The 114762-nt window shown below is 66.1% G+C and carries 83 protein-coding genes, 1 tRNA gene and 1 pseudogene; 53 read left to right on the top strand and 32 right to left on the bottom strand.

What is annotated here, in order from left to right:
• Positions 1 to 163 precede the first annotated feature (163 nt).
• Positions 164 to 4786 (top strand): T9SS type A sorting domain-containing protein, encoded by a 4623-nt coding sequence (locus ABD842_RS04650; protein ID WP_345110728.1) that lies wholly within the window; start codon positions 164 to 166, stop codon positions 4784 to 4786.
• 262 nt (positions 4787 to 5048) lie between these two features.
• Here ABD842_RS04650 and ABD842_RS04655 read toward each other — a convergent pair whose 3' ends face one another.
• Positions 5049 to 5744, bottom strand: a complete 696-nt coding sequence (locus tag ABD842_RS04655) for a hypothetical protein (protein WP_345110731.1) — start codon at positions 5742 to 5744, stop codon at positions 5049 to 5051.
• Positions 5745 to 6303: 559 nt separating this feature from the next.
• Here ABD842_RS04655 and ABD842_RS04660 point away from each other — a divergent pair.
• Positions 6304 to 7581, top strand: coding sequence for a T9SS type A sorting domain-containing protein (locus ABD842_RS04660; RefSeq protein WP_345110734.1), 1278 nt, complete (start codon positions 6304 to 6306; stop codon positions 7579 to 7581).
• Positions 7582 to 7662: 81 nt separating this feature from the next.
• On the opposite strand, the gene ABD842_RS04665 is transcribed toward ABD842_RS04660, so the two are convergent.
• The 4 genes from ABD842_RS04665 to ABD842_RS04680 form a co-directional block, all read right to left on the bottom strand.
• On the bottom strand, positions 7663 to 7989 hold the full coding sequence (locus ABD842_RS04665) for a HesB/IscA family protein (protein ID WP_345110737.1): 327 nt from the start codon (positions 7987 to 7989) through the stop codon (positions 7663 to 7665).
• 111 nt (positions 7990 to 8100) lie between these two features.
• Positions 8101 to 8499 (bottom strand): hypothetical protein, encoded by a 399-nt coding sequence (locus ABD842_RS04670; RefSeq protein WP_345110740.1) that lies wholly within the window; start codon positions 8497 to 8499, stop codon positions 8101 to 8103.
• 79 nt (positions 8500 to 8578) lie between these two features.
• Positions 8579 to 8995 carry a Fe-S cluster assembly scaffold IscU gene (gene iscU / locus ABD842_RS04675; protein ID WP_345110743.1) on the bottom strand — a complete coding sequence of 139 codons (417 nt, stop codon included), beginning with the start codon at positions 8993 to 8995 and terminating at the stop codon, positions 8579 to 8581.
• Between the two features lie 95 nt (positions 8996 to 9090).
• Positions 9091 to 10305, bottom strand: a complete 1215-nt coding sequence (locus ABD842_RS04680) for an IscS subfamily cysteine desulfurase (protein WP_345110745.1) — start codon at positions 10303 to 10305, stop codon at positions 9091 to 9093.
• A gap of 165 nt (positions 10306 to 10470) precedes the next feature.
• Here ABD842_RS04680 and mce point away from each other — a divergent pair, with 165 nt between their 5' ends.
• The 3 genes from mce (at position 10471) to ABD842_RS04695 (ending at position 12962) form a co-directional block, all read left to right on the top strand.
• Positions 10471 to 10890, top strand: a complete 420-nt coding sequence (mce, locus tag ABD842_RS04685; RefSeq protein WP_345110747.1) for a methylmalonyl-CoA epimerase — start codon at positions 10471 to 10473, stop codon at positions 10888 to 10890.
• Positions 10883 to 11464, top strand: coding sequence for an L-threonylcarbamoyladenylate synthase (locus ABD842_RS04690; RefSeq protein WP_345110750.1), 582 nt, complete (start codon positions 10883 to 10885; stop codon positions 11462 to 11464). Before mce ends, ABD842_RS04690 begins: the two co-directional genes overlap by 8 nt.
• A gap of 64 nt (positions 11465 to 11528) precedes the next feature.
• Positions 11529 to 12962: a CCA tRNA nucleotidyltransferase gene (locus ABD842_RS04695; RefSeq protein ID WP_345110753.1), complete on the top strand. Its 1434-nt coding sequence runs from the start codon at positions 11529 to 11531 to the stop codon at positions 12960 to 12962.
• A gap of 202 nt (positions 12963 to 13164) precedes the next feature.
• Here the strand turns inward: ABD842_RS04695 and ABD842_RS04700 are convergent, their stop codons facing one another.
• The gene (locus ABD842_RS04700; RefSeq protein WP_345110755.1) at positions 13165 to 15873 is read right to left on the bottom strand and encodes a GIN domain-containing protein; all 2709 of its coding nucleotides are present in this window, start codon (positions 15871 to 15873) and stop codon (positions 13165 to 13167) included.
• A 51-nt stretch (positions 15874 to 15924) separates the two neighbouring features.
• On the bottom strand, positions 15925 to 16287 hold the full coding sequence (locus ABD842_RS04705) for a PadR family transcriptional regulator (RefSeq protein WP_345110758.1): 363 nt from the start codon (positions 16285 to 16287) through the stop codon (positions 15925 to 15927).
• 317 nt (positions 16288 to 16604) lie between these two features.
• On the opposite strand from ABD842_RS04705, the gene ABD842_RS04710 reads away from it, so the two are divergent.
• Both ABD842_RS04710 and porU2 read left to right on the top strand, forming a co-directional pair.
• On the top strand, positions 16605 to 17714 hold the full coding sequence (locus ABD842_RS04710; RefSeq protein ID WP_345110761.1) for a putative type IX sorting system protein PorV2: 1110 nt from the start codon (positions 16605 to 16607) through the stop codon (positions 17712 to 17714).
• Positions 17715 to 17789: 75 nt separating this feature from the next.
• Positions 17790 to 23003: a putative type IX secretion system sortase PorU2 gene (porU2, locus tag ABD842_RS04715; protein WP_345110763.1), complete on the top strand. Its 5214-nt coding sequence runs from the start codon at positions 17790 to 17792 to the stop codon at positions 23001 to 23003.
• 94 nt (positions 23004 to 23097) lie between these two features.
• On the opposite strand, the gene ABD842_RS04720 is transcribed toward porU2, so the two are convergent.
• The 3 genes from ABD842_RS04720 to ABD842_RS04730 all read right to left on the bottom strand — a co-directional run bounded on the left by ABD842_RS04720 (position 23098) and on the right by ABD842_RS04730 (position 25864).
• Positions 23098 to 23583, bottom strand: coding sequence for a dihydrofolate reductase (locus ABD842_RS04720; protein ID WP_345110766.1), 486 nt, complete (start codon positions 23581 to 23583; stop codon positions 23098 to 23100).
• A complete protein-coding gene (gene fmt, locus ABD842_RS04725) occupies positions 23580 to 24527 on the bottom strand; it encodes a methionyl-tRNA formyltransferase (RefSeq protein ID WP_345110769.1) in 948 nt (315 codons plus the stop codon). The genes ABD842_RS04720 and fmt overlap by 4 nt, the downstream gene beginning before the upstream one ends.
• 89 nt (positions 24528 to 24616) lie before the next feature.
• Positions 24617 to 25864, bottom strand: a complete 1248-nt coding sequence (locus ABD842_RS04730) for an exo-beta-N-acetylmuramidase NamZ family protein (RefSeq protein ID WP_345110772.1) — start codon at positions 25862 to 25864, stop codon at positions 24617 to 24619.
• A gap of 51 nt (positions 25865 to 25915) precedes the next feature.
• On the opposite strand from ABD842_RS04730, the gene ABD842_RS04735 reads away from it, so the two are divergent.
• On the top strand, positions 25916 to 27130 hold the full coding sequence (locus ABD842_RS04735; RefSeq protein WP_345110775.1) for an ABC transporter permease: 1215 nt from the start codon (positions 25916 to 25918) through the stop codon (positions 27128 to 27130).
• A 428-nt stretch (positions 27131 to 27558) separates the two neighbouring features.
• On the opposite strand, the gene ABD842_RS04740 is transcribed toward ABD842_RS04735, so the two are convergent.
• A complete protein-coding gene (locus ABD842_RS04740) occupies positions 27559 to 28248 on the bottom strand; it encodes a peptidoglycan DD-metalloendopeptidase family protein (protein WP_345110778.1) in 690 nt (229 codons plus the stop codon).
• Between the two features lie 230 nt (positions 28249 to 28478).
• Here ABD842_RS04740 and ABD842_RS04745 point away from each other — a divergent pair, with 230 nt between their 5' ends.
• Both ABD842_RS04745 and ABD842_RS04750 read left to right on the top strand, forming a co-directional pair.
• The gene (locus ABD842_RS04745) at positions 28479 to 29585 is read left to right on the top strand and encodes a 2Fe-2S iron-sulfur cluster-binding protein (protein ID WP_345110781.1); all 1107 of its coding nucleotides are present in this window, start codon (positions 28479 to 28481) and stop codon (positions 29583 to 29585) included.
• Positions 29586 to 29781: 196 nt separating this feature from the next.
• Positions 29782 to 31527, top strand: coding sequence for a M3 family oligoendopeptidase (locus ABD842_RS04750; protein ID WP_425553151.1), 1746 nt, complete (start codon positions 29782 to 29784; stop codon positions 31525 to 31527).
• 179 nt (positions 31528 to 31706) lie between these two features.
• Here ABD842_RS04750 and ABD842_RS04755 read toward each other — a convergent pair whose 3' ends face one another.
• Both ABD842_RS04755 and ABD842_RS04760 read right to left on the bottom strand, forming a co-directional pair.
• On the bottom strand, positions 31707 to 32195 hold the full coding sequence (locus ABD842_RS04755) for a hypothetical protein (protein ID WP_345110784.1): 489 nt from the start codon (positions 32193 to 32195) through the stop codon (positions 31707 to 31709).
• A gap of 102 nt (positions 32196 to 32297) precedes the next feature.
• Positions 32298 to 32888 (bottom strand): hypothetical protein, encoded by a 591-nt coding sequence (locus tag ABD842_RS04760; protein ID WP_345110787.1) that lies wholly within the window; start codon positions 32886 to 32888, stop codon positions 32298 to 32300.
• 288 nt (positions 32889 to 33176) lie between these two features.
• Here ABD842_RS04760 and ABD842_RS04765 point away from each other — a divergent pair, with 288 nt between their 5' ends.
• A complete protein-coding gene (locus tag ABD842_RS04765) occupies positions 33177 to 34259 on the top strand; it encodes a T9SS type A sorting domain-containing protein (protein WP_345110790.1) in 1083 nt (360 codons plus the stop codon).
• A 136-nt stretch (positions 34260 to 34395) separates the two neighbouring features.
• Positions 34396 to 35424, top strand: coding sequence for a thiamine-phosphate kinase (gene thiL, locus ABD842_RS04770; protein ID WP_345110793.1), 1029 nt, complete (start codon positions 34396 to 34398; stop codon positions 35422 to 35424).
• A gap of 119 nt (positions 35425 to 35543) precedes the next feature.
• On the opposite strand, the gene ABD842_RS04775 is transcribed toward thiL, so the two are convergent.
• From ABD842_RS04775 to ABD842_RS04790, 4 genes are all read right to left on the bottom strand, one after another.
• Complete coding sequence (locus tag ABD842_RS04775) at positions 35544 to 35918, bottom strand: hypothetical protein (RefSeq protein WP_345110796.1); 375 nt, start codon at positions 35916 to 35918, stop codon at positions 35544 to 35546.
• Between the two features lie 400 nt (positions 35919 to 36318).
• Positions 36319 to 37728, bottom strand: a complete 1410-nt coding sequence (gene rlmD / locus ABD842_RS04780; RefSeq protein ID WP_425553152.1) for a 23S rRNA (uracil(1939)-C(5))-methyltransferase RlmD — start codon at positions 37726 to 37728, stop codon at positions 36319 to 36321.
• Between the two features lie 259 nt (positions 37729 to 37987).
• Complete coding sequence (locus tag ABD842_RS04785) at positions 37988 to 43648, bottom strand: T9SS type B sorting domain-containing protein (protein WP_345110799.1); 5661 nt, start codon at positions 43646 to 43648, stop codon at positions 37988 to 37990.
• Positions 43649 to 43756: 108 nt separating this feature from the next.
• Positions 43757 to 45985, bottom strand: a complete 2229-nt coding sequence (locus ABD842_RS04790; RefSeq protein WP_345110802.1) for a GEVED domain-containing protein — start codon at positions 45983 to 45985, stop codon at positions 43757 to 43759.
• 191 nt (positions 45986 to 46176) lie between these two features.
• On the opposite strand from ABD842_RS04790, the gene ABD842_RS04795 reads away from it, so the two are divergent.
• A complete protein-coding gene (locus tag ABD842_RS04795; RefSeq protein WP_345110805.1) occupies positions 46177 to 46980 on the top strand; it encodes an SDR family oxidoreductase in 804 nt (267 codons plus the stop codon).
• Positions 46981 to 47089: 109 nt separating this feature from the next.
• On the opposite strand, the gene ABD842_RS04800 is transcribed toward ABD842_RS04795, so the two are convergent.
• Positions 47090 to 47800, bottom strand: coding sequence for a tetratricopeptide repeat protein (locus tag ABD842_RS04800; protein WP_345110808.1), 711 nt, complete (start codon positions 47798 to 47800; stop codon positions 47090 to 47092).
• A gap of 80 nt (positions 47801 to 47880) precedes the next feature.
• Between ABD842_RS04800 and ABD842_RS04805 the strand changes: the two genes are divergently transcribed.
• Positions 47881 to 47956, top strand: a tRNA-Lys gene (locus tag ABD842_RS04805).
• A gap of 226 nt (positions 47957 to 48182) precedes the next feature.
• Here the strand turns inward: ABD842_RS04805 and ABD842_RS04810 are convergent.
• Both ABD842_RS04810 and ABD842_RS04815 read right to left on the bottom strand, forming a co-directional pair.
• A complete protein-coding gene (locus ABD842_RS04810) occupies positions 48183 to 50162 on the bottom strand; it encodes an OmpA family protein (protein ID WP_345110811.1) in 1980 nt (659 codons plus the stop codon).
• Between the two features lie 303 nt (positions 50163 to 50465).
• A complete protein-coding gene (locus tag ABD842_RS04815) occupies positions 50466 to 51173 on the bottom strand; it encodes a M48 family metallopeptidase (protein ID WP_345110814.1) in 708 nt (235 codons plus the stop codon).
• A 268-nt stretch (positions 51174 to 51441) separates the two neighbouring features.
• Here ABD842_RS04815 and ABD842_RS04820 point away from each other — a divergent pair, with 268 nt between their 5' ends.
• The 18 genes and pseudogenes from ABD842_RS04820 (at position 51442) to asnA (ending at position 73920) form a co-directional block, all read left to right on the top strand.
• Positions 51442 to 52506, top strand: coding sequence for a chemotaxis protein CheB (locus ABD842_RS04820; RefSeq protein ID WP_345110817.1), 1065 nt, complete (start codon positions 51442 to 51444; stop codon positions 52504 to 52506).
• Positions 52507 to 52586: 80 nt separating this feature from the next.
• Entirely contained in the window at positions 52587 to 54869 is a 2283-nt protein-coding gene (locus ABD842_RS04825) for a PAS domain-containing protein (RefSeq protein WP_345110820.1), read from the top strand.
• A 247-nt stretch (positions 54870 to 55116) separates the two neighbouring features.
• Positions 55117 to 55455, top strand: a complete 339-nt coding sequence (locus ABD842_RS04830) for an aldo/keto reductase (RefSeq protein WP_345110823.1) — start codon at positions 55117 to 55119, stop codon at positions 55453 to 55455.
• A pseudogene (locus tag ABD842_RS04835) lies at positions 55395 to 55970 on the top strand (aldo/keto reductase); the annotation flags it as partial. The gene ABD842_RS04830 and the pseudogene ABD842_RS04835, both read left to right, overlap by 61 nt.
• 3 nt (positions 55971 to 55973) lie before the next feature.
• Complete coding sequence (locus ABD842_RS04840; protein ID WP_345110945.1) at positions 55974 to 56111, top strand: hypothetical protein; 138 nt, start codon at positions 55974 to 55976, stop codon at positions 56109 to 56111.
• Between the two features lie 290 nt (positions 56112 to 56401).
• Positions 56402 to 57433: a 2Fe-2S iron-sulfur cluster-binding protein gene (locus tag ABD842_RS04845; RefSeq protein WP_345110825.1), complete on the top strand. Its 1032-nt coding sequence runs from the start codon at positions 56402 to 56404 to the stop codon at positions 57431 to 57433.
• An 11-nt stretch (positions 57434 to 57444) separates the two neighbouring features.
• Positions 57445 to 58497 carry an FAD binding domain-containing protein gene (locus tag ABD842_RS04850; protein ID WP_345110827.1) on the top strand — a complete coding sequence of 351 codons (1053 nt, stop codon included), beginning with the start codon at positions 57445 to 57447 and terminating at the stop codon, positions 58495 to 58497.
• A 19-nt stretch (positions 58498 to 58516) separates the two neighbouring features.
• Complete coding sequence (locus ABD842_RS04855; RefSeq protein ID WP_345110830.1) at positions 58517 to 60772, top strand: xanthine dehydrogenase family protein molybdopterin-binding subunit; 2256 nt, start codon at positions 58517 to 58519, stop codon at positions 60770 to 60772.
• Positions 60773 to 60848: 76 nt separating this feature from the next.
• Positions 60849 to 61856, top strand: a complete 1008-nt coding sequence (locus ABD842_RS04860; RefSeq protein WP_345110832.1) for an SDR family oxidoreductase — start codon at positions 60849 to 60851, stop codon at positions 61854 to 61856.
• A gap of 326 nt (positions 61857 to 62182) precedes the next feature.
• Positions 62183 to 63004, top strand: coding sequence for an SdiA-regulated domain-containing protein (locus ABD842_RS04865; protein ID WP_345110835.1), 822 nt, complete (start codon positions 62183 to 62185; stop codon positions 63002 to 63004).
• A gap of 539 nt (positions 63005 to 63543) precedes the next feature.
• Positions 63544 to 64908 (top strand): TolC family protein, encoded by a 1365-nt coding sequence (locus ABD842_RS04870; RefSeq protein ID WP_345110838.1) that lies wholly within the window; start codon positions 63544 to 63546, stop codon positions 64906 to 64908.
• Between the two features lie 20 nt (positions 64909 to 64928).
• A complete protein-coding gene (locus ABD842_RS04875) occupies positions 64929 to 66143 on the top strand; it encodes an efflux RND transporter periplasmic adaptor subunit (RefSeq protein ID WP_345110841.1) in 1215 nt (404 codons plus the stop codon).
• Between the two features lie 3 nt (positions 66144 to 66146).
• On the top strand, positions 66147 to 69242 hold the full coding sequence (locus ABD842_RS04880) for an efflux RND transporter permease subunit (protein WP_345110844.1): 3096 nt from the start codon (positions 66147 to 66149) through the stop codon (positions 69240 to 69242).
• An 84-nt stretch (positions 69243 to 69326) separates the two neighbouring features.
• Positions 69327 to 70004 (top strand): response regulator transcription factor, encoded by a 678-nt coding sequence (locus tag ABD842_RS04885; protein WP_345110847.1) that lies wholly within the window; start codon positions 69327 to 69329, stop codon positions 70002 to 70004.
• 30 nt (positions 70005 to 70034) lie between these two features.
• Positions 70035 to 71309: a sensor histidine kinase gene (locus ABD842_RS04890; protein ID WP_345110848.1), complete on the top strand. Its 1275-nt coding sequence runs from the start codon at positions 70035 to 70037 to the stop codon at positions 71307 to 71309.
• Between the two features lie 96 nt (positions 71310 to 71405).
• A complete protein-coding gene (locus ABD842_RS04895; protein WP_345110851.1) occupies positions 71406 to 71534 on the top strand; it encodes a hypothetical protein in 129 nt (42 codons plus the stop codon).
• Between the two features lie 203 nt (positions 71535 to 71737).
• On the top strand, positions 71738 to 72439 hold the full coding sequence (locus ABD842_RS04900) for a PD-(D/E)XK nuclease-like domain-containing protein (protein ID WP_345110854.1): 702 nt from the start codon (positions 71738 to 71740) through the stop codon (positions 72437 to 72439).
• A 473-nt stretch (positions 72440 to 72912) separates the two neighbouring features.
• On the top strand, positions 72913 to 73920 hold the full coding sequence (gene asnA / locus ABD842_RS04905; protein WP_345110857.1) for an aspartate--ammonia ligase: 1008 nt from the start codon (positions 72913 to 72915) through the stop codon (positions 73918 to 73920).
• A gap of 160 nt (positions 73921 to 74080) precedes the next feature.
• Here asnA and ABD842_RS04910 read toward each other — a convergent pair whose 3' ends face one another.
• On the bottom strand, positions 74081 to 75100 hold the full coding sequence (locus ABD842_RS04910; protein ID WP_345110860.1) for a zinc dependent phospholipase C family protein: 1020 nt from the start codon (positions 75098 to 75100) through the stop codon (positions 74081 to 74083).
• 224 nt (positions 75101 to 75324) lie between these two features.
• On the opposite strand from ABD842_RS04910, the gene ABD842_RS04915 reads away from it, so the two are divergent.
• Together ABD842_RS04915 and ABD842_RS04920 are read left to right on the top strand one after the other, a co-directional pair.
• The gene (locus ABD842_RS04915) at positions 75325 to 75639 is read left to right on the top strand and encodes a hypothetical protein (protein ID WP_345110863.1); all 315 of its coding nucleotides are present in this window, start codon (positions 75325 to 75327) and stop codon (positions 75637 to 75639) included.
• Between the two features lie 174 nt (positions 75640 to 75813).
• Positions 75814 to 76191: a cupin domain-containing protein gene (locus ABD842_RS04920; RefSeq protein WP_345110865.1), complete on the top strand. Its 378-nt coding sequence runs from the start codon at positions 75814 to 75816 to the stop codon at positions 76189 to 76191.
• A gap of 196 nt (positions 76192 to 76387) precedes the next feature.
• On the opposite strand, the gene ABD842_RS04925 is transcribed toward ABD842_RS04920, so the two are convergent.
• A complete protein-coding gene (locus ABD842_RS04925) occupies positions 76388 to 79723 on the bottom strand; it encodes an AsmA-like C-terminal region-containing protein (RefSeq protein ID WP_345110867.1) in 3336 nt (1111 codons plus the stop codon).
• A gap of 171 nt (positions 79724 to 79894) precedes the next feature.
• On the opposite strand from ABD842_RS04925, the gene ABD842_RS04930 reads away from it, so the two are divergent.
• From ABD842_RS04930 to ABD842_RS04970, 9 genes are all read left to right on the top strand, one after another.
• Entirely contained in the window at positions 79895 to 80440 is a 546-nt protein-coding gene (locus ABD842_RS04930) for an RNA polymerase sigma factor (protein WP_345110869.1), read from the top strand.
• Entirely contained in the window at positions 80437 to 81123 is a 687-nt protein-coding gene (locus tag ABD842_RS04935; protein WP_345110872.1) for a hypothetical protein, read from the top strand. The genes ABD842_RS04930 and ABD842_RS04935 overlap by 4 nt, the downstream gene beginning before the upstream one ends.
• Complete coding sequence (locus ABD842_RS04940; protein WP_345110874.1) at positions 81120 to 82064, top strand: hypothetical protein; 945 nt, start codon at positions 81120 to 81122, stop codon at positions 82062 to 82064. The genes ABD842_RS04935 and ABD842_RS04940 overlap by 4 nt, the downstream gene beginning before the upstream one ends.
• Positions 82065 to 82087: 23 nt before the next feature.
• On the top strand, positions 82088 to 82846 hold the full coding sequence (locus tag ABD842_RS04945; protein ID WP_345110876.1) for a hypothetical protein: 759 nt from the start codon (positions 82088 to 82090) through the stop codon (positions 82844 to 82846).
• A 74-nt stretch (positions 82847 to 82920) separates the two neighbouring features.
• The gene (locus ABD842_RS04950; RefSeq protein WP_345110878.1) at positions 82921 to 84282 is read left to right on the top strand and encodes a YCF48-related protein; all 1362 of its coding nucleotides are present in this window, start codon (positions 82921 to 82923) and stop codon (positions 84280 to 84282) included.
• A gap of 46 nt (positions 84283 to 84328) precedes the next feature.
• Entirely contained in the window at positions 84329 to 85054 is a 726-nt protein-coding gene (locus tag ABD842_RS04955) for a porin family protein (protein ID WP_345110879.1), read from the top strand.
• Between the two features lie 106 nt (positions 85055 to 85160).
• The gene (locus tag ABD842_RS04960; protein ID WP_345110881.1) at positions 85161 to 85766 is read left to right on the top strand and encodes a hypothetical protein; all 606 of its coding nucleotides are present in this window, start codon (positions 85161 to 85163) and stop codon (positions 85764 to 85766) included.
• Between the two features lie 570 nt (positions 85767 to 86336).
• Positions 86337 to 87956: a protein adenylyltransferase SelO gene (locus tag ABD842_RS04965; RefSeq protein ID WP_345110884.1), complete on the top strand. Its 1620-nt coding sequence runs from the start codon at positions 86337 to 86339 to the stop codon at positions 87954 to 87956.
• 398 nt (positions 87957 to 88354) lie between these two features.
• Positions 88355 to 88624, top strand: a complete 270-nt coding sequence (locus ABD842_RS04970) for a hypothetical protein (RefSeq protein WP_345110887.1) — start codon at positions 88355 to 88357, stop codon at positions 88622 to 88624.
• Between the two features lie 38 nt (positions 88625 to 88662).
• On the opposite strand, the gene ABD842_RS04975 is transcribed toward ABD842_RS04970, so the two are convergent.
• From ABD842_RS04975 to ABD842_RS04985, 3 genes are all read right to left on the bottom strand, one after another.
• On the bottom strand, positions 88663 to 89460 hold the full coding sequence (locus ABD842_RS04975) for an oxygenase MpaB family protein (RefSeq protein ID WP_345110890.1): 798 nt from the start codon (positions 89458 to 89460) through the stop codon (positions 88663 to 88665).
• A 74-nt stretch (positions 89461 to 89534) separates the two neighbouring features.
• Positions 89535 to 90395, bottom strand: a complete 861-nt coding sequence (locus ABD842_RS04980) for a universal stress protein (protein ID WP_345110893.1) — start codon at positions 90393 to 90395, stop codon at positions 89535 to 89537.
• 197 nt (positions 90396 to 90592) lie between these two features.
• Positions 90593 to 92698: an ExeM/NucH family extracellular endonuclease gene (locus ABD842_RS04985; RefSeq protein ID WP_345110896.1), complete on the bottom strand. Its 2106-nt coding sequence runs from the start codon at positions 92696 to 92698 to the stop codon at positions 90593 to 90595.
• Between the two features lie 261 nt (positions 92699 to 92959).
• On the opposite strand from ABD842_RS04985, the gene ABD842_RS04990 reads away from it, so the two are divergent.
• Positions 92960 to 93874: an alpha/beta hydrolase gene (locus ABD842_RS04990; protein ID WP_345110898.1), complete on the top strand. Its 915-nt coding sequence runs from the start codon at positions 92960 to 92962 to the stop codon at positions 93872 to 93874.
• Here ABD842_RS04990 and ABD842_RS04995 read toward each other — a convergent pair.
• Both ABD842_RS04995 and ABD842_RS05000 read right to left on the bottom strand, forming a co-directional pair.
• Positions 93871 to 97242: a DEAD/DEAH box helicase gene (locus ABD842_RS04995; protein WP_345110900.1), complete on the bottom strand. Its 3372-nt coding sequence runs from the start codon at positions 97240 to 97242 to the stop codon at positions 93871 to 93873. The two genes, ABD842_RS04990 and ABD842_RS04995, sit on opposite strands and share 4 nt — an antisense overlap.
• 132 nt (positions 97243 to 97374) lie before the next feature.
• A complete protein-coding gene (locus tag ABD842_RS05000) occupies positions 97375 to 98334 on the bottom strand; it encodes a J domain-containing protein (RefSeq protein ID WP_345110902.1) in 960 nt (319 codons plus the stop codon).
• Between the two features lie 508 nt (positions 98335 to 98842).
• Here ABD842_RS05000 and ABD842_RS05005 point away from each other — a divergent pair.
• Positions 98843 to 100267: a carbohydrate-binding protein gene (locus tag ABD842_RS05005; protein WP_345110904.1), complete on the top strand. Its 1425-nt coding sequence runs from the start codon at positions 98843 to 98845 to the stop codon at positions 100265 to 100267.
• An 82-nt stretch (positions 100268 to 100349) separates the two neighbouring features.
• Here ABD842_RS05005 and ABD842_RS05010 read toward each other — a convergent pair whose 3' ends face one another.
• The 3 genes from ABD842_RS05010 to ABD842_RS05020 form a co-directional block, all read right to left on the bottom strand.
• Positions 100350 to 101252: a histone deacetylase family protein gene (locus tag ABD842_RS05010; protein WP_345110906.1), complete on the bottom strand. Its 903-nt coding sequence runs from the start codon at positions 101250 to 101252 to the stop codon at positions 100350 to 100352.
• An 81-nt stretch (positions 101253 to 101333) separates the two neighbouring features.
• Positions 101334 to 101963 (bottom strand): DUF6134 family protein, encoded by a 630-nt coding sequence (locus tag ABD842_RS05015; RefSeq protein WP_345110909.1) that lies wholly within the window; start codon positions 101961 to 101963, stop codon positions 101334 to 101336.
• Positions 101964 to 101981: 18 nt separating this feature from the next.
• Positions 101982 to 102776, bottom strand: a complete 795-nt coding sequence (locus tag ABD842_RS05020) for a DUF547 domain-containing protein (RefSeq protein WP_345110912.1) — start codon at positions 102774 to 102776, stop codon at positions 101982 to 101984.
• Positions 102777 to 102875: 99 nt separating this feature from the next.
• On the opposite strand from ABD842_RS05020, the gene ABD842_RS05025 reads away from it, so the two are divergent.
• The 8 genes from ABD842_RS05025 (at position 102876) to ABD842_RS05060 (ending at position 109774) form a co-directional block, all read left to right on the top strand.
• Positions 102876 to 103973: a BamA/TamA family outer membrane protein gene (locus ABD842_RS05025; RefSeq protein ID WP_345110914.1), complete on the top strand. Its 1098-nt coding sequence runs from the start codon at positions 102876 to 102878 to the stop codon at positions 103971 to 103973.
• Positions 103974 to 104032: 59 nt separating this feature from the next.
• On the top strand, positions 104033 to 104725 hold the full coding sequence (locus ABD842_RS05030) for a TIGR04283 family arsenosugar biosynthesis glycosyltransferase (RefSeq protein WP_345110916.1): 693 nt from the start codon (positions 104033 to 104035) through the stop codon (positions 104723 to 104725).
• Entirely contained in the window at positions 104725 to 105714 is a 990-nt protein-coding gene (locus ABD842_RS05035; protein WP_345110917.1) for an NAD-dependent epimerase/dehydratase family protein, read from the top strand. The genes ABD842_RS05030 and ABD842_RS05035 overlap by 1 nt, the downstream gene beginning before the upstream one ends.
• The gene (locus ABD842_RS05040) at positions 105707 to 106528 is read left to right on the top strand and encodes an SDR family oxidoreductase (protein WP_345110919.1); all 822 of its coding nucleotides are present in this window, start codon (positions 105707 to 105709) and stop codon (positions 106526 to 106528) included. Before ABD842_RS05035 ends, ABD842_RS05040 begins: the two co-directional genes overlap by 8 nt.
• A 145-nt stretch (positions 106529 to 106673) precedes the next feature.
• On the top strand, positions 106674 to 107720 hold the full coding sequence (gene arsS / locus ABD842_RS05045) for an arsenosugar biosynthesis radical SAM (seleno)protein ArsS (RefSeq protein ID WP_345110922.1): 1047 nt from the start codon (positions 106674 to 106676) through the stop codon (positions 107718 to 107720).
• A gap of 217 nt (positions 107721 to 107937) precedes the next feature.
• On the top strand, positions 107938 to 108588 hold the full coding sequence (locus ABD842_RS05050; protein ID WP_345110925.1) for a zinc ribbon domain-containing protein: 651 nt from the start codon (positions 107938 to 107940) through the stop codon (positions 108586 to 108588).
• A gap of 476 nt (positions 108589 to 109064) precedes the next feature.
• A complete protein-coding gene (locus tag ABD842_RS05055) occupies positions 109065 to 109229 on the top strand; it encodes a hypothetical protein (RefSeq protein ID WP_345110928.1) in 165 nt (54 codons plus the stop codon).
• Positions 109230 to 109291: 62 nt separating this feature from the next.
• On the top strand, positions 109292 to 109774 hold the full coding sequence (locus ABD842_RS05060; RefSeq protein ID WP_345110930.1) for an META domain-containing protein: 483 nt from the start codon (positions 109292 to 109294) through the stop codon (positions 109772 to 109774).
• A 128-nt stretch (positions 109775 to 109902) separates the two neighbouring features.
• Here the strand turns inward: ABD842_RS05060 and ABD842_RS05065 are convergent, their stop codons facing one another.
• A complete protein-coding gene (locus ABD842_RS05065; protein WP_345110932.1) occupies positions 109903 to 110118 on the bottom strand; it encodes a PID-CTERM protein-sorting domain-containing protein in 216 nt (71 codons plus the stop codon).
• 91 nt (positions 110119 to 110209) lie between these two features.
• Positions 110210 to 114529 carry a DUF4394 domain-containing protein gene (locus tag ABD842_RS05070; protein WP_345110935.1) on the bottom strand — a complete coding sequence of 1440 codons (4320 nt, stop codon included), beginning with the start codon at positions 114527 to 114529 and terminating at the stop codon, positions 110210 to 110212.
• Positions 114530 to 114762 lie beyond the last annotated feature (233 nt).

Below are 114762 nucleotides of genomic sequence, written 5' to 3' on the forward strand. Positions count from 1 at the left end.
CTGGCATTATTCAACTGGTTCTAGTCTTGCTACCCGTACTATTTCTGCTGCTACTGCTACAGTGTTCGCTCCTGCAAACGGAGGTAATCGAACTACGGATGGTTATAGCACCGTCTCAGTAACAGGAATTGCTGCTACTGCTAATTTGCGTTTTCGCATAATAATGCAGAATAACTCAGCTAACGAAAGATGGGTTATTGATGAGGTATTAGTAAGAGGTACTGCCGTAGCTACTCCAACGCCTACCATCACCCTCTCCCCGGCAGCGTTAAACGCCTTCACTACCACCCAGGGCACGGCTTCGGCCAGCCAGAGCTATACCGTGGCGGGCTCCAACCTGACGGCCGACATCAGCGTGGTACCACCCGCGGGCTACCAGCTGGCCCTGGAAACCACCCCCGGCTCCAATACGCCCGGCACCTTCACCGCCTACACCGCCGCCACCCCGCTGGTACTGACCCAGACGGGCGGCACCGTCGCCACCACCCGCATCTTTGCCCGACTGGCCGCTACTACCACCGTGGCCGGCAGCCCTTATGACGGCAACATAACCCACACCAGCGGTACGGCTACAGCCGCCAAGGCAGTAACCGGCACCGTCACGGCCGCCAATACGCCTAGCGCCACCGGCTTCACGCCGGCTGCCGGCCCGGTAGGCACCATCCTTACTATCTCGGGTACCAACCTGGGCACCATCACCGGCGTGACGGTCAATGGCACGGCCGCTACCAGTGTTTCGGCCACGGCCACGGCCGTTACGGCCACCGTCGCGGCCGGTACCGGCACCGGCGCCGTGGTCCTCTCCGATGGGACCACTACCTACACCGTACCCGGCGGCAGCTTCACCGTGACGGCGGAGCCCGTGGTGACTACCACCGCCGCCTCGGCCATTACCGCCACCACTGCTACCACGGGCGGCTCCTTTGTTACCAACGGCGCTACCATCACGGAGCGGGGCGTGGTCTACGGCACTGCGGCTAACCCGCGCATCGGCGTCGGCGACGCCCTCAAGGCTTCTGTAACGGGCACCACCAGCCCTTTCACGGCTAACCTGACCGGCCTGACGGCCAGCACCACGTATTTCGTGGCCGCCTACACCATCAGCGAGTTCGGCACCACCTACGATGCCACCGATGAGACATTTACCACTGCGACGCCGACGCCGATAACCATTACCACCGGTACCGTCGCCACCACGCCCATATTTGCCGGCGGCAGCGTGACGGTGAGCTTTACCACGACGGGCACATTCAACGGGGGCAACACGTTCACGGCCGAGCTGTCGGATGCTGCGGGCAACTTCCCCGGCACCACGCTCACCACCGTTTCCTCCACCTCGACCACGCTGACGGTAACCATCCCGGCCGCCACCACGCCGGGCGCAGCCTACGTTATCCGGGTAAACGGCAGCAGCCCCGCCACCACCGGCTCGACCTCGGCCGCCTTCACCGTGACGGACGCCCCGCTGCTGGCGTTTGATTTTGAAGGGACCGACAACGTAACTACGGCTCCGTCCAGCTCGAATAACCCGAACGTAAACCCTTCGACCTTTTCACGCAGTGGCGTTCTGTCTAACCCAGGTGCCAACCGCTTCAACTCCAGAAACTGGTCGGCAACTATCGACGCTGCGAAGTACATGACCTTCACTTTCACGCCGAATGCGAATTACCAGGCTACGCTGACCAGCCTGACGTTCGTTGATCAGCGTTCAGGCAGCATTAGCAACCCCTACGAGGTGCGTTCCAGCCTTGACAACTTCGCTACGGCGCTGGCTTCGGGAACTACCGCCGGTGGTGGCAAGTCGGTTCCACTATCGGGCTTTACCAACCTGACTGCTGCCGTTGAATTTCGCTTCTACTACGCGGTTTCCTCAACTGGGTCTACTTACAGCGTTGACAACGTCAACCTGTTTGGCACCGTGCAGGTCGTCAGCAACGCCATCAGCGCCCCCGCCTTCACCGGCACCACGTTCTGCGCGGGCTCGTCGTTCAATGTGAAGTTCACGCCGACCGGCACCTTCGCCGCCGCCAACAGCTTCGTCGTGCAGCTCTCGAATGCTGCCGGCTCATTCGCCGCGCCTGTGGTCGTGGCGACGCTGCTCAACAACAGCTCCAACCTGGCGCAGACGGCTAGTGTGACCATTCCGGCCACTACGGCTACCGGCTCCGGCTACCGCCTGCGCGTCGTCTCGACCGACCCGGCCGTGACCAGCCCGAGCTCGGCAGCTTTCGGCGTCCTGAACGCGCCTACGGTCACCGTAGCCCCGGCCGCCGACCAGACCATCAGCGCCAACGTCAACGGCGCCACGCTCACGGCCACCGAAACCCCGGCTGCCGCGTCGCGGCAGTGGGTGTACTCCACCACGCCGGGCGGCTCCAACACCGTCATCACCGGGCAAACGGCTACCACCTACGCGCCCAACTTCCCCACCGCCGGCGACTACTACGTGAAGGTGATTTCGACCTTCGCCGCCTGCGACCCGGTGACTTCCAACGAGGTGAAGATTACGGTAACGGTCCCCGTGGCTAGCCTGACGGCTACCCCGACCAGCCTCACGTTCTCCGCGACGGTAGGCACCCCGGCCCCGGTGCAGTCGTACCTGCTGACCGGCGCCAACCTGCCGCCGGCGGCCCTGGTGAGCATTGCTGCCCAGAACCCCGCCTTTGAAGTGTCGGTTACCTCGGCTTCGACCGGCTTTGCCGCCACCCAGCAGGCCACGGCAGCCACCGACGGCAGCCTGAGCCAGACGGTGTACGTGCGCTTCACGGCGCCCGGCATGGTGGGCACTACCATCTCCAGCATCGAGAACACCAGTGGTGCCCTCTCGGCGCCGGTAGCCGTGACGGGTATGGCCACGGCCGTGCCGGTAGCCGGCGCCCCGGGCAATCTGGTGCTCGAAGAATACTTTAACTACCCCGCCGGCGACGACCTGAAAACGCACGGCTGGGCCGCGCAGGGGACGGGGACCACCCCGATTACGGTAGTGGTCGGCAACGCCGCTTTTGCCACCTACCCCCTGGGCGTAGCCGACACCACGACCTCGCGCCGGGTGAAGCTGGTTCCCAGCGGCGACGACCTGAACAAGTCGTTTGTCCTGGCGGGTGCCACCACCTTCTACGCCGCCGTTACGGCTAAGGTATCGGTAGCCACCACCAACGGCGACTACTTCCTGCACTTCTACGACGCGGTGACTACCACTCCGGTTACTTTCCGGGGCCGGGTATTCGCCAGGGCCGCCACCGGCGGCTACCAGCTGGGCCTGCAAATGACCGGTTCCGTGCCTGCCAGCCCGGTGTACAGCTCCCAGGTGTTTGACCTGAACACGAGCTACGTGGTTGTGCTCAAATACGAGGTGCGGCCCTCCGGCGACGTGGCCAGCCTGTATGCCCTGGGCAGCGGCAGCTCGACCCTGGCCGAGCCCGTTACGCCGCTGGTAACGGTGACCGGCGCCGACAGCTACGCGGCCCTCAATGCCGTGGCCCTGCGCCAGGGTGGTCCTACTTCCGCCGCCACACTCACCGTGGACGGCGTCCGGGTCGCTACGGGCTGGGGGGCGGCCGTGGGCCGCGCCGTGCTGACGGCTCCCGCCGCCACGCTCAATGCGGGCAACTACTACAGCCTGACGCTGAACAACGCCGACGTGCTGACGCCGACCGGTATCGTGAACGTGGAAGGCCCGCTCACGCTGACCAGCGGGCTGGTAGCTACCTCGGCGGCCAACGGGCTGACGCTGTATCCGACCGCTACGGTGGTGGGCGCCAGCAACGCCAGCTACGTGAATGGCGTCGTGAAGCGCGTGGTTACCGCCGCCGCTACGCCCACCGCCGACCTGGTGTTCCCCGTGGGCAAGGACGGTATCTACCGGCCGGCCAGCCTGAGCGTGGCGGCCCAGACCAGCACTACTACCTACGCGGGGGAGCTGTTCAATGCCTCGGCCCGCAGCACGGCCGTCACGGCCCCGCTGACCCGGGTATCGGATATCCGCTATGTGAGCATTACCCCGGAGGGCGGACAGCCCACGGGCTTCCGCGGCACCGTCACGCTGAGCTTCGGCGCCGACGACAGAGTGACTGACCCGGCGCTGGCGTCGTTCGTTATTGCCAAGCGCAGCACCAGCACCGACCCCTGGCTCTCCATTGACCGCTCGACCAGTACGGGTACGGCCAGCAGCGGCGCCTTCGTGGCCGGCACGCTCACCTCGGGCGAGTTCACCTCGTTCAGCGACTTCGCCCTGGCCAGCACCGACCCCAGCGCGGCCGACAACCCACTGCCCGTGGAGCTGACCCGCTTCACCGCCACCCGGCAGGCCGAAAATGTGCAGCTGAGCTGGGCTACCGCTTCGGAGAAAAACAATGCCCGCTTCGAGGTGCAGCGCTCCGCCGACGGCCAGCACTTCACCCTGGTAGCTACCGTGGAAGGGCAGGGGCAGAGCACCCAGGCCCACGCCTACACCGCCTTCGACCGGCAGCCCCTGCGCACCCTGGCCTACTACCGCCTGCGCCAGGTGGACTTCGACGGCAAGAGCAGCTTCTCGCCCGTGGTAGCCGTGGCCGGCAGCCTGGAGGTCAGCCTCTACCCTAACCCGGCCCGGGCCGAGCTGCACCTGCGGGTGCCCGCCGCCGCCACCTACCGGGTGCTCAACGCCCTGGGCAGCGTGGTGCTGACGGGTAGCGTAGCCGAGGGCGCCGCCACCCTGCCGGTAGCCCAGCTGCCCGCCGGCCTCTACCACGTAGAGGTAACCTCCGGCGCGGGCCGCGTGGTGCGCAAGTTCATCAAGGAGAACTAGCCGCTGACTGCTGCCCCCATAAAAAAGCCTCTCCCGTGCGGGAGAGGCTTTTTGGTTGGCCCTAAAGGCGAAAAAAGAACGTCGTGCAGAGCGCAGCGAAGCAGCTCGCTCGGGGCCGTTGCTGAAAAAAGAACGTCAGGCAGAGCGTAAGCGAAGTATCTCGCGTGGCATCGTCGAAATAGTACTCCTGCGTCAGCCCGCCAGATGCTTCGGCTCCACCTCTGCCTGACGGTCTTTGTCTGCATGGTGGGCTGATTTGCCCTTAGGCTGCGGGCTTGGCCGGTGGGGGCGTGTCGGGGCCGGGGCCACCGCCGCGGCGCACCACCCGGGCCGCGGCCTGGTAGGCGTGCCAGAAGTCGGGCTCATCCTGCTCATACACGGCCAGCAGCGCGGTGATGCTGTCCAGCAGCCGGGCATCGTCCTTGATGAGGCGTTCGAGCCCCTGGCGGCCGGCACTGCCGGTGGTGTCGTTGAGGCGGCCTTCGGTGCCGGCCGAGCGCAGCTCCTGCAGCAGGGCCTGGGCCTGGGTGTAGTGGGCGGGCAGAAAGCGCCGCTTGGCCAGGGCCGCGCTGCGCTCCGGGGCCAGGCTGAGCAGGCGGCGGGCCTCCTCCTGATACGACGACGTGGTGAGGCGGGGCAGCTGGCCGGGCTGGCCGGCCAGGGCCAGCAGGCGGGTGTCGGACTTGGCGGTGGCGTCGGCCCGCAGGGCCACTACCAGCCGCCTGAGCAGGGCCGTGAGCTGGTTGCGGGTACCGCGCTTGCGCTCGGTGTTGTGGTCCAGGTCGGCCGTGAGTACCTCCGCCGCCAGCGTCTGGGCCCGCTCCAGGTTCTGGCTGAGCTGACTGCGCAGCGGGGCCACATCGTCCTCCAGGTCGGGGTAGTCGGCGCGGCGCTCGGTCAGAAACGCCAGCAGGTCGGTGTCGCGCCGCAGGCGCGCCTCAATCAAATCGTTCTTCATAAGATAGATAGGTTAGGGAACTGATGCGGGATAAGGTACAGAAAGATTGCAGATTCCGACTACCGTAGTAGTGCCCGAAGTACAGCAGGCCATGCGCGAGGCTCGGCAGGGCGTGTGGGAAGCTCCGCACCCCGTGCGCGGGGTTTTGTAGTCCATGCGCGGGGCTTTGCAGGTCGTACGGGAGGCTTTGCAGGCCATACGCGAGGCTTTGCAGGTCGTGTGCGGATCGTTGTAGACCGTGCGCGGGGCTTCGCAGGTCGTGCGCGGAGGGTTGCAGTTAAGGGGGGCGCTGTTGCAGGTAGGTGGGTAGCGTCTGGCTGCCCGGGGTCATGGGTTGTCAGGCGGCAGAACCCCCGGCCCAAGGCGCCCGCCCTGATACCACCGGTCTGTTAGTATAAGGGTATAGCAATTCTTTAATTCTAAGTTAAACATTACTTATCTTAGCGTGTATGAGCGGCAGGAAATAGAGTTTTCTCGGCAGTAATACCTTTATTTTACCCGGGGTTACCGCGCTTTGCCACCCAAATTTGAGCCTTGCACCACAGATACAGATCCAACCATGAAAAACCCTATTGCCGCAACTCTGCTTTCCGCGCTGCTTCTTACGCCAATGATGGGTTGGAGCCAATCCTACCTGCAGCAGACGTTTGAGCCCGGAGCTAATCAGAACCCCGTTGGTACCCGAACGCAGCTGGTTTACACCGCCACCGGCGCCACCGCGAATGCTCGTCCGTACTCGGGTACGCTGTTTCAGGCCACCTCGGCCAACAACGCGAACGTAGCTCCTGTGACGGCCAACGTATTCTCCGAAGGAACTTCTGGCTACGGAGTGGTGAACAACCAAGGCGGTGGTACCGAGACGGCGACCCTGACGTTTGACGAAGTAATCTTCCCGGTGACGAGCGGCAACTACCTGACGTTCCGCCTGGCCTCTTTTGCCACCAACAACAACGGGGGAATCGACAATTCGGCTGTGAACGGGGTATTTGTGCGGGTCGCCTACAACGGCTCTGCTACATTTACTAGCACCCTGCAGGTGCGCGGGCTGAACAACGGCTCCGTGTTTGACTTTAATGCCACTGGTACCGCCCAGCCCGCGGGCGCCGTAAATGCGCCGCCCGCCACTGCGACAGTTGTCACTTCGCCCAATGACCTGATTGGAAATACCAAGGCAGTACCTCCTAACGGCATAGGCTATTCCAACGTCCGGATTAATTTCGGGCCGGCCATCACCTCGGTGCAGATCCAGATTTTCCTTTCGGCCGATGCGAAGACGGCCATCTTCATTGATGACGTGCGGGTAGGCAGCGGCGGCCCGCTGCCGGTCGAGCTGACCACGTTCGAGGCTATGCGCCAGAGGGGTGCCGTGCTGCTGAACTGGGCCACGGCCAGCGAGAAAAACAACGACCACTTCGACGTGCAGCGCAGCTCCGACGGCCACGAGTTCAAAACCATCGGCACGGTGCGCGGTCAGGGTAACGCCACCAAAGTCAGCGCCTACACCTTCACCGACCAGGAAGCCCTGGCCGGCCTGCGCTACTACCGCCTGCGCCAGGTCGATACGGATGGTACGTTCAGCTTCTCCCCGGTGCGGGCTGTGGCGGACGACAACGCGGTGCTGGCGTACCCCAGCCCCACCTACGACCGGCTGAACCTGCCCATGAGTGCCGTTGGCCAGCCCTATCAGGTGCTCAGCAGCCTGGGCCAGCGCGTGCTGCAGGGCAGCGTGCCGGCCAATGGGGTAGTGGAAGTCGTCAAGCTGCCCGCGGGCAGCTACATCCTCAAAGTCGGCACGGGCCGGGGCCAGCTGGTGCAGCGCTTCCTGCGTCGCGACTAACGCCCGGCCGGCGCCACTTCAGGGCCACAAAAAAGCCTCGTCTGCCAGCAGACGAGGCTTTTTTGTGAAATATTGGTTGGGCTACACCGAGAAGCTGTCGCCGCAGCCGCAGGTGCGGGAGGCGTTGGGGTTGTCGAAGTAGAAGCCCTTGCCGTTGAGGCCGTCGGAGAAGTTGAGCTCGGTGCCGGCCAGGTAGAGGAAGCTTTTCATGTCCACTACTACGCGCACGCCCTTGTCCTCAAATTCCTGGTCCATCGGCTTCACCTCGTTGTCGAAGTCCAGCTTGTACGACAGGCCCGAGCAGCCGCCGCCGGCCACCGAGGCCCGCAGCCGGTAGGTAGCATCCAGCTCCGCATCGTGCATGAGCTTTTCGACTTTGTCTTTGGCTTTATCAGAAACGGTAATCATGGATTTGGGGTCTTAGGGTCTTGGGTACTTGGGGTCTTAGCTTGCGTTCTGGTTCAGATTGGGGCTGGTAGAACAAAAAACCAAGACTCCAAGATCCCAAGACCCCAACAACTAAGAGGAGGGATTCAGCACGACGCTAAACACGGTGATGGTGGTCAGGTCGCGGCCGTAGTAAAGCTTGTCGAGGGCTTCGTAAGCGTTGTGGGCGCGGAAGTAGGAGGTTTGCAGCTCCCGCTCCCCCAGGGCGCGCCACTGAATGGTGAAGGAGCTTTCCGTATCGCGAAACTCCTTCACGTAGACCAGCATCCGGCGCAGGGCGTCGAGCTTGTCGTGGCCTTCCTCGTAGCGCAGCAGAAAGCTCTGGTGGTGGCGCGGGTTCACCGTTATCAGGTCGAGCCGCACCCGGCCATCGAGCTGCCGGAACTCGAACAGCAGGTTGCCCGGACCCAGGCCCAGCTGACTCTCAATCAGCTGCTGGATCCGGCTGCTTTCGACGTGGAGGTCTTGCATGCGGTTGCCAGTGTCGTGTTGCCAGTTCGTGCTGCCACCAGAACAAGCTGGCAACCGGTAACACGAAACCGGCAACTGATTAGTGGTGGCTCTTAATTTCTTCCAGCACGGCCAGGCCGTTCTTAGCGCGGTAGTCGTTAATGGCCGACTTGATGGCGTCTTCGGCCAGCACCGAGCAGTGAATCTTTACCGGCGGCAACGCCAGCTCTTCCACAATCTCCATGTTGTCGATGGCCAGGGCCTCATCCACGGTTTTGCCTTTCAGCCACTCGGTAGCGAGGGAAGAGGAAGCAATGGCCGAGCCGCAGCCGAACGTCTTGAATTTGGCGTCGATGATGGTGTTGGTGGCTTCGTCCACCTCAATCTGCAGGCGCATCACGTCGCCGCACTCCGGGGCTCCCACCAGGCCGGTGCCGACGTTCTTCTTGCTTTTGTCCAGCGTACCCACGTTGCGGGGGTTGCTGTAGTGGTCAATTACCTTATCGGAGTAAGCCATGGCTTTTGGAAAAGAATTAAGAATTAAGAATTAAAAACGAGAAGCCCCAAATGCGCAGAACAAGCAAAAAGGCTAATTCTTCATCTTTAATTGAATCAGTGTTCAGCCCACTCGATCTTGTCGAGGTCGATGCCTTCCTTGAACATCTCCCACAGCGGCGACATCTCGCGCAGCTTGGTCACGGCTTCTACTACGTGGCCAATGGCGTAGTCGATCTGCTCGTCGGTGGTGAAGCGGCTCAGGCCGAAGCGCAGGGAGCTGTGGGCCAGATCGTCGCTCAGGCCCAGGGCCTTGAGTACGTACGAAGGCTCCAGCGAAGCCGACGTACAGGCCGAGCCCGACGATACCGCCAAATCTTTCACGCCCATCATCAGGCCTTCGCCTTCCACGTACTTAAAGGAAATGTTGGCCACGTGGGGCAGCCGGTGCTCGCGGGAGCCGTTCACGTAGCTTTCCTCCAGCGTCAGCAGCTCCTTTTCCAGCCGGTCGCGCATCACGCTCAGGCGGGCCGTGTCGGCGGCCATTTCCAGGCGGGCCAGCTCGCAGGCTTTGCCCAGGCCCACGATACCGGGCACGTTCAGCGTACCGGAGCGCATGCCGCGCTCGTGGCCGCCACCGTCCATCTGGGCCGTCACCTTTACCCGCGGGTTCTTGCGCCGCACATACAGTGCGCCCACGCCTTTGGGTCCGTACATCTTGTGGGCCGTGAAGGCCATCAGGTCGATACCATCGGCAATAACGTCGACCGGAATCTTGCCCACGGCCTGGGTGCCGTCGGTCATAAACAGCGCGCCGTGCTTGTGGGCAATGGCGGTAATTTCCCGAATCGGCTGAATGGTGCCGGTTTCGTTGTTGCCATACATGATGGTCACCAGAATGGTTTCGGGCGTCATGGCCGCTTCCAGATCCGCCAGGCTGATGAGGCCTTCGGAGTCGACGGGCAGGTACGTGACGCGGCCCCCCAGCTTTTCGAGGTGCTTGCACGTGTCGAGCACGGCTTTGTGCTCGGTGGTAGTGGTGATGATGTGGTTGCCTTTCTGCGAATACATCTCGAAGACGCCCTTGATGCCGAGGTTGTCGGATTCGGTAGCGCCCGAAGTGAAGATGATTTCCTTGGGGTCGCAGTTGATGAGGGCAGAAATCTGCTCGCGGGCGTAGTCAACGCCTTCCTCGGCGGCCCAGCCGAAAGGGTGATTGCGCGAGGCGGCATTGCCGAATACCTCGGTCAGATACGGCATCATGGCCTCCAGTACGCGCGGATCGAGCGGCGTGGTGGCGTTGTTGTCGAGGTAGATAGGGAGCTTGAGCATGGCTCGAAGTATGTAAATCAGCGAAAGACCAGAAGAAAACCGTGCGAATCTCAGGGGAGAATCATTCGCAGGTAGAACATGAAAACCGATAAACAGGTTTTACTTTGCTCCCGCAAAAGTAGATATATTCCAAATAAGACCCACCAGCTTCCCGCCCTAACTTTCATGCTCACTAACCTCGAACACCTGGGCCTGGCCGTCCACGACCTGGACGCTGCCACCGCCCTCTACACCACTCTGCTCGGACAGGCTCCCTATAAGAAGGAGCACGTGGCCAGTGAGGGCGTCGATACCGTCTTTTTTCAGGTGGGCGGCGCCAAGCTTGAGCTGCTGGCCGGTACCACCCCCGACAGCGCCATTACGAAGTACCTGAGCAAAAAGCCCGAGGGTATTCACCACGTGGCCTTCGAGGTCGATGATATCCGGGCGGAAATGACGCGGCTGCGGGCCGCTGGCTTCGTTGTGCTGAATGAAGAGCCCAAGCGCGGTGCCGACAACAAGCTGGTATGCTTTATTCACCCCAAAAGCGCCGCCGGCGTATTGGTGGAGCTTTGCCAATCCATTTCTGCTCCCGACCATGAATAGCAATTTTTTTCGCCAGGAAGTAGATGCGGCCGTCGATGCGCTGCTGCTGCAACAGGTAATTCTGTACCCTACGGACACCGTGTGGGGGCTGGGCTGCGATGCGGAAGTACCCCCGGCCGTGGAGCGCCTCTACCAGCTCAAGCAGCGGCCGGCCGACAAAGCCTGCATTGTGCTGGTCGCCGACGAGGCCATGTTTGCCAAGTACGCTGCCGTGGTGCCCCCGAACCTGGCGGCGCTGCTGGCCGGGCAGGAGCGGCCCACGACCTACATTGTACCCGGCAGCCGCCACCTGGCTCCCAACCTGCTGGCCCCCGACGGCACCATCGGGCTGCGGGTGGTGAGCACCGATGAGTTCAGCCACAAAGTGGTGCGGCGCCTGGGCCACGGGCTGGTGTCGACTTCGGCCAATCTCAGCGGGGAGCCCACGGCGGCCATCTATAAGGACGTGGCGGCGGCCATCGTGCGCGGCGCCGACTACGTGGTGAGTTGGCGGCAGGATGACACGACGGCCGCGGTGCCTTCCCGGGTAGTGCGGGTGCTGGCGGATGGCGGGCTGGAAGTGGTGCGGAAGTAATTAGCCGCGCAATGAGCAGCGGGGGCGTTACCTTTGCGGCCGTCTGGCTTTCCGCATTGCATTTATGAGTACTCCGCAGCTTCCCGAAAATCCGTTGTTCCGCACTATTGCTGAGGCCGCCGGCGAGCTGGGCTACCCCGCCTACGTCATTGGCGGATTCGTGCGGGACCTGGTGTTGCAGCGGCCGAGCAAGGACGTGGACGTGGTGTGCGTGGGCGACGGAATCAAGCTGGCGCAGGCCGTGGGACGCAAGCTGCCGGGCCGGCCGCGGGTGACAGTATTCAAGAACTTCGGCACGGCCATGCTGCCCACCGAAACCGTGGAGCTGGAATTTGTAGGAGCCCGCAAGGAAAGCTACCGTGCCGAAAGCCGCAAGCCCGAGGTGGAAGCCGGCACCTTGGAAGAGGACTTGGCCCGCCGCGACTTTACCATCAACGCCCTGGGGCTGAGTCTGAACCCGCAGGATTTTGGCGCCCTGGTGGACCGCTACGACGGCATGGGCGACCTGCAGCGCCGAATCATCCGCACGCCGCTCGATCCGGACATCACGTTTTCCGACGACCCGCTGCGCATGATGCGGGCCGTGCGCTTTGCCACCCAGCTCAACTTCGACATCGAGCCCGACACTTACGACGCCATTGCCCGCAATAAGGACCGCATCAAAATCGTGTCGCAGGAGCGGATTACCGACGAGCTGAACAAGATTATTCTGGCTGCCAAGCCCAGCTACGGCTTCAAGCTGCTGTTTCAGAGCGGCCTGCTGCAGCTGATTTTTCCGAAGATGGCGCTGCTGTACGGGGTAGAAAAAGTGGGCAAGCACGCTCACAAGGATAATTTCTACCACACGCTGCAGGTGCTCGACAACGTGGTGGACGCCGGCGGCGACCTGTGGCTGCGCTGGGCCGCCATTCTGCACGACATTGCCAAGCCCGCCACCAAGCGCTACTTCCCGAACGTGGGCTGGACTTTCCACGGGCACGAGGACAAGGGCGCCCGCTGGGTACCCCAGATCTTTACGGACCTGAAGCTGCCCCTGGGCGAGGAGATGCGGCAGGTGCAGAAGCTCGTGCGGCTGCACCTGCGGCCCATTGCCCTAGTCAAGGAAACCGTGACCGACTCGGCGTTGCGCCGGCTGCTGTTCGAAACCGGCGACGACATTGACCGGCTGATGCTGCTGTGCCGGGCCGACATTACCAGCAAAGACCACCAGCGCAAGGAGCGCTACCTACGCAACTTCGGCGTGGTCGAGGAGAAGCTGAAGGAAGTTGAGGAGAAGGACCATCTGCGCAACTTCAGGCCCGTTATTACGGGGGAAGTCATCATGGAAACCTTCGGGTTGAAGCCGTCGAAGGAAGTAGGCGAGCTGAAAAACGCGGTGCTCGAAGCTATTCTGGACGGGAAAATCAGAAACGAGTTCGAGGAAGCCTTTGCCTTCCTGTTGCAGCAGGGTCAGGCAAAGGGTCTTCCTCCGGGCCACCTTTCACTCACCAGTACGTGAACCCAAATTCTCGCTTGTACTCTCAAGAGATGAGGACCGGGACCCCAGGGTTGCCCGGTCTTCGCTGTTTAATTCCTGTAAGCTGTCCAGCGCTTCGGAGGGAAGGGCTGAAGCCGCTGGCAGGCAGTGCTATATCGGCTTACGTAAATACCAGTGAGATAGGTTGCCAGATATAGCGCCGGAATAATAAGCCGACGTTACTTTATTCCTTCAGGCGCGACACGCGGGAAGAGCCGGACACGTCTTTCTGAACGCTGCCGGGCTGGCCCGCATACTGCAGCTGGCTGGCCCCGCTCAGCTCGGCGCGCAGGCGCTCCGCTACGCGCACTTTGGCCTTGCTGCTGCCAGATAGATCGAAGTCGGCCTGCTGGACCGGCAGCGCCAGGGCATTGATCTGGCAGGCCCCCGTGCCGTCCACGCTCAGCTGGTTGGCGCTGCCCCGCAGGTCGCTGCGCGCGGCTCCGCTCAGGTCAAGGTTGAGACGGGGCACGTTCACGTTGAGCTGGGCACTGCTCAAGCCGCTCTGGGATACGTGTAGGGCGTGGCCTTCAAACCCGGCTACGTTGCCACGGCAGGCCCCGGTGAGCTCCAGTTCGTGCAGCTCAGGCATCTGCACCCGGATAAGGACGGGCTTGTGGTTGCGGAACGCAAAGCCGGAAAACAGACTGCGGCGGCGCGAGCGAATCGTGAGCTGGTCACCATCGGTTTCCACGCGCAGCTCGCGCAGGTCATTGTCTGACCCGGCGGCTTCAACCCGGAACTCGCTGCCCTGTCGCACATGCACCCGGTAAGCCCCGTTGGCTTCGATCCGGCGAAAGTTGCGCAGGGAGTAGTTGCGGCGGCCGGAGCCGTAGCGGGCCAGATCAGCCGAGAAGTCCGACTTATCCACGTCGATGCTCACGCCCACGTTGCCATCCGCGTCATCGTCGGTGTTCACGCGGATGCGCATGTTGCCGTCGCCGGTGTTCACGTCTACCACCTCATCGGTGCTGTCAGCGTCAGCGTCGGTATCCGGGGCATTGTCCATGTTGTCTTCGTCGAAGTCGTCGCCGCGCAGCTCCTGCTCCGAGCAGTCCAGGCACTCCAGCTGGTTGTCGCGCAGGCGGTACAGGTGCTTTTCGGGCTCCTCGGGGCGCTGGTCGTTCACGAAGTTACCGCTGCCCATCCAGTAGGCGAAGTCGCGGCTGAGGCGGAACGTCTTGTTGCGGGGCAGATGCACGGTCAGGCGCAGCTCCTGTTCGCGGTAGAAAGTACCGGGCAGAAAGGAGAAGTGGTCGTCGAAGAGCAGGGTGGTGTCGTTGGCTTGCCGGAGGGTGTAGCTCATGCTGGTGGCCGCGGTGCGGGCCGCTTCCGTCTCGGTAACGCCCTTGGCCGAAAAAGCCTTGTCGACGCTGACCACCGCCCCGCTGTCGGCGGCTACGAACTGGATTTCCACTTCCTGCTCATTGCCGCGGTCGACGTGGCGGGTGTTCAGGTACAGGGTAGGGGCGGCCGTCAGGCCGGGGAAGCGTTGCTCCTGCACCTGCTCGCCGGAGTTCTGGAAGTTGTGGGCAATGCGCAGCCCCGAGGTAATGGAGCCCACCACGCTCAGCAGCCACAGGCCCAGCAGGGAAAGCCCCACGGTGCGCGTCATAATGGAACGGCGCAGCAGCAGGCCGATACCGGACAGCACCAGGGCCAGGGCCGGAATAGCGGCCGCTCCGTAGAAGGCCAGGATTGACCAGGCTGGCAGGCCATGCAGCAGCGTATGCACCGGCACGTCGCCCAGCACCATGTTCTGCGACTCCGGAATCCAGCCCAGGCCAGCGGCCAGAGCAATGGTGAAGCCGATGAGCAGGGATAAGCCGGTGAGCACCAGCATGGCCCCGGCGAAGATGCGGATGGCCGAGCCGATAAAGTTGATCAGGGGCTGCAGGTTGCGAAACAGATCTTCCAGAAAAGTGCCCAGGGGCCGGTTGCCGTTCCCGGCAGCTACACCGGGCTCATCTGTAAAAGCGCTGTTGCGCAGGCTGCTGTCGATGCCCGACAAAGTCACGGCGTCGCCGCGCATGCGCATCTTGTCCGATACCGTCTTGGCTTCGGGCAGCAGGATCCAGAGAATAATGTAGATGGGAATGGCCGAGCCGCCGACGAAGAGCAGGATCAGAAACGCAATCCGGATAGCTACCACGTCCACTTTGAAGTAGGCGGCCAGGCCGGCCGATACGCCCCCGACTTTGCCGGCGTCGGTGTCGCGGAAGAGCTTGCGGAAGGTGGGGTCCTCGTTGGCGGGTACGCCGTTGTAGTTTTTGGGCAGGGCAATCCAGAGCACTACGTACACCAGGAACGCTATACCGCCAAAGTCAAAGCCCTCGAAGCGGAAGTGGCTGTTATCGAAGTTAAACACGCTGTGCAGCAAAGGCCGGGTCAGCAGGCCCAGTAAAAAGCCCAGGCGCACCCACAGTGGATTGACGGCGAAGTAGCGGGCAATACCGGCGGCGACGCCCGCAATTTTGCGGTTGGCCATGTCGCGGGTGAGGCGGCGGGGCTGCCCGTCGGCGTCGGCAGCACCAGCAGCAGCACCAGCAGTGGCGGCGGCGCCATCGGCATAGCTGGTGTAGGCGGCGGGGCCGCCGGCCAGGGCTTCCTCTTCTTCGTCGGCCTCATCGGCGCTCTGAAAGTCGCGGACCCGGCCCATTTTGGTTACCATGGCCTCAACGTCTTCCAGCGTGATGATCTGCTTGGTAGGCGAGGTGCGGGCGGCAAACAGCTCGGCGATGCGGCCCTCAATGTCGGCCACGATTTCCTCGTGCCCCCGGTAGCCGGAAAAATGTGCCTTCACCTCCGCCAGATAGCGGCTGAGTACATCGTAGCCATCTTCTTCGATGTGGAAGATAAGGCCCTGGAGGTTGATGCTGATGTTCTTTTTCATCTCAGTACTGCAAATCAAGAGTGACTCATAAGGAATGGACCGGGCCGGCTGCTACTGCGGAAACGGGATGTCGGGACCATTGTAGTGAGGCTTCTGGCGGATAATGCGGATGGAGTCCGATACTTCCTCCCAGGTCAGGCGCAGCTGGTGCAGGAACTCCTGCCCGACGCCCGTGAGGGTGTAGTATTTGCGGGGTGGCCCGGAGGTAGATTCCTTCCAGGTATAATCGAGCAGGCCGGCGTTTTTGAGGCGCGTGAGCAGCGGATAGAGCGTGCCCTCCACGACGATCATGCGGGCGGCGGTGAGCTCCTCCAGCATGTCGGACGCGTAGACCTCGCCCCGGGCAATGATTTCCAGGATGCAGAACTCCAGGATGCCCTTCCGCATCTGCACTTGGGTGTTCTCTACTTTCATGGGCTTGGCAGAAATCGGTGAAGAATGAAACAAAGATAGTAGAAGGTACTATGCGACGCAAGGTACTAGTGAAATATATTTTTGCTTGTCGTTCGCTTCGACTGCCGGCCGGAGCAGCTCACCCACCGGGGAACCAAGAAAAAGCAACCCGCCGGAGGATGCCTTGCCGGTTCAAAATGCTGTATTTCAGGCTGCTGGCGCCTTCTTACCGGGAGCAGCTGCCGTTTGGGATTCCCCGGCCGCAATCCGGCCGCACTATAAATAAGTATCTTGCGTTTGACCTGCGGATCAACCGCAATTCTTCCTCCCGCTATTCTATGGCCCACTTCTCCCGACTTGTTTTTCTGCTGGCCAGCACTGGCCTGAGCCTCGGCCTGACCACCGGCGCGGCCGCCCAAACCAAAGACCTGACCCCCAAATACAGCAATGAGTTTCTCAACATTGGGGTAGGGGGGCGTGCCCTGGGCATGGGCGGCGTGCAGGTCGGCATTGTGGGCGATGCCACTGCCGGCTACTGGAATCCGGCCGGCCTGCTCAACCAGAAGCACAAGTACGACGCCGTGCTGATGCACTCCGAGCTGTTTTCGGGCATCGTGAAAAACGACTACGCGGCTTTTTCCATGCCGCTGGACGAGCAGAGCGCCATCGGGGCCAGCCTGATTCGCACCGGCGTCGACAACATTGCCGATACCCGGAACCTGATCAACGAGTACGGCTACATCCAGTACGACAAGATTCAGTACTTCTCGGTGGCCGACTACGCGGTGCTGCTGTCGTATGCGCGCAGAATTGCGGGTATTGAAGGGCTAAAGGTGGGTGCCAACGGCAAGGTCATCTACCGCAACTACGGCCGCTTCGCCAATGCCTGGGGCTTCGGCATCGACGCCGGTGCCCAGTACGACAAAGGCAACTGGCGCGTGGGCCTGATGGCCCGCGACATTACCACCACGTTCAACTCCTGGTCCATCAATGCCGATGAGTTTAAGGGCGTCGCGGCCCTGAACGACTCCGTGCCTTCCAACAGCACCGAAATTACCCTGCCCCGCTTCGTGCTGGGCGTGGGGCGCACCTTCAAGCTGCCGGGCCAGCTCACCGCCCTGGTGGCCGCCGACCTGGAGATGACCACCGATGGCCAGCGCAATACGCTGGTTTCGAGCTCGGCCGTCAGCATCGACCCTAAAGCGGGCCTGGAGCTCGGCTTCAAGGACCTGCTGTTTCTGCGCGGGGGCATCAGCAACTTCCAGAAAATGGAGGCCGATCAGGCTTTCGACGGCAAAGGTGGCTGGCGCGGGCAGCCGACGCTGGGCGTGGGCGTAGCCCTGAGCGGGCTGCGGCTGGACATGGCGCTGTCGCGGCTGGCCGTGGAAAAGCAGGGCGGCTCCAACACCAACTCCATTATCGTATCGTTGGGCTACGGCTTGAAATAAAGCAACCAAAAAGCGGCCGTGGGAGTTGACTTCCGTAGTACCGGAACCTGGCTTCCACGGCCCGTATTACCCTCTATGAAAAAAAGCTACTATTCTCCGCAGCAGGTGCTGCGCTACTGCCTGGTGCTGCTCGGGCTGCTGCTCGGAACTGCGCACGCGGCCGTGGCCCAGCTGGGGCCGTACGGCAACGAGTGGATTGCGCCAAGCCAGCAGTACTACAAGATCAAAGTAACCCGCGACGGCCTGCACCGCCTCGACTATACCTACCTCACCCGGGCCGGCATCAGCAATGCCGACCCCAGTCGCTTTCAGCTGTGGCGGCGGGGGCGGGAAGTGGCTATTTACGTGGGGGGCAGCAGTGCCACGACCATGGACCCGTCCACGTTCATCGAGTTTTACGGGCAGCGCAACGACGGGGCCCTCGACGAGGGGATGTACCGAACCCGCGCCGACCACTACCAAAAGCTCTACAGCCTCTACACCGACACGGCGGCGTACTTCCTGACCGTGGCCCCCACGGCCGTAGGGCGCCGGCGCATGCAGGAAGTCAACCCAACTCCCGTTGGGGGCGCCCACCCGTACTGGCGGGCGGGCCGGCAGTTCGTCCTGAGCGACCGGTACAATGATGTAGATCTGCAGGCCTATGTCTACCAGCCCTGGGGAGAACCGGGGGAAGGATTCTTCGGCGTTACCTACGGCCAAAAAAGCGACGATGGTCCCACGCAGTCGCTGGGCATCGACTCACTGCAGGAGACGGTGCTTTCCGGGCGTCTGCCGCAGGTAGAAGTGCAGGTAGTGGGAGGCAGCAAAGGGCTGCACAAGGTTACCTTGGTGGTTTTCCCGCCCGGTGGCACCCGTCGGGAGCTAGGGCCGCAGGTAAGCTTCAACGACTACGAGCAGCGCAAGCTGCGCTACACGTTTCTGCCTTCTGACATCGCCGCCAACGGTTTTGTAAGATTCTCTCTGGAAGTCGACACCCAGCATACGGGCGCGGCTGTCAATCTGGTGCGCACGGGCTACATCCGCGCCAATCACGCCCGGACCAGCGCCTGGAACCCCAGCCGTTCGGCCCTGCGCTTCACCAACGATTCGACCCTGGGCAGCGCCCCGGCCTATTACTCTCTGGACAATGTGCCCGCCACCGTGCGGGGCTTCGACGTAACCGACCCCTACAACGTGCAGCGGGTGGAAGGCCGGGCGGAAAGCGGCAGCCGCCGGGGCTATGTGTTTCCCGGCGCCCTGCCCGGCGGCATCCAGCGCACCCTGTGGCTGACCGACGTAGCGCGGGCCATCGTGCCGGTACCTGCCCGGCGGACGCAGTTTTCGAATATCTCCCCCGGAGGCTGGAACTTCCTGATTGTCACCAGTGAGCGGCTGGCCCGGCCTTCGGCCAGCTATGCCAACCCCGTGCAGGCCTACGCCGATTACCGGGCTTCCCTGAAAGGCGGGGCCTATCAGACCCTGATTGTAACCACCGAGCAGCTCTACGACCAGTTTCACTACGGTGAGAAGTCCGCCCTGGCCATCCGGAACTTCACGCAGTATATGCTCACCAGCAGCCGGCCGAAGTCGCTGCTGCTGCTGGGCAAAGGCCTGCAGCCCGGGGAAGCCATCGACAGTATCGTGGGCACGAGGCATCATATATTCTTCCACCGGCAGCGGCCCAGCCACTTCCGCGACCCGTTCGGGGGCCCCAATGCCCCGCAGATCCGCGACCTGGTGCCGACGAGTACGCGTGGGGCGTCCGATATTTTCTTCACCGCGGACTGGCGCAACAATAACTACGTTGCCAAAATGGTCACCGGCCGCGTGTCGGCCCAGACTCCGCAACACGTCGAAAGCTACCTCAACAAGCTCAAGCAGTACGAAGACACCCTGGCCAAGGCGGATGCCCCTGGTCTGGCCTGGCGCAAGCACGCGCTGAACCTCTCGGGTGGTGACAATGCCAGCCAGTTCGTGAAATTCCGGGAGCACATGGACAGCGTGAAGCGCCGCATCGAGCGGCCCTACTTCGGCGGAAAAGTGGTTAACACGTATTCCCGGACCGAAGTCGCGCTGCCGCCGGGACTCGATATTTCCCGGGAGCTCAACCCGGGGCTGGCCCTGATCAACTACTTCGGCCACGGGTCGCCTACCACCCTGGATTTTCAGTTGGGCCGCCCTGAAGACTACAACAACGCGGGCCGGTATCCGGTGATGATAGCCTACGGCTGCGCGGCGGCCAACGCCTTTTCCGGGGTGCGCTCCACGTACGGGGAAGAGTGGCTGCTGGCGCCCAACCGGGGCCTGATCGGGCTGCTGAGCGAAACCAGCTTCGGCTTCGACTCGGAGCTGCCCGACATCCAGGACGAAACCTACAAGGTGCTGCTCAATGAGCCGCAGTGGTACGGCAAGCCGATTGCCGAAGCGCAGAACGAAGTAACCCGGCGCCTGGGCAATTCGGCACCCAACAGCCTGACGGCCACCCTAATGACCACCGTCTGGCACGGTGACCCGGCCCTGCGCCTTTTCGCGCCCGCGCAGCCCGACTTTACCTTTGGCACCCCGGCCCTGGAAATCCAGCCCGTAGGGGCGGGGCCGTTGCTGTCGACGTCATCCCAGTTTAAGCTGCTGGTGAAGGTGCGCAACCCCGGCAAGTTCACGTTTGACCGGCTGGACATTTCGGTGCGCCGCAAGTACGACGTCACTCCTATCCGCGCCGATACGGTCTACACCTTTGCCGGCCTGCGCCAGTCTTCAAGCGACACGACCTACACGCTGACGCTCCGCAATTCGGGGGCCCCCTTCGGCACCAACACGTTCACGGTGATGCTGGACTACCAGAACCGCGTGGCCGAATCCAATGAAAGCAACAACACGGCCACGACCACCTTCGTGTTTGTGCGGCCCGGGCTGACGCTGCTCAACCCGCCCGAGTTCGGCATTGTCAGCGCGACCAACCTGCGGCTGGTGGGCCAGACCAACGTGCTGCGTGAGGCGCGCCCGTTTGAGGTCGAGGTCGATACGGTGCCTACCTTCAACAGCCCCCTTATCCGGCGCACCACCATCACGGCGCCGCTGGTGGCTGACTGGCGCCCGGGCCTGCCCGCCGCCGTTGCCGGCCGCGACAGTGTGGTGTGGTACTGGCGGATGCGCTTCAAAACCAAGCTGGACCCCGGCGAAAACGACAACTGGAGCGTCAGTTCCTTCCGCGTTGTCAACAGCAGCCCCGGCGGCTGGTCGCAAAGTCACCACGGGCAGTTCCGGCGCGACGAGCTGACCAACCTGGCCGTGGCGGCTCCGTCGGGCAAGTGGAATTTCAGCGACATCAGCCAAGCGCTGACGCTGCGGACCCAGGGCGCCGGGCAGACGCCCACCGGCGGACCGCTGGTAACTTTCCAGAACACCTACGGGCTGCAGCTGGGCACCAATCAGCTGTCGGTGCTGAACTGCGCCGTGAGTGCGCCCAATATTCTGGTTTCCGTGTTTGACGGTCCGACCCTGAAGCCCCTGCGCACGGTCGGCGGCGGTCCGTATGACTCCTGCGGCACCGCCCCGAACCGGTTTTACCACTTTGCTGCTTCCGCCACCGACAACATCAACTCCCCGGCCCGGCAGCAGCAGCTGCTGGCACTGCTGACCAACCTGCCCGCCGGCGCTTACGTGGCGCTGGTATCGGTGAACCGGGTAAACTTCGCGTCGTTTCCGCCGGCGCTGAAAGCGGCCCTGGCCGCCCTGGGCTCCCAGAAAGTGAATCAGCTGCAGGATGGTGACCCGTTCCTGTTTCTGGGGCAGAAGGGCCCCGGCGCGCGCCCGGCTCAGGAGCGCACCTACGACGCCAGCCTGCCAGGCACCCGGACCGAGCAGGTGGTCAGCCTGAGCAGCCCTATCACTACGTTCAGCACCAGCGGCACGCTGACTTCCACGCTGATCGGACCGGCCCAGGAATGGACGACGCTCTACCACACCATCCGCACGGAGCCTTCCGACAGCTACACGCTCAAGCTTATTGCCATCGACGCCCAGCAGGTGGAGCGCGTGGTGGCCTCGAACGTGACGAACCGGGAATACCCGCTGGGCGGAGTTTCGGCCGCGCAGTATCCTTACCTGAGGCTGGAGCTGACCCTGCGGGATGAGCTTAACCGCACGGCCCCGCAGCTTGAGCAGCTGCTGGTAACCTACAAGGGCTACCCCGAAGGCGTGGTGCGCCGCGACTCGGTACTGGCCGGCACGCCCGCGGCCTACGACGCGGCGACGCTCACGGCCCAGGCGGCCACGGGCTTCCTGCGCGTGCCGGTGGTGTTTCAGAACGTGGCGCCCATTGCCTTCGGCAAGCCGTTGAAAGCCCGCGTTATCGTGCGCAGCACGGGGGGGACTACCACGGCCGAGCGAATCACGGAGGTGAATGTGCCCGACGTGGCGGCCAACGGCGCCCTGCGCTTCGAGGCCGTAGCCGATGTGCGCGACCTGACCGGCGACATCAGCCTGCAGGTGGATATGAACATGGATAAGAGCGGAGTACGCCTGCCCGAGCTGTTTTACTTCAACAACGTGCTCACGCTGCCCGCTTTCCGGTTGGAAAACACCAACCTGCCACCGGTGCTGGACGTGGTCTTCGACGGGGAGCACATCCTCAACGGCGACATTGTGCGGCCCATGCCCCTCATCACCGTACTGATGACCGACGATAACCGGCTGCGCCCCATCAAGAAGGAAGCGGCCTTCGACGTCGTGCTCTTCAAGCCCGACGGCACCCAGGTGCGCGTCGACATGAACGGCAGCAACATCTTCTTCATTGCCGACTCGACCAAGGGCACCGCGCGCCTGGAGTACCAGCCCGGGAAAGACGCCCCCCTGGCCGATGGCATCTACCGGCTGGAGGTGCAGGGCCGGGACGCCAGCAACGCCCAGGCTACCACGGGGGAAAAGTACTCGATATCGTTTGAGGTCATCAACACCTCTTCCATCACTCATATTTACCCCTACCCGAACCCGATTACCAGCAAGGCGCAGTTTGTCTTTACCCTCACCGGCTCGGAGCTGCCGCGCAACCTGAAAATCCAGATCATGACGCTGACCGGCAAGGTAGTGCGCCAGATTATGATGGAGGAAATGGGGTTGCTCCGCATTGGCAACAACGTCACCAAGTACGCCTGGGACGGCACCGACGAGTACGGCGACCGGCTGGCCAACGGCACCTACCTGTACCGGGTGGTGATGGACGACCCGACCAACCAGTTTGAGCGCCGCAAAACGGCCGGCGACAAATCCTTCAAGAACGAGTGGGGCAAGCTGGTGCTGCTGCGCTAAACCCTGCCTGCGCCTGACGCACAACGAGGCCGCTGATTCAGCGGCCTCGTTGTGCTTTCAACCACTTCCTTGCCTTGGCCAGTTGGCCAGTTGGCTAGCGGCGGCGCAAGGTCACGAAGCTGAAGGCGTAGGCGTGCTGGGCATCGGGCTCGTGCCGCTCCCGGTTTTCCTCCCGCCATTCCAGCGGGGAAAGCTCGGGAAAAGTGGCGTCGCCTTCAAAGTCGTGGTGCACTTCGGTCAGGTAGACCACATCGGCCGCGGGCAGGGCCTGCCGGTAGATTTCGCCGCCGCCGATAACGAAGATATCCTCCCCGAACGTAGCGGCCAGCTCCAGCGCCACCGGCACCGAGTAGGCCACCTCGCAGCCCGGGGCGGCCCAGTCGGCCTGCCGCGTCACCACAATGTTGATCCGGTTGGGCAGAGGCCGGCCAATGGCGTCGAAAGTGCGTCGGCCCATCACGATGGGGTGGCCGGTGGTGAGCTGCTTGAAATGCTTCAGGTCGGCGGGCAGGTGCCAGATCAGCTGGTTGTCGCGCCCAATCACGCCGTTCTGGGCGGTGGCTACTACGATGGCAATCATGCGGGAGTGGAAGAAGTGAGGAGGCTGGCGTTGAAGCCGCGCAGGAAGTCGGCCAGCGGCATGCGCTTTTTGCCTTCGAGCTGCACGTCGAGCAGCTCGAGCTGGCCGGCGGCAGTTTGCAGGCGCAGGTAGGTTTTGGCGTCGGTATGCCAGGAGCCGGCGGGGCCGGCATCGGCGGGCACCAGGGCGGCGCGGAAGATCTTCAGGGTGCGGCCGTCGGGCAGCTCGGTGAAGGCCGTAGGCACCGGCGACAAACCCCGCACCCGGTTGGCCAGCGCCCGGGCGGGCTGCTGCACGTCGAGGCGGCCGGTTTCCTTCTGAATTTTGGGGGCCGCCTGCAGCTCCGCACTCGGCACCTGGGGCACGCTGGGGGCCGTGCCGGCCGCAATGGCCTGCACGCTGCGCAAGGCCAGGGCCGCCCCGGCCGCCTGCAGCTTTTGATACAAAGAGCCGAAATCGTCTTCGTCGGCAATATCGACCACGTCCTGGAAAATCAGGTTGCCGGTGTCAATTTCGTGCTGCAGAAAAAACGAGGTGACGCCGGTCTGCTTTTCGCCCTGAATCAGCGCCCAGTTGATGGGCGCCGCGCCCCGGTACTGGGGCAGCAGGGAGGCGTGGATGTTGATGGAGCCCAGCCGGGGCATGTCCCACACCGCCTCGGGCAGCATCCGGAACGCCACAACCACCTGCAGGTCGGCCGCGTAGCTGCGCAGCTCGGCCTGAAACTCCGGGGCCTTCAGGTTGGTGGGCTGCAGCACCGGGATGCCGTGGGCCCCGGCAGCCTTTTTCACCGCCGACTCGGCCAACTGCTGCCCGCGGCCGGCGGGCTTGTCGGGAGCGGTAAGGACGGCCACTACCTCGCAGCCGGGCCAGGAAAGCAAAGATTGCAGCGTCGGCACCGCGAATTCGGGGGTGCCCATGAAGATGATGCGAAGTGCAGTCATAGAAGGAAGTAACGCGAAGCTCTGCTTCGCGGGGCGTTGAACGGTTAATGGTGGCCTGGCGCGAACGATTCGCGAAGTGGAACTTCGCGTTACTTCTCCGGATACAACAAGTATTTCTGCCGCATGGTCTTGAACTGGCTCAGCCCCGGCTCCCACGACTTACGGATTTCGGCTTCGGTTTTGCCCGCTACAATCTGCTGGCGCAGGGAGGCGGTGCCGCTGAGCTGCTCGAAGTACTTGCCGAAGAAATGCTCCTTGTCGGTGCTCTGCTGGTAGAAATCGAGCAGGTAGCGCACCGTGAAGCCGGTGGCGCCGTCCAGGTTGGTCTGGTGCAGGTCGAGGCCGTAGCAGAGCTTGCCGTTCTGGGGCGGGGTCGGCGAGCCGGCGTTGGGCCGGGGCGTGAAGCTGTGGGGCCGGCTGCGGGGCTGCGCGGGGCTGCCGACGACCTCAAACGGGGAATCGGTGCCGCGGCCCACGCTCACGTCGGTGCCCTCAAACAGGCACACCGTCGGATACAGCGCCACCGAGTGGGCGTTGGGCAGGTTGGGCGAAGGGCGCACGGGCAGCACGTAGCGCGTGGCGTGGGTGTAGCCCAGCACCAGCACCACCGTCAGCGGGCACTGCCGGCCGCCGGCCAGCCACTGCTCGCCGTTGATCATCCGGGCCAGTTCGCCCACGGTCAGGCCGTGCACGATGGGCAGCGGGTCCAGGCCCACAAACGACTTGTGGGCCGGCTCCAGCACGGGGCCGTCCACGTACCAGCCGTTGGGGTTGGGGCGGTCCAGCACCACCACCGCCTTGCTTTGCTCGGCAGCGGCTTCCATTACGTAGTGCATGGTGCTGATAAAGGTGTAGAACCGCGCCCCCACGTCCTGAATATCGAACACCAGCACGTCCAGGTCGCGCAGCATTTCGGCCGTGGGCTTTTTGGTGGCCCCGTACAAGGAGCGCACCGGCAGGCCGCTGCGGGCGTCGCGGCCGTCCTTGATGGTAGCCCCGTCGGCGGCCTCCCCGCGGAAGCCGTGCTCGGGCGCAAAAATCATTTTCACCTGCACGCCCTGGGCCAGCAGCGTATCAACGAGGTGGGTGCGGCCCACCAGGGAAGTCTGATTAACCACCACGCCCACGCGCTTGCCCCGCAGCAGCGGCAGGTAGCGGTCGGCCTGGTCGGCACCCATGCGCAGGGCGGGCGCGGGCGTGGTTTGGGCTGCGGCAACCGTCGGGGCCGGGGCGCCGTTTGACGGTCCAGACGCCGCGGCGGCCCCGGGGGCCGGACGGGAACAGTCGCTAAAAGCCAGCGTCAGGCTCAGCACACCACAAAACAGGGAAGATGTCATCAGCAGAAATGGGAAGTAGAAAACTGACCGCAGAGGTGTAGCTTTACGGCAGTGAATATCTCGCGGTACATATCCAACAAGATTGACGGGGCCGACTCCGGTTCTTTTACCTCGTCGGTGACAAAAATAGCCATTATCAGTATTGCACTGGGCGTGGCGGTCATGATTGTGTCATTTGCCATTCTGGAAGGCTTCCGCAACGAGATTCAAAGTAAGATCTTCTCGTTCGGCTCCCACTTCACCATCAGCAAGTACGACACCAACAACTCCCTGGAGGTGGAGCCCATCGGCGGCCCGCGCCTGGCCAGGGACCTGCGCCGCTTTCAGCAGGTGCAGAACATTCAGGCGTTTGCCCGCAAAACGGCCATCATCAAAACCCGTGAGGAGGTGATGGGCGTGGCTTTGAAGGGCATCGACGAGAAAAACGGCCTCTCCACCATGCGCCAGAACCTGGTGGCGGGCAAGTTTCTGTCTTTTCCCGACTCGGCCGCCAGCAACGACATCCTGCTCAGCCGCAAGATTGCCGACAAGCTGCGCCTCAAAGTCGGCGACGACGCGCTATTCTACTTTATTCAGAACCCGCCGCGGGTGCGCAAATTCGTGGTCAGCGGCATCTACCAGACCGGCCTCGACGAGTTCGACGAAGCCTACGTTATCGGCGACCTGCGCCAGGTGCAGGAGCTCAACAACTGGCCCGACTCGCTCGTGGGCGGGGTGGAAGTGATTCTCAAGGATTTCAACCGCCTGGATCCTTCTTCCGACCACATCTACGAAAACCTGCGCTACGACCTGAAGCTGGACAAGATAACCGACCAGTACGCCCAGCTGTTCGACTGGCTGCAGCTGCTCAACCGCAACGTGGTCATCTTCCTGATCCTGATCATCTTCGTGGCAACCTTCAACATGGTGGCCACCATCTTCATCATGATTCTGGAGCGCACCAACATGATTGGGGTGCTCAAGGCCATCGGGGCCACCGACAACCAGATCCGGAGCATGTTTTTCTTCCGCGGGCTGAGCCTGACCATGCGCGGTATGCTGTTCGGCAACCTGGCCGGCATCGGGCTGTGCGCCATCCAGTACTATTTTCACCCCATTCCCCTCGACCCCGAGAACTACTACATGGACCGGGTGCCGATTTTCTGGGACCTGAAAATGATTGTCATCCTCAACATTGCCACTTTCCTGACGTCGCTGCTGGCCGTGCTGATTCCGACCTACCTGATTTCGCGCATCCGCCCCGTCACGGCCATCAAGTTCGACTAAGCTACCCGGGTCGCGCTACTCTTTTGGCCGGCTGTCGTTCTGAGTCTGCGAAGGAGCTACCGGCTTTAGCGGATCAACCCTCATCAACGCCCAACGCCCCGTACCGGTCCACCGATACGGGGCGTTGCTTATACCGCCTACCAGCCGGGGCGTCCGAAGCTGTAGCTGGGTCGCCTCAAACAGTGGAAGGCTAGCCCGAAGCTGCACCGGGCCCGACGTAAGAGTCGAAAGTAGCTCCGGTACCTTCTTCGGTCGGGCCGGAAACCTCTTCGGTCGGGCCGGAAACCTCTTCGGTCGCGCCGGCCCGAGCTTTGGGGGTGCCGACAACTGCTTTGGTCGGGCCGGCAGCCTTTTCGGTCATGCCGGGAACAGCGTTAGTCGGGCCGGCAGCCTTTTCGGTCACGCCGGGAACAGCGTTGGTCGGGCTGCTACAGCCATTTGCTTTGCAGAATCAGGTTGGGGTCGGGGCAGAGGGCGGCCCATTTTTCCCGCTCCTCGGGCAGGGCCACGCCGGGGAAGTCGCCCGAGCGGCCCTCCAGGTCGGCCATGATCTGGAAGTGCAGGTGGGGTGGCCAGTCGCCGTTTTCGGGGGCGGGGCCGACTTCGGATACCTGGTCGCCGGCGGCCAGAGTCAGACCGGGACGGAGCAGGGCGGTTTCGGCGCGGCTGAGGTGGCCGTAAAGGGTGTAGAAGGTGGTACCGGCCAGCTCGTGCTGCAGAATGACGGTGGGGCCGTAGTCGCCGAAATGGGCGTTGTCCTGCACGCTGTGCACCACGGCGGGCAGGGGCGCCAGCACCGGCGTACCGGCCCGCAGCCACACGTCCACGCCCAGGTGCAGGGAGCGGGCGGGCACGGCCGGGTCGCCGAACAGGCCGGGGCTGCGGCGGTAGATAACGCGGTTTTCGAGGTAGCCACCCACCCCGATCAGGGCGTTCTGCTCGGTCAGCAGCGCGGCTACCAGGGCTTCAAAGGCGGCCGTGTCGCGCAGGTCGGCGTCGGCCAGGGTCGGGTTCTGGGCCGAGAAGTCGAGGCGGCACACGTCGGGGGCATTCAAGTCGACGGGCAGCACGGGGCCGAAGTCGGCACGGTGCTTTTGCAGGAGCGTAGTCAGGGACATAGAGCGGAGAGCTGAGGTTTTGGAGATTAGAACGTAGAAGGCAACGGATGCAAGGGGGCATTCTTACCAATGCAGCAGAGTTTTAGTGGGCAAATCTAAGTTCTAAGTTCTCACATCTAAGCTCTCATCTTCCACCGAAACGCCCCTTTTACCGTACTTTGCAGGCCCGTTGCCGAACAAGTCGCGGCTGTTTCTGCTTACCCGTACCAACCCCCGAAGTTTACCCGTCGATGAGTAGCCCTTACCTTACGCTTAACGTGGTGGAAATCACCCACGAAACTGCCGATGCCGCCACGATTCACTTTGAGCGCGCCGACCGCCAGGCCATTGCCTGCGACCCCGGCCAGTTTCTGACGCTGATTCTGCCCTGCGGCCCCGGTGGCAAAAATGAGCGCCGGGCCTATTCTCTCAGCAGCACGCCCCACGAAGCGCCGCGGCTGTCCGTCACGGTGAAGCGCGTGACCGGCGGCCTGGTCAGCAACTTCCTGCTCGACACGGTGCGGGTGGGGCAGCAGATTGAGGCCATGGCCCCGTTGGGCAACTTTACCCTGAAGCCCAGCCCCAAGTCGGCCCGCTCCATCGTGCTGGTAGGGGCCGGCAGCGGCATCACCCCGCTCATGTCCATCCTCAAGGCCGTGCTGCGCGAGGAGCCGCTGAGTCACGTGCTGCTGGTGTACGGCAACCGCACCGAGGAATCGGTGATTTTCCGCACCCAGCTCCAGCAGCTGCAAAGCCAGTCGGCCGGCCGCCTGCAGGTCGAGCACGTCTACAGCCAGCCCGCCCACCCGGCCGCCAGCTCCCACACCGGCCGCCTGAACCGCACCATGCTGCTGCGCATCCTGGAGCAGCGCCACCAGTTTCCGGCCGAGCAGGCCGAGTATTTCCTCTGCGGCCCCGAGGGCATGATGGCCGAAGCCCGCGCCGCCCTCGATTTGCTGGGCGTGCCCGCCGCCCGCATCCGCCGGGAAAGCTTCGTGTCCGCCGCCGAAACCATTGAAGCCGCCGCCGCCCAGCCCAACGGCCACGGCGACGTGCTGGCCACCGACAACGACGGCAAAATCGACGGCCACATCGTCACCATCCAGTACGAGGGCGCCGAGTACAAAGTGCCCGTGAGCCCCAGGCAGACCATCCTGGAAGCTGCCCTGGATCTGGACATCGACCTGCCCTACAGCTGTCAGGCCGGCCTGTGCACGGCCTGCCGCGGCAAGTGCCTGTCGGGCAAAGTCCACCTCGATGAGCGCGAAGGCCTGTCCGACTCGGAGATGAAGCAGGGCTACGTGCTGGTCTGCGTGGGCCACCCGCTCACCAGCGACGTGGTCATCGAAATCGACTAGCCGCGGCCGCGGCGCTTCGCCGGCCAGGGAGCGGGAAATCTTTTTTCGGCCGGCCTCAACGCCGGCCGGCCGGGGCGCGTAAAGTGGAGTTGCCGCGGCCGCAAGCAACCCGAAACATTTTGCTGTTTAGCGGGTACTTTACCCTCCGCCGCCTGCCGCCTGCCCTTCCTGCTGCTGCGGTCTATCCTGCTCTATCATGATGAATTCTGCCCCCGAAATCCTGGCCGCTACGGCTACCGACACCCAGCGCCCGGCGCGTCACTATCTGCCCGAAGAGTTTGTGGTGACCGACTGGGCGGCGCTGGAAGCGTATTTTGTGGAGCTGCGCGACCGGCCCATCGACTCGCCGGCCACGCTGGAGCGCTGGCTGCTGGACCGCTCGGAGCTGGAAAGCGCGCTGAGCGAAGACCTGGCCTGGCGCTACATCCGCATGACCTGCGACACCCAGGACCAGGGGCGGGCCAAGGCGTTTCAGTACTTCGTGAGCGAGATTGAGCCCAGCGTGGCGCCCTACGACCACGCCCTGAACGAGAAGATGATCGGGTCCAGGTTTCTGGCCGGCCTCGACCCGCAGCGCTACCGCATCTTCACCCGCTCGGTACGGCAGGCGCTGGAAATCTACCGGGCCGATAATATTCCGCTCAAAACCGAAATCAGCACCAAGCAGCAGCAGTACGCCGCCACCGTCGGGGCCATGACGGTGACGCTCGACGGCGAGGAAATGACCCTGCCCCGGGCCGCCGACCGCCTCAAGCACCCCGACCAGGCCGTGCGCGAGGAAGCTTACCGCGCTATTCAGGCCCGCCGCCTGCAGGACAGCAAGCCCCTGGACCAGCTCTTTACCGAGCTGGTGGCGCTGCGCCACCAGATGGCTTTGAATGCCGGCTTCCCCAACTTCCGCGACTACATGTTTGCCGCCCTGGGCCGCTTCGACTACACGGCCCAGGACTGCTTCGCCTTCCACCGCGCCATCCGCGAAACCGTGGTGCCCCTGATCGACGACCTCGACCTGGAGCGGCGCCAAGACCTGAACCTGCCCGCGCTGCGGCCCTGGGACCTCGACGTGGACGTGAGCGGCAAAGCTCCGCTGCGTCCCTTCGGCACCGGTGAGGAGCTGCTGGAAAAGACCGTGACCGTATTTCAGCGCCTCGACCCCTACCTGGGGGACTGCCTGCGCACTATGCGCACCATGGGCCACCTCGATCTGGAGTCGCGCAAGGGCAAGGCGCCCGGCGGCTACAACTACCCGCTGGACGAAACCGGCGTGCCGTTCATTTTCATGAACGCCACTTCCTCCCTGCGCGACGTGATTACGATGCTGCACGAGGGTGGCCACGCCGTCCACTCGTTCCTGACCCGCACCCTGCCGCTGGCGGCCGACAAGCACCCGCCGTCCGAGGTGGCGGAGCTGGCGTCGATGAGCATGGAGCTGATTTCGATGGACCAGTGGGACCTGTTCTTTCCCGATGCCGACGAGCTGCGCCGGGCCAAGAAAACCCACCTCGAAAGCGTGCTCGAAACCTTCCCCTGGGTGGCCACCATCGACAAGTTTCAGCACTGGATCTACGAAAACCCCGAGCACACCGCGGCCCAGCGCCACGCCCGCTGGACGGAGGTGTTCGACGAGTTCAATCAGCGCACCGTGAGCTGGAAGGGGCTGGAGCAGTTCAAGCCCTACCTGTGGCAGAAGCAGCTGCACCTCTACGAAGTGCCCTTCTACTACATCGAGTACGCCATGGCCCAGCTGGGCGCCATTGCCGTATGGCGCAACTTCCGCCTGGACCCCACCGCGGGGCTGGCCGCCTACAAGCGCGCCCTGGCCCTGGGCTACACCGCGCCTATCGGCGACATCTACGCCGCCGCCGGCATCCGCTTCGATTTCAGCACCGGGTACCTGCGCACCCTGGCCGACTTCGTGCGCGAGGAAATGGCCAAGCTTTAGCCCAGACTTTCGCCCCAAAACGCAAAAAGCCCCCCGGAAAAATCCGGGGGGCTTTTTTACAACCAACTCAACCAAAAGGTGATGCCCTGATGAGCCCATCGCGGCCGGGATGGTTGCACGGGCCCGGGTTATTTTGGGGGTTGGGTTGAAATTCAGCGAAAAGGCTTCGGGGTTCAGCGTCAGGCAACGCCGTTGATGGAAAGGCCGACAAACCTGCGCTTGGCCGTATTATAGTGGATGTGCCAGAACGCATTGCCACCATCAAAGACCTGAATTAAGCTGTTGGGCCAATGCTTTAAAAACGGGTCATTGTCGGGGTCCCAGAAGCAGTTGACGTAGATAATCTTTTCCCCTTTGGGCGACAGGTAGCCGGCGTACTGCCTCGTATAGCCGCTCAGCTGCCGGTGGATGGAGAGGCCGAACATAACTTCGTTTACCCGGGACTTCCTGGGTTGTTTGCTCATGAACACAATAAGCGCCCGCTCCAATTGCGCGATGTCAGCGGCAGTCGGGGTCCAGCGGCGCACGCTGTCCTGGGGCTGAAGTTTGACGGCCGCCGGGAAGATTACACCCTCATACGCGTTGCCATGTACGATTTCCCCCACGGACTGAGCTTGGCTGGCACTGGGCGCCAACAGGGTTAGAAGCAGAATAAGCAGGTGTTTCATGGCCGCAGCTAGTCGGGTTCACGGCCGGGTAAGGCCGATTACGCCATTGCGACGCTGCATGTATGATGCCCGCTCAGTCCGGAATCCACAAGCTTTTTTATATTAATTCTGCAGCTCAAACAAGGGCAGCGGCTGGAGCTTGCCGTATTTGCCGCCGAGCGAAGCCAGCTCGACCTGGTGCAGCTTCAGATAGCTGTTGAACTGCTTGACGGCCCGGTCGTAGCGCAGGCGGTAGCCCACCACTTCGCTGTCGGCAGCCTGGATGTCGTTGGTGAGCTGCTGCACGGGGGCGCTGGGCGAGCCGGCGGCGGGCTGGGCAAAGCCATATACCAGGTGCAGCACCGAGTCCTGGGCGACGTCGTAAGCATCGATGGCGGCGGAGTTGACCATGGTTTGCTGATCGTAGCGGCGGCGCGGCAGCCTTTCATTCGCCAGGGCCACCCGCTGCAGCAGGGTGCGGTCGGTGCCGGGCTGCTGCTCCAGCTCCTGCAGCACCCGGGAAGTGGCTTTTACCTTGGCGTCGTCGCTGGCTATCATCTGCGTCCAGCGGGCATTCACGGAGTCGCGCAATACGTCGAGCTGCACGCGGGCCGCCGCCGGCGAGACGGGGTCGATAGGTTTGGGAGTACGGTTGCAGGAGTCGAGGCCCGCCAGCAGCAGGAGCAGCAGGGCCAGGGGAACAAGCTTTTTCATGGGTGGGTAACGTCAAAAAGCGTCAGAATATTCAGCTGACATAAAACGGAGCGACAAATGCAGCGGGCCGGTCGGGGCCAACCCGGGGGCGAAGATAGCCGTTGGCCCGCCCGTGGGCAAGCCGGCCGCAGCCGGCCAGCCAGATCTTTGCGGGCCTGCTTCATTCTTGATAGTCAGCGGCTTTAAGGTAATTTGGTAACAGTTTATTTCTGGTTGCATAACACCAGCAAAGTTTCAAAACCCGTATCTTTGAGGCCGGTTTACTCTTTCTCACCATTTTTCAAGAAAATGAAAAAAAGCTACTTCCTGGTGTCGGCTCTGATGCTGTCTGCCGCGGTTTCCTATGGCCAGGGCACTGAGCTGTTTCTCTCAGAGTACAATGAAGGCTCGCACATGTCGGGCGTAAGCTACAACGGGGGCGTTTCGAACTCCAGCGGCAATGAGCGGGCCATCGAAATCTTCAACCCCACCGTGGCCGCCGTCAACCTGAACGCCTACTCGGTGCGTCGGTACTCCAACGGCAGCGCAACGCCATCGGAAGAGGAGAAGCTGCAGCGTACCTCCGGCCCCAACGTGCTCAACTCGACGGCCGCTTTCGTTTTGGCCAACAGCCAGGCTACCATCACCGCCATCACCACCAAAGCCGACCAGCTGAGCGCCATGTACCAGACGCCCGGACCCAACGTGCTGACCGTGGGGGGTATGGCCTACTTCAACGGCGACGACGCCATTGCGCTGGTGCGCTGGACGAGCGGCACGGCCGGCGTCGGCACGCCCGTGCTGATTGACATCTTCGGCAGCATCGGCTTCCAGCCCGTGCCGGCCAGCGGCACCGGCACCGGCCAGTGGAGCGGTACCAACCCCGTGGATGGCACGCCCGCCGTGTTTGTCTCCTCGGCCAACCAGTCGATCATGCGCCGCCCGGCCATTTCGTCGGGTGCCCGCATCAACAACCCAACCAACTTCAACCCCTCCACGGAGTGGACGGTATACAGCTACGCTTTCCCTCCGGGCACTACCGGCAACACGGAAGTCGGCAACCAAAGCTACGCCCGCCTGGGGGAGCACAACGACTATGCCGGCCCTTTTGGCGCCTACCTGCCCCTGAAGGTTCTGGAGAAATTCAACGGCGGCATCAGCATCTATCCAAACCCGGCCAGCGGCACGGCTACGGTGGAGCTGAAGGACGTGAAAGTGGGCAGCATCATCGTGCTCAACAGCCTGGGGCAGAAAATATCGGCCCAGCCCCGCGGCCTGGCGCAGGAGAAAATCACCCTGGATATTTCGGGTCTGAAGCCCGGCCTGTACTTCGTGCAGTGCCTGAGCGCCGACGGCCAGACCAAAATCTACAAGGAGCTGCTGGTCAAGTAAGCGGCCCCACGCCGCAAATTCCAGAACCGCCCGGTCATTTGGCCGGGCGTTTTTGTTGTAGTCCAGTAGACCAGCCGGGGCAGGCGGCGTTGCCCGCGGGTTTCGGCCTGTGCCCAGTTCCTCGTACTTTTGCCCCATGAGTGACATCACCCCTTTGGAAAATATTGGCGAGTTCGGGCTGATCCGCCGGATTCAGCAGACTATTACGCTGCGCCAGCCCAGCACCATCCTCGGCATCGGCGACGACGCGGCCATCCTGGCGCCTACCCCCGGCCAGGATATGGTCATCAGCACCGACCTGCTCATCGAAGGCGTCCATTTCGACCTCACCTTCTGCCCCCTCAAGCACGTGGGCTACAAGGCCGTGGCCGTGAACGTGTCCGACATTGCTGCCATGAACGGCGTGCCGACCCAGATTGTGGTGGGCCTGGCCATCGGCAGCCGCTACTCGGTCGAAGCCATTGAGGAGCTGTACGAGGGCATGCGCGTGGCCTGCGAGAATTACCATGTCGACCTGGTGGGCGGCGACACCACCGCCAGCCGCGGCGGCCTGACCATCAGCATCACGGTGCTGGGCCAGGTGCCGCAGGGGCAGGCCGTGCGCCGCAGTGGAGCCAAAGCCAACGACCTGCTCTGCGTAACCGGCGACCTGGGCGGCGCTTTTCTGGGCCTGCAGGTGCTGGAGCGGGAAAAAGCCGCCTGGACCGCCGACCCCGACATGCAGCCCGAGCTGGAAAAGTACCCCTACGTACTGCAGCGGCAGCTGCGCCCCGAGGCTCGCATGGACGTGATTCACGAGCTGCGCGACCTGGGCGTGGTGCCCACCAGCATGATTGACATTTCCGACGGGCTGGCTTCCGAGGTGCTGCACATTTGCCAGCAGTCGGGCACCGGGGCTCGGGTGTTCTCCGAAAACCTGCCCGCCGCCAACCCCATGCTGGAAGTGGCCAACGAGTTCAACCTCGACCCCATTATGTGCATGCTCAACGGCGGGGAGGACTACGAGCTGCTGTTCACCATTCCGCTCACCGACCACGACAAGATCAAGAACCACCCCGACATCACCGTCATCGGCCACATTACCGAGAAGAGCGACGGGGTGAACCTGGTGACCAAAGCCGGGCAGGCCGTGCCGTTGCAGGCGCAAGGCTGGCAGCACTTTTAAGTTTTTGGTTGTTCGTTCTTGATTTTTGGCCTCGTGCAAATCAACGCTAAAAAGCCCGTTCTGCATCTCAGGACGGGCTTTTTAGCTGAAAACTAAAAACGAACAACCAAAAACCAGAGTCAGTCTTCCGGGTAGGGGACGAAGACGAAGTTGGTGAACTCCTCATCGAGCACAAACAGGCAGCAGAACTCGTTGGGGTCCTTGTAGGTCTGCTGGAAGGCTTCGATGCCCTCGGCCCCGATGATGCCCTGCTGCACGAACAGTTCCAGGAAGGAGGCGAAGATGTGCCACTCCAGGCCCGCGTCGTCGGCATTTACCAGCAGGCTGCCCAGCGGCACTTCCTGGCGGGCAAACACGAAAATCGGGTGCTGGGAGATGTCCATCTTCCGCACCTGCGACGAGGCTTCCATGATGGTGTCGGACACGGCGGCGAAGTCCTTGGTGATGGTGCCGAGGTATTTGCCGTTCAGCTCGGGGTCGTTGGCGTAGTCCATTGTGTTACCGGTAGTCCCGGTCAATTGTGTAGATGTTCACGGTGTCGCGCTTCGAGTACCTTTTTAGGGTGCGCACATTGCCTTCGGAATCATAGTACTTCCAGCGGCCTTGTTTGATGCCATACTTGTATCTGCCAGTCGACAGCTTTTCTCCAGCATCATTTACAAAAGTGTACCTGCCTTTGCAATTCAAGTCTTTACAATAGCTGCTTGTCCCAGTAATGACTTTGCTACAAGAAGCAAAAAGGAGAAAGAAGATGAATAGATAACGCATATGGAATAGAAAAAAGAACGTCATGCTGAGCTTGTCGAAGCATCTCGCGTGCTGGTGTTGGGTCGGTAATCAGACGTCAGCACGCGAGATGCTTCGACAAGCTCAGCATGACAGCCGATTTCCGAATTACCTCAGCTCCAGCAGCACCACGTTCTCTACGTGGTGCGTATGCGGGAACATGTCCACCGGCCGCACGCGCGTCACTTTATACACCTCGTCAAGCATTTCCAGGTCCCGGGCCTGGGTGGCGGGGTTGCAGCTGACGTACACGATGCGGGGGGCGCGCATTTCGAGCAGGCGGGCTACCACGTCGGGGTGCATGCCGGCCCGGGGCGGGTCGGTGATGATGACGTCGGGGCGGCCGTGCCGGGCGATGAACTCGGCGTTGAGCACGTCCTTCATGTCGCCGGCGTAGAACTCGGTGTTGGTGACGTTGTTGATTTCCGAGTTCAGGTAGGCGTCCTTCACCGCCGACTCCACGTACTCCACGCCCACCACGTGCCGGGCCTGCCGGGCCACGAAGTTGGCAATGGTGCCGGCGCCCGTATACAGGTCGTACACCAGCTCGGTGCCGGTGAGGCCGGCAAACTCGCGGGTCAGCTTGTACAGGTTGTAGGCGCCCTCGGAGTTGGTCTGGTAGAACGACTTGGGGCCCACGCGGAAGCGCAGGCCTTCCATTTCCTCGTGGATGTAGGGCTCGCCCTTATAGCACACCACCTCCAGGTCGTGGAAGGTTTCGTTGCCCTTGTCGTTGAGCACGTAGTTCAGGGAGGTGATGTTCGGGAACTTGGCGGCCAGGAAATCCAGCAGCGGCAGCAGCGCGTCGTGGGCGTAGTAGCACTGCAGAATCACCATCAGGTCGCCGGTGTTGGCCGTGCGGATGATCAGGTTGCGCAGGAAGCCTTCCTGGGTGACGAGGTTGTTGAAGGGCAGCTCGTGCTCCAGGGCGTAGTTGCGCACGGCCAGCCGGATTTCGTTGCTCGGCTCGGGCTGCAGCCAGCAGTGCTGCACGTCGATGATCTTGTCGAACCGGTTCGGGGTGTGGAAGCCCAGCACCCGCCGCTCGATCTGCTCGCCGGCCTGGATCTGCTCGTTGGTCAGCCAGCTGTTGTGGCTGAACGTGTATTCGAGCTTGTTGCGGTAGTAGGTGCGGGTGGGCGAGTGCTGGATGGGCTCAATGGCGGGCAGGGCCACCTTGCCGATGCGCAGCAGGTTGTCCTGCACCTGCTGCTGCTTGAACTTAAGCTGGGTGTCGTAGCCCAGGTGCTGCCACTTGCAGCCCCCGCAGGTGCCGAAGTGCTGGCAGAAGGGCTCCACCCGCAGGTCGGAGAACTTGTGAAACTTAGCGGGTACGGCTTCCAGGAAGCTCTTCTTGGCCTTGGTTACGCGCAGATCCACCACGTCGCCGGGGGCCACGCCCGTGACGAAGATAACCAGGTTGTCGCGGCGCACCAGGCACTTGCCCTCGGCCACCATGTCGGTAATTTCGACTTCGCGGAGCAGCTCCGCGGGAATGTTTTTAACGGATTTCCTCACAAGGCAAAGGTAACCACGGATTCGTGCCGATTTTGCGGCTGCCGCCGATTTTGTCGCCGCTGCCCCTGCGGCAAGTCATAGTGACGTCCGGACCAAGACATAGTTATGTTTGGATCAAGACATAAGCATATCATACCCGTGACATAAGCATGTCACCGGGCAGGGCCCGCAGCCGGACCACCAGGCCGCCCCCAAAAAAGCCCGGCCACCCGGAGTCGGGTGGCCGGGCTTACCAGCGGAGCGCTTATTTCCGGCAAGGCTACTTCATTACCTCAAACCAGCCCTTGTAGGTTTTGCCGGTAGAAAGCTTGAGCAGGTAGTAGTACACGCCCGAGGCCTGCTCGGCCGCGTCCCAGCCGTTGTTGTAGCTGCCGGTCTGGTACACTTCCTTGCCCCAGCGGTTCATGATGCTCAGCGAGCTGCCGGGGTAGAGGCCCAGGTTCTTGATTTCGAACTTGTCGTTCATCCCGTCCCCGTTCGGGGTGATGACGTTGTAGAAGACCAGGTCGTTGGTGAAGCTCACGCAGGCCTCGTTGGAAGAAGACGTCATAATTCCCGATGCCGGGTCGTTGGGGGCCAGGGCCACCACCCGCAGGCACTGGTCGAAGCCGGCGGTGCTGCTGGCAAACTCCGCCTCCAGCGTGGCGCCCGATACGGTCGTCACCAGCTCGGCAGTGCCGTTGTCGGCGGTCCGGAAGATGCGGTACTCCTTCACCGGGAAGCCGCGGTAGGCGTTCCAGGTTAGCTTTACCTTGCCTTCGTCGCGGCCCGCCTGGCCTTCGCTGGCCGTGGCTACCACGCGGATGGTGGTGTGGTCCTGGGTCTGGAGCACCGTGCCGCAGCTGTTCTGCAGCTCCAGGCGGTAGTCGTAGGCAGCGGCATCAGCATCCACGGTCGGGTCGGTGAAGGTAAGGGCCGTGTTGGCTACCGTCCCGACGGCGACGAAAGCGCCGGTGCCCGTCACGCGCCGCAGGATGCGGACCTGGCTGGCGTTGCCCGCGTTGTTGGGCACGTTCAGCCGCAGCGTAATGCTCCGGTCGCCGGGGACGACGGAAGCGGCCTCCAGCGCCACGCTGGCATTGTCGGGACGCACGGTGAAGGTGGCCGCGCAGCCGGCGCTGTTCACGTCACGCACCTGCAGGGTGGCGACAGATGTGCCGGCCGGGAAGTTGATGGTGACGGTACCCGTGCCCTGGCCGCTGATGGTGCCGCCGCCCGTGAGGCTCCACTGGTAGTCAGCATTCGGCAGGGCGGAGGCCGCGGCCCCCACGGTGTAGGTCAGGCCGGTGCGCGTTTCGGGGCAGTAGCTGGCCGGCCCGGCGACGGCCAATGCGGGCACCACCGTGAACTGCCGGGAATACGAGGGCCCCGAGCAGAGGCTGCTGTTCTTCTCGATGGCCGTCAGCGTGTAGGTGCCCGGGGTAGCGGGGGTCGGCAGCGTTACGGTGCCGGTTGTGCCGGTCAGGGCCACCCCGTTTAGGGTGTAGGCGTAGGTCGAGCTGGCCGCGCCGGGCAGCGAGAAGCTCAGGGTGCCGGCATTCACGCAGGCCCGGCTCGGGCCGGCAATGGCCAGGGTTGCCGAGGGCGAGGGCAGCACGTTCACGTAGAGCGTATCGAGCGGCGTGGCGCTGATGCAGCGGCCCCCGCTGGGGTTGGTGGTTTCAAACACGGCCAGCTTGCCGATGCCGGGCCGGGTCCACTGCACCGTCACCGTATTGGCGCTGGTGCTCACCTGGGTGCCGCCGGTGATGGTCCAGGCGTACGACGAGCCGGCCGTCAGCTGGGTCTGGTAGGTGTAGGGGCCGTTGGCCTGGCACACGTTGTTCGGGCCGGTGGGCCGGGCCGTCAGCAGCAGCGGGTTGATGCGCACGGGCAGCGTGACGACGGGCGACGGGCAGAGCGTGGAGTTCTCGGCGTAGGCTGCTACGCTGGCGCTGGCGTTGGCCCCGTTCCAGTTCACGATGATGCTGGCCGTTCCGTTGCCGCTGGCAATAGTGCCGCCGACCACCGTCCAGCGGTATACCGCACTGCGCGGGTTCCGGATGGAATACACCACGCCCTGCACCGTGGGGCACACCGACTGGGTGCCCTGAATGCTGTCGGTGAGCGGGCTTGGGTTCACCGTTACCACTACGGCATCGGTGCTGGTGCAGCCTTGCGCCGTGGTAGCCGTGACGGTGTAAGTAGTGATGATAGGGTTTTGGGTGGTGTTCACGGCCGTAAAGACCGGGCGGGCCGTCGTGGCGCTGCTCAGGCTGGTGGCCGGGCTCCACGAGTAGCTGTAGCCGGCCAGGGCCGTAGTACCCAGCGTGGTGGTGGCCCCGGCGCACAGGGCTACATCGTTGCCGGCGTTGGCTACGGCGGCCGGGTTCACCGTCACGCTCACCGTGGAGGTAGCCGGGCAGCCCTCGGGCGTAAGCACCGTGAGGGTATAGGTGAAGGTCTGGGGCGTGGTGCCGTTGTTGGCCTGGGTGAAGGTCGGCTGGGCCGTGGTGGTGCTGCTCAGCCCCGTGGCCGGGCTCCACTGGTAGGTGTAGCCCGCCAGCGCCGGGATGCCCAGCTGGGTGGCAACGCCCGAGCAAACGGTGCGGCTGCTGCCAGCCGCGTTGGCAACCGGTGCCGGATTGACGGTCACGGTCACGGTCGAAGTGGCCGGGCAGCCGGGGGTGAAGGCCGTGTTGGCGGTCAGCGTGTAGGTAGTCGTGACGGGCGTGGTGCCGGTATTAGTCAGCGTGACGGTGGGCGTGGCCGAGGTAGCGCTGCTCAGCCCGGTGGCCGGGCTCCACTGGTAGGTGCTGCCCGCTACTACGCTGCTCGCGTTGCCCAGCGCCGCCGATTCACCCGAGCAGAACGTCCGGTTCGGACCGGCCACCGCTACCGCCGTGGGGTTCACCGTCACGGTCACGGTCGAAGTGGCCGGGCAGCTGGGGGTGAAGGCCGTGTTGGCGGTCAGCGTGTAGGTAGTCGTGACGGGCGTGGTGCCAGTATTGGTCAGCGTGACGGTGGGCGTGGCCGAGGTGGCGCTGCTCAGCCCGTTGGCCGGGCTCCACTGGTAGGTGCTGCCCGCTACCACGCTGGCCGGGTTGCCCAGCGCGGCCGAGCCGCCCGAGCAGAATACCTTGTTGGTCCCGGCATCGGCCACGGCCGCCGGGTTTACCGTTACCGTTACCGTAGCAGTAGCCGAGCAGCTCGGCGTGGCCCCGGTATTGACGGTCAGCGTGTAGGTAGTCGTGACGGGCGTGGTGCCGGTATTGGTCAGCGTGACGGTGGGCGTGGCCGAAGTGGCGCTGCTCAGCCCGGTGGCCGGGCTCCACTGGTAGGTGCTGCCCGCTACTACGCTGCTCGCGTTGCCCAGCGCCGCCGAGCCGCCCGAGCAGAATACCTTGTTGGTCCCGGCGTTGGCTACGGCGGCCGGGTTCACCGTCACGCTGACCGTGGAGGTAGCCGGGCAGCCCTCGGGCGTAAGCACCGTGAGGGTATAGGTGAAGGTCTGGGGCGTGGTGCCGTTGTTGGCCTGGGTGAAGGTCGGCTGGGCCGTGGTGGTGCTGCTCAGCCCCGTGGCCGGGCTCCACTGGTAGGTGTAGCCCGCCACGGACGCCACGCCCAGGGTCGTCGTTTCGCCCGAGCAGATGGTCCGGCTGCTGCCGGCCGCGTTGGCAATGGGCGCCGGGTTGACGGTTACGCGTACCGTGTCGGTGGCCGTGCAGCCCTGCGCCGTGGTAGCGAGCAGCACGTAGCTGATGCTGATGGGCGTGGTGCCGGGGTTGGTCAGCGTCACGCTCGTGCCGGGGGCATTCGGCGTGGCCAGACCCGTGGCGGGAGTCCAGAGGTAGGTGGTGCCCGCCACGGCGTTGGCCGAGCCCAGCGCGGCGGTGGCCCCCGAGCAGATGGTGCGGTCGGTGCCGGCCTGCGCTACGGCTTCCGGGTTCAGCGTCACCGTTACGTTATCCGTGGCCGTGCAGCCCTGGTCGGTGGTGGCCGTGACGGTGTAGGTCAGCGTCTGGGCGGCGCCGGTCGGGTTGAGCAGCGAAAACACCGGGTTGGCCACGTTCGGATTGTTCAGGCCGGTGGCCGGGCTCCACTGGTAAGTGTAGCCGGCCAGCGCGGTGGTGCCCAGGGGCACGGTTTTACCGGAGCACACGCTCACGTCATTGCCGGCATTGGCAATGGCGACGGGGTTCACCACCACCGTCACCTGCCGGCTGGTCGAGCACACGCCGTCGGTAGACGTCACCGTGTAGGTCGTGGTCTGGGTAGGCGACACGGTGATGGTCGGGCCATTGAAGGTTTGGTTGCCACCGGTCCAGACGTAGCTCTGGGCGCCGCTGGCCGTGAGCGTGGTGCTGGCGCCCAGGCAGATGGCGGCGTTGGTCGGCGTGACGGTCAGCCCGCTGGCGGGGCGCACGTCCACGGTCCGCGACACGGAGTCGGTAGGGCAGCCCAGCGTCGAGATGCCCCGCACCGTGACGCGGCCGGCACCCACCGTAGTCCAGAGCACCTGCACGGTATTGCCGGTATTGGAACCCTGAATGGTGCCACCCTGGGTGGTCCAGAGGTAGCTGGCGGCGGCCGGCCCCACGGCCGAGTAGGTGGTCACCTGCGACCGGTCGCAGATAACGGCGTTGCCGGTAATGCTGGCCGGGCCGGCGGCTTTGGTTACCTGAATCTGGAATACGTCGGCAATGCTTTTCGCGCCGCAGGCCACGTCGGTGGCCGTCACCACCACGTCGTAGGGGGTGCTGCGGGCCGTGCCGCAGGTGGAGTTGAAGATAAACTGGCCGTTGACGCTGCCACCCGTACCCGTAGTGGAAGCTGTGCCGGTCGGGTTGCCCGGCAGCACAGTGCCCTGGCTGCCGGCAAAGGTGGCGTTGAACGGTCCGGACCCATCGAGCAGCACGCTGTTGGTTTTGAGCGTAATCGAGTTGCCGTCGGGGTCGGTGGCGGCCAGGTTGAAGCTGGCGGTCTGTCCTTCCTCAATAGTATACAGGTGGATGGCCTGAGTGGCGGCCGTGAACTGCGGCGCCCGGTTGGGCGTGCAGGTGCGCGACACGAGCTGAATTTCCCGGCGGGTGGAGCCGATCAGCACTTCCGTGCCGTTGATGGTGCGGTATTCCTTGACTTCCACGGCCACCACGTAGGAGCCCAGCAGGGCCGTGGCGTAGGAGCTCAGGCCGTTGCTGGCATTCAGAAACGCGTAGCGGCCGGGGCCGGTGCCAAACGGGGCCGCCTGGCTGTAGCCGCCGGCATAGGTGACGGCCGCCGGCGGGGGCGTGAAGATAACGGGCAGCTGCGGCGGCAGCTGCGGATTCTGCACCCCAAACGGGCGGCTGAACGAGTAAATCAGCCGGTCGCCGTCGGCGTCCACGGCGTTGTTGACGATGATGCTGGTATCCCCCTGGCACACGACCACCACGGCCGTATCGGAAAAGGTGGGGGAGGAGTTGGGAATCAGCGGGGGGGCCATTTCCACGTACAGCAGCTGGCTCCAGGAGTCGGACTGCACCAGGTTGATAATGCCGGCGTTGCGGGTGCCGTCGGTGTACACGGCGTAGTAGCCGTCAAACGAGAAGGGCAGGCTGACGATGGTTTCGTAGCGCACCAGGCGTACCGATACGGGCGCCCCGGGCGTGCTGCAGCCGCCGGGCTGCGGCGGGGTAATGATGGGGTTGGAGGAGCGCTGAAACGTAACGGTCTGCAGGCGGGCCCCGTTGGTCTTGCTGTAGAAAGCGACATCAATGGAGGGTCGGCCATCGGGCACGGAAGAGGTCGGGCCGGCATTAACGTAAATCAGCACGGTTACGCGGTAGCGGTAGGGCGTAGCCCCCGGGCCGTTGGCGTTCAGGTAGCTGTAGTTGATTTCTCCGCCCAGCAGGTGGGAGGCCGCCGCGGGCGTGGCACGTAGCCCCAGCAGCAAAAGCATAATAAGGAGGCTACGCTGTAGAAATGATTGCATAGAATCTGGTCAGAAAGGAGAGAAATCCGGCGTGTGAGGCCGGCGGGAAAAAGTGGAAAGGGCAGCGCAGGAAGGTTATTGCCGCTCGACGCGGCGCACGGCTACCTGGCCGTCGGCACTCTGCAGGCGCACCACGTACAGCCCGCGGGGCAGCGTGGTCAGATCCAGGGTGGCATCGGCGGCCGGGCCCAGCCGGCGCGTGGTGCGCAGCAGTTCGGCGCCCAGCACGTTGTACACGCTGATGCCGTAGGTGCCCGCCGCCGCCGCGTCGGGCAGGCGCAGGTGCAGGGTACCGTCGGGCGTCGGATTGGGGAAGATGCTCAGGGCCGGCAGGCTGCGGGCCTCCGTGGTGGGCGTGCTGGAATCGATGCGCACGGAATAATCCTCGGTTTCCGAGTTGGCCTGGTTTTGCAGGCAGGGATTCGCCAGGTTGTTGTTCAGCCGCGTCACAATGCGCATGCGGGTAAAGCCAACCACACCGGGCAGGTTGGGAATGGCAACTGAGGAGGAAGAGGAGAGGGCCGAGGTTACGTTGACCAGCAGCTCGTTGGTGGCAAACGTGCCGTCCCGGTTCAGGTCAAGCCACACGGAGGTCACACGCTGGAAATTCTGGTTGGCAATGGTCGTGAGTGAGTAGCTCAGACCCTGCCGCAGCACGATTAGCCGGGCCAGGTAGTTGCCGTAGCCCCCCGGGTCGGCGCCGGAGGGGCTGGTGAAGTTCAGCATAGCGCCGCTCAGGTTCACGTTGGTCAGCCAGATGTTGCCATTCTGCCCGCTCGACGCGCAGTACTGCACGCAGGGCACGGCAATGGTGAGGTAGCTGGTGCGGGTGAGGATGTTGCTGCCAAAGGCGTTGGTGGCCGTCAGCGACACGGTGTAGTTGCCGGAAACCGTGTACCGGTGCTGGGGGTTCTGCAGCGGGCTGGTCTGACCGTCGCCAAAGTTCCAGAGCCACGCGGTGGGCGCGTTCTGGCTTTGGTCGGTAAACTGCACCGGATTCACGCAGGAGGCGGGCACGTAGTTGGAGGTGAAGGCGGCCACCGGCGGGTTGGTGTTGGGCCGCACCGTTACGGTATAGTCTTCGGCCTGCCCCAGCTGGGGGTTGGCGCAGGGCGTGCTGGCTCCCCCCACGAAATCGGAAATAACCCGCAGCCGCAGGGGCTGGTTTTTGACGGCCGAGCCTGGAATGCTGATGATGGCGTTGGGGCTCACGCGGTTCAGGGCCTGATACAGCAGCTCCGTCGTGGCATTGAAGACGCCGTCGTTGTTCAGGTCCAGCCACACCCGGGTGTCCTGGGCGTTGGCCGTACCGGTGGTGATGCTGATGGGGTAGCTGTTGCCTTCGGTGAGTTCTACCCGCGAGCTGCAGGTAAAGTCCTCGTAGCTGCCCACCGCGGAGGCTTTGCTCAGGCTGCCCAGCGTAAACTGCGTGATGCCGTAGCCGCAGCACTGCGCCAGCGTAGTGGGCGAGCAGCTGGCGGCCACCGGCACGGTGCTGTTGTAGGTTACGTAGCTGGTGCGGGTGCGCGTATTGCTGCCCACGCCGTTGGTGGCCGTCAGCGCCACGGTGTAGGTGCCGGCGGTGGTGTAGCAATGCTGGGGGTTCTGCAGCGGGCTGGTCTGGCCGTCGCCAAAGCTCCAGAGCCACGCGGTGGGCGAGTTCTGGCTTTGGTCGGTAAACTGCACGCAGCCCGAGCAGGTCAGCGGCTGGTCGACGATGAAATCTGTGACGGGCGGAGCCGTGTTGGCGACGGCCAGCACGCTGTAATCTTCCGTCTGGGAGAACTGGGGCGTGGTGCACGGGCCCGGCACCGGGGAGCCAAAGTAGTCGGCGGCCACGCGCAGGCGCAGGCGGGTGTTCAGGGTCGTCGTCAGGGGCAGCCGCAGAATTCCGGAGTGCAGACGCTTGCTGTCGGAGCTGAAGACCAGCTCGGAGGTGGCATTAAAGGCGCCGTCGTTGTTGAGGTCCAGCCAGACGCGCACGTTCTCGTCGGCACTGGCGTTGGTACGCACGCTGAAGCTGTAATCGGTGCCCACGGCCAGCGTGGCGCTGAGCGTGCACGAATAATCCTTGTAGCCATCAATGGCGGCCGGCGTGGTGTTGTTGATGGTACCCAGCGTCACGTTCAGAATGCCCATGCCAATGCCGGGGGCATTGGGGTTGGAAGCCCGGCCGGGGGTGCAGTTGGCCCCTACCGGACATTGCTGGGCCCGCGCAGGCAGGCTGGTCAGTACCAGGAAAGCAGAAAGGAATAGGCCGTAAAGTGCTGGCGCTTGGCGCCGAAAGCGTAGAAGTTGCATCATAGGAAAGCGTGCCGGAGGGGAGGTATATTCTGTCCCTAAATGTAGCGACTAAATCCTATTCCTGAAGCATCCCTGCGCAACCATTCTACCTGCCCCGGCAATGGGGCAAAACGTGGCGCCTAAGGGGAAAAACGTAGTTTTGTGGCTTACCGCCCGGACCCCGGGCCCAGCACGTACTGGCACTGTAGCTTATGAAAGGAAAAGTTGTTCTCATTACCGGCGGCACGTCCGGCATTGGCCGGGCCTGCGCCGTCGTATTCGGGCAGGCCGGCGCGCGGGTTGTCGTCACGGGCCGCGACGAAGCCCGCCTGGCCGACACCGCCCGGGAGCTCACCCGCCTGGGTATCGACCACCTCACTTTGCAGGCCGACGTGGGCCGGGAGGAAGACTGCGAACGGGCCGTGGCGGCCACCATTACCGCTTTCGGCCGCCTGGATGTGCTGCTCAACAATGCCGGTATTTCCATGCGGGCCCGGTTTCAGGATGCCGACGTGGAGGTGATTCGGCGCCTGATGCAAACCAACTTCTTCGGCACCGTCTACGCCACCAAGTTTGCGCTGCCCCACATTCTGGCCGCCAAAGGCTCTGTCGTGGGTATTTCCAGCATTGCCGGCTACCGGGGCCTGCCGGGGCGCACAGGATATTCGGCATCCAAGTTTGCCATGCAGGGTTTTCTGGAGGCGTTGCGCACCGAGCTGCTGCCGCAGGGCGTGCACGTGCTGGTGGCCTGCCCGGGCTTCACGGCTTCCAACATTCGCCAGACGGCCCTGGCCGCCGATGGCTCGTCCCAGGGCGAGTCGCCGCGGGACGAGCAGAAAATGATGAGCAGTGCGGAAGTAGCCGGGCACCTGCTGCGCGCCGTGCAGCAGCGCCGCCGCGACCTGGTGCTCACCAGCCAGGGCAAGCTCACCGTGTTTCTGAACAAGTGGCTGCCCGGCCTCACCGACCGGCTGGTGCTCAGGCATTTCCAGAAGGAAGAAAACTCGCCGGTATAGAAGCTCCGGCTCCCCAAAGCTTGGCCGCCGGCAGCCGGACGGGTTCAGCCAGGCCTTGGGGAGCCAGAAGCCTTCCTTCCGGGCTGCGGGCCAAGCGTGGCGCTTCCCGCTACTGTACCAGTAGCAGGTCGTTGCGGCGAATGTAGGCGTCGCGGCCCCGCCACTGCACCCGGTACCAGATGTCTTGCTGGCCCTGCACCACCAGCCGGTCACCGGCCGTCGAAGTGGTGAGCCACGTGGCCCCGGCGCTGGGCCCCGCCATGAGGGCTACGTGCGGCCGGACCACCAGCCCCACCCGGTCGGGAAGCAGCAGGTTAAGGTACGCGCCGGTGAGTCCTATACATAGGCCATAAGTCAGCCACCAATGACGCGGGCGGCGCCGGCGCAGCAGCAGAAAGATGCCCCCGCCCACCGCGCCGGCCAGCAGCAGTTGCAGCCCCCGGTAATAGTAGCGCCAAAACGCAATGGTAAAGCTCTGGCGCCAGGAAGTGGTATAGCCCGTAAGCCGGTGGTTTTGGGCCAGCTCCGACGCCTTACGCCAGGTAGCGAGCCGGGGCTGGCGGGCGTGGGCCAGGCTCAGGTAATACAGGGCGGCCGGGTAATGGCCCAAGCCTTCCTGCACGTACGCCATTCGTAGAAGCAGCCGGGCCGATGCCTGGTGTTGCTGCCGGAGCGCCTGCTTATACCAGGGGTAGGAGGCTTCGTAGGCGCCTTTGGCAAACAGGGAGTCCGCCTTTTGCAGGGCGGGGTTAACATTTTGACTGGTAGCTTTTTGGGCCGTCAGCAGCAGGATAAAATAAAAAATGAGGTGTTTTTTCAACAAAACATTTGGTGCTTTAAGCGGGCTCTTCTACTTTTGCATCCGCAATCAGGGAATACAATTTCTGAACGCAATTAAACGATTCTGTAGCTCAGCTGGTAGAGCAGTACACTTTTAATGTACGGGTCCTGGGTTCGAATCCCAGCGGGATCACCAAAAACCCTCACTGCTTCATGTAGTGAGGGTTTTTTATTGAGCAATAAGGCTGCTGGCGCGCTTGGCAGAATTCCAGGGACAAGGCGGGCAACTAGGGGAATAAGTGCCAATGCTCGCCCGTAATGTCAGGGCATAGGCTGTCCCAGGCTGCGGCGGTGCGCATGGCCGAAAGCTCAGGAAGGCACCAGGGAAGCGGGTCGGGCTAGCGGCTGCCCGCCGGCGGCGCTCAGCGCACCCCTGTCACCCGAAACTCCACCCGGCGGTTGAGCTGGCGGGTTACTTCCCGCTCGTTGCTGGCCCGGGGCTCAGTACCGCCCAGCCCCCGGCCGCTGATGCGCGCGGCCGCCACGCCATGACCGACCAGGTAAGTCTTGACGGCTTCGACGCGCTGCTCGCTGAGCCCCAGGTTCTTGTCCGGGTTGCCGACGTTGTCGGTGTGGCCGCGCAGCTCAATGGTGAGTCCGGCGTTTTGCGTGAGCAGGGCCAGCAGCTGGTCGAGGGCGGGGAAGGAGGAAGGCAGCAGCACGGCTTGACCCTGGGCAAACTGGACCTTGTCGAGCGCGAGAGTGGTGCCCACCGCCAACGGGCGCAGGAGAATATCGTGGGCCGAAGCGCCGGAAAAAACCTGGTAGGTGCTGTCAGAAGCCAGATAGCCGGCCAGCTGCAGCTGCGCCGTCAGGGGCTGCCCGGGCGGCGTGGGTACGGTGAAGCCCGCCTGCTCCGTCAGCGGGATGGTGGTCAGGCGGCCGTTGGCGCGCAGGCGGAACTGCGCCCGGGGCAGCGGCTGCCGCGTCACGGCATCGAGCACCCGGCCGCGCCAGGCCGGCGCGCTGGCCGCCGGCAGAGCCGCCGCCACGGGCGGGGGCGGCCGCCGAAACAGGTTGCAGCCGGCCAGGTCGGTATAAACGCCGCCGCGCACCCGCGTAGCCCGGTGGCGAACCAGGTCTATTTCGTAAAGCGCTTTGGGGCCGGCCAGGTAGAGGCGGCGGCGGCCGGCGGCATCGTACTGGAGCAGCAGGTCGCTGTAGCCGCCTTTCTGGGGCAGTCCGTCGAGGGGCAGCAGGTCGGGGACGGGCTGGCGGGTGGCCAGGTTGATTTGCAGCAGGGCGCCGTCGGTGCTGTATACCTGCACCAGGGTGCCGGTTTCGTCGAAGCAGAAGTTGGCGTGGGTGCCTGCGCCCGCAAAGCCGATAGCCGCAAAGTACGGGGCCTGCCGCACCGGGTCGGCGGTCCACACCACGGTCACGGCATCATCGGCGGGACTGACCCGGACCAGCTGACTGGCATCGGCGGTGATGAAGTACAGGTCGCCGCGGGCGTCGGTGGCGGCGGCAATCCAGACGGTTTCAGGGCCCTGCGCCGGTAGTTGCCAGTGGGTGTAGCGGCCCTGGCGGATGGCCGGGTCGTAGCGGTACACGTACTCGGGCGCGTCGGTGGGAGCCTTGGTAACGGAGTACAGGCAGTTGTCGAAGCCCTTGGCCAGGGCGTAGGACTGAAAGGGCAGCGCCCGCCGGTGGATGGTGGGCGCCGCGCCGGGGTCGTTGGTCGAAAACTCGTGGATGGTCTGGCAGTCGTCCTGCCACTGGTCGCCGTCGAAGCGCAGGGCCGCAATGCCGTACATCTTGTCGTCGCAGGCCTGGTCGGGGTAGCGGCGGCTGGGCAGGCCTTTGCCGATCAGCACCAGCGACTCCACCAGCCGCCGGCCCTCGGTGGGGTAGCGCGGCTCCAGGGTGGTGGGGGCGCGGTATTCGAGGCGGTACTCGTAGCCATTGCGCCACAGCCGCCGCCCGACCACGCGGGCCGGGGCCGCCGGGGCGGCGGGGGCGTAGGTGTAGTCGTAGCGCGCCTCCTGGTAAGTGCCGGCATCCTGGGTGGTGAGGGCGAGGACCTGGGCCTGGGGCAGGCGGCTCAGGGTGCGCCGCAGCGTATCGGCCTGCCCGGCGGAGAGCTGGTTGAGGTCTTTGCGGGCGTCGGGCAGGGGACGGATGGTGAGCGTGACTACGGCCAGGGCCTGCCGCCACGAGGCGCCGACGTAAAACGTGGCGTCGGCGGGGTTGTCGGTTTGCTGCACCCACCAGCCGGGCGGATACGTGAGCCGGTAGCCCGCGCGGGCATCGGTGTAGGCCTGCCCGGCGGCTGGCGTCTGGGCCCGCAGCCCATTCCAGCATCCGGGCAGCAGCAGCAACAACACCAGCAAATACTTCATAGGCAGCAGGACGCAGAAACAGCGGTTCTCCAAAAGTACTCAGCCCGGCGCCACTTTCAGCGCCGGCGGCGCGCGCCGCCCGGCCATCGGCCCGCCCGGGATGCCGGAACCCGGGTTCCGGCGGGCCTCCGCGCCGCGCCGCGGGGCGGCGTCGTCAGCTGGCAGCGGGTGAGTTAAGGCCCGGGGCCCGCGGCTCTTCCTGTCCTTACGGAGTCAGGCCGTTACGCCCGCTGGGCGAAGCCGCTTTCTGCCGCGGGCCCGGGGCGGCTGCGGGTAAGGTGGCGACAACTCCGCCCCGTGGCCTCAGCCGCAGGGAGCAATGGGCGTCGATTTCAGCGCCTGCCGGGCCAGGCGCCAGTCGGGCATATACTGGTCCATCAGCCCCCAGAAGCGGGCGTTGTGCAGCCGCTCGTGCAGGTGCACCAGCTCGTGGACCACCACGTATTCCAGGCAGAACGGGGCGTGCTTGATCAGCTCCAGGTTCAGCCAGATGCGCTTTGCGCGGATGTTGCAGGTGCCCCAGCGGGTTTTCATCTGCTTCACGGCCCAGTCGTTTACCTGCACGCCCACTGCCGTTTCCCAGTGCGCGAGCAGCGGGGGCAGCTGCTCCTTCAGCCGGGCCCGATACCAGCTGCGCAACGCTTTTTCGCGCTGGATGCGGGTGCTGGTTTCGGGTAGGTACACGTCCAGGGTATCGTCCTCGCCCCGCACCACGCGGGCCGGGCCGGCCGCCGGGTGCACCCGCAGCCGGTGCGGCCGGCCCTGGTAGAAGTGCGTTTCGCCCGTGGCGTATTCCGGTACGGCGGGCGTGGCGCGCGCCCCAAACTGCTCCTGGTGCTTGCGGATCCAGGCGCGGCGCGTGGCTACAAACTCGCGGATGGCTGCCTCGGGCGTACGCAGCGGGGCCGCCACCCGCACGCGGCCGTCGGGGGCGTACACGGTGAGGCGCAGGCTGCGGATATTCTTGCGGACTAACTCGATGTGCAGGTCGTCGAACTGAAGCTGGGGCATGCGGAAAACGGGCTACCGGCGCGGCGGGCGGGGCCGTACCGGCAGCAAAAGTAACGCGCCGCGGCTGCGCCGCGAAACCGGGCCGGGGTTTAGCGGTGCCCCGCGCCCCGCTGGCCGCCGGCGGCCAAAGCCGGGGGGATGCGCCCGGCGCCGGGCCGGGCTGCACTGCCGGAACCGGCCGCCGGCGGCGGGTCACGCCCGGGGCGCCTTCCGGTCAGCAGCCGGTTTTCTACGTACGCCCTACCATCTGACCAACCTTGCCTGAGCTATGACTACGCATGCACCTCGCAAAACCCGGCGCCACCACCGGGATATTGTGGTTATCGGCGCCTCCGCCGGCGGCGTCACGGCGCTGCTGGCGCTGGTCAAAACCCTGCCGGCCGACTTTCCGGCCCCTATTTTCATTGTGCAGCACGTGGCGCCCGACTCGCCCAGCATTCTGCCCCAGCTGCTCAGCTCGGCCTCGGCCCTCAAGGCGCGCCACCCGCAGAACGGCGAAACCGTTGAGTCCGGCGTTATCTACGTGGCCAAGCCCGATCATCACCTGCTCGTCGAAGGCAGCAAGGTGCTGGTGACGCGGGGCCCGAAAGAAAACCGCTTCCGGCCGTCCATCGACGCGCTGTTTCGCTCGGCCGCCTACACCTACGGCTCGCGCGTGATTGGCGTGGTGCTTACGGGCTACCTCGATGACGGCACCTCCGGCCTGTGGTCGGTGCAGCGCATGGGCGGGCTGACCATCGTGCAGGACCCGCAGGATGCCGAGCAGCCGTCGATGCCCACCAACGCGCTGGAGTTCGTGGAGGCCGACCACCTGGTGCCCCTGGCCGAGCTCGGGACGCTGCTCGTGCGCCTGACCACGGAGTGGGCCCCGGCCAAGCGCCGCCTGCCCGCCGCGCAGCTCGACCTGCTCCAGATTGAGCTGACCATTGCCAAGCAGGGCGGGGGATTCGAGCTGGGCATTATCGAGAAAGGCCTGCTGACGCCCTTTACCTGCCCCGACTGCCACGGCGCCCTCACTCAGCTCATTGAGGGCAAGCTGCTGCGCTACCGTTGCCATACCGGGCACGCCTACACCGTCAGCTCCCTGCTGAGCGAACTCACCACGTCGGTGGAAAGCCTGCTCTACCAGTCCATGCGCGGGCTCGAAGAAACCAAGATGCTGCTCCACAACATCGGCATGCAGTTCAGCCTGCACCACCAGGGCGACGTGGCCGACCTGTTTTTTCGCAAAGCCGACGAAACCGGCCAGCAGGCCCGCGTGGTGCACGACTCCATCCTCAAGCAGGAAGCCCTCAGCGGCGACCTGCAGTTCGAAAAAAGCAAGTTTGACTAACGGCTGACTGGTCTGCTTTCCGCGGGCGAAATGACTACCTTCCCCAATCCGGCCGCTGCCGACTCCCTATTGCCAACGCCATGATCCTTTCTGCTTCCCCAGACGGCCGCCTCGCTTCCGTGGTTCACCGCCACGTCGATGCGTTGCTGCGCGACTCGCCGGCCTGTCTGGCCAGTCTGTCGGGGGCTGACCACATGGTCACGGTGACCAACCAGCTTTTCCGGCGGCTGTTCGGCGACCGTACCCTGGTGGGGCTGTCCCTGCGCGAGGCGCTGCCCGAGCTGCTGCCCCAGCCCTTTTTTGAGCTGCTCGACGCGGTGTACGCCACCGGCAACGTGTACCACGGCCGTGAGGAAGTTGCGTTCCACGACGCCCGCCGGCCGGGCCCGCGCGGGCCGGTGCACTTCACCTTCATTGCCCAGGCCGTCCGCGACGCCACGGGCACAGTGACGGGCCTGCTGCTGTTTGCCTACGACGTCAGTGCCCACCAGCAGGCCCGGCAACAGGTGGCCGCCAAGGCGGGGCCGCCGCATACTACCGACGAGCTGGAGCTGGCCAATCTGGAGCTGGACACCACCAACCTACAGCTGGCCACCACCATGGAAGTGCTGTCGGTGGCCAACGCGGAGCTGGACGCCATCAACGACCAGCTCATGGAGAGCAACCAGCAGCTGGAGCGGGCCAACGCGCAGCTGCGGGCCACCAACGACGATATCCGCTCCCACGTCAACGAGCTGCATAGTACCCAAGAGGCCCTGCGCACGCTCAACCGCCACCTGGAAGCCCGCGTGGCCGAGCGCACCGGCCAGCTGCAGGCGGCCTTGCACGAGTCGGAACAGCAGCGGGCCACCATTGCGGCCGTTTTCGAGCAGACCCCGGCCGCCATGTGCCTGCTGCGCGGGCCGGAGCATCGGTTTGCCTACGTCAACGACAGCTACCAGGCGCTCTACCCCACCCGGGAGCTGCGCGGCCTCCCGCTGGCGCAGGCGCTGCCCGAAATTGAAAACCAGGGCTTTATTGCGCTGCTGGACCAGGTGTATGCCACCGGCCAACCCTACCACGGGCAGGAAGTGCCGCTGGCCGACATCGGCCCGCACGGTCCGCGGCAGCGGTTCTTCGATTTCACCTACCAAGCCTTTCGCGAAAACGGCACGGTGGTGGGCGTGGCCGTGTCCGCCTACGACGTGACCGAGCAGGTGCGGGTGCGCGAGCAGGTGGCCGTGGCCATTTTCCGCGGGCCGCGCTACGTGATTGAGCTGGCCAACCCGGCCGTGTGCGCCATCTGGGGCCGCACCGCCGAGCAGGTGCTCGGCAAGCCGCTGTTTGAGGCCCTGCCCGAAGCCGCCGGGCAGGGCTTTGAGCAGCAACTCGACGGCGTGCTGGCCACCGGCGTGCCCTACGTAGCCACCGAGCTGCCCTCCACGTTCAGCCGCGGCGGCCAGCTCGACACCGTGTACTGGAATTTCGTGTACCAGCCCCTGGTCGATGATGAAGGCCTGCGGACCGGGATTTCCGTGGTGGCCACCGACGTGAGCGAGCAGGTCCGGGCCCGGCGGCAGCTCGAGCAGCTCGGTCAGGAGCTGGCTATAGCCTATGCCAGCCTGCAGGTGGCCCACGTCGACACGGAGCTGGCCAACGCCGCCCTGAGCACCCACAACCACCGCCTCACCCGCACCAATGCCGACCTCGACAGCTTCGTGTACGCGGCCAGCCACGACCTGAAGCTGCCGGTGCTCAACCTGGCCGGGCTCTTCGAGGAGCTGCGCCGCGGCGTCACCTTTACCGACCCCGCCGAGGAGCAGATTCTGGTGCCCTTGTTTGAGGACTCCCTGCGCCAGCTCACCACCACCCTCGAAGACCTGGCCGCCCTGGGGCAGCTGCAACAGGCGGCCCTGGCCCTGGCCGAACCCCTGGCGCTGGAGGAAATAGTGGAGGACGTGTTGCAGGTGCTCGAACCCCAGGTGCGGGCCGCCCGTGCCCACGTTACCGTCGATTTCGCCGCCCGGCCCGTGCTGTCCTACCCGCGCGCGACTTTGCGCACCATCGTGCTGAACCTGCTCAGCAACGCCCTCAAGTATGCCGACCCTGCCCGCCCGGCCCGGATTCACGTGTCGCTCTGGCTGGCCGATGGCGAGCCGGTGCTCTGGGTGCGCGACAATGGCCTGGGCTTTGACGCGGCGGCCCACGGCCCGGAGCTCTTTCAACTGTTCCGCCGCTTCCACGACCATACCGAAGGCACGGGCGTGGGCCTCTACCTCATCAACCGCCTCGTGCAGGCCAACGGCGGCCACATCGAGGTAGAGAGCAGCGTGGGCGTCGGGGCCACCTTCCGCGTGTACCTCGGCCAGCCGCCGCAGCCTTGACGTCAACGCTGCTGGCTCAGGCCGGCTGGTGGGCCGGGTAAGTAGCTGGCGCCGCGTCGGCTTCTGTGCGGCGTTTCGTGTTGCACAGAGTACGGTTTGTTTACCGGCCGGCCGGGGCCCTGGCCGGACCTTTGCCGGGCATTCGTCGTTACCAGCCGCGGGGAGCCCCCTGCGCCCCCAAACCCTCTCGCCATGTCCCTCACCGATTTTCGCACCCTCGGCTGCTCCGGCCTCGTCGTCAGCCCGCTTGGGCACCATAACCTTCGGTACCCCGCGCTGGGGCTCGGCAGATGACGTGTCGCAGGCCGTATTCGATGCCTGCGTAGCGGTCGGCGGCAACTTCATCGATACCGCCGATGTGTACTCGGGGGGGCAGAGTGAGCTGATGCTGGGCGGCTACGTGGCCCGGCAGAAGCTCCGCGACCAGCTGGTGCTGGCCACCAAGTTCGGGTTCAACGCCAGCCCGGCAACCCGCACGCCGGCGGCAACGGCCGCAAAAACGTTTACCGGGCGCTGGAAGGCTCGTTGCGCCGCCTCCAGACCGATTACGTGGACCTGTACTGGCTGCACGTGTGGGACATGGTGATGCCCGTGGAGGAAGTGCTGCAAACCCTGGGCGACCTGGTGCGGGCATGTCGGAAAATCCGCTACTTCGGCTTTTCCGACATGCCCGCCTGGTACGCCACCAAGGCGGCCACCCTGGCCGCGGCGCACAGCGTGCCCGGCCCCGTGGCCATGCAGGTAGAATATTCGCTGGTGGAGCGCAACCCCGAGCGGGAACACGTGGCCGCCGCCCGGGAGTGCGGCCTGGGCATTCTGCCGTGGAGCCCGCTGGCCGGCGGCTTCCTGGCCGGCGCGTATGAGCGCGCGGGCTCCGGCACCCAGCCCGCCCACGGCGCAGGCCGGCTGAGCGGCGCCAACCCGTTCTCGGGACCCTTTACCAAGTTTACGGAGCGCAACTGGGCCATTCTTGAAGCCCTGCGGAGCGTGGCCGCGCAGCTCGGCCGGCCGCTGGCGCAGGTGGCGCTGGCCTAGACGGCGCAGCAGCCGGGCATCACGGCGCCCATCGTGGGGGCCAGTCGGCCCGAACAGCTTCAGGATACTATGGCCGCCCTCACCATCCGCTTCAGTCCCGAGCAGACCCAGGCCCTGGACCAGGCCAGCGTACCGGGGCTGGGCTTCTTTTCGCCCGGCCTGCGCCGCGTGGTGTTCGGGGGCGCCGCGGTGGAGGGCTGGCGCTAGCCAAGCCCTTGCCGGTGAGCTGCCGGCTCATTCCCGGCCGTACTACCCAACGCTCAGGGGGCCGCAAGCCGGCGCCCTGCCGCCCGCGCGGCCGTCACTCCCGACCACCTCCGCTTACCCCCAAACCCGGCCCGCCGTCACAGCGGGCCGGGTTTGTTCGGGTGGCACGCCGGCCCCCGGTTTGCTGGGAAATCTCCTCCGTCAGAATCCTGCGGCCCTGCCCCTTGCCGGGCTCCGGCTCAACGATGGCGAAGAAAGCCCGTATTGCTTTCTACACTCTGTGTAAGGCTATGCCACTACCTCCCGAATCAGCCCCCGCTCTGCACGCCGGCGACCTTGCCCCCAACGGCGTGCTGCCCGACGGCTCCCACCTCTTGGAGCTGCGGGGCCGGCCCGTTATCCTGGCTTTTGCTCCCGAGGAGTGGAACCCCACGCACGCCCACCAAAGCGAGCTTTTTGCGCGCCTGTCGCGGGAGTTTGGCCACGGGGCCGCCTTTGTTGATACGGCTACCGACGAGTGGCACTCCCTCGACTGCCGCGGAGAGCTGGCCGCTCAGTTCGGCGTTACGGGGCAGCGGGCCTTGTTCCTGCTCGATGAGCACGGCGTGGTACGCTGGAAAACCGTGGTTGAGTCGGGCCAGGACCTGCGCTCTGGTCAGGTGCTGGCGGCGCTGGAAGCCCTCCAGCCGGCGGCGTCCGGCGGCGCCCGGGCCGGGGCCGGCGCACTCTCCCGGCGCACGTTCGTCACAGCTACCCTGGCCGCCGCCGCGCTGCTCCTGCTGCCGGGCTGCAGCCCCGACTCCTCTACGAAAAACGGTAAGGATGCGGCCCCCGAGGCCCCTGTCGGTAGCAACGACCTGCTGGCGGTGACGCTCAGCATCAACGGCAAGCCCCATCGTCTGCAAATTGACGCGCGGGTGGCTCTGCTCGATGCCCTGCGCGAAAACCTGCACCTTACCGGCACGAAAAAAGGCTGTGACCACGGCCAGTGCGGCGCCTGCACCGTGCACCTCGACGGGCAGAGCATCCTCTCGTGCCTGACGCTCGCCGTGATGGTTCAGGGCCAGGAAATCACCACCATCGAAGGGCTGGCCACCGGACCCGCGCTGCACCCGGTGCAGGCGGCCTTCCTGAAGCACGACGCTTTTCAGTGCGGCTACTGCACGCCCGGCCAGATCATGGCGGCAACGGCCCTGTTGCGGGACCAGCCGACGCGCCTTGGCTCGGCCGTCGAAATCCGCGAGGCCATGAGCGGCAACCTGTGCCGCTGCGCGGCCTACCCCAATATCATTGCCGCCATCCAGGAAGTCCAACGCGGGTAACGCCACTGCCTATGCATCCCTTTCAGTATCAGCGCCCCACCAGTCCCGCCCCGGCCGTAGCCACCGTCGCCAAGAATCCCGGCGCCACCTTCATTGCCGGCGGCACCTCCCACCTCGACCTGATGAAGGAAGGCGTGTACCGCCCTACGCTGCTGGTCGACGTATCGGGGCTGCCGCTGAAGCAGATTGTCGATTTCGAGGGGGGCGTGCGCATCGGCGCGGGCGTCTCCAATACGGCCGCGGCCTATTACCCCGCCATCCAGCAGCGCTATCCGGCCGTTAGTGAGGCCCTGCTGGCGGGGGCCTCGGTGCAGATTCGCAATATGGCCTCCATGGCGGGCAATCCGCTGCAGCGCACCCGCTGCCCATATTTTCGCGACCTCACGCAGGTCTGCAACAAGCGCACGCCGGGCAGCGGCTGTGCGGCCCTGGGCGGCTACAACCACGTCCATGCCCTGTTCGGTGCTTCGGCGGCCTGCGTCGCCACCCACCCCAGCGACCTGGCCGTAGCCCTGGCGGCCCTCGATGCCCGCGTGCAGACAACCGGCCCGCGCGGGCCGCGCACCATCGCCTTTCCCGAGCTGCACCGCCTGCCGGGCGACACTCCCCACCTCGACACGGTGCTGGAGCACGGGGAGCTGATTACCGCCATCGACCTGCCCGCTTTCGACGGCCGCTCCCACTACCTCAAAGTGCGGGAGCGGGCCTCCTATGCCTTCGCGCTGGTATCGTGCGCCGTGGCACTGGAGATGGATGGCCCCCGGATCCGCCGGGCCCGGGTCGCGCTGGGCGGGGTGGCGCACAAGCCCTGGCGCGTGGGCCCCGCCGAAGCCCTGCTCGCGGGCCAGCCGCCCTCCGAGAAGCTGTTCCGGGCCGCGGCGGCCGCCGCTTTTGCCGCCGCAAAACCGCTTGCGCACAACGCCTACAAAATTCCGATGGGCCGCAACCTGATGGTTCGGGCCCTGCTCGAAACCAGCGGCCTGCAGCCGCTGCAAGGCCCGGCCGGTACGGCCTTCGCGGCCAGCGTGGGCGGCATGGCCGGCCGGCTGGCCACTCCCCGCTAACTACCTTACTGTGTATCCTATGCTGACGCAAGCCACTGGAAAACCACTCGACCGGGTCGACGGACGCCTTAAAGTTACCGGCGCCGCGCGCTACACCGCCGAGTGGGACGTGCCGGGCCTGGCCTACGGCGCCGTGGTGGAGAGTGCCGTAGCCCACGGCGTGGTAAGCGCCCTGGACGTGCGGGCGGCGCGGCAGGCCCCCGGCGTGCTGGCGGTGATGACCCACGAAAACGCGCCCCGCCTGCAGCCTATTCCCGCGAAGGTGGGCGAAACGCAGTTTCGCGGCGAAGGCGGCATCACCGAGACGCGGCAGCCGCTGCAGACTGCCGCCATTGAGTATGCCGGCCAGCCGCTGGCCGTGGTAGTAGCCGACACCCACGAGCGGGCCCGGCACGCCGCTTCGCTGGTGCGCGTGACCTACGAAACCCGGGCTCCGCAGCTGGCTATGGCCACGGCCAGCCGCCAGACCCTGCCCGAGTCTTTTTTGGGCAATGAGGAAGAGAAGCTGCAGGTAACCGTCGGCGACCCGGCCGCGGCGCTGGCGGCGGCCCCGGTGCGGCTGGAGCGGGTGTACGAATCGGCCATTACCCACCACAATCCCATCGAGCCGCTGGCTACCATTGCCCGGTGGGAAAAACGGGCCGGGGCCGACTTTCTCACGCTTTACGACACGACGCGCGGGCTCGAAGTTTTGCAGCAGGTCATGGCCACGTCTTTGGGCCTGCCCAGGGAAAGCGTGCACGTCATCTGCCCGTTTGTCGGTGGGGCCTTCGGGGCCAAGGGCTGGCTGTATGCCCCGCCGCTGCTCACGGCCATGGCGGCCCGGCTGGTGGGCAAGCCGGTGAAGATCGAGTGGCGGCGGCAGGATATGTTTGCCGTGGCCGGCCAGCGCGCCGCCACCCGGCAAACCCTTGCTCTGGGCGCCACGCGCGACGGTAAAATTACCGCGCTGCGGCACGACACGCAGACCCACTCCTCGGTTTCGAGCGGCTTTACCGAGCCCTGCGCCCGGGTGACGCGCATGCTGTACGCCGTGCCCAACATCGGCTTTGCCCACCAGCTGGCCCACCTGCACCTGCCCTCGCCCTGCCCCATGCGCGGGCCGGGAGAAACCGTGGGCGGCTGGGCTTTGGAGTGCGCCATTGACGAGCTGGCGGCCGAGCTGAACCTGGACCCGGTAGAGCTGCGGCTGCGCAACTACGCCGACAAGAACCCCGAAACCGGCAAGCCCTGGTCGAGCAAGCAGCTGCGGCAGTGCTACGCCCGCGGCAAGGAGCTCATTGGCTGGGACGCCCGCAACCCCCGGCCGCGCTCCATGCGCGAGGGCAACACCCTGATCGGCTACGGCATGGCCACCACCATGTACCCGGCGGGCCGGCGCGAGGCCCAGGCCCGGGCCACGATCTTCGCCGACGGCCGCGCGCTGGTGCAGAATGCGACCCACGAGCTGGGCAACGGCGCCTACACCATCTTCCGGCAGATCAGCGCCGACGCGCTGGCGCTGCCCATCGAGCGGGTGCGGTTTGAGCTCGGCGACTCGGCCCTGCCCTCAGCGCCCACCACCGGCGGCTCCACCACCACGGCTACGGTAGGACCAGCCGCGCAGCAGGCCGCCCGGACCGTGCTGGGCGCGCTCAAGCGCCTGGCGGCCAGCGACGCGCAGTCGCCGCTGTTCGGGGCCGCGGCGGCGGCCATCGACGCGCGCGAAGGACGCCTGGTGCTCAGGGCGAATCCCGCCAAGGGTGAGGAGTACGGCGCGATTCTGCGCCGGGCCAAGCTGCCGTCCATCGTGGCCACGGATGGGGCCAAGCCGGGGGAGGAGCGCCAGAAGTACTCGTTTTACTCGTTCGGGGCGGTGTTTGCGCAGGTGCGGGTGGATGAGGCCAGCGGCGTGATTCGGGTAGCCCGGCTGTGCGCGGTCTACGACGTGGGCCGGCTGATGAACCCCAAAACGGCGCACTCGCAGATTATCGGCGGCATGGCCATGGGCGTGGGCGCCACGCTGATGGAAGCCACCCGCTACGACTCCCGCAACGGCCGCGCCGTGGTGCGCAACCTGGCCGATTACCACGTGCCCAGCATGGCCGACACCCCGGATATTACCGTGGAGTGGCTCAACATTCCCGACCCGCACATCAGTGAGCTGGGCGCGCGCGGCATCGGGGAAATTGGCTGCGTGGGGACGCCGGCGGCCATTACCAATGCCGTGTTCCACGCCACCGGCCGGCGCCTGCGCTCCTTGCCGCTCACCCCCGATAAGCTGGTGCAGGGCTAGGCGGGCAGCAAACCGGCCCCGCTGCCAGTACCCTTTACCCACGAACCTGTCCAACCAAAACCTTAAGTAGCTACCTATGAAAGAGGAAAATAAAATCAGCCGGCGCAAAGTATTGGGTGGGCTGGGAGCCGGGCTGGCCGCGGCGGCCATTGCGCCGGTTCTGACGGTTGAAGGTGCCTCGGCGCCCGTGGCCGCGGTAGCCGCGGGGCTGGAAGACCCCACCACGAAATACGCCCGCCCACCGTTCAAAAGCCAGTCGCAGCCCTGGCCGGGGCTGGCCAGCCAGATGGACCCGCGGCCCGACCACGGTGAAACCAGCTACAAGGGCACGGGCCGCCTGCTGGGCCGCAAGGCCCTCATTACCGGCGGCGACTCGGGCATGGGCCGGGCCGCGGCCATTGCCTACGCCCGGGAAGGGGCCGACGTGGCCATCAACTACCTGCCGGCCGAGGAGGCGGATGCCAAGGAGGTTATTGCCCTGATTAAGAAGGAAGGCCGCAAAGCCCTGGCCATTCCGGGTGATTTGCGCGACGAGGCCTTCTGCCAGCGGCTGGTGGCCGAGGCCGTGCGCGGCCTCGGCGGCCTCGATATCCTGGTCAACAACGCCGCCCGGCAGCAGCAGCACGCATCGATCCTGGACATCTCTTCCGAGCAGTTCGACTGGACGATGAAGACCAACATCTACGCGCCCTTCTGGCTGACCAAGGCGGCCCTGCCGCACCTGAAGCCGGGCTCGGCCATCATCAGCACCACCTCGGAGCAGGCCTACGACCCGTCGGCCAACCTGCACGACTACGCCATGACCAAGGCGGCCAACATGAGCTACGTAAAGTCGTTGGCCAAGCAGTTGGGGCCGAAAGGCATCCGGGTGAACGGCGTAGCCCCGGGCCCCATCTGGACGCCGCTGCAGGTCAGCGGCGGCGCCACCCAGGAGAAGCTGCAGCAGTTTGGCGGCGACACGCCGCTGGGCCGACCCGGCCAGCCGGTGGAGCTGGCCTCCATCTACGTACAGCTTGCGGCCAGCGACGCCAGCTACGCCAACGGCCAGGTATACGGCGCTGCGGGCGGCAACGGGCAGCCCTAAGCCCGCCGCCGCATTGAGGACGGCAGCCTCGTTTTCCGGCTTCTGCCGAGGCCCCGCTGCGGGCAGTACCTGCGTCCCGGCTCGGCTGCTGTTCGCCCCCGGGCTTTGGCAGATGCTGCTTAGCCCGCCCGCAACCAGGAAATGGGAGCGGGGTAATAGAATGTCGACAGATTCCCGTTGCTGTCTGGCCATCGAATAGTTTCTGCGGCCTCGGCTACGCCAGGCCCCGGCCCGGCCACGAAGCTGAGCTGGTATTCATGCTTCCCGCCTCTGGTAGCGGCGGCCGCCCTGGTTACCGCATTTGTTTACCCATAACACCCCATGCTATGACCCCCGCCCTGTTCCTGCTTCTCCTGCTGCTGCTGCCGGCAGCTGCTGCCCGTCGCCCCGCATCGGCAGCCGCCTACGATCTGCTGCACCCGGCCATGACGTATCGGATGCCCACTGCCCTGCGGGAACTCTCGGGCATCTGCGTGCTGCCCAAGCAGCGCGTGGCCTGCGTGGAAGACCAGACCGGCACCATCTACGTCTACAACCTGAGCACCCGCCGCATCGAGCAAACCATTCCCTTCGGCCCCCAAGGCGACTACGAGGATGTGGCGCAGATAGGCCAGGACTGGTTTGTGCTGCGCAGCGACGGGACCCTGTTCAAGCGCAGCGCCGGCCGCACCACCACCTACGCCACCGGCCTGGACCAGGCCAACGAGCCCGAGGGGCTGGCGTATAATGCCGCCGGCAAAGCGTTGCTGGTGGCCTGCAAAGGCGCCGCCGGCGTGGGCAGCCCCGACCAGCTGCGGGCCGTATACCGCCTCGACCCCGGTACTTTCCGGCACGGCCTCAAGCCCGCCTACGTGCTGAACGTGGCTCAGCTCACGGCCGCCAACGTCGCCGTCAACCGCTTTGCGCCTTCGGCCGTGGCCGTGCATCCCAAAACCGGGCACGTGTTTGTGGCCGCTGCCAGTGGCAATGCCCTGGTAGAGCTGGATGCTCAGGGGCGGGTGCTGCACGTGGAGAAGCTGCCCCGCAATCTGTTTCCCCAACCCGAGGGCCTGTCGTTTGCCCCCAACGGCGACCTGTATATTTCCAGCGAAGCCGGCAATACCAAGACGGCCCTGATTCAGGTGTTTACGTTTCGGGCCACTCCGTAGGGATTGGCAGTGGCCCGCCTGTTGCTTCCCGCGGGCCATTTCGGCCACTGGCAGCGCCCATCCCGGACTCTGCCACCACAGCCGGAGGTAAAGAAAGAGCGCCCAAAGCTCTTCGCGCCCGCTGCTCCTGTTGCTGACCGGGCTGACCGGGCTGACCGGGCTGGCTGGGCCGGCCGCCGCCGGCAGGCTGATTCGGGGAGTACAGCCGTGGGCGTGAGCGGTGACAGCAGTCTGACCTGCAGCCTGCTGTCACCGCTTTATTTTCTGCTGTGTCCCTTCCAGCTGCCTGGCCGGCCAGGCAGCCGGCTTGGTGTGGGCACTGCCGGCGCTGCTGGACCGATGCAGCCCGCACAGAATTGCTTCAGAAACCGGCCCTAACCTTGTGCATATTCCCGCTTCCTGCCAGAATTTAAGGCCCCACCGCGAAAGGGAATACCAAAACAAAAGCCCGGGCTGCCCCGCGGCGGCTGATTGCACCCCATTCTTCAGCCGGCCCGCAAGCAGTACCCCGGCGTTTTTGCTGCCCCAACCCAGTTGCCGTGCCCGTATCCCCCCAGCATCATATTCCCCCGCTTTTCCTGGCCGCGCCACGCCGCTGGCGCCCCATCTGGCTGCTGCCCCTGCTGCTGGCGGGCTGCATGAGCACTAAACCTACGTATACCCGCGAGCATGTAGCCCGGCGCCTGAACGCCCGGGCCGGCTACGCGCTGGGCGCGGCCCGCCCGGCCAACGCCCCGGCGCCTGCGCTGCCCAACCTGCAGGACGGCCTGAGCGAGGACGAAACCGTGAGCCTGGCCCTGACGCGCAACCCCGCCTTTCAGGCCGACCTGAGCGCGCTGGCCCTGGCCCAGGCCGACCTGCAGGACGCCGGCCTGCTGGCCAACCCCGTGCTGACGGGCGTGACGGCCTACGGCACATCCCCCGTCTTTCTGGCCTTGAACTTTGCCTCCGACCTGCTCTGGCAGCGCCCCGGCCGGGTAGGAGCCGCCCAGCTCGAAACTCAGCGCGTGGCCGAAAGCCTGGTGACCCGCGGCCTGCTCGTGGGCCGCGACGCCCAGGTGTCCTACACCGACATCACCCTGGCCGATGAGCGGCTGCGCATTGCCCGCGAGGCCATCACCATGCGGGCCGAGGTGGCGCGTATCGTGCGGGCCCGCTACCGCGTGGGCGAGGCCAGCGAGCTGGAAACCGTGGCCCCCAGCGCCGACTCGCTCCGGGCCGTAGATGACTACTACCGGGCCCGCCGCGACGTCCAGATTGCCCGCCTGCGCCTGTTTGCCACCCTGGGGCTGGACTCGGTGAATGCCGATTCTGTCCGCTTCGCCATGACTGCTTCAGCCGCCACACCCACAGTGCCGCCGCTGCGCACGCTGCTGGATTCAGCTTACGCGGCCCGCCCGGACCTGTGGGCCGCCCGCATCGGTATTGAAGGCATCGGCAAGCGGCTGAAGTGGGAGCGGAGCCGGGTGTTCTCGTTCGTGCTTTCGCTCAACGCCCGCCTGAACGACCCCAACCCCGTGCACCTGGCGCCGGGGGCGGCCATCGGCCTGCCCATCTTCAACCGCAACCAGGGCCGTATCTCGCGGGTGAAAGCCGAGCTGGAACAGGCCTCCTGGCAGTATCTGGCCCTGCGCCAGACCGTGAACCTCGACGTGCGCGAGGCCTACGCCCAGTACGAGCAGGCCACCCAGAGCGTGGCGCTGTGGGAGCGCAGCTACCTGCCCAGCCTGAGCGACGCGCTGCGCCGCTCCACCAACGCCTTCATCAACGGCGACTTTCCCTACGTGCAGGTGGCCGAAACCACCCGGCAGCTGCTCGACGCCCGCCAGCGCGCCGCCGACGCCCGCGCCGACCAGCGCCGCGCCCTGGCCCGGCTGCGCTACGCGGTGGGCGGCCGGTTTTAACTCTCCTTAGCCTTCCCACTATGTTAGTATCGAACTTACTCGTCGCCTCCCGTTGTCTGGCGCTGGTCGGGCTGCTCAGCGGCGCGGCCTGCTGTGGCAAAGCCGAAAAGCCCAAGGCCATCAGCGCCGCCGAGGTCGGGAACCCGGTCAAGGAGTCGGACCTGACCACCGTAACCATCACGCCCGAGGCGGAGAAGCGCCTGGGCATCAAAACCGTGGCCATCAAAACCGACAACGTGCGGGCCACCCGCGAAGTGGGCGGCGAAATCCAGGCCGTGCCGGGTCAGGCTATTACCATCGTGGCGCCGGTGCAGGGTACGCTGCGCGGTGGGGCCGGCATTACGGCTGGCCAGCGTGTGCGCCAGGGCCAGACGCTCTACCAGCTGGTGCCGCTGCCCGCCGAGCGCGACCTGCTGACCCTCGACCAGGGCATGGCCCAGTCGCGCACCCAGCTGCAGGTGGCCCAGGCCCGCCTGCGCCGGGCCGAGGAGCTGCTGGCCGACCGCGCCGGCAGCGTGCGGGCCCGCGACGACGCCCGCGCCGACGTAGCCCTGGCCCAGCGCGCCCTGGCCGATGCCCGCGCCCGGCAGGGCGCCCTGAACGGCAATACCGGCGGGGGCCAGGCCCTGCCCATCAAAGCGCCGCTGAGCGGGGTGGTGCAGCGCGTGACGGTGGCCCCCGGCTCGCTGGTAACGGCCAATACGGTCCTGGTGGAACTGGCCGCGCTCAATAAGGTATGGGTGCGCGTTCCGCTGTTCGTGGGTGATCTGCGCCGCCTGAGCAAGCAGGCCGTGACCGTACGCCCGCTGAACGGTGGGGCCTCACGCCAAGGCCAGCCGGTCGAAGCGCCCTTGCTCGGTGCCACCGCCGGCACGGGCACGGCCGACGTGTTCTACGAAATCGACAACGCCGACGAGGCCTTCCGCCCCGGCGAGCGGGTGGCCGTGGATGTAGCCCTGGGCAATGCTGCCCCCGGCGCTACCAACGGCGCCACGGGTGCCCCGACCAGCACTGCCGCCCTGACGGTACCGGCCGCAGCCCTGCTCTACGACGCCACGGGCGGGCAGTGGGTGTACGTACGCACCGCGCCCCGGCAGTACACCCGCCAGCGGGTGGAAGTGCAGCGGGCGGTGGGCGACCAAATCGTCATCTCCCGGGGCGTGAAAGCCGGCGCGGAAGTCGTCACCGACGGCGCGGCGGAATTATTTGGAACTGAATTTGGCGGTAGCCACTAAGCAATGAAGTGGATAATTGAATCGGCGCTGCGGCTGCGGCTGGTGGTGGTGGTGCTCTTCGGGGTGCTGCTGGTGGCGGGGCTGCAGGTGGTGCGCAACACGCCGCTGGACGTATTTCCGGAGTTTGCACCGCCCTACGTGGAGGTGCAGACCGAGGCGCCCGGCCTGAGCACGGCCGAGGTGGAAGCCCTGGTGAGCGTGCCGCTGGAAAACGCCCTGAACGGCACGCCCGAGGTCAAGAAAATCCGCTCCAAGTCGGTGCTGGGGCTCTCGTCGGTGGTGCTGTACTTCCCCCAGGGCGTCGACATCAACAATGCCCGGCAGGCGGTGCAGGAGCGGCTGGCCCGGGTGGCGCCCACGCTGCCCGGCGTGGCCCGGCCGCCCGTCATGCTGTCCCCGCTGTCGTCCACGAGCCGGGTGCTGAAAATCGGCATTACGTCGGACAGCCTCACGCAGGTGGAAATGACGACGCTGGCCCGCTGGAGTATCCGTCCGCGCCTGATGGCCGTGCCCGGCGTGGCCAACGTGGCCATCTGGGGCCAGCGCGACCGGCAGCTGCAGGTGCTGGTGAACCCCGAGCAGCTCCGCACTCTGGGCCTGACCCTGGCCGAAGTGGAGAAGGCCGCGGCCGACGCTACCACGCTGGCCGGCGGCGGCTTCATTGACTCGCCCAACCAGCGCCTGGCCGTGTCGCAAAGCGCCGCCATCCAGTCGGCCGCCGACCTGGCCCAGATGCCCGTGGCCTTCCGCAACGGCGTGAGTCTGAAGCTGGGCGAAGTGGCACAGGTGGTGGAGGGCTTCCCCGCACCCATCGGCGATGCCGTCATCAACGACGTCCCTGGCCTGCTGCTCATCGTGGAAAAGCAGCCCGGCGCCAATACCCTGGACGTGACCCGGCAGGTGGAAGCCGCCCTGAACGCCATGCGCCCCGGCTTGAAAGGGCTGGAAATCGACTCGACCATCTTCCGGCCCGCGACGTTTATTGAGATGTCGCTGGCCAACCTGAACAAGTCCCTGCTCATCGGCTGCGTGCTGGTGGTGCTGGTGCTGCTGTTCTTTCTCTACGAGTGGCGCACGGCCCTTATCAGCGCCCTGGCCCTGCCGACTTCCCTCATTGCGGCGGCGCTGGCGTTGCGCTACTCCGGCAAAACCATTGATACCATGGTGCTGGCCGGCCTCATCATTGCCCTGGGCGAGGTGGTCGACGACGCCATCATCGACGTGGAAAACATCATGCGCCGGCTGCGGCTCAACCACGCGGCCGGCTCGCCCAAAACGGCGTTTGCGGTGGTATACGAGGCCAGCATGGAAGTGCGCTCGGCCGTGATTTACGGCTCGGTTATCGTGGCCCTGGTGCTGCTGCCCATCTTTTTGCTGCCGGGTTTGTCGGGGGCATTTTTCCAGCCCCTGGCCTTTGCCTACGTGCTGGCTATTCTGGCCTCGCTGTTCGTGGCCCTCACGCTGACGCCCGCGCTGGCGCTGCTGCTGCTGCCCAAAGCTGCCGAAAAGGAATCGAAGGACTCGCCGGTGGTGGCCTGGCTCAAGCGGCACTACGCCCGAGTGCTGCCCGGCCTGCTGGCCCAACCCCGGCGCGTGGCCTGGTCCTTGACCGGCGTGGCGGTGGTTTCGATGCTCACGCTGCCGTTTTTTGGGCAGGAATTCCTGCCCAACTTCAAGGAATACGACTTCCTGATGCACTGGGTGGAAAAGCCCGGCACCTCGCTGCAGGCCATGTCACGCATCACCATTCGGGCCAGCAAGGAGCTGCGCGCCATTCCCGGCGTGCGCAACTTCGGCGCCCACATCGGCCGGGCTGAGGTGGCCGATGAAGTAGTAGGTCCCAACTTCACCGAGCTCTGGATATCCGTCGACCCCACGGTGGACTACGAGGCCACCGTGGCCAAAATCCAGACCGTGGTGGACGGCTACCCCGGGCTGTACCGTGACCTGCTGACTTACCTGCGGGAACGAATCAAGGAGGTGCTGACGGGCACCTCGGCCACCGTCGTGGTCCGCATCTTCGGCCCCGACCTCGACCAGCTCTACACCAAAGCCAAGGAAGTGGGCGCCAGGCTGGAAGGCGTGGAGGGCGTGGTGGATTTGAAAGTGCAGCAGCAAACCCTCGTGCCCCAGATTCAGGTCAGGATCAGGCCCGAGGCCGCCGCCCGCTTCGGCCTGAACCCGGGCACCGTGCTCCAGGCCATCAGCACGCTGGTGAAGGGCCGCAAGGTGGGCGAAATCTACCAGGAGCAGAAGATTTTCGACGTGGCCGTGTGGGGCCAGCCGGCGGTGCGCGCCGACTTCGGGGCCGTGCGCGAGCTGCTCATCGGCCTGCCCGGCGGCGGGGCCGTGCCGCTCAAAGAGGTAGCCGACGTGCAGATTGTACCCACGCCCAACGAAATCACCCGCGAAGCCTCCTCCCGCCGCATCGACGTGACGCTGAACGTGCGCGGCCGCGACCTGGGCTCGGTAGCCCGCGACGTGCAGGCCCAGGTCGACGGCGTGGCTTTTGGGGCGGGCTACCACCCCGAAATCCTGGGCGAGTACGCCGAGCGGCAGGCCTCCCAGAACCGCATGCTGGGCCTGGTCGTGCTTTCGCTCATCGGCATCTTTCTGGTGCTCTACACCGACTTTGGCACCGTGCGCCTGGCCACCTTGGGGCTGCTGAGCTTGTTCTTCGCCGTGTCGGGCTGTCTGCTGGCGGCGTTTCTCACCGGGGGCGTGTTGTCGCTGGGCTCCATCGTGGGCTTTATCACGGTGCTGGGCGTGGCGGCCCGCAACAGCATCATGCTCGTCAGCCACTACCGCCATCTGGAACTGGAAGAGGGTATGCCCTTTGGTAAAGAGCTGATTATCCGCGGCTCGCTGGAGCGGGTGTCGCCCATCGTTATGACGGCCCTGACCTCGGTGCTGGCCCTGCTGCCCATCATTCTGGCGGGCAACGAGCCAGGCTCGGAAATCGAGCACCCGATGTCGGTGGTGATTCTGGGCGGCGTGATTACCTCCACGGTGCTCAACCTGCTGGGCATGCCGGCGCTGTACTGGGCCTTCGGGCGCAAGCCAGGCGCCGCGCCGGTGGCGGCGCAGCCGGCGGCTTAGTCGCCCGCAGCCCGGGAGGCCCGGATCCGGAATTTCCTCAGAATCTTTGGGCTTCTTTGTTGTTTACTGCCCTAACGCACGCCCATGAAACTGCTGCTGGTTGAAGATGAACCGGTCCTGCGCCACACCCTGGTCGACTCGCTCCGCCAGGGCGGCTACGTGGTGGAGGTAGCGGCCAGCTTCGCCCAGGCCTACGAGAAGATCAAGCTCTACCAGTACGACTGCGTGCTGGTCGACCTGACGCTGCCCGACGGCGACGGCCTGGATCTGGTGCGCACGCTCAAGTCCGACGGCTCGCCGGCCGGGGTGCTGGTCCTCACCGCCCGCGACGGCCTCGACGACCGGGTGCAGGGCCTGGACCTGGGCGCCGACGACTACCTGGTCAAGCCCTTCCACCTCTCCGAGCTCAATGCCCGGCTGCGGGCCCTGTTGCGCCGGCGGCAGTTTCAGGGCCGGCACTACCTCGTGTTCCGCGACCTGCTGGTGTGGCCCGAGCTGGCCGAAGTATACGTGAGCGGCGAGCCGCTTACCCTGACCCGCAAGGAATACGACCTGCTGCTGTACTTTCTGGCCAACCCCGGGCGCCTGCTCACCAAGGAAGCCGTGGCCGAGCACCTCTGCGGCGACCAGGTAGACGCGGCCGACTCATTCGACTTCATCTACACCCACATGAAAAACCTGCGCAAAAAGCTGCAGGAAAAAGGTGCCGACGGCTATATCCGCACCATTTACGGCGTGGGCTATAAGCTCAACACCGACTAGGACCACAGGCTTTTCGCTTCTTTCTGCTGCATGAAACTGCTCACGGCCACCACCCGCTATTACCTGCGCCTCACGGTGGGCCTGTTTGCGCTGGCCAGCGGGCTGCTCTACCTGGGCTTCGACTGGGCCCTGCGCAACGAGGTGGAGGAGCTGCTCTACAACCGCCAGCTGCACATCCAAAAGCAGGTGGCCCGCGGCCTGCCCTTGCCGGCGGCCCCATTTGCCGACAACCTGGAGCGCAGCCGGCAGCCGCGGCCGCTGGGCTTCTCCGATACCCTGCTGCTGGACCCCGTGGAAGATGAGATGGTGCCCTTCCGCCGGCTCACCTTCCGCCTGCCCCACTCCGGGGTGGCCAGCGCCCCGGAGTGGGTGACGCTGCGCAAGTCGCTGGTCGAAACTGAGGACGTGCTGGTGGTGGTGCTGGGCGTGCTGCTGGTGGTGCTGGTCCTGCTGCTGGGCGGCGTGGTGGCCCTCAACCGCTGGCTGGCCCGCCACCTCTGGGCGCCGTTTCAGCACACGCTGGCTACGCTGCGCACCTACGACCTGCAGCGCCATCAGCCGCTGACCCTGCCCACGCCGGCCATCGACGAGTTTGGCGAGCTGAACCAGGCCCTGAACACCCTGAGCGAGCGGCTGGTGAGCGACTACGAAAGCCTGCGGGAGTTTACCGAAAACGCGGCCCACGAAACCCAAACCCCGCTGGCTATCATCCAGGCCCAGCTCGAACAGCTGCTGCAGGCCCCGGCGCTGCAGGCCGACGAGCAGCTGACCACCCTGCTCGGCGCCGCCCTGGGCGGCACGCGGCGCCTCTCGCGCCTGCACCAGGCGCTGACGCTGCTCACCCGGCTGGAAAACCATCAGTTTGCGCCCGCTCAGGCGGTGCCGGTGCTGCTGGAGCAGCTGCTGCACGACCGGGTGGCCTTGCTTGAGCCCCTGCTCACTGCCCGCCAGGTACAGCTCACCCTGCACGCCGAGCCGCCGCTGCCCGCCCGGCCCATGCATCCGGGCCTGGCCGACTCGCTGCTGCAAAACCTGCTGCACAACGCCATCAAGCACAACTACCCCGGCGGCCGGATCGACGTGCGGCTCAGTGCCCAGGTTCTGGAAATCAGTAATACTGGCCCGGCGCCGCTGGGCGACCCGACGCGGTTCTTCGAGCGTTTCCGCAAGCACAACGCCGCTTCCGACTCGCCGGGGCTGGGCCTGAGCATTGCCCAGCACATCTGCGCCTACTACGGCTTTGGTATTGAGTACTCGTTTGCCGCGGCCGGCAGCCGTCACATCCTGCGGGTGCAGTTTGCCTGAGCTTTTCCGGTTCCGGGAGGGCCGTAGGGCGGGGGCGGGGCGCCAAAAGCCTACGCCCGGCAGCAGCACTTTGTCTGCCCCGACTACCACGCCGCCATGGCCGACGAGCGGCAGGGCCTGAAGGCCAGCTTCGCCGACGACGGGGTGCATCCTACGCTGGCCGGCTACCGGGTGATGGAGCCACTGCCGGAGCAGGCCGTGCGCGCGGCGCGGCGGGGAAAGTAAAGCTGGCCTGCCGTGAGCCCGGGGCAGTTGCCTGCCTCGGCCGCTACTGACTGCAGAATGCGGGAGCTGCCCACTATTCTGCAGCCAGTAGCTTTTTCGCCTGTATATTGGTTGCAATAAGAACCCCGGCGGGCACCCTGCGCCTGCTGCCGGTGTTCTGCTGTTTCCCTGGCCCACCCGCCGTTCCACCTGATACTCTGCCCGTGACCCCCGAGTCTGCCCCCCGTCCCGACCTGCTGCGCCTCCCCTACGACGACTACCGGGCCATGCCCGCCATTGCCAACTCCGACCTTTCCCGCCTGCGCGACGCGCTGAACGGGCGCTACGAGAAGCCCGCTTCCATGGCCGGGGCCCTGGGGCTGGGCACCGCTTTCCACACGGCCCTGCTCGAGCCCGATCTGTACGAGGCCGGGCAGGCCGGCATCAACGACACGCTGGTGTGGTGGATGGTGGAAGGCGTGCGCCTCCGGCCCGAGCTGGTGGAGCTGCTCGATACCGGCACGCCCGAGCCCAGCTGCATTTTTACTGAGCCCACCACGGGCACGCTCTGCAAGCTCCGCGCCGACCTGGTCGTGCCCGGCACCAGCCAGGGCTACACTATCATCGACTTCAAAACCACCGCCGCCCGCGACTACGACCACTTCCTGGCCCAGTGCAGCGGCTACGACTACGACCGGCAGGCCGCCTTCTACCTCGATGCCCTGCAGGCCGACCGGTTTCTGCTGGTGGGCGTGCAGAAGGTGGAGCCCTTCAGCGTGTTCACGGTGGAGGTGTCGCCGCACATGCTGGCCGAGGGACGGGCCAAGTACCTGCGGCTGCTGCGGTTTCTGCAGCCCACGGCCCAGGTGCCGGCCTATCTGTCGGAGGCCGTGCGCGATATTACCCAGGGGTTGAGCGGGGAATAAAACCCGCCGCCGCGGCCCGCCGGGCCGCTTTTACCCGGGCTTCGGAACTGCGCCGGCGGCGGCGGCGGAAAAAAATAGCCGCCATTCATTTGGATGTAAATAATAGTTCTTCTATACTTGTTCTATCCAGCTCAAAAAGCACCCGAAAATGCCGCTTTTCCTCCGCAATATTCTCCAGAACAATAACTCGAATAATAATTTATTCCGAGACAGGGAGGCTATTGTTCCGAAGGAAAAACGAGAGAACAATAAATAACAGAAAGAGCCTTCCTGATATCGGGAAGGCTTTTTTTTTGCTCGATCTGCGCTCTGCCTGCCTTCGGTTGCAAGTTCCCGGCGCGGTGTTTCCCGCACTTTTTTAAAGCGGCTCATTCTGGTTTTTTTTAAAAAAGCTACCCACCCGGGGAACGGTAATTCTCTGCGCCAAAAACAAGCACTTTTCACCCAAAACCTTCACCCTGATACCTACTGCCATGACTGCCCCGCAGCTTCTCAAAACCGAGGAATCCATTGGATTCGTGAAAGAAACCTTCGCCCGGGAGCTGGCCCGCCAGCTCCACCTGAGCAAGGTGTCGTCGCCCATTGCCGTGCTCGACGGTACCGGCATCAACGACGATTTGAACGGCACCGAGCGGCCCGTTCATTTCCCCATCAAAGCCATGGCGGAGCAGCGCGCGGTGGTGGTGCACTCCCTGGCCAAGTGGAAGCGCGTGCGCCTGCAGGAGTTGGGCATCGCGCCGGGCAAGGGCCTGCTCACCGACATGCGCGCCCTGCGCCCCGACGAAGACTACAGCCCCATCCACTCCATCTACGTGGACCAGTGGGACTGGGAGCAGCACATGGCGCCCGAGCAGCGCACCACGGCCTTTCTGAAGGCGACGGTGGAGAAGATTTATGCGGCGCTGAAAACCACTGAGGCGCAGGTGACGGCTGAATATCCCGAAATCACGCCCGTGCTGCCTGAGCAAATCACGTTTCTCTACGCCGAGGACCTGCTGCGCCAGTACCCCGGCCTGACGCCCAAGCAGCGGGAGCACGAAGCCACGAAGGAGTTTGGGGCGGTATTTCTGATGGGCATCGGCGGCGAGCTGGCCCACGGGGAGCCCCACGACGGCCGGGCCCCCGACTACGACGACTGGAGCACCCGCAACGAGGACGGCTACCAGGGCCTCAACGGCGACATTCTGCTCTGGCACCCGGTGCTGCAAACCTCGTTTGAAGTGTCGTCGATGGGAATTCGGGTGGACAAGCACGCCCTGGCGCACCAGCTGGCGCTGCGCGGCTGCTCGGAGCGCAGCGCCCTGCACTTCCACAGCCTGCTGCTCGAAGGCCAGTTGCCGCAGAGCATCGGCGGCGGTATTGGGCAGTCGCGGGTGTGCATGTTTATGCTGCGCAAGGCCCACATCGGGGAGGTACAGGTGAGCATCTGGCCCGAGGCCGTGCGCCGGGAACTGGTGGGGACGGGGGTAGAGCTGCTGTAACCGGGGAGTTAGCCGGCAGCTAAAACCGAAAAGGGAGAATGGATGGCGGTCCGTTCTTCCTTTTCGTGTTTCTGGCTTTTTCTGCCCCTGCTGCCCCGCCTCCTTTATATTTCTCCGCTCCGGATAACGGACGGAAGCGCGGCGCTGCGGCTGTTCAGCGCTACTTCACAATCTCAAACTCCGGGAAGGAGGAGAAGTCGACGAACTGGCCTTTCTGCATCAGCCTGAGCTCCTGCTTCAGGTTTTTGGCGTTGCTGCGGGTGGTGTAGTCGGTGTCGAGAGCGGCCAAGTCGGGCTTGCCGGCGTTGACCCAGGCCGTGTACCAGTAGTTGGCCGCGGCCTGGGTAGCCGTGCGCAGCTGGCGCTCCACCATGTGCCGGAGGGCCGTGTGGTAGCTCAGGGCGTAGGGCGGGGAGTGAATCTGGCTGTTGAACACGTTCTTTTTCACCTGCCCCTGGGCATCCACGGCGTAGAGGGCGGCGGCGGGAGTAGCGGCGGCCAGCTGCTTTTCGATGAGCAGCAGCGTGTCGGCGGCAGCGTGGCTCTGGGCAATCAGGCGCCAGGTTTCGGCCACGGGGTCGATGACGCGGGGCTCGGCCACCCGGAAGTTGTAGTCTTTGCCAAACCGCTCCACCAGCTGCGACTCGAAAAAGGCGTGCACGCCCTTCTGGCCGGTGAGCTGGCCGTCGTGGTTGGCAGACGTGTGCAGGGGCTGCATGGCGTCGCCGAGGTAGTGGCCCAGGTCGGCGGCCAGAAACAGGATGTCATCCTTACGGCCGTTTTTCATGGCCTGGGTCAGCTTGCCCATCATGTCCTGAATGTACCAGGGTAGCCGGCCGCTCTTGTCGAGCAGGGCCGCGTCATACCTGGCGTAGGCTGCCTGGGAAGTCTGGGGCAGCTGGCTGAGGGGGCCGGGGCCAAAGTCTTCCAGGTCGATGAAATGGCGGGGAAACTCCGCCCGGTCGTTGATGGAGTACTTGCGCAGGTCGGGCACCACCGACTCTTCCACCATGAAGTCGATGTGGTTGTAGAAAAACGTGCGCAGCGGGGCGGGCAGCGCCAGCACGGCGGCGCGGTTGATGCGCTGATGACCCCAGGTGCCCCAGGCAAACAGAAAGGAGGGAGCCACCAGCAGGAAAGCCAGCACGGGCAGCCAGCGGCGGCGGGAGAAGGTGAGCATGAGCAGGAAAGGTGGAAACAGGGGAGACGAGACCAGGCAAAGTTCCGGCCTTTGGTGGCAGGAACAAAGCCGTGGGAGCGGGAAAAGTGCCGGCCGCCGCGGCCGCCGGGCGGGAAGTCGTTTGCGCCCGGTCCGCGGCCTCAACCCAACCCCAGCCCGCCGCCTGCGTTGATATCAGCCTCCACCCGCTCCACTGCTTCTTTCGCTTATTTTCCCTGCGCCCCATGGACCCCAAGCCCAAACAGCCCGCCAGCCCCGCCCCAACCGGCCCCGCCACCAGAAGCACCGTGTACCCCGACCAGCCCACCGTGGACCCGGCGCCCCAGCCCGCCGAGAGCCCGCCCGCCGAGAGCCAGCCGGCCCCGGCCCCCGAAGCCGCGCCGCCCGCTGAGCCCGCCGGGCCGACAACGCCCGCCGCCGAGCCCGAACAAGCCGACGGCGAGCAGACCCTGACCGACCCCACCACTCCCGTGCAGCCCGATACCAGCGGCGAAACCGACCCCGGCGCCAGCGCCAACAATGACGCGCATCCGCTGTAGCTCCACCCGCAGACCCCCGGCCCCACCGCCTTGGCCGCCACGCACGGCGGGGTTTTGACGGCCCTCATCCAAAAATCCCGACTGCGGAAGCGGCCGGGGTTTTTGCCGGCAGAAACTCTATCTTGAATCGGCGGCGGAGCGTGGGGATTGATTCACTTTATCAGCAGCACTACCATGAGCCAGAACAACCCGCTACTAGCCCCGATGAAAGGCACCGAGCACCGCGAAGTCGGCGGCGTGCAGATTGATATGATGCGCACCGGCGACGCGCGAGTGAAGCGGGTGGTGTACCCGGTGGGCTTCCGCTGGTCGAAAAACATGCGGCCGGTGGTGGGCACCACCCTGTGCATGCACGCCCACGTGGGCTTCCTGGCCCAGGGCCAGATCAACATTCAGTACGCCGACGGCGAAACCGTCGAGTTTGTGGCCCCCCAGGTGGTGGCCATTGCCCCGGGCCACGAGGGCTGGGTGGTGGGCGACACGCCCGCCGTGCTCATCGAATTCGACTTTGAAGGGGAAACCGTGCAGCGTATGGGCCTGGCGCCGCGGTGAGACCGGGAAGGAACAAGCGGACCTGCCGGAGTAAGCAACGCGCCGCCCTGCGTCCTCTGCCATGAACCCGGCGCCTTTTCAGCCGCCAGCCCCGCCGTTTGCCAGCACCGGGGCTTGGCTGTTGATAGCGCTTTCGGGTTGCCCAGCATAGGCTGCTGCGGCCTGTAGCCTCGCAGGGCCAGGATTACCAGCTCTCTTATTTCACCAGCTCTACCTGGCGCAGCAGCCGCAGGGTGGTGTCCAGGCGCTGGGTTTGCAGAATCTGCCGGTACTCCTGGCGCAGGGCGGCCTGCTGCTCGCGCTGCTCGAGGCGCTGGAAGGGCCGGACCTTGTACTTGGTGCCCGGCTCGGTGCGACTCAGGCCCAGGTAGGTCAGGCGGCCGGCCCGGCGCACGGGCTCATTGTCGCGGATGCGCTCCACGCGCCGTGAGTTATTGCCGAACAGGGTCTGGAACGGATTCAGCCCCACGTACAGGTCGGCGCGGCCGTCGATGTAGTAGCGGCCGCTGAGCTGCAGGTTGCTCAGGTTGCTGTTCAGGTCCAGGTCGGGGATGAGCAGCTCGCCGCGGTTAAGCAGGAACTCGGTGCTGACGGGCTCGAAAAACAGGTGGCTGGTCCGCTCGGCCTTCATAAACCGCAGCGCCTGGCTGAGCGCTTCCACCTCCAGCAGCTCCAGGTCGCGGATGTCGGTTTTGAGGTAGCCCGTGGTTTGGTCGAACACCGGCAGGAAGGTAGCGTCGAGGTCGGTGCGCACGTCGGCGGCGCAGCGCAGGGTGCCGCGGATGTTGTCGGCCCCCAGCACGTTGAGGCGCATGGCCGTGGCGGCGGCAAAAAACTCGGGCAGCTGAATGTCCTGCAGCAGCATCTGCACGTGCAGCGGGTGATGAAACCGGCCCGCGTCGGTAATCATGCGGCCCCGCAACGACAGCCGGCCCTGGAAGGCCTCGAGCGAGCAGTCGTCGAGGCGGGCCTCGCCCTTGCTCAGGCGCGACACCAGCCGGAACCGCCGGCCGCTGAGGGCGGCGTAGCGCACCTTATCGGCCTGCACCCGCAGCACGGCGGTCAGAACGCCGTTGGAAATGATGGTGCCGTCGGGCTTGCGGGTGGGCCGGCTGTTGAGCTGCGCCCGGCGCGCCGCCCGGGCGGCGCGCCGGGTAGCCCGGTCCGGCAGCGGCCCGGCCAGGGCGAGGCTGTCGGGCCCGTCCAGCGCCTCGTCGTCATCGTCGTCGTCGTCGGGGCTGGTTTTGGGGTTGAAGCTGGCCAGCAGCAGCAGCAGCTTCTGCACGTCGAGGGTTTCGTAGCTCAGGTTGAGGCTGGCCTCGGCGGCCACGAGGCGGTTGTCGGCCACCCGGGCCGAAGCCGTGGCCCGGCCCGTACCCCCCCGGGTAGTGGCAAAGCGCAGGTAGGGCAGCTGCACGCTGGCGCCGGTTTTGTTGAGCTGCAGCGTCAGGCCCCGCAGGTCTTCGCCGTCGGGCAGCTGCACCCGCGCCACGTCGCAGGTGATGCGGCCGTTGGCGGCCAGCAGCAGCTCCCGCAGGGCCGGGCTGGCCGGAGCCCTGGCCGAGCGTTTGACGGGCCGGGACAGCAGCGCCAGGAAGCGGCGGTAGTTGATGGTGCCGAAGCGGACGCCGAGCTGAAAGTTGATGGGCGCCACGCGGTTCAGCGAGTCGGTAGGCCAGGCGGCGGTGCCGCGCACCCGGCCGCCCCACAGCTCCCCGGCCAGGTTGCGGAGCTGCACCGTGCGGCCGTCGTGCTGCACGGTCACGGCCAGGTTGGTGAGCGTGTCGGCGGGCAGCACCAGGCGGCGGCAGCGCAGGTTCACGTTCAGCCGCACGCCCTTCGGAATCAGGCTGCTGCCCAGGTTGGCCATCGACGCCGGGGCCGGGCGGGGCCGGCGGCGGCCGGTGGCGGCCAGGGGCCGGCGGGCCATGGGGCGCAGCAGCTCCCGCAGCCGGACCACACGCAGCTCATCCACGGCAAAGTCGCCGCTGATGCGGGTGGTGGCGTGCCGGTCGATCAGGTAGTCGAACAGGTCGGTGGTGGTGGCCGTGGCCCGGAACCGCATCCGGTCGAGGACGCCCGAGGCGTTGGAGAGGCGCCAGACGTTGTCCTGCAGCCCCACGCGCACGTTCAGCTCCGACATATCCACCCCGCGGTCGGGAATGACGAAGGAGGCGTCGCGCAGGGTGACGGTGCCGCGCACCGACAGGCTTTTCTGGGGCCGCCCGGCCATGCGGCGGCTGGGGGCGGGCGGCAGCAGACCGCGCAGGCGCACGTCCATTTCGGCGGTGCCGCGGCGGGCCCGCCACACGCCCGGCGACACCACCCCGGCCAGCTGGGCCAGCTCGGTGCGGCCGCGCACCCGCCCGTTGATAAAGGGCCGGGTGAAATCCAGCAGCAGCAAAGCCACGTCGAGGCGGCCGGCGGAGGTATTGATGCGGCAGTGGTTGAGCCGCAGCGAGGTGGTCTGGGGGCTGCGGCCGGGGCCGTTGTCGTAGGTACCCTGCAGGTCCCAGTGGGTGATGCGCCGCGCCGAGTCGGGCCAGGTCAGCCGGGCCCCGCGCAGGCCGAAGCGCAGCACGTTGTGCGGGCTCACCGTGGGGCCGCTCAACCCCTGAATGGTGTAGTGAATCCGGGCTTTGCTGGGGCTGGCGGCCCCGGCCAGGTAGGGCTGCGCGGCCTCGGGCAGGGCCGCGCGCAAGACCTCGGTCAGGGGCTGCTGGCCGGCAAAGCTCAGGTTGAGCCGTGTCCCGGCCTGGCCGGGGGCCTTGGTATGAGTGCCCTGCACGCGGATGGTGTCGCCGTTGAGCGTCGCCGGGGAAGGGAAGATGGTGCCCTGCCGGGGCTCGAAGGCGTAGTGATAGTGCACCCGGGCCCAGACCGGCTCTTTTTCAAACAGGGTGCCGCCCGCGTTGCGCAGGTAGTCCAGGGTGGCGCCCAGCGTGCCGGTGGTGTGCAGCACGCCCCGGCGCAGGCTCACCGTGAGGCGGGCCCGGCGCACGGTTGCCCCAAAGGCGCTGTGGGCGTAGTCGTTGCGGGAAGTGATGCGGAAGTTGTGGACGATGAGCGAGTCCAGGGTCATGTCCAGGGGCGGGCCCTGGCCCTGGCGGGCGCCGCGCCTTTTGCCGTGCAGGCCCCAGCTGCGGCCCAGCACATCCACCTGCTCGCGGAAGTCGACGTCCGACACCATCAGGCGCGTCACGCGCACCCGGCCGCGCAGCAGGGCGGCCAGCTCCAGGCGCAGGTCGGCCCGGCCCACGCGGAACACCGGCACCCGCTGGCGGTAGGCCGTATCGGTCAGGGCCAGGTGGTGCAGCGAGGCCGTGACGTGAGGAAAATCCCGCCACAGCGAAACCTGCACCTCAAACGGGGCCAGCACCAGCTCCGAGTTGTGGGCCAGCCGCTGCCGCACCAGGGCTTCCAGCTTCCGCCGCCCGTAGCCCGACCCCAGCAGCCACAACGCCAGGCTGAGCACGAGCAGGCAAAGCAGACATCCGGCGAGCAGCAGGCGTGGGAGGGTAGACCACTTCATAAGGAATAATTCCGGCGCGGGGACTAAGGGGCTTCAAGATAGGCAGCGGCGGCGGTTGGGCATACGCGGCAAGGCCCGGTGTAGCTGCGCCGGGGCGGGAAAGAAGATTTTTTTTCGGCTCCAACCAACCTTTGCGCCCCGGGGCTTCCCTTTACGCCAAATCCCTTCTCCGTGACTCTGACCCAGGCCTCCGACTCTTCCGACGAACAGCTGCTGCTGGCGGGCTGCCTGGCCCAGAGCCGGCCGGCCCAGCAGCAGCTGTACGAGCGCCACAAGACGGCCATGTTTTCCTGCGCCCTGCGCATTCTGGGCAGCCGCGACTTAGCCCAGGATGCGCTGCAGGAAGCGTTTGTGGAAGTGTTCCGGCAGCTGGCCGGCTTCCGGCAGGAGTCGACGCTGGGCAGCTGGATCAAAACCATCGTGGTGCGCTGCGCCCTGCGGATTCTGCGGCGGGAGCAGCGCATGGAAGTCTACAGCCCGGAGCGCCACGCCGAGCCCCTGGTGGCCTGGCACGACAGCCTGACCGGCGAGGCGCTGGAAAAGGCCATCGGGGAGCTGCCCGCCGGCTACCGGGCCGTGTTCTGCCTGATCGAGGTGGAAGGCTACCGCCACCGCGAAGTGGCCGAGCTGCTCGGCATCTCGGACGGCACCAGCAAGTCGCAGCTCCACCAGGCCAAGCGGCTGCTCCAACTCAAACTGCGTCATCTCCACCTATGAGCCTCCTGTCGAATCAATCCGAAGCCGGGCGGCTTACCCTGCAGCGGGTCCTGGGCCAGCTGCCCGCCCACGAACCCGACGCCGGGCTGTGGCCCCGCATTGCCGACGAGCTGAGCGCCGCCGAAGCCATTGCCCGCGTCCTGCCCGCCCTGCCCGCCCACGAGCCCGCCGCCGACCTGTGGGCTGCCATTGCCGCCGAGCTGGATGCCCCGGCGCCCTCCCCGCTGCACGTAGCGGCGGAGCCGATGCCGCCCGCGGTGCGCCCGCTGGGGCCGGCGTACCGCCTGGTAGCCGGCCTGGCCGCGGCGCTGCTGGTGCTGGTGCTGGCCTGGGGGCAGTGGCCCGCTGCCCGCCCCGGTGCGGCGCCCCATGAAACCATTGCCTACTCCGAAGAAGTGGAGGAGCCGGCCGAAACCCGCCCCGCCTTCGCCGCCTTCGACCCGCTCGACGAGCAGGGCCTGGCCTTTATCGACGCCCACTGCACCTCGCTGCCTGCCGTGTGCCAGTCTACCGAGTTCCGGGCGCTGCGCGGGCAGCTCACGGAGCTGGAAGCCGAGGAGCAGCGCCTGCAGCAGGACCTGCGGCGCCTGGGTACCACGCCCGAGCTAATACGCCACCAGGTGCGGGTTACCACTCTTAAAGCCACCGTCACCCGGGAGCTGATTCACCTGCTTATCTCATGAAGCTACTACCGCCCTTTTTCCTGGTCCGGCGGCTGCGGCTGGCCTTGCTGCTGGCGCTGGTGCTGTGGGGCGCCGGGCTGCCCGGGGCCCGGGCCCAGCGCAAGGTGCAGGTGCTGACCCGCACCGTGGAGCAGACGCTGCCCTGCCCGGCCGGGACGCTGGTACGCATCCGGGCCGAAAAAGCCACGCTGCGGGTGCAGGGCTGGGACCAGCCCTCGGTGCAGGTGGTGCTGCGCCTGAGTGCCCGCCACCCCGAGCGCGCCGTGGCCGAGCAGGAGCTGCCGGCCGTGCGCTACCAGCTGGAAAAAAAAGGCAGCGTTATCGACCTGGTCAACTACTTCGCCCGGCCGGCCGGCAGCCCGGCTATCCGCAGCGACCTGCGGGCCGACTACACCATCATGATGCCCGCGGGCAACGCGCTGCAAATCGTGAACACCTACGGGCAGACCACGCTGCTCGACCTGACGGGCAAGGTGAAGCTGGAGCAGAACTTCGGCCAGATCCAGCTCCAGAACCTGCGCGGCACCTTCAGCGCCACCGCCCGCTACGCCGACCTGACCGGTACCCGGCTCAATCTGAGCTTCGACTGCGAGGCCGACAAGTCGGCGGTGCGGCTCACGGAGGCGGGCGGCACCTACGCCATCCGCAACCGCTACGGCAGCGTGCTGCTCGAACCTACCGGGGAGCTGAAAAGCGCGTTTGTGGACGCCGAGCGGACGGAAGTCATCATCGGCGTGCCCCAGCTGGGCTTGTTCAACTACCTGCTCACCACGGCCCAGGGCCCGCTTACGGTGCCGGCGGCCCTGGCGGGCCGGCCGCGCAAAAGCCTGGGCCGCAGCATGCTCGACGTAACCCACCAGGCCCGGCTGCCCCTGATTCGGGTGGTGACTTCCTACGCGCCCATCATCCTGCAGACCCAGCCGCTGCTGATTCAGCGCTGATTTTTTGCCCCTTAGCTACTCCTATGCCCGCCCCGCTTTCCTGCCGCATTGCCGGCCGCCTGCTGCCGCTACTGAGCCTGCTGCTGCTGAGCCTGACCCGCCCCGCCGCCGCCCAAACCCAGCCCGCCGATACGGCCCGCATTACCTACGGTGAGGAAACGGTGCCCGACTCCACCGGGTATGCCTTCGAAGCCGGCCTGGGCCGCCGGCTGCGCAAGCTCACCCGGGTGCAGGTGGAGGAGCGCCGCCTGTGGAAGCTGGACCTGACAAATTTCTCTTCCCTGCGCCAGGGCGGTCAGCTGCAGGATCTGTCCTACGGGCCCCGCCTGAGCTATGAGCACAAGCTGCGCACCAGCTGGTCGGTGCTGGCCGAGTTTACGCCCCAGGTCCTGCGCTACCGCGAAGCCGTCAACGGACCCGTCTTCAACGGCGTGGACCTGCAAACCCAGCTGGCCGGGCGCTACTACTATAACCTGAACAAGCGCATCCGCAAGAGCAAAAGCGCCAGCAACTTCTCGGCCAACTACCTGTCGGTGGCCCTGGGCACGGGCTACGGGCGGCGGGGCTACCAGACGCCCTTTTCTACCGAGGCCAGGGGCCACGCCGTGCGGGCGTCGGTGGCGGTGCTCTACGGCCTGCAGCGCCGGCTGGGCCGCTACGGCTTCGTCGATCTGAACGCCGGCATCCCGCTGCCGCTGCTGCCCCAGGCCGGCCCGCTGTTTCCCAACAACAGCCTGCACATTATGCTGGATCTGCGCCTCGGGCTGGCCCTGGGCCGCTGAGGGGCCGGCCCCTGCTTCGCCTCTTTTCACGTGTTTTCTCTAACCCGGGTTTCTGCTCCCTTTTTCCCTTTATCATGCGCAACCGTTTACTCCATCTGCCATTTTATACCCGTTCCCGCCGCGGCCTGAAGCTGTTGCCGCTATTGGCGCTGCTGCTGCTGAGCCAAGCCGCCGCCGCCCAGTGGACGCTGCAGCCCTTCGCCTTTGACACCCCCCAGGTGTTTGCCTACCACTTCGGCATCGTGAGCAACAACGTGGTCTGGGCCCTGGGCTACGACGAGGATGCCGTCAACCGCAGCGTGGTGCTTTCCACCAACGGCGGCCAGAGCTGGGCGCGGCGCGCCGTGGGGCCGCTGGCCCCGGATGAATACATCCGGGGTCTGAGCGCCACCAGCGCCACCAGCGCCTGGGTGTGCACGGTCCGCACGGCCAGCCCCGGCGGCCGGGTGCTGCACACCGCCGATGGCGGCCTCACCTGGGCGGTGCAGCCCGGGGCCCAGTTCAGCACCAGCACGCCCAACTTCGTGCATTTCTTCACCGCCAACGACGGGGTGGCCGTGGGCGACCCGCTCAACGCACCCACCGACCCGTTCGATATCTTCGTCACCCACGACGGCGGCACCACCTGGGGCCGGGCCGCCAGCGTGCCCGCGCCTCTGCCCGACGAAAACGGGGTGGTGCTGACCCCGGCCGTGGTAGGCAACAGCATCTGGTTTGCCACCGACGAAAGCCGGGTATTCCGCTCCACCGATCAGGGCACTACCTGGACGGCTGCCGTGGCCAACACCACCAGCTCGGAAATGTACGCGGTGGCCTTTCAGGATGCCCTGCACGGCGTGGCCCTGAGCGTGAACGACGTCACCCGGACCCTCTTTGAGCACGCCACCGTCGATGGTGGCCTGAGCTGGCAGCGGGTATTCTACACCGGCCCGCTGCTGTCCAACGGCATTACCGGCGTACCCGGCACCGGCCTGCTGCTGTCGGTCGGCGCCGGCGACCTGACGGCCACCGACCTGGGCTCGTCGTACTCGGCGGATAACGGGGCCACCTGGGTGCCCCTGGAAACAACCCGGCAGCACACCGGCATTGCGGCGCGGGGCGCGGGGGCAGTGTGGTCGGGGGCGGTGCTGGGCAGCACCGCCCTGGGGGCCTACCGGCTGGATGCCACCGTGCTGAGCCGCAGCCCGGCCCGGGTGCTGCCCCCGCTGGCGGCTTACCCCAACCCCAGCGCCGACGGCTGGTTCCGGCTGCCGCTGCCGGCCGCCGCGGCCACGGTGCGCGTGGTGGATGCCGTGGGGCGCGAAGTGCTGCGCACCACGACGGCCGCCGGCCGCGCTGAGCTAGCGCTTGACCTGCGCGGGCAACGGGCCGGGCTCTACCTGCTGACGCTGGAAACGGCCGCCAGGCAGGCCCGGCAGCAGCTGGTGGTGCAGTAGCTTTCCGCCTGACTTTGATCGTTATTTCACCCTTTCCCTTCGTATTATGAAATTCTCAACTCTGCTTGCTGGTAGCGCCCTTATGCTGGCCGCTTCTACCACTTCGGCCCAGCAGCTGGAAGCGGTGGGCGTGGGCGCCAGTGCCAACATCAGCCAGACCTGGGTTCGCCAGCGCCTGATTCAGGTGGAGCAGTACACCATCCGCACCGACGACGACGGCTCCCGCCTTGACGATACCGGCAACCGCTTCAGCGCCTATGCCCGCATTGGGCTGGGCGCGGGCAAGGCCTTCGTGCAGCCCGAGCTGGCCTACACCTCGGTGCTGGGCAACCAGTCGAGTATAACGTATTTCTCCCGGCCCGACGTCAACTTGGTGTATCCCGACGTGAGCTACCTTTACCCGCGGCTGCGGCGGGCCGAGGTGGCGCTGCTGGCTGGGCTGCACTTGAGCCGGCGCTTTTACGTGTTGGCCGGGCCGCTGCTGGCTGTTAACCAGCGCGAAAAGGATACCCACGGGGCTACTTCTCCGCTTCAGGAGTTGTACGGCAGCTTCAACCGCAGCGTGGTGCGGGTGCAGGCGCTGGCCCAGCTGGGCGTGGGCCTGCAGCTGGGCCGCTTCGATCTGACGGCCCGCTACGAGCATAGCCTGACGCCCTACACCCAGGAGCTACGGTACGGTGGGCAGACCTACGCCTACCGGCAGCGCACGGGGCAGGCACTCTTGGGACTGGGCTTTCTGGTGTATGACCGGCACCGGCCCTGGCGGAAGTAGCCGGGTCGACGCGGCGCAATTATCCGGCCCGGATAATGGTTAGCCGCCCGATTATGCTTAATCTTGGCGCCGTAATGCCACATCCGGCTTTCTGCTTTTTTCGCGTATGAAACTCGTTCCCCACTCTCTTCTGGCCGCCGCGCTGTGCGTGCTCACCGTCGGCTGCAACCAGAACCCGCCCGCCGCGGAGCAGGCCGGCACCACGGCCGCCCCTGAGTCGGCCGCGGCGGCGCCCCTCATGCTCGACTCGGTAGCCGCGGCGGCCGCGACGCCCCCGGTCGAAACGCCCCCGCCGGCCGCAGCGGCGGCGGCGGCGGCCACCCAGACGGTGAAGGTGTCGTTTCGCTTCAAGCCCGGCGCGGCCGCCGATGGCCCCAGCGGCCCCAAAACTACCGCCCACCTGGTTCTGCAGGGCGCCAAAACCCAGGATATCGACCTGGGCCAGTTTACCGGCAAGCCCGACGTGGTGGACAAGGAAAAAGCCAAGCTGGCCGGCTTCCCCAGCGGGATGCTGCTGGGCTTCCGCAGCTACGACCCCGGCACCGGCGCCAGCGCCGACCTGGCCGTGATGAACGTGGGCGGCCGGCAGCTGCGCATTGTGCAGCGCCGGGTGGAGGAGCAAGCCGAAAAGGTGCCCGAGTTTCAAACCTCGCGGGAGCTGGACTTACCCGCCAACGCGCTGGTTGAAGTGGGGCCGACGCCTAAAAAATAAGGCTGCTGCCGTTCTGCTGAATGCTGAAAAAGCCCCGCTGGCACCAGGCCGGCGGGGCTTTTTCGGGGGCGGCCCGGCCTCAGACGGCGGAGAGGGGGGGCGGGCAGCCGAATCCGGAAGGTGGTGCCTGCACCCACCGTGCGGCTCACTTCGATGTGGCCTGCCTGCCTGCCTGCCTGCCGCACGATGCGGCTGACCAGGTAGGCCCATGCCCGAACCGGCGGTGTGGCCGTGAAAGCGGCGGAACATCTGGAACAGCTCGGGGCCGTAGCGGGCCACGTCGAGGCCCAGGCCGTAGTCGGCCGCTGCCAGCACGGGAATGCCGGCGGGCGTCAGCTCGGTGCGTACCTGAGTGAGCTGCTCAGCAGGGGCGGCGGAATCGGGCATGAGCAAAGCAGAGGCGGCGGGAAGGGGCGCCGGGACGACTGGGCTCCGGACCAACCCGGTGCAGCACTCAGCAGGAAAAGGAAAAGTTGGCGGCGGCTTACAAGCGGGCAAAAGAGCCTGCTTGTAAGCCCGGCGGCGGCGGGCGGCGGGGAACTGATTTGCGCGCTTTAGCTTTGCAGCCCTTTGGTTCGCTTTCTTATTCCGATTCTCATGGCCCAGTCCCAGTTTGATCAGCTAGATTTTCTCAACTCCTTCGTGGCCGAGCTGCCGGGCGAGGAAACCGCCGATGCCCGGCCGCGGCAGGTGCCGGGGGTGTGCTACTCGCGGGTGCAGCCCACCGCGGTGCGCGAGCCCCGACTGCTGGCCTGGTCCGACGCGCTGGCGGCCACGCTGGGCGTAGCCCGGCCACCGGCTGCGGGCCGGGCCGTGGATGCGCTGGCCGGCAACCTGGTGACGGCCACCATGCAGCCGTTTGCCGCCCGCTACGGCGGCCACCAGTTTGGCAGCTGGGCCGGGCAGCTCGGCGACGGGCGGGCCATGTCGCTGGGGGAGGTGCTGGCCCCGGACGGCCGCCGCTGGGAAATTCAGCTCAAGGGGGCCGGCCCCACGCCCTACTCGCGCCGCGCCGACGGCCGGGCGGTGCTGCGCTCCTCGGTGCGGGAGTTTCTGTGCTCGGAGGCCATGCACGCGCTGGGCGTGCCCACCACCCGGGCGCTGAGCCTGGTGAGCACCGGCGACGCGGTGGTGCGCGACATGTTCTACGACGGCAATGCCCAGCCCGAGCCCGGCGCCATTGTGGCGCGGGTGGCGCCTACGTTCGTGCGCTTCGGCAACTTCCAGCTGCTGACCGCAACTGGGGAAACTGACAACCTGCGGACCCTGGCCGACTACGTTATCCGCCACCACCACCCCGAGCTGGGGGCGCCGTCGGCGGAGGGATACCGGCAGTGGTTTGCGGAGGTATGCCGGCGCACGGCGGTGATGGTGGCGCATTGGATGACGGTGGGCTTTGTGCACGGGGTGATGAACACGGACAACATGTCCATCCTGGGTCTGACCATCGACTACGGCCCCTACGGCTGGCTGGAGCCCTACGAGCCGGGCTGGACGCCCAACACCACCGACTTCAGCCAGCACCGCTACGCCTTCGGGCAGCAGCCCCAGGTGGCCCTCTGGAACCTGGCCCAGCTGGGCCGCGCCCTCACGCCCCTGGTGTCCGACGTGGCCGGGCTGAACGAGGCGCTGAACACCTACCGCGACACCTTCCTCACCACCCAGCACGAGCTGCTGCGCCGCAAGCTGGGCCTGAGCACCGGGCAGGCGGCCGATGCGGCCCTGCTGGCCGACCTGCCCCAGGGGCTGACGGCCTCGGAAATGGACATGACCGTATTTTTCCGCCGCCTCTCGCACCTGGTGCCGGTGCTGTGGGAGCCGGCCCAGGAAGAAGCCGCCTTCGAGGAGCTGGTGGAATCAGCTTCTTACCTGCCCGAGCCGGGGCCGGTACACGCCGCCCTGCGCACCTGGCTGGGACGCTACGCCGCCCGGCTGCGGCAGGAAACGGCCGGCGTGGAGGCCATCCGGGCCGGGATGCTGGCGGCCAACCCCAAGTACGTGCTGCGCAACTACCTGGCCCAGCAGGCCACCGAAGCCGCCGAAGCCGGCGACCTGACCCTGCTCGAAACCCTGCTGGCCGTGCTGCAAAAGCCTTTCGACGAGCACCCCGCGCACGAAGCCCTGGCGGCCCGGCGGCCGGAGTGGGCGCGCGACAAGCCCGGCGCCGCCACGCTCTCGTGTAGCTCCTAGATCTTGCCCCGGGTTCTGACGTTAGCGGCACCTGCGCCGGGTGGCAGTAATCCCGTTGCGGGTTCAGCCGTAGGAACAGGACCGGCCGCCGGGGATTCTGCCGTTAATTGCTACGCTATGGCTTCTTTCTCCGAAGAGTTTCTGTGTAATCCGGCCACCGTGGGCTCCCTGGTGCCCAGCTCCCCGGCCGCTGGCTGGCAGCTTAGCTCGGCTGCTGGCTGGTCGGCAAAGCGGCCGGCGTCTGCCGCTCCTCGTAGGAACTCTACCGCCGAATACTGAACTTAACCGGCCCGGCCGGCTTGAGGCTGCTACCTGCCCTAGAGGGCAGGCAGCGCCCCCGGCCGGCTAGTTTACCGCAGGGCCTTCCGGCGCTGCGTCCTTTCCACGGGCTCCCTTTCATGATTCCCGACTATCAGCCATCCGCGGAGCTGCTGCACTCGTTCGGCTTCCGGCCCTACGCCGCCCCACCCCGGCAGCAGCGCTACAGCCGCCCCAGCGAGTGCGGGCAGGAAACCATCGTCCTCTACGACGACGGGGAAATGACCCTGCTCGAAGCCGTGGAAGGCCGGCTGCTCTACAGCTTCCAGGGCCGGGTGGCCTCGGAGGCGGAGCTGCGGGTGCTGCTGCGGCAGGTAAACTGGCCGGCGGAAGTGGCGGCGGCGGGGTAATGCTCCTGGCCCCGCCTGGGTTGCGTCACCAAGCCGGGCTACTCTGCCGGGCTGGGGGAGTGGGTTTCGCTTAGTCCGGGCTCTTGGTCCAGAGCCAGGATCTTGGCTTTATAAGCGGGCGGCAGCAGCACCGCTTTGGCCCAGCGGCCCGGGGCCAGATGTTGAGTGAGCCGGTAGAAGGGCAGCACCGGCCGCAACCAGGACGCGCGGCCCAAATTCAGCAGCTCGCGCACCAGGGGCGGCGCCACCAGGCGCTGGGCGTGCAGCAGCAGCCAGTAGCGGCCCGCCCCCAGGTGGCGGCGGTACTGCTGGTAGAGGTCGGTGGTGAAGCGGCTGTATTCCAGGTCGGCGGCCAGGTGCTGCTGGCGCACCACCAGCCAGGCGGGGTACGAGGCGGGCAGCTCGGGAATGCCCATGCGCCGGCCCACGCGGGCAAATACGTCGAATACCTCCTCTTTCTCGGCGGCCGTGAGCGGGCGCTCCAGCACTTCGAAGGCCCGGATGGAATAGTCGATGAGCAGAAACAGTACGTCGCGGTAGGCCCAGTCGGGGATGGCCTGGCCGCGCTTGGCTTCCACGGCCCCGTGGATAGCGGCAATGGTGTCGATGGCCCGCTCAGCGCCAAGGCGCTCGGCAAACACGATCTGCCGGGCGTACTCTACCGTGGAAAACAAGCGGGCCAGCGGATCGGCGGGCAGGCGGCCGGTAAAATAAAGCCAGTCGACGGCTTTGTTCAGGGCAAATTCGGCCGCGGCGCCGGCAAAGATAAACAGCACCGTATCGGCCTTCCCCCAGATGGTGCGCACGACCGATTGCTTGGCCACAAAGTATTCCATGCCGCAAGAACCGGAAAGCGGCGCAAAAAACTCCCGCCAGGTAACGGGCTGCCGCTAATCGGTAGCAGCTGGTGCTACTGCTCCTGCGGGTGGAAGGTAAGCACCGGCGCCGCGGCCTGCACGGCGACGCCCTCGGCCAGGTTGCCGTGCAGCAGGTGCTGCAGGCCGGTGTGGCCATGGGTGAGCATCACCACCAGATCGGCGTGGGCCTCCTCGGCGAAGCGCGGAATGCCGGCCCGGACCTGGGGGGCGTTGAACACGTCGGCCTCGTAGGCGGCCAGCTGGTGCCGGTCGGCAAAGGCGTGGACGCGGTCCAGGGCCGCCGCGTAGCCCTCGGCGCTGGTTTCAACGTCGAGCAGGTGCAGCGTCGCCTCGGGAAAGGTGATGCACAGGTGGCGCAGCTGGGGCATCAGGCGGTCGGCCTCGTGGGAGAAATCGGAAGCAAATACGATGGAGCGCACCTCGAAGTGCGGGGCGGGGTGCTTTACCGTGAGCACGGCGCAGGGCGCCAGCCGCACAAGCCGCTCGGGGTGGGAGTCGGGCGTGAACAGGTGAAAAGCCGGCGCATGCTCCCGGGCCCCCATTACCACCAGGTCGATGTGCAGCTCGCCGATAGCGTCCAGGATGGCTTCGTCGACGTCGTGGCCGGTGGCAATCCGGTCCTGCATGGCCACATCGGGGGCCAGCCGGGCCACATCGGCCATCAGCTCGTGCATCCGGCGCTTGATGCGCTGCAGCAGCTGCACGATAAAGACGCCCTGCCGGGCCGAGGCACTGGCCACGCCGCCCGTGGTTATCATCCCGGAGGTCCGGGGCAGGTCAACTACGTGCAGCAGGGTAACCTGCCCACCAGTACGCTGGGCCAGTTGCAGCGCTACCTCCAGGGCATTGCGCGCTTCCACCGAAAAGTCGGTGGGGACAAGAACATTTTGCATGGTGTGGGGTGGTAAAAAGTGAGGTATACTCGGGCGAGGCACTGCTGGTAAGACAGTAGTACAATTTACAAAAAAAACTAGAAATAAAACGATGAAGCTCCGCTGGTAAATGCCACCGGATCAGCCCCCCCCCAAACCCAGCGGCCCCGACAAATGCCGGGGCCGCGGAGCTGTTGCAAACGGGAAAAGTCCAGGCGCTATTCCTTCATAATACGCTGGGTTTGGTTGAGATTGCGGCCCTTCAGCCGCAGCAGGTAAATACCCGGGGCCAGGTGGGCCGTCGAGCGGTTTAGCTCGGTTTGCAGCAGCGCCACCGGTCCCGACAAGCGGAGCATGGGCGCCCCCTGGGGCAGGGAGATTTCCAGGCTCAGCGGCCCGGTAGTGGCGGGCAGACTGCTCAGACTGAACAGGCTGGCTCCTCCCACCGGATTGGGATACACGTACAGCCGCGCCGCCGATACGCTGCTCGGGGCCAGCCCCGCGAAGTTTACGCCAATGAGCACCGGGTCGTGGTCGGAGCAGCGGAAGGGGCTGGCGAAATCGGTGGCGCCGCCAGCCTGGTCGTACTGCAGGAAGATGGGCTCGGCCGAGTTGATGTTCCACTTGTGCACGTCGATAAAGCCGACCATGTTGGGCGTCACGATGCAGTGGTCGAGGGAGCCGGTGAGGCCCTTAAACACGTAGGAGGCGCTGGTAGGCGGCGTGACGACTACCATGCCCGCCGCCCGCATAATGTCGATGGGGTCTTCCTCGTAGTTGGCGTTGTAGTCGCCGATGCTGACCACGCGGGACGTGCCGGCGGGCTTCACGGTGCCGTTGATGAACTGCACCAGGGCGCGGGCCTGGGCGCGGCGGCGGTTGTTGGAGCCGCCCTGCCCGTCGTTGAGGTCGGCATCGGGCCCGCTGCCGCTGCCCTTGGATTTTAAGTGGTTGACAACCAGGCCCAAAGTATCGGGGTGCGGGGCGCGGGTGATGAACAGCTGGGCCAGGGGCGGCCGCTCAAAGATGCCCTGGTCCGCCGCCACCAACGCTGGCCCCAGGGGGCGCACGGCGGCGGGCTTATACAGGATGGCACAGTGGATGGCGTCGGTATTGTTCGGCTGTTGGGTGGCGCCCCCGTCATTGACGAACGTGTAGGTACCCGCCCCCATCGTCTTGTTGAGGCCCCGCACCAGATCCTGCAGGGCCGAGGTGGTTTCCGTGCCGTCGTTTTCGATTTCGGTCAGCCCGATGACGTCGGCGTTCATCCGGGCCAGGGCCACGATGATCTTGTTGCGCTGGCGGGCAAAGTCCGCCGCGGTTTTGGCCCCGCGGGCCGTGGGAAAGCCGCCGCCGGCCCCGTCGCCGTTAAAATAGTTGAGCACGTTGAAGCTGACCACCTTCAGATCGACGCGGCCGAAAGTGGGCACCTCGGGGCGCTTCACCACGAACACCGGCGCGTCGGGGCCGGGCAGGGGCTGGATGCGCCACCTGCCGAAGCCGTAGCCCAGCACCCCGCGCAGCTGGGCCACTTTGCTGCCCACCCGCACCGTGCCCAGCGTGGGGCTGAGGTAGGGCACCGGCTGGGGTGCGCTGGCCGAGCTGCCGTCGTCGAGCAGGATGCTGCGCTCGGTGTTGGCGGCCTGGTAAGCCAGGATGGCGGGCACGTTGGCGGTGCCCGTGCTGGTGGTGCCGGTGGCCGGTGCGTCGTTGGGGTCAATAAACTGGGTGGACTGGTAGGTCACGCCGCCCGTCGTGAGCATAATTTCGCCGCGCTGCTGCAGGCTGTACACTTCCGACACGGTCAGGGGCACCGGCACCTGGACGCGCATGCCTTCGTAGCGCTCCAGCGCAGCACCGGTAAAGGACGTGGCGGCCAGCAGCACGAACCCGGGCAACGCATTGCCACTGGACAGCACCGTGACGGCCGGCTTGGTGAGCACCGCCTGATCGAACGAGGGGGCCTCGGCCACTTCCACGATGGTGCCGGTGATGCGGACTTTGTCGCCGATGGCCACGATGGGCGAAAGCTGGGCCACAAACAGGGCATCGGAGGTAGCCGCGTTACCGTCGGAGGCGGACGCCAGCTCCTGCACGTAAAACCCGGCGGGGTTGAGGCCGGCATACACGGCCGTCACGATGCCCTCCACGGTGTACGTACCGGCCTGGGCCGCGCCGCCCGTGCCCTGAATGGCGCCGATACGGGTAATGCCGGCCGCCGTGGGGTCAGTAGACCGCGGCCGGGCCCGGCTGGCCGGGGAGCTGAGCAGCAGCAGCGCAGCCACCAGTGGCGCGGAGCAGAAAGGTAGAGGGGAGCGAAGCATGTAAAAAGAGGCAACAGGTGGGATAAACAGGATGGGTTAATAGAGTACTATTTATAAATAAAAAAATTATATCCAAGGCTTCGGCCTGCTAAGATTGCTTAGTTGTTGCGTCCAGTTATTTCAAACTGCTGATAGTCAGTGCGTAACGGGCTGGCAGAGCGGGTGCCGGGCCGAAAAATTACTGCCGCAGCCACTGATCCTTTGCTGCCGCTATCCGCTCTTCCACGGTCAATCCGCCGTTCCGCCGGATATTTGCCGGCCATGGCTCCAACTCCCTCTCCTCGTGCCACCTCCACTGCGCCGGCCGGCCCGGTTGCCGTGCCCCCCGCGCTGCGCCGCCTGCAGCTGGGCTTCCGGCTGCTTTCCGCCGTCTCGACCCGCCTAGCTTTCCGGGCGGCCTGGCGCGTATTCACCACCCCGCGCCGGCTGCTGCCGAAAAAGTGGGAGGCCGCGGCGCTGCAGGAAGCCCGCGGCTTCGCGGTTCCCTTTGGCGCCGGGGCGCTGGCCGCCTACGAGTGGGGCGCCGCCGCGGCGCCCACGGTGCTGCTGGTGCACGGCTGGGAGCACCGGGCCAGCTTCTGGGGCGCCTTTGCCCGGGGCCTAGTGGCCGCCGGCTACCGCGTAGTGGCCTTCGACGGGCCCGCCCACGGTGCTTCGCCGGGCCGCCGCACCACGCTGCCGGAGTACGGCGCCGCCGTGCAGGCCGTGGCCGAAGCCGTGGGGCCGGTGTGGGGCGTGGTGGCGCACTCGTTCGGGGCGGCGGCCACGGCCGGGCTGCCGGTGTCGTTCAACGGCGGGCAGGCGCTGCCGCGGCTGGTGCTGCTGAGCGTGCCGGGCAGCACTCCGGCCGTATTCCAGCGCTTTGCCGAGCTGCTGCAGCTGTCGGACCTGGTGCTGAGCCACCTGCTGGCGTTTGTGGAAGCCCGGGGCGGCCGGCAGGTGGAAAGCTTCAGCCTCACGCGGCCCGGCCACGCGGTACCGGCCCGGCGGGCGCTGCTCTTTCACGACCAGGCCGACGACACCATTCCCTTCGCCGAGGCCGAGGCCATTGCCCGTCACTGGCCCGGCCTCGACTTTCGCCCCACCACCGGGCTGGGCCACAACCGGATCATGCGCGATGCCGCGGTAATCGGGCAGGCCGTGGCGTTTCTGCGGGCCGACGAGGCCGGCAACTAGCTGAACAGCGCCAGCAGCTCGGCGGCCGACAACGACTTAAGCACGGCCGTGTCAGTACGAATGAGGTCGGTGGCCAGCTCCTGCTTCCGGGCCTGCATATCCTGAATTCTCTCCTCAATGGTGCCCGGGCAGATCAGGCGGACCGCCACCACGGGCTTGGTCTGGCCCAGGCGGTGGCTGCGGTCGATGGCCTGGTTTTCCACCGCCGGGTTCCACCACGGGTCTACCAGGTACACGTAGTCGGCCGCGGTCAGGTTCAGGCCCGTGCCGCCGGCTTTCAGGCTGATCAGGAAGACCCGCACGCTCTCGTCCTGCTGAAAGGCGGCTACGGCGGCGGCGCGGTCGGTGGTCTGGCCCGTGAGGTAGGCCGCGGCAATGCCCCGCTCGGTCAGGGCCTGGCGCACCAGGTCCAGCATGCCCACGAACTGGGAAAACACGAGAATCTTGTGCCGGGGCGCCTTGTCCTCGATTTCGTGGAGCAGGCGGCGCAGCTTGGCCGAGGACGTGCCGTAGTCGCCGGCGTTGCTGAGCAGGGCCGGGGAGTTGCAGATCTGGCGCAGCTTGGTGAGGCCCTGCAGCAGGTGCAGACCGTGTTTGGGCAGGTGCTCGGGGTCTTTGCCCATCAGCCACTCCCGGTATTCTTTGCGGTAGAGGTCGTACACCTGCCGCTGCTCGGCGTCCATCTCGCAGTGCAGCACCATCTCGGTTTTGGCCGGCAGCTCGGCGGCCACCTGCTGCTTGGTGCGGCGCAGCACAAACGGCCGGATCTTGTGCTGCAGCGCCCGGGCGTGGGCCGTGGACTTAAACTTGTCGATGGGCGTGGCAAACTGGTCGCGGAAGTGCTGCTGGCTGCCCAGCAGCCCCGGGCAGGCAAAGGAAAGCTGCCCGTAGAGGTCGTAGGTGCTGTTTTCCAGGGGCGTGCCGGTCAGCACCAGGCGGTTGCGGGCCTGCAGCCGCCGCGCCGCCTGGTAGCGCTGCGACTCGGGGTTTTTGATGGCCTGGGACTCGTCGAGCACCACGTAGTTGAAGGGGTAGTCCTGCAGAAAAACCAGGTCGGTGAGCAGCGTGCCGTAGGTGGTCAGCACCACGTCGTGGCCGGTAAAAAAGAACGGGCTGCGGGGCCGGTCGGAGCCGTGGACGACCAGCAGGCGCAGGGCGGGGGCAAACCGGGCGGCCTCGGCCTGCCAGTTGAACACCAGCGACGTGGGCACCACCACCAGGCTCACGGCCCCGGGGCGCCGGGTGCGCTGCAGCAGCAGCAGGGCCAGCACCGTGATGGTTTTGCCCAGGCCCATGTCATCGGCCAGGCAGCCGCCGAAGCCGAACTTGTCCAGAAAGCACAGCCAGTTGAGGCCGTGCTGCTGGTAGGGCCGCAGCGTGCCGCGCAGCTCCGGCGGCGGCGCCACCGGTTCGATGCCGCCAAAATCCGTGACCTGCGCCTGGTAGCGGGCCAGCTCGGCCCGGGTTTCGGGCGTCAGCGCCTCGGGCTCATACAGGTCTTCCAGGGCCGAGAAGCTGACTTTCGGGGTGCGGATTCGTTCCCCCACCACCTCGCCGGCGGCCAGGTAGCGCGGCAGGCGGTCGAGCCAGTGCTGGGGGAGCAGGCCGTGGGTGCCGTCGCCGAGCAGCACGTAGCGGCGGCGGTTGCGCAGGGCCTTAAGGATGCTGGCCAGCGGCGCTTTCTGGGGCCCGAAGTGCACGTGCAGCTCAGTGTCGAACCAGTTGACTTCCGTACCCACCCGCACCGTTACGGTGGCTTTGTAGGGGTTGAGCTTGTTGTTCTTGAGCTCGTTGAAGCCCAGCACCGTCACCTGCTGCTGGTGCCATACGGCAAAGGCCTCCAGAAACCAGTCGTCGGCCAGCAGCTGCCGCCGCGACATCGACAGCGACTCGCGGCCCAGCTGCCCGGCAAAGTCGGGGTGCTGCCGCACCAGCAGGGCCATAAAGTCAATTTCGGCCGCCGCGTCGCGCGCCACGGTGAACCCCTTGCCCGTGCCGGGGTCGGTGGCGTAGACGGCGTTGCGCGAGAGGACCGGCACTTCCACCGCCCCGTACTTCATCACCGGCACCAGGTCTACGTAGTCGCCGGATTCGGTCAGGTACAGCAGCTTTTCGGGGGCCTGGGCAAAGCCGCCCGCGGCAAGCTGGGCGGGCGTGGCCGGCGCCGAGCCGGGGTAGGCTACCGCCACGTGCCGGCCGAGGCGGGCCAGAATATCCTGCTCGAAGGCCGGGAAAGCCGAGCGGTGCAGCAGCAGGCCGCCGGGGCGGGTCCGAAAAAAAGCCAGCACGGGCAGCACCGCCGGCTGCTCCACCAGGTACCAGGTGAGGCCCTGGCTCACGAACCGGCCGTACTTCACCGGCAGCGCCGTTAGCTCCTGGGGCTGCCCGTTGAGCTGCACGCTCGCCGCCACCTCGTAAAACGGCGCCCGGAGCCGCACCGTCAGCGCCACTTCCACCCGGCCGGCAGCCAAAGTCAGCGGCGTCAGGTTCTGGGCGGTGGTTTTTTCGGATACGGTAGTGCGGCTCCCGAACACCGGCAGCCCCAGCGGATTGAGCACCACCGCGCGCAGGGCTTCGGCCTCGGCGGCGGGGCTGCCGGCGCCGGGCTGCTGCAGCCGGGCCACGCCGGCGTAAAACCGCCCCTCCGCCGCGTTGGTGCCCGCCAGCCCCGCATCCAGCGCCGCCACCCAGGTGAGTGGGTTTTTGGGCTTGCCGCCCGCCGTCAGGGCCGCTTCAAACAGGTGAATGGTAAGCTGGTCGTAGTATTTGTGGGTGCCCAGCACCATAAACCGCTGCGCTGCCGCCCCGGGGCGGACTTCCGGGCTGGCGGGCAGCAGGGCGGCGGCCAGCTGGCGCCGGGCGTCGGCGGTGAGCGGGTACAGGCCGGGCAGGCGGGGCATAATTTCCAGCTTCTGGTCGGCGTACTCCAGCCGGAAATAGTCGGCCGGGTTGGGCTCCTGCTCCAGCCCGTAGTGGCGGGCCGCTACCAGAATCCGCTGCTGCCGCAGGTCTTGGTCGAAAAACACGCGCAGCTCGGGCCGGAGCAGCACGGCCCGCAGCACCTGCCCCTGATGCTCACAAAGCCGGGTTTTGGGGGCCGGGCAGGGGCAGCTGATGGTCAGCCCGCCGGGCTCCTGGGTCAGCGTCACGGTCGGAAACGGCAGCGGGGCGGACGGCCGGCGGAAGGTGCCCGAATCGACGGCCAGCCGCTCGGGCTCCACGGTCAGAAAGCGGCGGTCATCGGCGGCAGCGGCCTCCGCGCTAAGGGCGCCGATACGCTCCTCGGTCAGATCGGGCAGCGCGCAGCCGGCCAGCACGTACGCTTCGCGGGGCGGCGGGGGCAGCGGGGCGGAAGGTGCGTGGGGCATGCTGCAGAAAACGGGACAGATAAAGAGCGGCCGTCGGCGCCCAGATAGGACTCCGGCACACTGGCCGCGTAAAACTACGGCCGGTTGCTGCCGAATCCGCGGTACCCGGAATTAATCCGGGCGCTGCGTTGCCTAAATGACCTCCTGGCCGGCGGCGCTGAGCTGGCGCAGCACGTCGCGCAGACCCTCGGAGTCCTGAATCAGCTGGCTGATCTGCTGGAGGTAGTCGGCTTCGGCGCGCAGGCCGCGCTTGATCTGGCGCAGCTCGGCCTCCTGCTTTTTGCCGGTGGCGGCAAAGGTGCTGGTCGCGCCGTACTTGAGCTCGTTCATGCGCAGCTTCAGCTCGTCCTGCTGCTGGCGCAGCGCCTGGGTGTAGCGGGTCAGCAGCTCTTCCGACTCCGTATCGGCCTGGCCGGGCGCATGTTCCGACAGCAGCTGCAGGAGCGTGTACAGGTCGTTGGCTTCGTAGGCGCGGATGATCTGCTGCATGCGGGCCGTCTTTTCCGCGGCCCGGGCCGGGTCCCGCTCCAGGTCGGGATGGTTGGCGCGGGCCAGCTGCCGGTACAGCGTTTTGGTGTTGCCCAGCAAGTGCTGCTGCTCGGCCTGGGCGGCGGCCTGCCTGGCTTTCTGCTTTTTGGTCTGGCGCTTTGCGGGTGCGGCGGCCGCCTCGTCCGCCGCCGGCTCGGGCTCGGGCGGCGCGGGGGCAGCGGCAGCGTGGCGCCGCAGGATATCGGCCACGTCTTCGCCAAACCGGCGGTGCAGGGACTGGGCATTGCCCAAAATCAGCTCCCCGATCTGCCGGTGCTCGGCGCGGGAGAAGTAGGGTCGGAGCAGGGCTTCTTCGAGCGGAGCAAACAGGCCGCGCCGCGCGGCCACCACCGTCTGGGCCAGGGGGCCTACCTGCTGCCAGTAGCGGCGGCGGGCCTCGGCCTGCCCGTTTTCCAGCTCCTGCAGCCGCTCCCGCAGGTTTTCCACGTCGAGCACTGCCTGCCGGAACGCCTGCTGGGCCGCCGTACCGGGCTCCTGGGCCGAGGCCGGCACGGGCAGAGCGTTGGCAGCGGGCAGGTCGGTGGCGGGGTTATGCAGATTCATAAAGCAAAGGTAGGGCGGAAACCAGCGCCCGGCCGCGCCGCCTGCTGCCGCCGCCCGGCTTGCCATAATCCGGAGCGGACAGGATCGGTCCGGGAAAACACCGGCGCCGGGCGGGGCGGCCCAGGGGCTTTTTTTGTTGATGCGGCAGAATTATTGGCTGTTGATTGAAAATGACGCAAAAAAAGTAGCCCGCACAACGGGTTTTATGCTTGTTTTTTAACCGCTGCCCCGCGGTTGTGCTCAGCAGGGGCGGGGCGGGGCGTATGGCGCCCGCAGCCCGTTTCCGGCGTGTGCGGTAAGTGCGTTGCAATCCGCAGAAAGCTGCCTTTCAACCCCTTGGACGCGGTTTGGTGAGTTGTTTTTCTCGGTTAAGTCCAGATATATTTGACTGGTACCAGTGCCTGCGCCGCGGCCGGCCCGGCCCAGGGCCCGGCCAGCTGCCGGTTCCTATCCGGCCGCGGCGCCCTAGCCGCGCTTCTTCTGTCCCCACTTTTCCAACCACCTTCCCATGAAAAAGACCCTTACTCAGCTTTTGGGCGCCCTGGCCATCATGGCCGGCAGCGGCGCCCAGGCCCAGGCCCAGACGTATCAGCTCGTGTGGGCCGATGAGTTCAACGGCAGCCTCAACCCGGCCTGGCAGTTCGAAACCGGCGGCGGCGGCTGGGGCAACAACGAGAAGCAGTTCTACCAGGCCGCCAACGCCGCGGTGGTCAACGGCGAGCTGCAGATTACGGCCCGCAAGCAAGCCGTGGGCGGCCTGCCCTACACCTCGGCCCGCCTGAAAACCCAGGGCCGCCAGGAGTTCACCTTCGGCAAGATCGAGGCCCGCATCAAGCTGCCGCTGGGGCAGGGGCTGTGGCCGGCCTTCTGGATGCTGGGCGGCAACATCAGCACCGTCGGCTGGCCCCGCTGCGGCGAAATTGACGTGATGGAGCAGGTCAATGCCGACAGCCGCACCTACGGCACCGTGCACTGGGACAGCAACGGCCACGCCCAGTACAGCGGCAACACGGCCATGTCGGCCAATACCTACCACGTCTACGGCATCGAGTGGGACGCCAGCGCCATCCGCTGGTTTCTCGACGGGGTGAAGTTCCACGAAATCACCATTGCGGGCGGCGTTGGCGGCACCGAGGAGTTTCAGAAGCCGTTTTTCCTGCTCCTGAACCTGGCCGTGGCCGGCGACTGGCCCGGGCAGGCCGTGGACGAAAGCAGGCTGCCTGCCACCATGGCGGTCGACTACGTGCGGGTGTACCAGAAAACCAGCACCCCGCCGCCGGCCTCCACCCTGATTCAGGCCGAGGCCTACAGCGCCATGAGCGGCGTACAGCTGGAAAACTGCGCCGACTCCGGCGGCGGCCAGGACGTGGGCTGGATTGACGCCGGCGACTGGATGGCCTACAACAACATCAGCTTCCCGACTTCGGGCGCCTACACCGTGGAATACCGCGTGGCCAGCCCCGGCGGCGGCCGCGTATCGTGCGACCTGAACGGGGGCGCCACCCAGCTCGGCAGCGTGGCCATTCCGGCCACCGGCGGCTGGCAGAGCTGGACCACCGTGGCCCAGACCGTCAACGTAAATGCCGGCACCTACAACTTTGGCACCTACGCCCCGGCCGGCGGCTGGAACCTGAACTGGATTCGCATCACCAAGCAGGGCGCGGCCCGTACGGCGTTGGCCACGGCCAATGGCCTTGCTGGGCCAACCAGCCTGGAAGTGTACCCAAACCCGGTCACCAGCCAGCTGCAGCTGAGCGGGGCGGCGGCGGTGGCGGGCGCCGAAGTCCGCATCCGGGACGTAACCGGGCGGCAGGTGTGGCAGGGAGTATACCGCGGCGGCGCCGTGCCGGTAGCCGACCTCCGGGCCGGGCTCTACACGCTGGAAGTCCGCCAGGGCGGGCAGCTGCGCCGCCAGCGGTTTGTGAAGGAGTAGGGTAGCGGGCAGTATCGTCAGGTAAGAACGTCCTGCGAAGCGGTGCTTCGCAGGACGTTCTGTTTTAACTTCTAGTCCGGCCTCACCCAAACAGCTCATACGCCACCCGAAACGTGTTGCAGTGGGCGTCCACGATGTCGCTGATCCGCTCGGAATAGCCGCCGCCCATGCTCACGGCTACCGGCAGGCCGTGCTGCCGGCACAGGCCCAGCACCAGCTCGTCGCGGGTGCGGCAGCCGTTCTGGGTCAGGGCCAGCTTGCCCAGCCTGTCGGTGGCCAGCACGTCGACGCCGGCCTGGAAAAACACGAAGTCGGGCTGCACCCGGGCCAGCAGCGCCGGCAGGGTAGCCGCGAGCTGGGCCAGATACGCCTCGTCTTCGGTCCCCAGCGCCAGGGCAAGGTCCAGGTCCGACTCTTCCTTGCGCAGCGGATAGTTGGCGCCGGCGTGCATGCTGAAGGTAAACACCCGGGGCTCGGGCCGGAAGATGCTGGCCGTGCCGTCGCCCTGGTGCACGTCCAGGTCCACGACCAGAATCTGCCGGGCCAGGCCGTGGTGAAGCAGGTGGGCGGCGGCAATGGCAATGTCGTTGAGCACGCAGAACCCTTCGCCCCGGTCGGCAAAGGCGTGGTGGGTGCCGCCGGCCAGGTTCAGGGCCACGCCGTCGTGCAGGGCCCGCCGCGCCGACTGCACCGTGCCCGCCGAGCTGCTCAACGAGCGGAGCACCAGCCGCTCGCTCTGGGGCAGGCCCAGCCGGCGCACCTCAGCCGCCGACAGCTGCTGGTCGCGCACTTTGGCCCAGTACGCCGGCGTATGCACCCGCAGCACGTCTTCTTCGGCGCACAGGCCGGGGTCGTAGAAATCCTGGGCCGGGGCAATGCCCTGCCACAGCAGCTGCTCCCGGATCAGCTCGTACTTGGCGATGGGGAAGCGGTGCGCGGCGGGCAGCTCAAGCGTGTAGCGGGCGGAAGTAGCGAGGCAGGGCATGGGCAAAAGTAAGCGCGTAACTACCGCCAAGTACGCCGCCGGCCGCATTCTGGCCCGGCGTGGTACCAGCATAGTCCGCCGTTAGGGCAGCCAGCGGATGACGAAGTTCTTGACCGGATTCTTTTTGATGATGGTTACCAGCCGGCCCCCGCTGTATTGGTACTCATCTTCCCGCCCCGCCCGCCGGGCGGCATACGGGCCGGTGGCGGTCCGGCCCAGGGTGAAGTAGTCCCCGAAATACTCGGCAAAGGCCCGGGCCTGGTTGCGGGGTTCCCCGAAAAACATGTCCGTGACGGTGTAGGTGATGGGCCGGGTTTCGGTGGCCCGGTAGTGGTGCTTGTACTGGTCGGCCACGATGTCGTAGTGGTCGGTTTTCCACTCGGTGCGGGAGCTGAAGTTGCCCTGGTTGGTGTGGGCCTCCACCGTACTCAGCAGCAGCCTGCCGTTGCGGACGCGGTTGACTACCTGGTAGTAGATGGTCAGGTTGTAGAACAGAATGCTCACCTGCACGTCGCTGGTCAGGGTCAGCACCGCGTCGGTGGTGCCGGCCTGGGGCTGGCGGGTGGCCGTCATGGTGCCCACGCGCAGGCCCGCCACCTCAATGGCGTAGCGGCGCGTTTCCGGGGCGGGCTTGGCTGCCGGCCCCTGCGCAGAGCCGGGGGCTGCCAGCAGCCCGGCCCAACCCAGCAGGCCCAGCCGGAGCCTTAGCATACCGGGTGCGGGCCGCGCTTACTGCTCATTGAGCTGCCAGTTGTAGTCCAGAAACGTGATGGGGGCGTTGGCGCCGAGCTTGGTTTTGGAGTACTTATTCACCCATTTCCCCACCGACTGCCCGTTGGCGTTCCAGTCGCCCTTGTACCAGTCGAAGTACCTGGACAGCTGGGCGCTGCCCTTGCCGACCTTGTTTTTGGCCGGGTTGTTCACGAAGTCCCGGGCCTGGTCGTCGAGCTGAGCGTCGAGCCTGGCGGCGCTGTAGGCCTCATTGCGCAGGCGCGGGCACGAGACGGCGGCGCACACCAGGGCAAAGTGAATGCGCGGGTCGTTGAACTGCTTACGCAGCGTGCCGTGCTCGATTTCGTCGAGGCTCATCTTCTTGCCACCGATGGTAAAAAACTTGGCCGCCCAGGGCGTGGTCGCCGGCGCAGTCTTGCCGTTGGAGCCAATGTCCTTGATGCTCTGCAGCGGGTAGTGGTCCAGGATCAGCCGGATGGTAAAGGCGTTGTAGGCGTTGATCCAGTAGCTCATCTGCTCGGCCTTGCTCCAGGCCGCGGCCGGCGGGTTTTGGCTGAGCTGGTCCAGGTACCGGTTGAATTCCTGCTGGTCGGCCTTGAAGCCCTTGTAGTTGACCAGTCCCTGGCTGGTAACGTGCTTTTTGAGCAGCTTATCCAAGGTGCTGTGGTCGACGGCGGCCGCGGCGGGGCGGCTGGCCGGGGTGGGGGGAAGGGCAAAAGCCGGCGGGGCCAGGCTGGCAGAGCCCAGGACCGTGAGCAACATAAGACCGGCGGACTTCAGGGGTACGTTCATAGTGGCAGCATATACGGAAAACGGTACGGAAAAAGATTGTGCGGGTCCCAAACTCAACGCGGCCGGGTTTGCGTAAGCCTTGCAAACCTTCTGCTCCCGATGCTGCTCACTCCCGCGCTGCTGGGCCTGGCCACGCTGACCCCGCCCGATTCCGTTCCCCGGCGCCTGGTGCTGTTTCCGCTGCCGCTGGTCTACTATACCCCCGAAACCCGCCTGGCCTACGGTGCGGCCCTCACGGCCACGCTGCGCTTTCGCCGCGACTCGGCCTTTGCCGCCGCCCGGCCCTCCCAGCTCACCCTTGGCGCGGCCTACACCCAGAACCGGCAGCTGCTGCTGTACCTGCCCTTCCAGCTGTTCTACGACCACAACCGCTACTACGCCTACGGCGAGGCCGGCTACTACCGCTACACCTACTATTTCTTCGGTCTGGGGGAGCAGGCCGGGCCCCGGGAGCTGTACGGCGTCAACTTTCCCCGCGTCCGCCTCAATGCCTTCCGCCAGATCGGGCCGGGCCTGAGCCGGGGCAAGCTGTATGCCGGCCTGCGCTACCAGTACGAAGACTACCGGGTGCAGGCGGTGGCCGAAAACGGCCGGCTGGCCAGCGGAACCGTGCCGGGCGGCCGGGGCAGCCGCCTCAGCGGCGGCGGGCTGGGCTTATTCTTCGACTCCCGCGACAATGTGTTCTTTCCCACCCGGGGCGTAGTGGCCGACGGCGCTTTGCTGCTCCGCAACCGCGCCGTCGGGGCCGGCCCGGCCGGCGAAGCCACCCGCTTTACCCGCGCCTCCGCCGACGTGTCGTCCTACCACGCGCTGCCCGGTGCCGCGGTGCTGGCGCTGAACTACTTCGCCAGCTGTACCGCGGGTGTGGCTCCGTTCAATGCCCTGTCGCTGCTGGGTGGGGGCCGGCGGCTGCGCGGCTACTACGAGGGCCGCTACCGCGACCAGAACGCGGCTTTGCTGCAGTCGGAAGTGCGCCTGCCGGTGTATAGGCGGCTGGGCGCGGTGGCCTTCGGCGCGGTGGGCGTGCTCGGCGACGACCAGACCCGGCTGCGCCTGAACCGGCCCAAAGCCACCTACGGGGCCGGCCTGCGCGTTACCATCAACCGCCGCGACCACCTTAACCTGCGCCTCGACTACGGCCGCGGCCACGACCACGACTCGGGCGGCGTGTACCTGACCATCGGCGAGGCCTTTTAAAGGAGCGCCTGCCGGAGTTCTGCCGAAAAAGAAGGAATTTGACCCGCTGACTTCTGCTTATGCTGCTGAGCGTTATCATTCCCACCCACAACGAAGCGCCCACCATTGCCCGCCTCGTAACCGAGCTGCAGCAGTGTGCCCCGGCGGGGACCGTCGAAGTGCTGGTAGTGGATGCCAGCAGCCCCGACGGCACCGCCCAGGCCGCCCGGCAGGCCGGCGCCACGGTGCTCCCGGCGCCCCAGTCCGGCCGGGCCGCCCAGATGAACTACGGCGCGGCCCGCGCCCGGGGTAATATTCTCTACTTCGTGCACGCCGACGTCGGCATTCATCCCGACTACGTAGCCACCATCCGGGCTGCCGTTGCCGAAGGCTACGCGGCGGGCTGCTACCGGTTCCGGTTCGATTCGCCCCACCTGCTGCTGCGGCTCAATAGCTACGGCACCCGCTTCGCGGGCCTCATGAGCCGGGGCGGCGACCAGACGCTGTTCATCACCCGGGCCTTGTTTCAGCAGCTGGGGGGCTTCAATGAGCGGTTCGTTATCATGGAGGACTTTGAAATCATCATCCGTATTCGTCGGCAGGCCCGCTTCCTGATTGTGCCCCAGGAGGTGCTCGTCTCGGCCCGCAAGTACGAAGCCAACGGCTGGCTGCGGGTGCAGGTAGCCAATCTGACGGCGTTTTCGCTGTTCTTTCTGAAGGTGGCGCCGGCCCGCATTGCCCGCACCTACAAGGCCATGCTCAACTACCGCTGATGGCCGGCCCCGTCCTGGTCACCGGTGCCAACGGCTTTCTGGGCCGCCATATCGTGGCCGAGCTGCGGCGGCGCAGCTACGCCGTGCGGGCTCTGGTCCGCCCCGGTACCGTGCCGCCGTTTCCCGCCGCCTGGGCCGTAGACTATCACGAAGCCGACCTGACCGCGCCCGCCGGCCTGGCCGGGGCTGCCGAAGGCTGCGCGGCCATCATTCATGCGGCCGCCCTGGCCCGGGTGAATCCGGCCCGCAGCGCGGCAGTGTGGGCCGTGAACCTGGGTGGCACCGCCAACATCCTGCGCGAAGCCCGGCGGGCCGCCGTCGGCCGCTTCGTGTACGTGGGCACGGCCAACGTTTTCGGCTTCGGCCCCAAGCAAAGCCCCGGGGATGAAACCCGCGCCTACGCCGGCCGCCGCTACGGCCTCGACTACATGGACAGCAAGCACGCCGCCACCGAGCTGGTCCTGGGGGCCGTGGCCGACTGGCAGCTGCCGGCCGTGCTGGTCCATCCCACCTTTATGCTCGGCCCCCAGGACGTGAAGCCGACCTCCAACGCCCTGCTGCTGGAGCTTTACCACGGCCGGCTGCCCGGCTTTCCGCCCGGCGGTAAAAACTACGTCCACGTGCGGGATGTGGCCACTGCGACGGTCAACGCCCTGACCCGGGGCCGGGTGGGGGAGTCCTACATTCTGGGCAATGAGAACCTGAGCTACCGCGACGCCTTCCAGCTGATGGCCCACGAGCTGCGCGTGCCGCCGCCGCGCTGGCCCGTTCCCGCGGCCCTGGCCTCGCTCTACGGCCGCCTCTGCGACCTGCAGGCCCGCCTCACCGGCCGCCCGGCCCCGCTCAACTCCGCCATGGCGGCCGTCGCCAACGACGGCCACTACTTCAGCCCCCGGAAAGCCCGGGCCGAGCTGGGCCTGGCGCAAACTCCCATCCGCCAGGCCGTGGCCGAATCCCTGGCCTGGTTTAAAGCCCACCACTATGTCTGATACCGGCCCTTTCGCGGGCAAAGTGGCCCTGGTTACCGGCTCCGAATCGGGCATCGGCCGCGAAACGGCCCGGGTGCTGGGCGAAAGCGGCGCCGTCCTGATTCTCAACGGCCGCAACCCCGTCCGCCTCGAGCAAACCCGCCGGGAGCTGGCCGCCGCCGGCCTGCACGTCGTGAGCTGCGTGGCCGATGTGACGCGCTACGCTGACTGTGCGCGGCTTATTGATACTGCCATCGGGGCTTTCGGCCGGCTCGATATTCTGGTTACCAACGCCAGCATCTCCCAGCGGGCTTACTTCGCCGACATGCAGCCCGAGGTCTTCCGCGAGGTGCTCGACAGCAACGTCTACGGCTCGGTGTACCCGCTCAAGGCGGCGCTGCCCCACCTGCTGCGGAGCCGGGGCAGCGTGACCTTCATTTCCTCGATTTCGGCGCTGAACGGCATGCCCAGCGGCTCGGCCTACTGCGCCGGCAAAGCCGCCGTGGCCAACCTGGCCCACACCCTGCGCCTGGAGCTGGCCGACACCGGCCTCCACTTCGGCGTGGTCCACATCGGCTTCACCCAGAACGACGCCGACAAGCGCGTGCTCGACGCCGCCGGCCGGCCCGTCCCGATTGCCCACCGGCCGCCGCGCTGGCAGAAAACCCAGCGGGAAGTGGCCGGCCTCATCGTGGACCACATCCGCCGCCGCCGGCCGCGGACCGTCATTTCGGCCCTGGGGCACCTCATTGTGCTGGTGCACACCTGGTTTCCCCGCCTCGGCGACTGGATAGTGCTGACCACCACCCGCCGGCTGAAGCATTTCTACGAATGACGGCGCCGGCCCCCAAACTGTCCCGCCGGGCTTTGTCGTATATTCGGGAGTCCGATGTTTGCCGGCCTGATGAACCAAGGCCGGCCGCTGCGCCTTTCCTTGCCGGCCGCCCGGTGCTCCGGCCTTATCTCCTGCGTTGCTCCTCATGAAATCACTCAAAGCCACCGGCCACCAGCTAGCGGACTCCGCTTTCCAGCTCACGGTGCTGCGCCGGGAAGTGGCCGACACGCTGCATCTGCCCCTGTTTCACGAGAAGCTCTCCGCGGCCGGCCTGTTTCCGCTCACGCCCGTGGCCCCGGCCGTGCTGCAGATCAACGTGGGCAAGATGTGCAACCAGGTGTGTAAGCACTGCCACGTCGATGCCGGCCCCGACCGCAAGGAAATCATGACCTGGGAAACCATGCAGCTCTGCCTCGACGCGCTGGCCCAGTCCGACATTCAAACCGTCGACCTCACCGGTGGCGCCCCGGAAATGAACCCCGACTTCCGCTGGTTCGTGGCCGAAATCAGCCGGCTGGGCCGCAAAGTGCTGGTGCGCTGCAACCTGACCATCATCGTGGCCAACAAAAAGTACCACGACCTGCCCGAGTTTTTCAAGCGCCACGGCGTGGAGGTCGTCAGCTCTCTGCCCTTCTACAGCGCCGCCAAAACCGACAGCCAGCGCGGCGACGGCGTGTTCGACGACTCCATCCGGGCCCTGAAGATGCTCAACGCCGTCGGCTACGGGCAGCTCGGCTCGGGGCTGGTGCTGAACCTGGTCTATAACCCCGCCGGCGCGTTTCTGCCCGGCTCCCAGAAGGGGCTGCAGGAGCAGTTCAAGCGGGCGTTGCTCAAAGACCACGGCATCGTCTTCAACGAGCTGTTTGCCATTACCAACATTCCCGTCAGCCGCTACCTCGACTACCTGATTGAGTCGGGCAACTACGCCGGCTACATGGAAAAGCTGGTGACGGCCTTCAATCCCGTAGCCGCCGCGGGCGTCATGTGCCGCACCACGATTTCGGTGGGCTGGGACGGCGGCCTCTACGACTGCGACTTCAACCAGATGCTCGACCTGACCGTGGCCAGCCCCGGGCGCCACATCCGCGACTTCAACGTCGCCGAGCTGGGGCAGCGCGCCATCGTCGTCAACCAGCACTGCTACGGCTGCACCGCCGGCAGCGGCTCGAGCTGCGGCGGCGCCACGGCCTAGCCACTGGCGCTACCCGTTGGCGGAACGTGCTGCCGAGCCTGCCGGAGCGGCCGCGCGGCTTCGACTGCGCGGACCCCAGAGCAGGCGGGCCGTTTGGGAAGGCGAATGAAACCGAGGCCCCCGTCAGAACTTCCGGCGGAACCCTTTTTAATATATAAGCCGCGCCGGATATCCGAATCTGCTACTTTTAGGCCGCAAACCACCCACAACCCCGGCTATGAGTAACATGATCCAGTTTGTCGCCAACCACGACGATCTGTCCACGGACAAAGGCTTCCAGTTCAAGTTTTACTGCGATAAGTGCCGCAACGGGCACATGTCGCGGTTTCAGATCAACAAGATGGGCATGGCCACGAGCCTGCTTACTGCGGCGGGCAGTCTGTTCGGCGGCATGTTTCACGATGCCGGCAATGCGGCCTACCAGATGCAGCGCGCCGTGGGCGGCCCGGCCCACGATGAGGCCCTGAAAAGCGCCGTGCTCGAAGGCAAGCAGTTCTTTAAGCAGTGCACCCGCTGCGGCCACTGGGTGTGCCCCGACGTGTGCTGGAACGGCAAGGCCGGCCTCTGCGAAGACTGCGCCCCCGACGAGCACGAGGAGCTGGCCTCCCAGCAGGCCCAGGCCGCCCGGGAGCAGATTCACACCAAAACCCGCGCCCAGGACTACACCCAGGAGCTGGACTTCGTGGGCCGCGGCAGCATCGGGCAGTGCCGCACCTGTCAGGCCAAGCTCGGCCCCGACCAGAAGTTCTGCCCCGGCTGCGGCACGCCCAACGCGGCGGCCCCCACGAAGGAGAAGTTCTGCGCCGACTGCGGCACCGGCGTCAAGGCCGACCAGAAGTTCTGCGCCGGCTGCGGCAAGTCACAATAAAAGCGTGTTTGTCATTCCTGGCAAGCGTACGCCAGATAAAGGATGATCGGTACTGCTGGTTCTCCGCTGCTAGAAAGTTAGCTCGCCTTCGTCCTCATCCTGCCAGTACTTGAGGCGGGAGGCCTGCACGCGCACCAGCACGATGTCGGCGCGGGCTTTGGGGGGCATAAGGCGGGCATAGGGTGAAACGCAGAGCACGTACGCGGGCCGCCCGGCGCGGGTTGAGCCCGGCGCCGGCCTATTCTACCGCCACCCGCCGGCCCGGCCAGCGTGCCGCGCAGCACGTCCAGCCCCGGCGCCAGCCCGGCCGAGGTAGCACCCGTGGTGAACCCCGCCGCCTTTTCGTATTTCCGCATCGACCGGAAGATGGGGAAGGTGACGCTGCGCGAGGTGCGCTACGCGGAAGGCCTGAAGGACTGCGTCAGGATTCATACCGCCGCGGGGCGCCGCTGGTGGTCAGGCAAACCATCTACGGGATGGAGGAGGAGCTCTCGGAAAGCAGCTTCCTGCGGATGCACCGCCCGTTTATCGGGGCCCTGAACAAGATCAGGACCTACAGCTCCCGCCACGTTGAGGCAGCGGCGCAGGAGCTGCCCATCGGGCGGCTGTTTCGGCCGCGGGTGGAGCCGGCCCTCGGCTAAGGTGCCACCCCAGCCGGGTTTTTGCGTAAGCTACTCAGGCTCTTTACCCTGACCCCGCTGCCATGCCCGTACTTCCCTGCCTTCGCCCGGCTGCCCTGCTGGGGCTGCTTGCCGCCTCCGCCTGCAGCTACGACCTCAATGAGCGCCCCACCGCCGGCGCGGGAGCCGCGGGAGCCGACCGGCCCGACGCCACGGCCGCCCCTTTGCGCGAGGTGCGCTGGGAGCTGCGCGAGCTGGCCGGCCAGCCCGCCCCGGCCACCGCGGAAACGCCCTTCCTGACCCTGCGCGACGGCCGTCCCCGGGCCGAGGGCCGGGCCGGCTGCAACCGGTTTTCGGGCCCCTACACGCTGTCGGCGGCGGGGGAGCTGCGGCTGGGGCCGCTGGTCAGCACCCGCAGCGTTTGTCCCGACCTGCCCACGGAGGGCACTTTTCTGCAGGCGCTCAACCAGGCCCGGCGCTACCGCATCCGCGGCAACACCCTCAGCCTGTACGCCACCGATACGCTGGCCGCGCCGCTGGCCCAGCTGCAGGCCGTAGCGGAGTAGCGCCCCCGCAAGGACCCATCCCGGCCGGCGTGCCTGGCCGGCCCTGAGTCTGACCCGGCAGGCACAAAAAAAGCCTGAGCGCAAGCCCAGGCTTTTTTGATCAGCAGCAAAACCAGCGCTGAAGGCGGTTAGCGGCGCTTGGCCCGGCGCAGCCGGCGCAGGCCGTAGGCGCCGCCGGCTGCCAGCAGCAGCGAGGCCCCGCCGTCGATGGGGACGTTGGTGGCGCCGGGCCGGGGGCCGCCGGAGCCGGGCCCCTGGGCATGGACCAGATTAAAGCCGCCCAGCAGCAGCAACATGCCGGTGGTGGCGAAAGTCAGGCGGAGAGTAGTGGCGAGGTTTTTCATAAGGCAATAAGACAGGCTGAAGACAAAGGAGAACCGGCCAGGGCCGGCCCCGGCGGCCCGGTCAGGGCAGCCGGGGCCGGCCCGCCGACGACTATTCTACCACGAGGCGCTTGCTGACGGAGCCCTGCGCCGTTTGGAGCCGCAGCGTATAGACGCCCTGCGCTACCGGGGGCAGCGTCAGCGTCCGGACGGTAGCGGCGCCGGCGACCAGCGTGGTGCGCAGCACGGTCTGGCCGAGCGAGTTCAGCAGCTGTACTTCCGTATCCTGCCGGGTGAGGGCCGCGGGCAGGCTGATGGAAACGACCCCGCGGGTCGGGTTCGGGTACACCGCCACCTGCTGGCTGAGGGCGGCCGAAGCGTTGGCCAGCACGCGCTGCCGGGTAAGCAGCAGCGTGAAGCGGCCCGGGGCAGCCCCCGCAGCCAGCTGGCAGGTGTACTGGGGCTGAGCCGCCAGATCCACTACCGTGCCCGTCTGGGCGTCGCGCAGGTAGGCGAAGGTGCCGGCGGGCAGGTTCAGCAGCTCCACGGCGCGTAGCGTGTGGGTGCCGGCCTGGTCGGCCGCCACGTGCAGGTCGATAACGCGGTCGGTGGCGGTGAGGGCCGGCAGCGCGTTGATCGACAGGCGGGTGGTGGCATTCACCTGGCTGGCCAGCACGGGCGTGCCGCCGGCCAGCAGCTTGTAGGCGTCCAGGGCGCTGTCGAAGCCCGGCGTGGCGCTGCCCTCGAAGTATACCACGGCTTCATCGGCCGGGCCGGTGGCGGCGCGCAGGTCGAGGCGCACGAGCGGGGCGCTGACGGCGGTGCTGCGCTGGAACAGCGGGTTGGCGTAGGCCATCAGGCGCACGGAGTTGGCGAAGGACACCTGGCCGTTGGCGCTGTTGGGAGTAGTTACCCGCACGAAGAAGCCCTGGCCCGAGGCAATAGCGTCGGTGCCGCCGTTGATGCCCACGCCGCCCGAGCCGGCCACGTAGCTGGAGTACGTGCCGTCATACTGCCCGCTGGCGCGGAACACGTACACGGCGCCGTCCACGTTGGTGCGGCCGACCAGATCCCAGTCGATAGGCGAAGGGTAGGGGTTGCCCAGCAGCTGCCAGCCCGACTCGGTCTGGCTGCCGCGCGAGAGGCCGCCGGCCACGTAGGCGCCGTCGTTGAGCGTACCCACGAAGTCGACCGTCTCGGCGCCGGGGATGTTCACGGTGTAGCCGCGGGTGACGGTCAGCGCCTCGCCGGTCGAGCCGGGGGAGAGGAAGCCCTTGTCGAAGTCCAGCGGGGCGGGGTTGCCGCTGGTCGTTACCCGGGTCTCGTCGTAGCTGAATACCGTGGGGAAGGGCGTCACCAGACTCGGGTCGGGGGCCGTGTTGTAGGCCGGGTTCACCTGGGGCGAGAAGCCGGCCGTAGCCAGGTCCGCTACGCTGCTGCCCGTAACCGGGGCCGAGTAGTGGCGGTAGCCGGTGATGCCGGTTGCCGTGCTGGCGCGCTGGACGGCCGCGTTGCCCGTCACCACGCCGCCGGAGTTCACCACGTGGGCCGTGCCGGTAGCGTTGGAAAGCAGCGTGAGGTTGCCGTTCGACGAAACGCTGCCGTTGAGCTGCAGCACGCGCTGCACCCGCACCGGACCCGAGGCCGCAAGGCCGGCCGGCCCGGCCGTGAGGTTGTTGAAGAAGGTGGTCGTGCCGCTGATGTTCTGGATGGCGGGGCCGGCAAAGGAAACCGTGCCGGTGCCCGAGCCCAGGGTGGTGCCGCCGGCGTTAAGGAAGTTGCCGTTCACCGTGAGCAGGCTGCCGTCGGCGCTGGTCAGCGTGGCGCCGGCCTGCAGACTCACGGAGTTAGCCATCTGCGCGCCGTTGACCACCGGGTCGTTGGCCACGTTCGGAATGGTCACGTTGTCGGTGGGGCCGGGTACCTGCATCGGGCTCCAGTTGGCGGCCGTGCCCCAGTTGGTATCGAAGCTGCCAGTCCAGGTCAGGCCGGTCAGCACGACGGGCGGAATGGTGATAAAGGCGGCCAGGCCGCTCAGGTTGCTGCCGCTGCCGATGCGGCCCAGCGAGCTGAACGAGCCAGTGCCCAGGCTCACCTCATACAGCGACTCGTTGGTGCTGCCGCTGACGGCGGCGGCGGCATACGCCGTGTTGACGGGCGTGGCCGGCGTACTCAGGTCGGAAAAAACGTCGAGCTCGACGCCGGTGGCCGTATTCACCGTGATGCCCGAAGGCCCCACGTTGGTGATGTTCAGGGCCGTGTTGGGGTCGTTGATCAGCACGACCTGGTTGATACCCTGGTCGTAGGCGTAGAGCAGGGTGGCGGTGGTGGCGTTGTTGTCGTTGTTGGTGTAGGCCGCGGCCGACAGCGGCCGGCCCGTGGGCCCGTCGGCTACGGCCGAGCCCAGGCCGTTGGCGGGGTTGATGCGGTAGTTGTTGCCGTTGGCGCCGATAATGCGGATCCGGTCGGCGGCGGGGTTGAAGTCGAAGCCGATGCCCGGGGCCGCGCCCAGGGTGTAGGAGTTCAGGCCGCCCACGGCCGTCAGGGCGCCGGAGCCCAGGTTCAGGGTGTAGAGCTGGCCCTGGCTGGTGGCGGCATTGTAGCCAAAGGCGTACAGCAGGCCGTCGAGGGGGCGGAAGTCGGCCCCGGCCAGCACCTGGGAGCCGTCGGTGGGCAGGCCGGTGATGTTGACGGCGGTGCGGATGTTGCTTGGCGCCCCCGAGTCAAACGAGACCAGGTTGCCGCCGGCAAGGCCGTAGAGCAGGCGGCCCACCAGGGCGGGCGGGCTGAGCGGGGCCACCAGGGCGGCCACGTCGCGGACCGGAATACCCAGGCCGATAACGCCGTTGCTCGTGGTTTGGGCCGCGCCCAGATTCACGGAGTACAGCGTGCTGAAAGTGGCCGGGCTCACCGCGTCGCTGTTGGACACGGCATAGGCGCGGTTGACCTGGGCGGCCGCGTCGAAGTAGATGTCCAGGTCGATGGAGGAGCTGGCGGCGTTGGCAAACAGCGGGTTGCCGTTCACGGCCGTCAGCTGCCCGGTGTTGGGGCCGGTCTGGATGAAGAGCTGGTTGCGCACGTCGTCGATGTCGTAGAGCACCGTGCTCGTGCTGCCGGCGTAGGAGTTGGTGTAGGCCACGGCGCCGATGGTGGGCGTGCCGGTGGCCCCGGCCACGAAGTTGAGGTTGCCGTCGATGGCCGCCACCGCGCCGTTGTTGGGGTTGAGGCGGTAGTTGCGCGCGTTCAGGCCCGTCACCCGGATGCGGTCCACGGTCGGGTTGAAGTCGAAGCCGATGCCGTTGAGCGACGCCGCGGTAGTGCCCAGGTCGAGCGGTACCGTTCCCGTCCCGACGGGCGCCGCCACGGCCGTAGTCAGGTTGATGATGTAGAGGCGGCCTTCCCCGGTGGTGGGGTTGTAGCCCAGGCCAAACAGCTGCCCGGTGTTGGGGCGGAAGTCGGTGCCGACCAGCGTCTGGCCCCCGGTGATGCCGGTAATGGTGGCAGCCGAGAGAATAAAGCCGGGGTTGCCCGAGTCGAACGAAATCAGCGCGTTGCCGGTGTTCACGGCGTACAGCCGGTCGCCGCCGGGGGTCGGGGCCGTCCGGTCGATGCCGAAGGCGATATCATCGACGGGGGTGGCGTTGGTGCCATTGACCACATCCGTCGCCACGCCCGTGCCCAGGTTCAGGGTGTAGAAGGTGGTAGCCGAGCCGCGGGTGCGCCCCAGCAGGGCCGTCTGCACCCGCGTGGCGGGGTTGGTGTAGATGTCCAGATCGGTCTGGTCGCCGGCCACCAGCAGGGGCAGCCCGCCCTGGGTGATGCTCACGGGGGCGGTCAGCACGCCGTTGTTGGGCGGATCCTGAAGGAAGAGCGTGGAGCGGCTCTCGTCGATGTCGTAGAGCGTGGTGGTGGCCGTGCCGAGGAAGCTGTTGGTGTAGGCCACCGTGCCCACCACCGGATTCTGCCCGTTCAAGGGGCCGGCGGTGTCGAACACCAGCGGCATATCGGTGACGGCAACCGTGCCATTGACCGGGTTGAGCCGGATGTTCGCCTCGTTGCTGCTCGTCACCCGGATGCGGTCCACGGTGGGGTTGAAGTCGAAGCCGATCCGCTCGGTAGGGCCGCCCAGAGCCAGGGGCAGCGTCCCGCCCACGGCGGTAGCGGCGCCGGTCGTTTTGTTGATGGTGTAGAGCTGGGCCGAGCCGGCCCCGTTGTAGCCCAGGGCAAACAGCTCGCCGGTGGCCGGGCGCGAGTCGAGGCCGACCAGCAGCTGACCCGCGGTGATGCCCGTGATAAGCTGGGTGGTGGGCGCGCTGCTGCTTCCCAGCGAGGAGGTAACCAGCAGACTGGCGGCCTGGTTGAGGCCATACACGGTTTGGGCCTGCACGGCCACGGTGCCCAGCAGACTCAGGCCCGCGGTAAGGCCCAGCAAACGGCGGCTTCCGGAAGGAAATAGGGAACGTACGGGTGTTTTCATTACGCGAAATGGGTTAAAATGAAACGAGATACGCGGCCAGCCGTCCGGTTTGTGCTGGTACTATTCGAAGCATAAGCTGGGCATTGGCTAGGTGTATAGTCCCAGGGAGAGAAGGTGTATTTTCCGGGCTGGAATTTCGTACACACTTATGGGACAAATACTCCACGGCAGCGCCCGCACAACTTCGG

Source organism: Hymenobacter algoricola, assembly GCF_039539525.1.
Lineage (GTDB): Bacteria > Bacteroidota > Bacteroidia > Cytophagales > Hymenobacteraceae > Hymenobacter > Hymenobacter algoricola.

Coding starts and splice junctions, on each gene's coding strand:
- ABD842_RS04925 (WP_345110867.1), bottom strand. CDS start 79,723: ATGAAGTGGTCTACCCTCCCACGCCTGCTGCTCGCCGGATGTCTGCTT.
- thiL (WP_345110793.1), top strand. CDS start 34,396: ATGAGTGACATCACCCCTTTGGAAAATATTGGCGAGTTCGGGCTGATC.
- ABD842_RS04980 (WP_345110893.1), bottom strand. CDS start 90,395: ATGCAAAATGTTCTTGTCCCCACCGACTTTTCGGTGGAAGCGCGCAAT.
- ABD842_RS04995 (WP_345110900.1), bottom strand. CDS start 97,242: ATGCCCCACGCACCTTCCGCCCCGCTGCCCCCGCCGCCCCGCGAAGCG.
- mce (WP_345110747.1), top strand. CDS start 10,471: ATGCTCACTAACCTCGAACACCTGGGCCTGGCCGTCCACGACCTGGAC.
- ABD842_RS05010 (WP_345110906.1), bottom strand. CDS start 101,252: ATGCCCTGCCTCGCTACTTCCGCCCGCTACACGCTTGAGCTGCCCGCC.
- ABD842_RS04760 (WP_345110787.1), bottom strand. CDS start 32,888: ATGAAAAAGCTTGTTCCCCTGGCCCTGCTGCTCCTGCTGCTGGCGGGC.
- ABD842_RS05060 (WP_345110930.1), top strand. CDS start 109,292: ATGCCCGTACTTCCCTGCCTTCGCCCGGCTGCCCTGCTGGGGCTGCTT.
- ABD842_RS04775 (WP_345110796.1), bottom strand. CDS start 35,918: ATGGACTACGCCAACGACCCCGAGCTGAACGGCAAATACCTCGGCACC.
- ABD842_RS04720 (WP_345110766.1), bottom strand. CDS start 23,583: ATGATTGCCATCGTAGTAGCCACCGCCCAGAACGGCGTGATTGGGCGC.
- ABD842_RS04945 (WP_345110876.1), top strand. CDS start 82,088: ATGCCCGCCCCGCTTTCCTGCCGCATTGCCGGCCGCCTGCTGCCGCTA.
- ABD842_RS04665 (WP_345110737.1), bottom strand. CDS start 7,989: ATGATTACCGTTTCTGATAAAGCCAAAGACAAAGTCGAAAAGCTCATG.
- ABD842_RS04840 (WP_345110945.1), top strand. CDS start 55,974: ATGGCCGCCCTCACCATCCGCTTCAGTCCCGAGCAGACCCAGGCCCTG.
- ABD842_RS05055 (WP_345110928.1), top strand. CDS start 109,065: ATGGAGGAGGAGCTCTCGGAAAGCAGCTTCCTGCGGATGCACCGCCCG.
- ABD842_RS05030 (WP_345110916.1), top strand. CDS start 104,033: ATGCTGCTGAGCGTTATCATTCCCACCCACAACGAAGCGCCCACCATT.
- ABD842_RS05005 (WP_345110904.1), top strand. CDS start 98,843: ATGAAAAAGACCCTTACTCAGCTTTTGGGCGCCCTGGCCATCATGGCC.
- ABD842_RS04920 (WP_345110865.1), top strand. CDS start 75,814: ATGAGCCAGAACAACCCGCTACTAGCCCCGATGAAAGGCACCGAGCAC.
- ABD842_RS05000 (WP_345110902.1), bottom strand. CDS start 98,334: ATGAATCTGCATAACCCCGCCACCGACCTGCCCGCTGCCAACGCTCTG.
- ABD842_RS04845 (WP_345110825.1), top strand. CDS start 56,402: ATGCCACTACCTCCCGAATCAGCCCCCGCTCTGCACGCCGGCGACCTT.
- ABD842_RS04935 (WP_345110872.1), top strand. CDS start 80,437: ATGAGCCTCCTGTCGAATCAATCCGAAGCCGGGCGGCTTACCCTGCAG.
- ABD842_RS04875 (WP_345110841.1), top strand. CDS start 64,929: ATGTTAGTATCGAACTTACTCGTCGCCTCCCGTTGTCTGGCGCTGGTC.
- ABD842_RS04705 (WP_345110758.1), bottom strand. CDS start 16,287: ATGAAAGTAGAGAACACCCAAGTGCAGATGCGGAAGGGCATCCTGGAG.
- ABD842_RS04825 (WP_345110820.1), top strand. CDS start 52,587: ATGATCCTTTCTGCTTCCCCAGACGGCCGCCTCGCTTCCGTGGTTCAC.
- ABD842_RS04660 (WP_345110734.1), top strand. CDS start 6,304: ATGAAAAACCCTATTGCCGCAACTCTGCTTTCCGCGCTGCTTCTTACG.
- ABD842_RS04815 (WP_345110814.1), bottom strand. CDS start 51,173: ATGCCCCAGCTTCAGTTCGACGACCTGCACATCGAGTTAGTCCGCAAG.
- ABD842_RS04740 (WP_345110778.1), bottom strand. CDS start 28,248: ATGTCCCTGACTACGCTCCTGCAAAAGCACCGTGCCGACTTCGGCCCC.
- fmt (WP_345110769.1), bottom strand. CDS start 24,527: ATGACTGCACTTCGCATCATCTTCATGGGCACCCCCGAATTCGCGGTG.
- ABD842_RS04970 (WP_345110887.1), top strand. CDS start 88,355: ATGATTCCCGACTATCAGCCATCCGCGGAGCTGCTGCACTCGTTCGGC.
- ABD842_RS04960 (WP_345110881.1), top strand. CDS start 85,161: ATGAAACTCGTTCCCCACTCTCTTCTGGCCGCCGCGCTGTGCGTGCTC.
- ABD842_RS04950 (WP_345110878.1), top strand. CDS start 82,921: ATGCGCAACCGTTTACTCCATCTGCCATTTTATACCCGTTCCCGCCGC.
- ABD842_RS04940 (WP_345110874.1), top strand. CDS start 81,120: ATGAAGCTACTACCGCCCTTTTTCCTGGTCCGGCGGCTGCGGCTGGCC.
- ABD842_RS04750 (WP_425553151.1), top strand. CDS start 29,782: ATGATGAATTCTGCCCCCGAAATCCTGGCCGCTACGGCTACCGACACC.
- ABD842_RS04680 (WP_345110745.1), bottom strand. CDS start 10,305: ATGCTCAAGCTCCCTATCTACCTCGACAACAACGCCACCACGCCGCTC.
- ABD842_RS04975 (WP_345110890.1), bottom strand. CDS start 89,460: ATGGAATACTTTGTGGCCAAGCAATCGGTCGTGCGCACCATCTGGGGG.
- iscU (WP_345110743.1), bottom strand. CDS start 8,995: ATGGCTTACTCCGATAAGGTAATTGACCACTACAGCAACCCCCGCAAC.
- ABD842_RS04955 (WP_345110879.1), top strand. CDS start 84,329: ATGAAATTCTCAACTCTGCTTGCTGGTAGCGCCCTTATGCTGGCCGCT.
- ABD842_RS04745 (WP_345110781.1), top strand. CDS start 28,479: ATGAGTAGCCCTTACCTTACGCTTAACGTGGTGGAAATCACCCACGAA.
- ABD842_RS04890 (WP_345110848.1), top strand. CDS start 70,035: ATGAAACTGCTCACGGCCACCACCCGCTATTACCTGCGCCTCACGGTG.
- ABD842_RS04985 (WP_345110896.1), bottom strand. CDS start 92,698: ATGCTTCGCTCCCCTCTACCTTTCTGCTCCGCGCCACTGGTGGCTGCG.
- ABD842_RS04755 (WP_345110784.1), bottom strand. CDS start 32,195: ATGAAACACCTGCTTATTCTGCTTCTAACCCTGTTGGCGCCCAGTGCC.
- ABD842_RS04795 (WP_345110805.1), top strand. CDS start 46,177: ATGAAAGGAAAAGTTGTTCTCATTACCGGCGGCACGTCCGGCATTGGC.
- ABD842_RS04730 (WP_345110772.1), bottom strand. CDS start 25,864: ATGACATCTTCCCTGTTTTGTGGTGTGCTGAGCCTGACGCTGGCTTTT.
- ABD842_RS05040 (WP_345110919.1), top strand. CDS start 105,707: ATGTCTGATACCGGCCCTTTCGCGGGCAAAGTGGCCCTGGTTACCGGC.
- ABD842_RS05065 (WP_345110932.1), bottom strand. CDS start 110,118: ATGAAAAACCTCGCCACTACTCTCCGCCTGACTTTCGCCACCACCGGC.
- ABD842_RS04650 (WP_345110728.1), top strand. CDS start 164: ATGCAGAATAACTCAGCTAACGAAAGATGGGTTATTGATGAGGTATTA.
- ABD842_RS04880 (WP_345110844.1), top strand. CDS start 66,147: ATGAAGTGGATAATTGAATCGGCGCTGCGGCTGCGGCTGGTGGTGGTG.
- arsS (WP_345110922.1), top strand. CDS start 106,674: ATGAAATCACTCAAAGCCACCGGCCACCAGCTAGCGGACTCCGCTTTC.
- ABD842_RS04690 (WP_345110750.1), top strand. CDS start 10,883: ATGAATAGCAATTTTTTTCGCCAGGAAGTAGATGCGGCCGTCGATGCG.
- ABD842_RS04860 (WP_345110832.1), top strand. CDS start 60,849: ATGAAAGAGGAAAATAAAATCAGCCGGCGCAAAGTATTGGGTGGGCTG.
- ABD842_RS04895 (WP_345110851.1), top strand. CDS start 71,406: ATGGCCGACGAGCGGCAGGGCCTGAAGGCCAGCTTCGCCGACGACGGG.
- asnA (WP_345110857.1), top strand. CDS start 72,913: ATGACTGCCCCGCAGCTTCTCAAAACCGAGGAATCCATTGGATTCGTG.
- ABD842_RS04655 (WP_345110731.1), bottom strand. CDS start 5,744: ATGAAGAACGATTTGATTGAGGCGCGCCTGCGGCGCGACACCGACCTG.
- ABD842_RS04790 (WP_345110802.1), bottom strand. CDS start 45,985: ATGATGCAACTTCTACGCTTTCGGCGCCAAGCGCCAGCACTTTACGGC.
- ABD842_RS04850 (WP_345110827.1), top strand. CDS start 57,445: ATGCATCCCTTTCAGTATCAGCGCCCCACCAGTCCCGCCCCGGCCGTA.
- ABD842_RS04855 (WP_345110830.1), top strand. CDS start 58,517: ATGCTGACGCAAGCCACTGGAAAACCACTCGACCGGGTCGACGGACGC.
- ABD842_RS04695 (WP_345110753.1), top strand. CDS start 11,529: ATGAGTACTCCGCAGCTTCCCGAAAATCCGTTGTTCCGCACTATTGCT.
- ABD842_RS04670 (WP_345110740.1), bottom strand. CDS start 8,499: ATGCAAGACCTCCACGTCGAAAGCAGCCGGATCCAGCAGCTGATTGAG.
- ABD842_RS04785 (WP_345110799.1), bottom strand. CDS start 43,648: ATGCTTTTGCTGCTGGGGCTACGTGCCACGCCCGCGGCGGCCTCCCAC.
- ABD842_RS05015 (WP_345110909.1), bottom strand. CDS start 101,963: ATGCTAAGGCTCCGGCTGGGCCTGCTGGGTTGGGCCGGGCTGCTGGCA.
- ABD842_RS04910 (WP_345110860.1), bottom strand. CDS start 75,100: ATGCTCACCTTCTCCCGCCGCCGCTGGCTGCCCGTGCTGGCTTTCCTG.
- ABD842_RS04885 (WP_345110847.1), top strand. CDS start 69,327: ATGAAACTGCTGCTGGTTGAAGATGAACCGGTCCTGCGCCACACCCTG.
- ABD842_RS04915 (WP_345110863.1), top strand. CDS start 75,325: ATGGACCCCAAGCCCAAACAGCCCGCCAGCCCCGCCCCAACCGGCCCC.
- porU2 (WP_345110763.1), top strand. CDS start 17,790: ATGAAAAAAAGCTACTATTCTCCGCAGCAGGTGCTGCGCTACTGCCTG.
- ABD842_RS04865 (WP_345110835.1), top strand. CDS start 62,183: ATGACCCCCGCCCTGTTCCTGCTTCTCCTGCTGCTGCTGCCGGCAGCT.
- ABD842_RS05020 (WP_345110912.1), bottom strand. CDS start 102,776: ATGAACGTACCCCTGAAGTCCGCCGGTCTTATGTTGCTCACGGTCCTG.
- ABD842_RS05025 (WP_345110914.1), top strand. CDS start 102,876: ATGCTGCTCACTCCCGCGCTGCTGGGCCTGGCCACGCTGACCCCGCCC.
- ABD842_RS04700 (WP_345110755.1), bottom strand. CDS start 15,873: ATGAAAAAGAACATCAGCATCAACCTCCAGGGCCTTATCTTCCACATC.
- ABD842_RS04820 (WP_345110817.1), top strand. CDS start 51,442: ATGACTACGCATGCACCTCGCAAAACCCGGCGCCACCACCGGGATATT.
- ABD842_RS04710 (WP_345110761.1), top strand. CDS start 16,605: ATGGCCCACTTCTCCCGACTTGTTTTTCTGCTGGCCAGCACTGGCCTG.
- ABD842_RS05035 (WP_345110917.1), top strand. CDS start 104,725: ATGGCCGGCCCCGTCCTGGTCACCGGTGCCAACGGCTTTCTGGGCCGC.
- ABD842_RS04765 (WP_345110790.1), top strand. CDS start 33,177: ATGAAAAAAAGCTACTTCCTGGTGTCGGCTCTGATGCTGTCTGCCGCG.
- ABD842_RS04810 (WP_345110811.1), bottom strand. CDS start 50,162: ATGAAGTATTTGCTGGTGTTGTTGCTGCTGCTGCCCGGATGCTGGAAT.
- ABD842_RS05050 (WP_345110925.1), top strand. CDS start 107,938: ATGAGTAACATGATCCAGTTTGTCGCCAACCACGACGATCTGTCCACG.
- ABD842_RS04990 (WP_345110898.1), top strand. CDS start 92,960: ATGGCTCCAACTCCCTCTCCTCGTGCCACCTCCACTGCGCCGGCCGGC.